At 63.8% G+C, this 95273-nt stretch carries 83 protein-coding genes, 1 tRNA gene and 1 pseudogene (1 of these 85 only partly in view); 50 read left to right on the top strand and 35 right to left on the bottom strand.

Features of this window, described 5'->3' with window-relative positions; genetic code table 11:
- The 9 genes from PQQ52_RS25130 to pilV form a co-directional block, all read left to right on the top strand.
- The coding region (locus PQQ52_RS25130) for a toxin co-regulated pilus biosynthesis Q family protein (protein WP_408217227.1) at positions 1 to 476 on the top strand (476 nt) is incomplete at its 5' end.
- Positions 476 to 2215 carry a PilN family type IVB pilus formation outer membrane protein gene (gene pilN, locus PQQ52_RS25125; RefSeq protein WP_408217225.1) on the top strand — a complete coding sequence of 580 codons (1740 nt, stop codon included), beginning with the start codon at positions 476 to 478 and terminating at the stop codon, positions 2213 to 2215. The genes PQQ52_RS25130 and pilN, both read left to right, overlap by 1 nt.
- Before the next feature lie 25 nt (positions 2216 to 2240).
- Positions 2241 to 3509 (top strand): type 4b pilus protein PilO2, encoded by a 1269-nt coding sequence (gene pilO2 / locus PQQ52_RS25120; protein ID WP_408217223.1) that lies wholly within the window; start codon positions 2241 to 2243, stop codon positions 3507 to 3509.
- A complete protein-coding gene (pilP, locus tag PQQ52_RS25115) occupies positions 3499 to 4164 on the top strand; it encodes a type IV pilus biogenesis protein PilP (protein ID WP_408217221.1) in 666 nt (221 codons plus the stop codon). Before pilO2 ends, pilP begins: the two co-directional genes overlap by 11 nt.
- A gap of 473 nt (positions 4165 to 4637) precedes the next feature.
- Positions 4638 to 6287, top strand: coding sequence for a GspE/PulE family protein (locus tag PQQ52_RS25110; protein ID WP_408217237.1), 1650 nt, complete (start codon positions 4638 to 4640; stop codon positions 6285 to 6287).
- A complete protein-coding gene (locus PQQ52_RS25105) occupies positions 6277 to 7353 on the top strand; it encodes a type II secretion system F family protein (protein ID WP_408217218.1) in 1077 nt (358 codons plus the stop codon). The genes PQQ52_RS25110 and PQQ52_RS25105 overlap by 11 nt, the downstream gene beginning before the upstream one ends.
- Before the next feature lie 93 nt (positions 7354 to 7446).
- The gene (locus PQQ52_RS25100; RefSeq protein ID WP_408217215.1) at positions 7447 to 8019 is read left to right on the top strand and encodes a type 4 pilus major pilin; all 573 of its coding nucleotides are present in this window, start codon (positions 7447 to 7449) and stop codon (positions 8017 to 8019) included.
- 32 nt (positions 8020 to 8051) lie between these two features.
- On the top strand, positions 8052 to 8525 hold the full coding sequence (pilM, locus tag PQQ52_RS25095) for a type IV pilus biogenesis protein PilM (protein WP_408217213.1): 474 nt from the start codon (positions 8052 to 8054) through the stop codon (positions 8523 to 8525).
- Positions 8518 to 10143 carry a shufflon system plasmid conjugative transfer pilus tip adhesin PilV gene (gene pilV, locus PQQ52_RS25090; protein ID WP_408217210.1) on the top strand — a complete coding sequence of 542 codons (1626 nt, stop codon included), beginning with the start codon at positions 8518 to 8520 and terminating at the stop codon, positions 10141 to 10143. Before pilM ends, pilV begins: the two co-directional genes overlap by 8 nt.
- Before the next feature lie 132 nt (positions 10144 to 10275).
- Here pilV and PQQ52_RS25085 read toward each other — a convergent pair whose 3' ends face one another.
- A complete protein-coding gene (locus tag PQQ52_RS25085) occupies positions 10276 to 11376 on the bottom strand; it encodes a type IV pilus twitching motility protein PilT (protein ID WP_408217208.1) in 1101 nt (366 codons plus the stop codon).
- Between the two features lie 110 nt (positions 11377 to 11486).
- Here PQQ52_RS25085 and sctC point away from each other — a divergent pair, with 110 nt between their 5' ends.
- The 4 genes from sctC (at position 11487) to PQQ52_RS25065 (ending at position 16688) form a co-directional block, all read left to right on the top strand.
- Positions 11487 to 13280: a type III secretion system outer membrane ring subunit SctC gene (gene sctC, locus PQQ52_RS25080; RefSeq protein ID WP_408217205.1), complete on the top strand. Its 1794-nt coding sequence runs from the start codon at positions 11487 to 11489 to the stop codon at positions 13278 to 13280.
- Positions 13281 to 13349: 69 nt separating this feature from the next.
- The gene (locus PQQ52_RS25075; RefSeq protein WP_408217202.1) at positions 13350 to 14441 is read left to right on the top strand and encodes a sensor histidine kinase; all 1092 of its coding nucleotides are present in this window, start codon (positions 13350 to 13352) and stop codon (positions 14439 to 14441) included.
- A 21-nt stretch (positions 14442 to 14462) separates the two neighbouring features.
- Positions 14463 to 15260, top strand: coding sequence for a response regulator transcription factor (locus tag PQQ52_RS25070; RefSeq protein ID WP_408217199.1), 798 nt, complete (start codon positions 14463 to 14465; stop codon positions 15258 to 15260).
- A 3-nt stretch (positions 15261 to 15263) separates the two neighbouring features.
- Positions 15264 to 16688, top strand: a complete 1425-nt coding sequence (locus tag PQQ52_RS25065; RefSeq protein WP_408217196.1) for a type II/III secretion system family protein — start codon at positions 15264 to 15266, stop codon at positions 16686 to 16688.
- A 54-nt stretch (positions 16689 to 16742) separates the two neighbouring features.
- Here PQQ52_RS25065 and PQQ52_RS25060 read toward each other — a convergent pair whose 3' ends face one another.
- The 11 genes from PQQ52_RS25060 to PQQ52_RS25010 form a co-directional block, all read right to left on the bottom strand.
- The gene (locus PQQ52_RS25060) at positions 16743 to 17198 is read right to left on the bottom strand and encodes a CesT family type III secretion system chaperone (protein ID WP_408217193.1); all 456 of its coding nucleotides are present in this window, start codon (positions 17196 to 17198) and stop codon (positions 16743 to 16745) included.
- A gap of 112 nt (positions 17199 to 17310) precedes the next feature.
- Positions 17311 to 17520: a hypothetical protein gene (locus tag PQQ52_RS25055; RefSeq protein ID WP_408217191.1), complete on the bottom strand. Its 210-nt coding sequence runs from the start codon at positions 17518 to 17520 to the stop codon at positions 17311 to 17313.
- 141 nt (positions 17521 to 17661) lie between these two features.
- Positions 17662 to 17922, bottom strand: a complete 261-nt coding sequence (locus PQQ52_RS25050; protein WP_408217188.1) for a type III secretion system protein — start codon at positions 17920 to 17922, stop codon at positions 17662 to 17664.
- A gap of 39 nt (positions 17923 to 17961) precedes the next feature.
- Entirely contained in the window at positions 17962 to 19047 is a 1086-nt protein-coding gene (gene hrpD5 / locus PQQ52_RS25045; RefSeq protein WP_408217185.1) for an HrpD5 family protein, read from the bottom strand.
- Positions 19048 to 19091: 44 nt separating this feature from the next.
- Complete coding sequence (locus PQQ52_RS25040; RefSeq protein ID WP_408217183.1) at positions 19092 to 20333, bottom strand: hypothetical protein; 1242 nt, start codon at positions 20331 to 20333, stop codon at positions 19092 to 19094.
- Positions 20330 to 20593: a type III secretion system export apparatus subunit SctS gene (gene sctS / locus PQQ52_RS25035; RefSeq protein WP_408217181.1), complete on the bottom strand. Its 264-nt coding sequence runs from the start codon at positions 20591 to 20593 to the stop codon at positions 20330 to 20332. Before sctS ends, PQQ52_RS25040 begins: the two co-directional genes overlap by 4 nt.
- An 11-nt stretch (positions 20594 to 20604) precedes the next feature.
- Positions 20605 to 21261: a type III secretion system export apparatus subunit SctR gene (gene sctR / locus PQQ52_RS25030; RefSeq protein WP_408217179.1), complete on the bottom strand. Its 657-nt coding sequence runs from the start codon at positions 21259 to 21261 to the stop codon at positions 20605 to 20607.
- Entirely contained in the window at positions 21248 to 22399 is a 1152-nt protein-coding gene (gene sctQ / locus PQQ52_RS25025; protein ID WP_408217176.1) for a type III secretion system cytoplasmic ring protein SctQ, read from the bottom strand. The genes sctR and sctQ overlap by 14 nt, the downstream gene beginning before the upstream one ends.
- A gap of 27 nt (positions 22400 to 22426) precedes the next feature.
- Entirely contained in the window at positions 22427 to 23374 is a 948-nt protein-coding gene (gene sctP / locus PQQ52_RS25020; RefSeq protein WP_408217173.1) for a type III secretion system protein SctP, read from the bottom strand.
- Between the two features lie 16 nt (positions 23375 to 23390).
- Entirely contained in the window at positions 23391 to 25412 is a 2022-nt protein-coding gene (sctV, locus tag PQQ52_RS25015) for a type III secretion system export apparatus subunit SctV (RefSeq protein WP_408217170.1), read from the bottom strand.
- Positions 25413 to 25416: 4 nt separating this feature from the next.
- A complete protein-coding gene (locus tag PQQ52_RS25010; protein WP_408217167.1) occupies positions 25417 to 26478 on the bottom strand; it encodes an EscU/YscU/HrcU family type III secretion system export apparatus switch protein in 1062 nt (353 codons plus the stop codon).
- A gap of 313 nt (positions 26479 to 26791) precedes the next feature.
- Between PQQ52_RS25010 and PQQ52_RS25005 the strand changes: the two genes are divergently transcribed.
- The 8 genes from PQQ52_RS25005 (at position 26792) to sctT (ending at position 33440) form a co-directional block, all read left to right on the top strand.
- Positions 26792 to 27364, top strand: a complete 573-nt coding sequence (locus PQQ52_RS25005) for an HrpB1 family type III secretion system apparatus protein (protein ID WP_408217164.1) — start codon at positions 26792 to 26794, stop codon at positions 27362 to 27364.
- Positions 27365 to 27469: 105 nt separating this feature from the next.
- Positions 27470 to 27862: a serine kinase gene (locus tag PQQ52_RS25000; RefSeq protein ID WP_408217161.1), complete on the top strand. Its 393-nt coding sequence runs from the start codon at positions 27470 to 27472 to the stop codon at positions 27860 to 27862.
- A gap of 1 nt (position 27863) precedes the next feature.
- Entirely contained in the window at positions 27864 to 28664 is an 801-nt protein-coding gene (gene sctJ, locus PQQ52_RS24995; RefSeq protein ID WP_408217159.1) for a type III secretion system inner membrane ring lipoprotein SctJ, read from the top strand.
- Positions 28665 to 28723: 59 nt separating this feature from the next.
- Positions 28724 to 29581, top strand: coding sequence for a type III secretion protein HrpB4 (locus PQQ52_RS24990; protein WP_408217156.1), 858 nt, complete (start codon positions 28724 to 28726; stop codon positions 29579 to 29581).
- Positions 29575 to 30552, top strand: a complete 978-nt coding sequence (gene sctL / locus PQQ52_RS24985) for a type III secretion system stator protein SctL (protein ID WP_408217153.1) — start codon at positions 29575 to 29577, stop codon at positions 30550 to 30552. Before PQQ52_RS24990 ends, sctL begins: the two co-directional genes overlap by 7 nt.
- 167 nt (positions 30553 to 30719) lie before the next feature.
- A complete protein-coding gene (gene sctN / locus PQQ52_RS24980) occupies positions 30720 to 32024 on the top strand; it encodes a type III secretion system ATPase SctN (protein ID WP_408217234.1) in 1305 nt (434 codons plus the stop codon).
- 17 nt (positions 32025 to 32041) lie between these two features.
- On the top strand, positions 32042 to 32527 hold the full coding sequence (locus PQQ52_RS24975; RefSeq protein ID WP_408217150.1) for a type III secretion system protein: 486 nt from the start codon (positions 32042 to 32044) through the stop codon (positions 32525 to 32527).
- A gap of 67 nt (positions 32528 to 32594) precedes the next feature.
- Complete coding sequence (gene sctT, locus PQQ52_RS24970) at positions 32595 to 33440, top strand: type III secretion system export apparatus subunit SctT (RefSeq protein WP_408217148.1); 846 nt, start codon at positions 32595 to 32597, stop codon at positions 33438 to 33440.
- A 179-nt stretch (positions 33441 to 33619) separates the two neighbouring features.
- Here sctT and PQQ52_RS24965 read toward each other — a convergent pair whose 3' ends face one another.
- The 5 genes from PQQ52_RS24965 to PQQ52_RS24945 all read right to left on the bottom strand — a co-directional run bounded on the left by PQQ52_RS24965 (position 33620) and on the right by PQQ52_RS24945 (position 41995).
- Complete coding sequence (locus tag PQQ52_RS24965) at positions 33620 to 37393, bottom strand: hypothetical protein (RefSeq protein ID WP_408217145.1); 3774 nt, start codon at positions 37391 to 37393, stop codon at positions 33620 to 33622.
- Between the two features lie 109 nt (positions 37394 to 37502).
- Positions 37503 to 38951 (bottom strand): helix-turn-helix transcriptional regulator, encoded by a 1449-nt coding sequence (locus PQQ52_RS24960; protein WP_408217143.1) that lies wholly within the window; start codon positions 38949 to 38951, stop codon positions 37503 to 37505.
- A 367-nt stretch (positions 38952 to 39318) separates the two neighbouring features.
- Positions 39319 to 40236: a phage tail tip lysozyme gene (locus PQQ52_RS24955; RefSeq protein ID WP_408217141.1), complete on the bottom strand. Its 918-nt coding sequence runs from the start codon at positions 40234 to 40236 to the stop codon at positions 39319 to 39321.
- Between the two features lie 125 nt (positions 40237 to 40361).
- A complete protein-coding gene (locus PQQ52_RS24950; protein ID WP_408217139.1) occupies positions 40362 to 40973 on the bottom strand; it encodes a hypothetical protein in 612 nt (203 codons plus the stop codon).
- Between the two features lie 167 nt (positions 40974 to 41140).
- On the bottom strand, positions 41141 to 41995 hold the full coding sequence (locus PQQ52_RS24945; protein WP_408217136.1) for a methionyl-tRNA formyltransferase: 855 nt from the start codon (positions 41993 to 41995) through the stop codon (positions 41141 to 41143).
- Between the two features lie 376 nt (positions 41996 to 42371).
- On the opposite strand from PQQ52_RS24945, the gene PQQ52_RS24940 reads away from it, so the two are divergent.
- The 4 genes from PQQ52_RS24940 (at position 42372) to PQQ52_RS24925 (ending at position 48247) form a co-directional block, all read left to right on the top strand.
- Complete coding sequence (locus PQQ52_RS24940) at positions 42372 to 44846, top strand: ribonuclease E domain-containing protein (RefSeq protein WP_408217133.1); 2475 nt, start codon at positions 42372 to 42374, stop codon at positions 44844 to 44846.
- A 234-nt stretch (positions 44847 to 45080) separates the two neighbouring features.
- Positions 45081 to 45716, top strand: coding sequence for a XopG/HopH/AvrPtoH family type III secretion system effector (gene xopG / locus PQQ52_RS24935; RefSeq protein WP_408217130.1), 636 nt, complete (start codon positions 45081 to 45083; stop codon positions 45714 to 45716).
- 429 nt (positions 45717 to 46145) lie between these two features.
- A tRNA-Asp gene (locus tag PQQ52_RS24930) sits at positions 46146 to 46222 on the top strand.
- 87 nt (positions 46223 to 46309) lie between these two features.
- A complete protein-coding gene (locus PQQ52_RS24925) occupies positions 46310 to 48247 on the top strand; it encodes a SurA N-terminal domain-containing protein (RefSeq protein WP_408217127.1) in 1938 nt (645 codons plus the stop codon).
- 135 nt (positions 48248 to 48382) lie between these two features.
- On the opposite strand, the gene PQQ52_RS24920 is transcribed toward PQQ52_RS24925, so the two are convergent.
- Both PQQ52_RS24920 and PQQ52_RS24915 read right to left on the bottom strand, forming a co-directional pair.
- A complete protein-coding gene (locus PQQ52_RS24920; protein WP_408217124.1) occupies positions 48383 to 48724 on the bottom strand; it encodes a hypothetical protein in 342 nt (113 codons plus the stop codon).
- A gap of 118 nt (positions 48725 to 48842) precedes the next feature.
- Positions 48843 to 49547, bottom strand: a complete 705-nt coding sequence (locus PQQ52_RS24915) for an arylesterase (protein WP_408217122.1) — start codon at positions 49545 to 49547, stop codon at positions 48843 to 48845.
- On the opposite strand from PQQ52_RS24915, the gene PQQ52_RS24910 reads away from it, so the two are divergent.
- Positions 49546 to 50232 carry an ABC transporter ATP-binding protein gene (locus PQQ52_RS24910; protein ID WP_408217119.1) on the top strand — a complete coding sequence of 229 codons (687 nt, stop codon included), beginning with the start codon at positions 49546 to 49548 and terminating at the stop codon, positions 50230 to 50232. The genes PQQ52_RS24915 and PQQ52_RS24910 overlap by 2 nt on opposite strands.
- Positions 50233 to 50401: 169 nt before the next feature.
- On the opposite strand, the gene pgi is transcribed toward PQQ52_RS24910, so the two are convergent.
- From pgi to PQQ52_RS24895, 3 genes are all read right to left on the bottom strand, one after another.
- Complete coding sequence (gene pgi, locus PQQ52_RS24905; protein WP_408217116.1) at positions 50402 to 52024, bottom strand: glucose-6-phosphate isomerase; 1623 nt, start codon at positions 52022 to 52024, stop codon at positions 50402 to 50404.
- A gap of 478 nt (positions 52025 to 52502) precedes the next feature.
- Positions 52503 to 54116: an NAD(P)H-hydrate dehydratase gene (locus PQQ52_RS24900; protein ID WP_408217113.1), complete on the bottom strand. Its 1614-nt coding sequence runs from the start codon at positions 54114 to 54116 to the stop codon at positions 52503 to 52505.
- A gap of 243 nt (positions 54117 to 54359) precedes the next feature.
- A complete protein-coding gene (locus PQQ52_RS24895; protein ID WP_408217111.1) occupies positions 54360 to 55658 on the bottom strand; it encodes an FAD-dependent oxidoreductase in 1299 nt (432 codons plus the stop codon).
- A 326-nt stretch (positions 55659 to 55984) separates the two neighbouring features.
- Between PQQ52_RS24895 and purL the strand changes: the two genes are divergently transcribed.
- From purL to PQQ52_RS24880, 3 genes are all read left to right on the top strand, one after another.
- A complete protein-coding gene (gene purL, locus PQQ52_RS24890) occupies positions 55985 to 60070 on the top strand; it encodes a phosphoribosylformylglycinamidine synthase (protein WP_408217109.1) in 4086 nt (1361 codons plus the stop codon).
- A gap of 322 nt (positions 60071 to 60392) precedes the next feature.
- Positions 60393 to 60680: a helix-turn-helix domain-containing protein gene (locus PQQ52_RS24885; RefSeq protein WP_408217107.1), complete on the top strand. Its 288-nt coding sequence runs from the start codon at positions 60393 to 60395 to the stop codon at positions 60678 to 60680.
- Positions 60670 to 61962, top strand: coding sequence for a HipA domain-containing protein (locus tag PQQ52_RS24880; protein WP_408217104.1), 1293 nt, complete (start codon positions 60670 to 60672; stop codon positions 61960 to 61962). The genes PQQ52_RS24885 and PQQ52_RS24880 overlap by 11 nt, the downstream gene beginning before the upstream one ends.
- 102 nt (positions 61963 to 62064) lie before the next feature.
- On the opposite strand, the gene PQQ52_RS24875 is transcribed toward PQQ52_RS24880, so the two are convergent.
- The 5 genes from PQQ52_RS24875 to PQQ52_RS24855 form a co-directional block, all read right to left on the bottom strand.
- On the bottom strand, positions 62065 to 62844 hold the full coding sequence (locus tag PQQ52_RS24875; RefSeq protein WP_408217101.1) for a peptidylprolyl isomerase: 780 nt from the start codon (positions 62842 to 62844) through the stop codon (positions 62065 to 62067).
- An 11-nt stretch (positions 62845 to 62855) separates the two neighbouring features.
- A complete protein-coding gene (locus PQQ52_RS24870) occupies positions 62856 to 63170 on the bottom strand; it encodes a BolA family protein (protein WP_064270191.1) in 315 nt (104 codons plus the stop codon).
- A gap of 1 nt (position 63171) precedes the next feature.
- Positions 63172 to 63702: a septation protein A gene (locus PQQ52_RS24865; RefSeq protein WP_408217098.1), complete on the bottom strand. Its 531-nt coding sequence runs from the start codon at positions 63700 to 63702 to the stop codon at positions 63172 to 63174.
- Between the two features lie 246 nt (positions 63703 to 63948).
- Positions 63949 to 64371: a peptide-methionine (R)-S-oxide reductase MsrB gene (gene msrB / locus PQQ52_RS24860; RefSeq protein WP_097392411.1), complete on the bottom strand. Its 423-nt coding sequence runs from the start codon at positions 64369 to 64371 to the stop codon at positions 63949 to 63951.
- 99 nt (positions 64372 to 64470) lie between these two features.
- Positions 64471 to 66042: a protein adenylyltransferase SelO gene (locus PQQ52_RS24855; RefSeq protein ID WP_408217095.1), complete on the bottom strand. Its 1572-nt coding sequence runs from the start codon at positions 66040 to 66042 to the stop codon at positions 64471 to 64473.
- A 232-nt stretch (positions 66043 to 66274) separates the two neighbouring features.
- On the opposite strand from PQQ52_RS24855, the gene PQQ52_RS24850 reads away from it, so the two are divergent.
- Together PQQ52_RS24850 and PQQ52_RS24845 are read left to right on the top strand one after the other, a co-directional pair.
- Positions 66275 to 67951: a 3-(methylthio)propionyl-CoA ligase gene (locus PQQ52_RS24850; protein ID WP_408217093.1), complete on the top strand. Its 1677-nt coding sequence runs from the start codon at positions 66275 to 66277 to the stop codon at positions 67949 to 67951.
- Positions 67952 to 68105: 154 nt separating this feature from the next.
- The gene (locus PQQ52_RS24845) at positions 68106 to 70205 is read left to right on the top strand and encodes a 3-hydroxyacyl-CoA dehydrogenase NAD-binding domain-containing protein (protein ID WP_408217090.1); all 2100 of its coding nucleotides are present in this window, start codon (positions 68106 to 68108) and stop codon (positions 70203 to 70205) included.
- A gap of 87 nt (positions 70206 to 70292) precedes the next feature.
- Here the strand turns inward: PQQ52_RS24845 and PQQ52_RS24840 are convergent, their stop codons facing one another.
- Complete coding sequence (locus PQQ52_RS24840; RefSeq protein WP_408217087.1) at positions 70293 to 70439, bottom strand: hypothetical protein; 147 nt, start codon at positions 70437 to 70439, stop codon at positions 70293 to 70295.
- Here PQQ52_RS24840 and PQQ52_RS24835 point away from each other — a divergent pair.
- The gene (locus PQQ52_RS24835; protein ID WP_325047321.1) at positions 70438 to 71616 is read left to right on the top strand and encodes an acetyl-CoA C-acyltransferase; all 1179 of its coding nucleotides are present in this window, start codon (positions 70438 to 70440) and stop codon (positions 71614 to 71616) included. The two genes, PQQ52_RS24840 and PQQ52_RS24835, sit on opposite strands and share 2 nt — an antisense overlap.
- Before the next feature lie 122 nt (positions 71617 to 71738).
- Here the strand turns inward: PQQ52_RS24835 and PQQ52_RS24830 are convergent, their stop codons facing one another.
- Complete coding sequence (locus PQQ52_RS24830) at positions 71739 to 72113, bottom strand: hypothetical protein (RefSeq protein ID WP_408217084.1); 375 nt, start codon at positions 72111 to 72113, stop codon at positions 71739 to 71741.
- Between the two features lie 238 nt (positions 72114 to 72351).
- On the opposite strand from PQQ52_RS24830, the gene PQQ52_RS24825 reads away from it, so the two are divergent.
- The 5 genes from PQQ52_RS24825 (at position 72352) to PQQ52_RS24805 (ending at position 77672) form a co-directional block, all read left to right on the top strand.
- Positions 72352 to 73833: an aminotransferase-like domain-containing protein gene (locus PQQ52_RS24825; RefSeq protein WP_408217081.1), complete on the top strand. Its 1482-nt coding sequence runs from the start codon at positions 72352 to 72354 to the stop codon at positions 73831 to 73833.
- A gap of 131 nt (positions 73834 to 73964) precedes the next feature.
- Positions 73965 to 74450: a PaaI family thioesterase gene (locus PQQ52_RS24820; protein ID WP_408217078.1), complete on the top strand. Its 486-nt coding sequence runs from the start codon at positions 73965 to 73967 to the stop codon at positions 74448 to 74450.
- 130 nt (positions 74451 to 74580) lie between these two features.
- Positions 74581 to 75579, top strand: coding sequence for an NADP-dependent oxidoreductase (locus tag PQQ52_RS24815; protein WP_408217075.1), 999 nt, complete (start codon positions 74581 to 74583; stop codon positions 75577 to 75579).
- Between the two features lie 72 nt (positions 75580 to 75651).
- A complete protein-coding gene (locus PQQ52_RS24810) occupies positions 75652 to 76533 on the top strand; it encodes an SDR family oxidoreductase (RefSeq protein ID WP_408217072.1) in 882 nt (293 codons plus the stop codon).
- Positions 76534 to 76712: 179 nt separating this feature from the next.
- Complete coding sequence (locus PQQ52_RS24805; RefSeq protein WP_408217069.1) at positions 76713 to 77672, top strand: alpha/beta hydrolase; 960 nt, start codon at positions 76713 to 76715, stop codon at positions 77670 to 77672.
- Positions 77673 to 77687: 15 nt separating this feature from the next.
- Here PQQ52_RS24805 and PQQ52_RS24800 read toward each other — a convergent pair whose 3' ends face one another.
- Both PQQ52_RS24800 and ygfZ read right to left on the bottom strand, forming a co-directional pair.
- Positions 77688 to 78533, bottom strand: a complete 846-nt coding sequence (locus PQQ52_RS24800) for an NRDE family protein (RefSeq protein ID WP_408217066.1) — start codon at positions 78531 to 78533, stop codon at positions 77688 to 77690.
- An 84-nt stretch (positions 78534 to 78617) separates the two neighbouring features.
- On the bottom strand, positions 78618 to 79715 hold the full coding sequence (gene ygfZ / locus PQQ52_RS24795; protein ID WP_408217064.1) for a CAF17-like 4Fe-4S cluster assembly/insertion protein YgfZ: 1098 nt from the start codon (positions 79713 to 79715) through the stop codon (positions 78618 to 78620).
- A 78-nt stretch (positions 79716 to 79793) separates the two neighbouring features.
- On the opposite strand from ygfZ, the gene mltG reads away from it, so the two are divergent.
- The 10 genes from mltG (at position 79794) to PQQ52_RS24745 (ending at position 89741) form a co-directional block, all read left to right on the top strand.
- Positions 79794 to 80804 (top strand): endolytic transglycosylase MltG, encoded by a 1011-nt coding sequence (mltG, locus tag PQQ52_RS24790; protein WP_408217061.1) that lies wholly within the window; start codon positions 79794 to 79796, stop codon positions 80802 to 80804.
- A complete protein-coding gene (gene tmk / locus PQQ52_RS24785; protein WP_408217232.1) occupies positions 80804 to 81424 on the top strand; it encodes a dTMP kinase in 621 nt (206 codons plus the stop codon). Before mltG ends, tmk begins: the two co-directional genes overlap by 1 nt.
- A gap of 94 nt (positions 81425 to 81518) precedes the next feature.
- The gene (locus PQQ52_RS24780; RefSeq protein ID WP_408217058.1) at positions 81519 to 82553 is read left to right on the top strand and encodes a DNA polymerase III subunit delta'; all 1035 of its coding nucleotides are present in this window, start codon (positions 81519 to 81521) and stop codon (positions 82551 to 82553) included.
- Positions 82554 to 82659: 106 nt separating this feature from the next.
- A complete protein-coding gene (locus tag PQQ52_RS24775; protein WP_408217055.1) occupies positions 82660 to 83178 on the top strand; it encodes a GNAT family N-acetyltransferase in 519 nt (172 codons plus the stop codon).
- 128 nt (positions 83179 to 83306) lie between these two features.
- Positions 83307 to 84098, top strand: a complete 792-nt coding sequence (locus tag PQQ52_RS24770; RefSeq protein WP_408217052.1) for a TatD family hydrolase — start codon at positions 83307 to 83309, stop codon at positions 84096 to 84098.
- A gap of 52 nt (positions 84099 to 84150) precedes the next feature.
- The gene (locus PQQ52_RS24765) at positions 84151 to 84891 is read left to right on the top strand and encodes an ankyrin repeat domain-containing protein (protein ID WP_408217049.1); all 741 of its coding nucleotides are present in this window, start codon (positions 84151 to 84153) and stop codon (positions 84889 to 84891) included.
- Positions 84892 to 85124: 233 nt separating this feature from the next.
- On the top strand, positions 85125 to 85481 hold the full coding sequence (locus tag PQQ52_RS24760) for a Rap1a/Tai family immunity protein (RefSeq protein ID WP_408217047.1): 357 nt from the start codon (positions 85125 to 85127) through the stop codon (positions 85479 to 85481).
- Positions 85482 to 85775: 294 nt separating this feature from the next.
- Positions 85776 to 86999 carry a mechanosensitive ion channel family protein gene (locus PQQ52_RS24755; RefSeq protein ID WP_408217044.1) on the top strand — a complete coding sequence of 408 codons (1224 nt, stop codon included), beginning with the start codon at positions 85776 to 85778 and terminating at the stop codon, positions 86997 to 86999.
- 92 nt (positions 87000 to 87091) lie between these two features.
- Entirely contained in the window at positions 87092 to 88504 is a 1413-nt protein-coding gene (gene otsA, locus PQQ52_RS24750) for an alpha,alpha-trehalose-phosphate synthase (UDP-forming) (protein WP_408217041.1), read from the top strand.
- A gap of 70 nt (positions 88505 to 88574) precedes the next feature.
- Positions 88575 to 89741, top strand: a complete 1167-nt coding sequence (locus tag PQQ52_RS24745) for an AAA family ATPase (RefSeq protein WP_408217038.1) — start codon at positions 88575 to 88577, stop codon at positions 89739 to 89741.
- On the opposite strand, the pseudogene PQQ52_RS24740 reads toward PQQ52_RS24745, so the two are convergent.
- Positions 89658 to 89879, bottom strand: a pseudogene (locus PQQ52_RS24740) (hypothetical protein); the annotation flags it as partial. The gene PQQ52_RS24745 and the pseudogene PQQ52_RS24740 overlap by 84 nt on opposite strands.
- Before the next feature lie 91 nt (positions 89880 to 89970).
- Between PQQ52_RS24740 and PQQ52_RS24735 the strand changes: the two are divergent.
- Positions 89971 to 91038 carry a glycosyltransferase family 4 protein gene (locus PQQ52_RS24735; RefSeq protein WP_408217036.1) on the top strand — a complete coding sequence of 356 codons (1068 nt, stop codon included), beginning with the start codon at positions 89971 to 89973 and terminating at the stop codon, positions 91036 to 91038.
- 120 nt (positions 91039 to 91158) lie between these two features.
- On the opposite strand, the gene PQQ52_RS24730 is transcribed toward PQQ52_RS24735, so the two are convergent.
- The 3 genes from PQQ52_RS24730 to PQQ52_RS24720 form a co-directional block, all read right to left on the bottom strand.
- A complete protein-coding gene (locus tag PQQ52_RS24730) occupies positions 91159 to 91746 on the bottom strand; it encodes a BPSL1445 family SYLF domain-containing lipoprotein (protein ID WP_408217033.1) in 588 nt (195 codons plus the stop codon).
- 359 nt (positions 91747 to 92105) lie between these two features.
- Positions 92106 to 92552, bottom strand: coding sequence for a hypothetical protein (locus tag PQQ52_RS24725; RefSeq protein WP_408217030.1), 447 nt, complete (start codon positions 92550 to 92552; stop codon positions 92106 to 92108).
- Between the two features lie 293 nt (positions 92553 to 92845).
- Entirely contained in the window at positions 92846 to 93142 is a 297-nt protein-coding gene (locus tag PQQ52_RS24720) for a PsiF family protein (RefSeq protein WP_169487044.1), read from the bottom strand.
- A 447-nt stretch (positions 93143 to 93589) separates the two neighbouring features.
- Here PQQ52_RS24720 and PQQ52_RS24715 point away from each other — a divergent pair, with 447 nt between their 5' ends.
- Entirely contained in the window at positions 93590 to 93886 is a 297-nt protein-coding gene (locus PQQ52_RS24715) for a YciI-like protein (RefSeq protein ID WP_408217027.1), read from the top strand.
- A gap of 584 nt (positions 93887 to 94470) precedes the next feature.
- A protein-coding gene (locus PQQ52_RS24710; RefSeq protein ID WP_408217025.1) for a DUF6566 family protein crosses the window boundary here: on the top strand, positions 94471 to 95273 show its 5' portion. The gene runs 352 nt beyond the window's last position; the window shows 803 of its 1155 coding nt (coding positions 1-803); it begins with the start codon at positions 94471 to 94473; the stop codon falls past the right edge of the window.

Here is a 95273-nt window from a genome sequence, read left to right as displayed (position 1 = left end):
AACCGCAACCGCAACCGCAACCGCAACCGCAACCGCAACCGCAACTACAGCTGCCGCCGCAGAATCCGCCGGCTGCATCCGCCGGGGGAAGCGTGCTGCCGACATCGCGCGAGGACAGCCCGTTGCCGCAAGGCACACCGTTGACGCTGTCGGTGTCGACCTCGGCGCAAGACCCCGCGCCGACGCCTGCCGCTGCGGCGCCAGCCGATCCGGCCGCCGCCCGCACCTGGGAGCTCAGGCTCGCCGACGGCTCCGTGCGCACCGCGCTCGCGCGCTGGGCGCAGGACGCGGGCTGGCAGTTCATCTGGGCAGTGCCGACCGACTTCACGATCGACGCGTCCGCCACGATTCACGGTTCATTCGAGGACGCGTTGCATTCGGTCGTCGACGCGCTCAGCCATTCTCAGGTGCCGATTCAGGCAGTCCTATACAAGGGCAATCACGTTTTGCGGGTCACCGCGAAGGGAGCAGGTTGATGCGGTTACTTCGTCACTTCGTCGTCGTCGTCATTTCCATGTGCGTGCTGGCCGGTTGCACCGGTCTGCTCGCTCGTCTCGAGCACGACACACACAGCGACGTCGCGCGCGCCGATCACCTGCTCGATCAGGCGAACCACGGCGACAATCGCGAGCACGATAGTGACGCGGTCGTGGTGAGTGATCAGCTCTGGCTGTCGGGCAACACACTCAGGCTTGCACCGCAAATGCTGATGCCGGGCGTATTCAGGGAGCCGGCCAGCTTCGACGGCACGGTCGATTCGCTGCGCACGTTCGCCGACCGGATCGGGCGCATCACCCACTTGCCCGTGAAGGTCGCGCCGGGCGCCGACGAGGCCGCCACTTATGCCACGCAAGGCGCGGGTGCGAGCCTGTCCAATGGCGGCGCATCGTCGGCGAATCCGCCGCCGCTTCCGACGGGCCTGCTGCAAAGCCCGTCGCCGACGGGCGGGCGTGGCAATCAGGCGACGTCATTCGAGATGCGGCCGGTGCATATCGTGTACGCGCATGGCGATCTGCGCGGCCTGCTCGATGCGGCGAGCGCGCGCTTCGGCGTGTCGTGGAAATATACCGACGGTGCGATCGTGTTCTTCTATACCGACACGCGCGTGTACCAGGTCTCGGCGATCCCCGGCGATTCGAAGCTCGACGCCAATGTGATGAGCGGCGCGAGCAATAGCGGCGGGGTGTCCGGCGGTGGGGGCAGTGCCGGCGTCAGCGGCGGTTCGATCGGTGGCAGTGGCGGTGGCGGGGCGAATGCGTCGCCGTCAGTGTCGTCGGATAACACCTCGAACACCGTGATGAACGCACAGTTGTCGGTGTACGGCGGCTTGCAGTCGGCCATCAAGGCGATGTTGTCGCCGGCCGGGTCGGTCGTGCCGTCGCCCGCCACCGGCTCGATCACGGTGACCGACACGCCGGAAGTGCTCGAGCGCGTCGGCACGTTCATGGAACAGCAGAACCGCGTGCTGTCGCGGCAGATTTTGATCAACGTAACGGTGCTGTCGGTGTCGCTGAACGCCGACGACAGCTACGGCATCAACTGGAATGCGGTGTACCAGGCACTGAGCACGCGCTTCACGTTCGGCGGCAACATTTTCCAGGGGCTGACGGGCACCACGCCGGCCACTTTCTCGGCCACCGTGATCTCGCCGCAAAGCCGGGCTAACGCCACCAGCGCCGTGATCACCGCGCTCTCCGATCAGGGCACCGTGCGGCGCAAGACATCCGCTTCGGTGACCACGCTCAATGACCAGCCCGTGCCGGTGCAGGTCGCGACCCAGACGAGCTACCTCGCGCAGGTGTCGACCACCAATACGGCCAACGTCGGCAGCCAGACCTCGCTGTCTCCTGGCACCGTGACGACCGGCTTCAACCTCACGCTGCTGCCGCACATTCTCGACGACGGCACCGTGATGATGCAGTTCTATACCAACATCTCGTCGCTGACGGCGTTGACGACGTTCCAGAGCGGCAGCGGCAGCAACAGCGAATCGATCCAGTTGCCGACCGTCGACACGCGCAACTTCCTGCAGCGGATTTCGATGAAATCCGGCCAGACACTGCTGATTGGCGGCTACGAAGGCGTGGTCGACAACGGTACCCAGAGCGGCATCGGCTCGCCCGCCAACTATGCATTCGGCGGCGGCTACACCGCGCAGCGTTCGCGCGAGGTGATTGTGATCCTGATCTCGCCCGTCACGATGAACGGCGCCTGAGCCTTTACGGACCGAGCTCCCCATCATGGCAACGCAAATCATCCAGATTGACCGCCATCGGTTCGTGTGCGGCCTGTTCTGGCAATCGTTGTCGCGGCGCCAGGAGTTGCGCGCCGAAGCCGTCGAGCTGGCGACCCGGTTGAACTTCGATGCGATGGTGCTGCGCATCGACCGCAATTTCGCGGGCGCCGGTTTTGCGAGCACCCGCGAAGGCGCGCAGTTCGGTTTGCCGTCGCTCGGCGCACTGGTGTCGAGAACGATCGCGACCGAAGGCGCGTTCTACGACGGCCGCCAGCAACCGGCGCCGAACTGGCTCGGCGCGTTCAGCTTGCCGGACGGACGCTGGGCGTATTTCGCGGTGCGCGACGGCGCGTTCCTGCCGAACGGCGACTGGGTCGGCAGCGCGGAGGAAGTGTTCGAGCATCTGCATAGCGATTACAGCCTCGGCGGCTGGAACGTCGTGATCGGCGACCCGAGCATCGAAGCACAGGGCTTCCACAATTTTTATCCACGCCGCATCGAAGACATGCTCCCGCGGCGGGCCGGCAAGACCCGTTTGCCGAGCTGGCTGAATCTGGTGCCGGTATCGCGTAATCTGCAGTGGCGGCGGCTGGCGATGATCGTCGGCGGGGCGTTGGCGCTGAGCGTGGTGATCTACGGCGGGCTGTTGTATCGCGCTTACCGGCAGAACATTGCACGCGAGAGAGCGTTCGAATATGCGCGGCAGCAATTGCTGCGGCATCCGTCGCAGGCGCTCGCCAAAGCGCCGCCGGTGCATCCGTGGGCGAGCATGGCGCGACCGTCGGTGTTCGTGCGCTATTGCCTCGATCATCTCGACGTGGTCGGTCCCGGTGGCTGGCAGGTCGACAACTATGTTTGCCGTCCGAACAACGTCAGCTTCAACTGGTCGCGCAACGACTCGAATGTCGCCATTCTGCTCGCCGCCGAGCCGCGCGCGGTGGCCGACACGAGCGGCGATCATGCGTCGCTGGTCAAGCCGTTCGCGTTGCCGGCAGGCGGTGACGAATCGATCGACGGTGTGCATGGCGTGCGGATCCGCCTGCTGTCCGTGTTTCAACTGCTCGGCATCGCGCTGCATTTCTCGTTGCAGCGTCCGCCTACTCAGTCGGCCGCCGATGCGCTGCCCTGGCAGGTCTGGCATTTTTCCGCGGAGCTGGGTGAACTGTCTCCGCGCAACGTGATGGATTATCTGGACGAGCCTGGCGTACGGCTGGAAAAACTGGCGTATCAGTCAGGCCAATGGAGCATCGAAGGAGTCGTGTATGAAAAATGACCGATCGTCAGAGCGTGCTTCAGAAACGGGGCGATACCGCTCGCCGGCGGGTCGCGCGCTCGTGTTCGTTTGTGCGCTTGCGGGTTTTGCCGGTGTTGCGGGTGTCACGTTCCCCACGCCGGCTCGTGCGCAAGCCGCGTCCACGCCGCTGACCGTGAAGGCCGCGGCGCCCGCGCCGGGTGCCGCGCTCGCCCGCGCCACGCCACCGCCGGACCCAACGGCGTCGCCGGCCGCGCTTGCCGCCGCCAACCAGTTGATGAGCCTGCAGGAGGACACGGTGATCCTGAAAGCGCAGTTGAAAAAACTCGAAGCGCAAGCCGATGTGGCCGCGCGCCAGGACGCGCTCGGCCGGATGGGCCACGCGGTGAATGCCGATCAGCTCGGCGTCGTCGCCACGCAAAGTCTCGGCAACACGATGATGGCGACCATCGACCTCAACGACGGTAGCGAACTCGACGTGCGCGCCGGCGACCAGTTGCCGAACGGCATCCGCATCGTGTCGATCCGTCCGGGTGTGGTGGTGGTCGACAGTAACGGCCGGCGCAGCACGCTGACAGTGTCCTCGCCGCGTCAGCGCGAACCGCGGATGGTCGCGGTCAACGGCATGTCGTCAGGCGTGCCGCCGATTCCTACTCTTCCCATGCCAGCGAGGTAAGCATCATGGCTTCTCCTCTGCACCCAGCCAATCTGTTCAAGAAAGGCTTCGCGCCATTTTCGACGCCGGCGCTGGCCGCCGCGCGCGTACCCGAGCCGACCTCGACCGGACCCGCGACGCCGCCTGTCGTAGCGCTCAACCTGTCGCCGACGCTCGCGGCCGCGCAGCGCGCGGCACGCGGTGAACCGGCGGTACAAGGATCCGTTCAGCCGCCCGCTGAAGTGGCTGCGCCAACGCCTGATCAGGCGGGCGAGCACGCGGACCTGCAAAGTGCCGGCGAGGTGCCCGTGCCGTTGCCCGATGAACCGGCCGCCGAGCGGGCGAGTTCTTTGACGCATGAGGCCGCCACCGAACTCGCCGCGCAACTGCCGCCGCCGCTGTCGCTCACGCCACCGACCTCGTTCGCGCCGGACGCCGCGCCGCAACTGCTGATCCCGACGCCGACCTCGCCGTTCGGCGCCGCGCGCGCCGCGATGGCCGCCCGCGCCGAGGCGCCGACGCCGCCGGCCGCGCGGCCGCTGTCCGATGCAGGTGAGTACGCGGCCAGCAAGGAGGAGCGCAAGTTCCTTTGCCTGCTCGACGACGGCCGTCTGCTGATCGCCGAAGGGCATGACATGAACCCGTTCGTGCTGTCGTATTGCGCGCGGCTCGAACGGCTCAACTATCGCTACGCCGCCCAGGTCGTCTCGCTCGACACCGTGCGGCGCGCCTATCAGGGCCAGCGCCGCGACGGCACCGGTGAGCGCGTCGATCATACGCAGATGCAGGTGATCGCGAAGAACCTGATCGCGCGTGCCTGCACGGAGCGCGCGTCGGATATTCACATCCGCGTGAACCGCTTCAGCACCGAGATTCTGTTCCGCATTCACAACGAACTCGCGCGTGTCAGCGAGCAGACCCGCGAATACGGCGAACGCCTGCTGGCCACGCTGTATTCGGCGATGGCGAGCGTATCCGACAACACGTACAAGCCGACCGAGCGGCAGGACGCCAGTATCGGCGATCGCGACAAGCTCCCCGAGCGGCTGTTCGGCGTGCGGATCGCCACCGCGCCGACCAGCGTCGGCAGCGTGATGGTGATGCGGCTGCTGTACAACGACGCGGGTGAAGCCGCATCGCTCGAGGAACTCGGCTTCACCGCGCAGCAGGCGGAGGCGATCGAGTCGCTCAAGCACCAGCCGCACGGGATGAACATCATCAGCGGTCCGACCGGGTCGGGTAAATCGACCACCTTGCAGCGCGTGCTCGCTGGCCAGATTCGCGACATGGCCGGCTCGATTCACGTGATCACCGTCGAAGACCCGGTCGAGTACCCGATCACTGGCGCGGTACAGACGCCGGTCGTCAACGCGCTGACCGAAGAGGCGCGCTCGACCGCTTTCGCCGCGGCGATCGCCAACGCGATGCGGCTCGATCCGGACACCATCATGATCGGCGAAATGCGTGACCGCGCGTCGGCGCAAAGCGCGTTGCGCGCGTCGATGACCGGCCACCAGGTGTGGACGACCGTGCACGCCAACAGCGCGCTCGCGATCTCCGACCGCCTGACCGATCTTGGCCTGCCGCTCGCGATGGTGACCGACGAAACGCTGATCACCGGTCTCATCAGCCAACGCCTCGTGAAGCTGCTGTGTCCGCATTGCTCACTGTCGTTCACCGAATCGATCCCGACGCTCGATGCGGCGCTCGTCACGCGGGTGAAGCGCGCGGTGGGCGACCGGTTCGACCAGGTGCGCCTCGCCGGACCGGGTTGCGCGCATTGCAGCAAGGGCACCGTAGGACGCACGGTGGTGGCGGAAGTGATTCGCACCGACACGACCTTCAGCGAATTGCTGCGCGAAGGCCGCAAGGGCGCCGCGCACGATTACTGGATTCACGAACTGGGTGGGCAGACGGTCGCCCAGCATGCGATCGACAAAGTGGCGGCGGGTCTGGTCGATCCGCGCATGGCGGAACGGGTGGTCGGGCCGCTGCCGGCGGCCGGCAGTCACGGCCAGCGTGCACGCCACCGTGACGGCGAGCGCAAGCCGGCCCGCAGGAGCGTGCGTGCCGTGAACGTCAAGGGTAAAGGCAAGGTCAAGGGCGAGGGCAGCGACGGCGCCGAGGACGGTCATGGCGATTGACCTTAATCGCGGCTGGGCGCGTTTGCAATTTACCGCGCATGGGCGGCTGCGCCTCTATCGCAAGATCGCGAAGATGCTCAGCAACGGCCTGCCGCTGCTCAAGGTGCTCGAGGAACTCGAAATGCGCGCGTCGCACGAGGGCCGCAAGCCGAACGAAGCGGAAGCGGTGGTGCTGTCCGACTGGCGCCGCGTGGTGCAGAACGGCGGCATGCTGTCCGAGGCGATGCAGTGGTGGGTGCCGCACACCGAACAGATGATCGTGATGGCGGGCGAGCAGTCGGGTCGCCTCGAACTGGCGTTGAGCACGGTCTCCGCCGTCGTGACGTCGGGACGGCGCATTCGGACCGCGATCGTCGGCGGTCTAACGTATCCGCTGGTGATCTTCGTGATGACGCTCGGCTATCTGTACCTGTTCGGCAAACTGGTGATTCCACGCTTCGAGATGATCGTCAGTCCCGAACGCTGGCACGGCGTCGCGCATTCGCTGTATACGATGTCGCGCTTCGTGCAGGGCTGGATGATCTATTGCGTCATCCTGGCTGTGCTGCTGATGGTCGCGCTGTTCTATTCGATGCCGCGCTGGACCGGCAATGCACGCGTCATTCTGGATCGCTATCCGCCCTTTTCGGTGTACCGACTGATTGTCGGCTGCGGATTTCTGGTGGCGTTTTCGTCGTTGCAGGCCGCGGGCTTCACCGTCGAAAAATCGCTGAACCGGCTCGCCGACAACGCGCAGCCGTGGTTGCGCGAACGCATCGACGACATGCTGTTCGGCGTCAAGTCCGGGCTGAACGTCGGCGAGGCGATGAAGAACACCGGCTACCGCTTTCCGTCAACGGAGATCGTCGACGACCTGTGCGTCTACGCGGAATACAACGGTTTCACCGAGGCGCTGCACGCGCTCGCGGACGAATGGATGCAGGAAGGCGTGACGATCATCGAGGCGCAGATGCGCATCATCAACGGGATTGCGATCATCACGCTGGCGCTGGTTTTGTCGTGGCTGATTACCGGTTTCTTCGGGATTCAGCAGGAAATTGCCGCTATGTCCCGCTCGATGCATTGAGCGCGGCGTTTAATCGTTGAATAGCGTCACTGCGGGGATGCCGCGCGGACAGGACACCGCCGGCAGCAGTCATTGGCCATTAAGGAGAACCACATGCAGCAAGTAGCAAAACGGGTTACATCGGTGCGTGACATTCGTGTTCGCCGCGCGCTTCGTGCTGCGCGTAAGGATCAACGTGGTGCGTCGTTGCTTGAAGCGATTGCGTATCTTGGGATTGCGGCGATTGTGGTGATTGGGGCGGTGGCATTGCTGAATGGCGCGTTCAGTAGCGCGGGGACGAATGAGTTGGCGGAGCAGGTGAATGCGATTCAGAGTGGGGTGAAGAAGCTGTATATGGGGCAGTCGAACGGCTACAACGGCATTACCACGAGCACGCTCGCAGCCGCTGGCGTGTTTCCGAGCACCGTGCCGGTCAACTCGACAACTGGCGATGTGACGAACAACTGGGGCGGTCCGGTACTGATCGGTTCGCCGTCCCAAGGCACCTTCACGATTTCCTATGCAAACGTACCCAAGGCCGTGTGCATCAACGCCGTCTCAGCGGGGGGGAGTTGGACGGGAATCTCGGTGGGCGGAGGCACGGCACTGACCGTGCCGGTTTCGCCTGCGGATGCGCAAACCGCCTGTGCCACCGACTCGAACACGATCGTCTGGACTTCCAACTGATTCACTGCGAGCCCTGCATCTGAAACCCCGCCATGTACATGCTCTGGGCCCTGGCTTTCGTCGGCATGCTGACCGGCGCTTACGCGCTGCTCGGCAGCGAGACCAATCCGTCGATGCCATCCGCGGCGACGGTGAATCTCGCGAGCAGCCTGAGCGCCTACCGGCAGGCGGTGATCACCTACGTGCTCGCCAATCCAGGCTTCGCGGGCAGCGTGCCGGCCGACAGCCTCACGATGCCCGCCGGCACGCAAACCACGTCGTTGCAGAACTACGTGCTGCCGAACAGCGGCATCGCGGGCAGCCTGGTGGTGGTGTACGGCACCTCGGCGCTGTCGGGGTCGGCTGCGTCCGACATCGAACAGATGGCGCAGGGTTCCGCGCTCGCCGGGGTCAAGCAAGGCGGCTTCGTGCAGTCGCCGGGCAATCCGCCAGTGCCGTTGCCGGCTGCGCTCGTGAACAGTGTGCCGAACGGCGCGGCGGTGTGGATGGCGCAGGCCTATGACTAAGCGTTCGGTGCGGCGCCGGCGCGCATCCGCGCGCGGCTTTACGATGATCGAAGTGCTTGTCGCGCTGGCGATTACGGCGCTGATGGTGGGCGGCATGATGAGCATGATGAACTCGACGCTCGAAGACACGCGCGGGCAGCAGGCCGCGTTGTATCAACAGCAGTTGGGCGCGGCGGCGAAGCAGTTGATCCAGCAGAACTACACCGCGCTGTCCGCCGCGGCGACTTCCACGACGCCGGTGGTCGTGCCGCTGGTGGGCTCGCCGTACCAACTGTCGACTTTTCTGTCGGCCAACGTGAGTAACACTAACGCGTACAGGCAAACGCCGTGTCTGCTGGTCTACGGCGGCACGGGCGGCGCATTGCAGGGGCTGCTGGTGACCGAGGGCGGCACCACGATCCCCGACCCGGAACTCGGCTACATCTCGGCCAATTCCGGCCAGGGCGGCGGCTCGATTCCGTCGATCAACAATGCCGGCGGTGCGGCGAAGGGCGCGTTCGGCGCGTGGTCGGTAGCGACGCCGAATCCGGCCGGCGCTTCGTGCACGGGGACGAAAGCAGGCGGCGGCCATCTCGCGAGCGAGGTGTTCTTCAACGGCAGCCAGGCGCAGAACGCGGACTTTCTGTATCGCGTCGCGGTGCCGGGGAATCCGGCTGCCAACACGATGCAGGTGCCGATCGTGCTAGCGAAGCAATACGTCGATTACTCGGGCTGCTCGACGCGCGGCGCGATTGCTGCCGATGCCACCGGCAACGTGGTGAACTGCGACGGCACCAGGTGGGAACCACAGGCGTCATTTCACTGGCGCGCGCCCGTTGCCGACGAATCTTCGCTGAGCGCGGTTCCTTCGGCCATGCAGGGTGACGTCGTCATGACAAACCTGACCAACCGCGCCTACACGTACAACGGCTCGGCATGGCAAGCGTTGGCGGTCAACGAAGCGGGCAATCTCGATCTGGGCAATACACAGGTAGTCGGCAATCCATGCACCACGACTTCGCCGACCACGACCCCCATCACCACCGATGCGCAGGGCCGCGTGCTGTCATGTCAGAGCGGGAAGTGGCAGACCCAGTCGGAGCTGACGCAGAACGGCAGCACGACGGGCTGCGAATTGATCATGGCATCCGCTGGCGCGACGGACTACAGCGGCTGCCTGGGGCCGCCCGGCGCGAATTACAAGGCGTCTCCGTTCGTCTACAACGCGGTGAACGGCACCTATTCGTACGCGGTAACGGTTTCGGTCACGCTGGATAAACCCGGCGGCGTGGTAGCGACCACGTGGGCGCATATGAACGACGGCGTGTGTACCACCGGCACCAAACCTGGCGCGCAGGCGCAAATCTCGCAGAGCGTCGACGTTATCGATGTCGCGACCAACACGTTGGTTAGCCACACCGAAAGCCAGAGTCCGACGCTGACCGACGATTCCGGCGGTATCAACAACAGCGTGACGCAGGCTGTGGTGGCCGGCAAGTACAACGTGGTCGTCACGACCAACTGGGCAACCTACGCCATCATCAATACGCCGTGGACCAGCAGCTTCTGCGGTCAAGCGGGCACCACCATTCCGAACACGCCTGTGGCGGCCGGATGGACGGTCAGCAGCTTCTACTGAACCACGGATACCGACCCGATGAACCGACCGGCTCCATCCTCCCGCTCACACGCACCGCGCCGCATCGCGCCGTGTGCCACGGCGCTGGCATCGCGCCGCGGCCACGACATGCCGCCGTACGCCGCTTCACCGTCACCGCGGCACGATCGCCTGCAACAGATCGTGCAATTCCAGCCGGTTATACGTCGTGCGCATCGCATCGCGTGGCGTGCAGATGTTTTTCGCCACCAGACTCGCCAGATGTTCGTTGAGCAGGCGCGACATGTTGTCGTGCTTGCGCTTCATGAAGTCGCCGATCAGCGGCAGCTTGGCCGGATCGGTCAGCATCGCGCCGATCTGCTGGTTGTTGTTGAACAGCAGTTCGCTCGCCAGCACGAAATTCTCGCCGTCCTCGGTCGGCACGAGGCACTGGCAGACGACGCCGATCAGCGAATTGGCGAGCGACGCCGCATAACGCTCGCGATGGTCGGCCGGGAAGAACGACAACAGCCGCGTGAGTGTGCCGACCGCGCTGCCGGTGTGCATCGTGGCGAGCACGAGGTGACCGGATTCGCCGGCCTGCAACGCGGTTTCGGCGGTCTCCGGATCGCGGATCTCGCCGACCATGATGACGTCCGGCTTCTGCCGCAACGCTTCGCGCAGGCCCGCCGGGAAACTCGGCGTATCGGTCGGCACCTCGCGCTGCGAGATGATCGACGAATGGCTTTCGAGTTCGTATTCGATCGGCTCTTCGATCGTGACGATGTGGCTGTTGCGCGTGCGATTGATGTGATCGAGCATCGACGCGATCGTCGTGGTCTTGCCCGAACCGGTCGGGCCGGTGACCAGCACGAGGCCCTTGGGGCTGTCGATCATGGTGCGCACGTACGCCGGCAGGCCGAGCTTGTCGAACGGAATCGGCTGCAGCGGCAGGCGGCGAATCGAGATCACCAGCTTGCGCCGGCCGTAGGTGCGATAGATGTTGCAACGCAGCCGGCAGCGCGTCAGCACGAAGGGGCGGTCGATCGCGCCGTGCTGCAGAAAGTTTTCCCAGTCCGGTTCGATCGATTCGAGCGTGGGCATCATTTCCTCGAGCAGCACCGGTTCCTCACCGACCGCGAGCCAGCCGCGCGGCGCCTTGATCATGATCGGCCGGTCCTGCTCGATGTGAATGTCGGTAAAAGTTTGCCGCAGATCGATCAGATCGAGGATCTCACGCGTGAGATCGCGCCGTTCGAGGTGGGGGTTATGCATATCGAGGCCTGCCGAAGAAAGACGGATGGGAAATTCTCACACGAAACGGCACGCGGCGTATCGCCGGATGTCACCAGATTCAGTCATCAACCGGGTCAGGGTAAGCACATATGAAGTGGAGTAGACAGCTGAACGCCATCGTATTGGGCGCTGCCATCGCGCTGGCCACGGCCACGGCCGCACCGACGCTCCAGGCGGCGCCGATCCACTGGCGCTCGCCGGTGGTCGACTATGCCGCCGACGGCAAGGATATCAAGGACGTGCTGCGCGATTTCGGCGCGAGCCAGGGGCTGGCGACCAACATCGCACAGGGTGTGACCGGCACCGTCAGCGGCAAGTTTCATCTGGCGCCGCGCCGTTTCCTGGATACGCTTGCCGCCTCGTTCGGTTTTGCGTGGTATTACGACGGTGAAGTGCTGAACGTGGTGCCGTCGTCGGATTTGCAAAGCACGCTGATCAAGCTCGACAGCGCCGGCACCGCGACCTTGCGCGACACGCTCGCGCAGATGCAGATTGCCGACGACCGCTTTCCGATTACGTACGACGCCACCCAGGGCACCGCGATCGTCAGCGGACCGCCGCGCTACGTGCAACTGGTCACGCAGATCGCCGAGCGGATCGACTCGAATGCGGCGCGCCGCAGCGGCACCTCGGTGCGGGTGTTTCCGCTGAGCCATGGCTGGGCGCAGGATCGCACCGTGACGCTCGACGGCGACAAGGTCACGTTGCCAGGCGTGGTGACGGTGCTGAACAATCTCTACCATCCCGAGTCCGCGAAAGCGAAAGACAAGGACAAGGGCGGCGATTCGCGTGGCAACGGCCAGGGTGTGACGCGCAACAAGCCGATGAACGACGTCAACGGACAGGCGAACAACAGTCCGTATTTTGCGCCGCCATTACCGCCGGGTAACGCGAGCAGCAGTAGTGGAGGCGGCATGTTCTCCGGCCTGACCGGCGAGCCGTCGCCGCAATTGCAGTCGGCGGTCGGCGGGTCAGACCAGGCGACCACCATACCGACCACGATGGGGCCGGGCACCGACGGTTCGTTGCCGGTGATCGTCGCCGATCAGCGCACCAACTCGGTGGTGATTCGCGACACGCCGGATCGCATGGGGCAATACGACACGCTGATCGAGCGCCTCGACGTGAAGCCGCAACTGATCGAAATCGAAGCGCACATCATCGAAATCGACGACAACGCGCTGCGCCAGCTCGGCATCGAATGGACCGCGCACAATAGCCACATCGACATCCAGACCGGCACCGGCACCAGTGCGCAGAACAGCTATAACGGCACCGTGTCGCAGAACTTCGGCAATACCACGCTGCCCGGCAACGTGACGGCGGCGGCCACGCCGGTCGGTTTTTCGATGGCGGCGGTGCTCGGCGACGCGGGCCGTTATCTGATGGCGCGCGTGTCGGCGCTGCAACAGAACGACACCGCGAAGATCGACGCGAGTCCGAAAGTCGTGACACTGAACAATGTGGAAGCGATCATGGACAACAAGACCCAGTTCTTCGTGCCGGTGCAGGGCTATACATCGGGCGATCTGTACAGCATTTCGACCGGCATTTCGCTGCGCGTGCTGCCGATGGTGGTCGAGGAAGACGGGCATACGCGCATCAAGCTCGACGTCGCGATCCAGGACGGCCAACTGACGTCGCAGACCGTCGGCACCTTGCCGGTGATCCAGAACAGCAACATCAACACGCAGGCATTCATCAACGAAGGGCAGGCATTGCTGATTGCCGGCTACCGCGCGGATAACGAATCGGGTGGTGTGACCGGCGTGCCCTATCTGTCGAAGATTCCGCTGCTCGGCGCGTTGTTCCGCACCGACAACCGGACCAAGAATCACATGGAGCGGCTGTTTCTGCTGTCGCCGCGCGTCATCACCCCGTAAGCGCACTTCATCGCACGTGAACGCGCAGCCGGCATAGCCGCTGGTGAACTGGTAAAAAGGAGATCGACCGTGGACGAAGCAGCCCGGCAGTCCGCAGAGCAGACCCGGCGCATGCGGGCCATGATGGACAGCATGCCGTGCGGCGTGATCGCGCTCGATCACGCCGGCCAGGTGCTCGACGCGAGCGAACGCGCCACCGGCCTCCTGAACATGGCGCTGCCGGCGGGCACCGATTTCGCCTCCGCGCTCGGCGACCAGTTCTCACTGACCGAGGTGCTGCGCCGCGAGGATATCGAGCGTGGTTTCGATCTGCACATCGACGACACCACGCTGTGGGTGCAGGCTAATTTCTGTGCCGACAGCGCGATCGGCATGGTGGTGACGGTAACCGACGTGTCGCCGTTCAGCCGCTCGGTCGATGAACGTGCGATGTCGTTGCGCTTCCTGCTGCACGATCTGCGCTCGCCGCTCAATTCGATCAGCGCGCTGACCCAGCTCGATTCGAGCGACCCGGAAGCGTTCGAGCGTTGCGGCGGCATGCAGCAGATCACGCAACTGGCGCACTACGTGTTGTCGCTCGGCGAGCAGTTCATTTTCAGTTCCGTCGCCGAGCATCTGAATACGCGCGATTTCAGGCGCTTCGATTTGCGCGCGACGCTGCGGCAGATCGCCTCGCAGCTCGAAGTCACCGCGACCTATTACGGCGTGCCCTTGCGGCTCTGGCTGTCCGACAGCTCGCCGGTGTGGGTCAACGGCATGCGCAACTTCGCGGCGCGCGCGATCCAGAACGTGATCGACAACGCGGTGCGGGCGTCGCCGCGCGGCGACCCGGTGACGGTCTCGCTGCGTCATGTGGACGGTTTCGCCGAAGTGATCGTCAACGATCGCGCAGGTGGTTTGCCGGGTTTGCGCGAAGCGGGCGGCCGCATCAACCGCTTCGATACGCTCGGCAAGAAGAGCGCGACTGGTTTCGGGCTCGGGCTTAAGCTCGCGGTGCAGATCGTCGAGTTGCATGGCGGCACGCTGTACGCGGAATTGAATGAAAACGGCGGCACGACTTTCGTGCTGCGGCTGCCGTGCCTGAATTCGGGTTCGGCGCGCGTGCCGGGCGGTGGTTCGCTGGTGGATGCGGACCGGGCGTTGCATGCGTCGCGCGAGTAATTTTGCAATCAAGGTTCGACAATGAAACTGATGTCAGGCAGACCCGTGCGCATCCTGCTGGTCGAGGATGATCCGGCGCATCACGCTTTACTGCTCTCCTGGTTGAAGACCGAGGGGTATCAGGTCAATTCGTTTCACAATGGCCTCGAGGCCCAGCAGTTTCTGGTCGACAACTGGGCCGATCTCGCGATTCTCGACTGGGACATTCCCGGCGTGTCGGGCGACAAACTGCTGCAGAAAATCCGTGGCCGCTCACAGTCCGCGATGCCGGTGCTGTTCCAGACGGTGCATTCGGCGGAGTCGGATATTGTCAAGATTCTCGACGCCGGCGCGGACGACTATCTGGTCAAGCCGTTCGATCGCCAGGTGGTGCTTGCGCGTTTGCGCGCGTTGCTGCGGCGCTTCGGTTCGTCGAACGTGCAGGGGCGCAAGATGATGGTCGAAGACTGCGTGCTCGATCAGCAGGCGCGTTCGCTGGTGACAGCAGACAGCGAGTCGCATCCGCTCGGCACCAAGGAGTTCGACATTCTGTGGCATCTCGCGTCGCATCTGGGCGCGGTGGTGTTGCGCCAGGATCTGATGAGCGTGGTGTGGGGCTGGGACGCCGCCGTGCAAAGCCGCTCGGTCGACATGTATGTGAGCCGCGTGCGCGGCAACCTGAAAGCGGCGGGCGTCGGCTGGACCGTGCAGTCGGTGTATGCGACCGGCTACCGGCTCACGCTGCGACCGGACGGCGAGGGCCGCGACGGTGAAACGAACGGCGGTAGCGCGACCGGTTCGGGTTCGGATCCGACCGCATCCCCACCGCGGCGGGATTGAGCCATGCGGACACGGGGGCGGGTGCGCGCGTTCATGCGTTATTCGGTGCTGGCCGGCGCGCTGGCCGCTACGGTTGGGGGCGCGGGTGCACTCGGCGCGGTGCGCGCCGGTCGCGATTTCGGTTCCGACTCCGCTGGCGCCGGCTGGCATGGCAGCCGCTTCGTGTATGTGTCCAACGGCAGCAGTCTCGCCGATACGCTGAATCTGTTCGGTGCCGATCAGAACGTGCCCGTCAGCATAAACGGCTCCGTCACGGGTATTGTCCGTGGCCGCTTTGCGATGGCGCCGCAGCAGTTCCTCGACACGCTCTGCGCGTCGTTTGGCCTCGTCTGGTATTACGACGGCGCGGTGATCCAGATATCGCCCGCGAGCGATCAGCAAAGCCTGACGATGCGGCCGAACTATCTGTCGCCGCAAGCACTGGCGGCGGCGCTCGATCACGCTGGCATTTCGGACCGGCATTTTCCGCTTCGGACCGATGCCGGGTACGGCACGCTCAGCGTCACGGGACCGGCGACCTACGTCGAACGGATTCGCGGCGCCGCGCAGCGCTTCGAACTCGGGGCGCAGGCACGCGTGCGCACCGGCGCGAAGATTCTGCGGCTCACAACGGCGAGTGCGGCCGATCAGGTGCGCGTGATCGACGGGCGCCAGCTCGTCGTGCCGGGTGCGGCGAGCCTGCTCGCGCGTCATTTCCAACAGACGCGACACGACCCGGACGGGGTGCACGTCGTCGAGTTTGCGGCGCCGTTGCCGATCATCGAAGCCGATGCCGCGACCAACTCGATCCTGATTCGCGACAAGTCCGAGCGGATCGACGGCGATGCGATGCAGGTCGCCGATTTTGACACCGCATCGCAGGTCGTGACCGTGCAAACCTGGGTGATCGACGTCGATCGGGATGCGCTGGCGGAGTTGGGTGCGGCGGTGCCGGCGAGCGAATCGCTGGTCGTCGCCGATGGCGGCGGCGATCTGTTCGCCCGGCTGCACGCATTGGAACAGGTGCACCGTGCGCACACCGAGGTGTGGCGCACCGCGGTCACGTTCGACCGCGCACCGGCGGTGATCGACCGGCATGAGGCACGGCTCGCGCAAAGCGTGGGACTCGTGCCGGCCAATACGGCGGATCTGTGGCTCGCCATCGAACCGACGCTCGATGCCGATCCGACGGTTCAACGCATCGGCTTGCGTGTCGATCTTGGCCCCGCCGGCACGCCGCCGGCGGATCGGCCGGGGCAGCGGCCGCGCGAGCGGATCGTTGCGGCCACAGTCGCGGCCGGCGATTGCCTCGTGATCGTGGCGCCGTCTTCGGGCACGACGGATCAGATGGGGCCCGTGAATCCCGCGGATGCGGCCGACGCGGCGAATCCTGTGAATACCGTCCGACGACAGCGTCTGGTGCTGTTGATTCCACGCCTCGCGACCTGAGACTGCGGCGCCGGATCCGGCGCCGCGAGCCATGCTCAAGGACGCTCAGGCATGCTAAGCACGCAGCCAGAGATAGTTGCCCGACACGATGCCCTCGAACATCTCGTCGGACGACTCGATGATATTGGTTTGCCAGTAGCGCCCGTGCTCGGCATAGTGCGCGAACAGTTCGGCCAGGTATTCGCCGGTGAGGTCGTCGGTCATCGGCACGTGCACCAGCAGCACGATGCTGCCCGTGTCGGCGTCGAGACACAACTGCGCCTGATCCTGCGCATAGATCAGCAGGTTCGCCTCGAGCATCAGCTTGAAGATGACCAGCGTGCGGCCCGGCGTGACCGCGCCGTAGTGAAAATTGACGTAGAGCGCGCCCGGGTCGTTCTCGTAATTTTCCAGCCGGACGTCGAAGCCTTCAATTTCGAGCGTCCTTGTTTCGAGTACGTAATCGGCGTCGGGCAGGCCGACCACATCGCAGATGTCCCGAACCAGCTCCGCGTATCGTTCCTGGCTCATGATGGCGCTCGCGGTGACCGAAAGTAAAAAAAGAAAAGGCTACGAAACTGGCGCCGCCGAAGGGCCGCCCAATCCCGTAACCCGTACCTGCATCCCACGAGTGCGTGCGGGCCTACTGACCCTTCGCGGCGTCGGAAATATTCTTGGCGCCCGTGTTTTCGAGCGATGCGACTGCGGAGGTTTCCTGCTGTTCCTGATTGATCTGCGCGGCAGCCATCGTGAACTGATTGCTCGCATTCGCCGAAGCCTGCATCTGGGCCAGCATATCGGCTGAGTTCGATGCGGACGATGTTGCGCCAGAGCCGCTGATAGAACCTGACATGATGATTCTCCAAAAAAGTAAAAGAGTGAGTGAAAATCACTGCAAGGCATGAAGCCCGGTGCTGCTACCGCGAAGTCAGTAATGCAAAGCGTGAAAAATACATGAATCAGATCGTGAACCCCCACCACCCGCCGTGTCGACTCACACCGTCACGCCGCGCTCGTTGTGACGCTCATGCAGCGTGAGAACGATACGGCGTGCGGCGATCATCCCGCGATATAGCTTCTGCAACTCGACGCGCTCGTGATCGTTCGCCGCCGACTGCGTGACCGTGCTGATGCGCTGAGCGGTTTCGTCGAAGGCCGCGGCGATCCGCGCGACGCGTTGCTGGCTGTCCGCCGCGTTGAGCGTGGCGTCCAGTGTGTTCAGGTCCTGCGCGATGGGGAGCAAGGCGTCGTACATAACGGTTCCTCGTGAAGTCGTGGGTTGAATTCAATCGAATCAGTCGATGCGTTTGTTGCCGGGATCGGCGCTGTCGCCGCCGGTGTCCAGCAGATGCTTGGTGCCGTCCGGCGTCTCGATGTAGCGCAGGCCGCCTACCGACACGACCTCGGAGTAGCGCGCATCCGGAATCGTGCTACGGGCTTCTTTCACATCGACATCGAGCCGCCTGATGTTGGCGTCCAGATCCGGCTTGACGTTGGCCAGCAGCGCGTGAAACTTCTTCATCGACGGCACCGTGCCGCTGACGAGGAACACGCCTTTACCTTTGTATTCCACGTGCGCGCCGGTGTCGCCCAGCGATTGCTGGATGTTCACTGCGTCCTGCTGCGCCACGTCGTATTCCCTGAGCGCCTTGCCGCGTGCCAGCTGATCCATGAGCCGGCGCGCCGAGTCGCTGTCGTCGGCGGTGCGTACGATGCCGCGCACGATTACCTGGCCGCCTCGCGGCTTCACCGTCAGCTCGTTCAACCCCGCTCGATGCAGCGCTTCGGCAAGCAGTCGCGCTGTCGCGTCCGGATCGAACTTCACGTTCGCCGCCTCGGTGGACTGCGAGCCAGCCATCAACACGCCAGCCGTCGAGAGCGCCACGATCAGCACCGTGCAGGCGAGTGCGAAGCCAGCCGTGCGTAACGCCTTGGCGCGCGGCAGAGGCCGCAGTGGCAGCCGCGCTTCGCGGTCCGTCAGTTCCGGCTTGAGCTGCGGCGCCGCTTCCTGTTCCTGTCTTTGCGCGTGAGCGTGTTCTTCTGTCTGTGTTGCCTGCGCTGCCGGGGCATCCGGTTCCGCCGTCCGCCACAGGGGCGCCAGCAGATCCAGATCGCGCGGCCAGGCCACGTCGTCGGGGCCGACGCAGAACACCACGTCGCCGTACGGCACCGCGACGAAATCCGGGACCAGGACTTCTTCGCCGCCGTCGAGGCAAAGCCGCGCCACGCCGTCTTCGCCCAGCGTCAGCACGAGTTCGCCGACCTGCCAGTCGCTGATGCAGATATCCGCATCCTCTGCGCCGCCAAGACGATAGGACCCTACCGTCAAGCGGATTTGCGCGCCAGCATGGATGCCGGTCAAAACTCGCAGCGCTTTCATGCTCGTGGTCCCATTAGACGTTGCGTGAATCCGATGACTTCAGTTTATGAGCCTGTACCGGGTGCTGCGGGTACAACGCGAACTTCCGACGGCTTATCCGAAGCAGTCGGCACGCCGTTCGAAGCGGCGAGGGCCGGCATCGCCGCCTTCACGTCGATCATCAGCTGGCGCACCGACAGCAGGCTCTGGTCGTCGATCGGATAGCCGACGCTGAAGCGCTTGCGGGCCATCGTCAGATCGAGCGAATGACTGAGAATGCCGACGCCCGCCGACGCCTTGGCGGACACTGTCCCGCCCGCCGGAGCGCGCTGCTGGCTGAACATCGCGCTGGCGATTTGCGACTGCATGCGCGCCGGGCTGCGCCGCATCGCACCGGGCGATGTCGCGTTGAGCACCATCAGCGGCGCGAGCGCGAAGCCGCATTCGAGTTGCGCGGCAAGGCGCAGCACGACCTTGGCGAAGGTCTGCAGCAGCACGCGGGCCGTGTCGATAGAGTTCGCGTTGTCGAGTTTGGCGCCGAGCACCTGGAAATTCTCCGGCACCTTGACAGTCGTGCTGATCTTCCTGCCCGTGACCGCGAACTTCGGCGCGCCGCGTTCGCTGTTCTTGCCTTCGCGTGGCGGGTGTTGCCGTGGCTGTTGTTGGGACTGCTGTTGAGGCGGCTGTTGCGACTGCTGCTGGGATTGTTGTTGCGACGATTGCTGCTGTTGCTGGTGTGGATGGTCGTCGTCGTGATTGCCGCCGCCATTGCCGCCATTGCCGCCGTCACGGCCATGACCGTGGCCGCCGTTGCGCTTCTGCTGCGACTCGCCGTCTTTCTGCCGCTCCTTGTCCGGTTGCCGCTGCTCCTGCTGGCGGTCTTTCTCGCGATCCCGTTCTTTCTGCTTCGGCGTATCCTGGTCGCGCTCGCGCGGCGCCGGCTGCTCGTGCAGTTCCTTGTCGGTGTCCTGGTCGTGCAGCGCTTCCTTGTCGTGGAGTTCTTTGTCTTTTGCGCGCAGTCCCGCGCCCTTGCCGGCGGCGCCTTTGGGCGTTGGCTTCGTGCCGAAGCGCGTGGCGACTTTTTGCGCGAGCGGGCCGCGTGCCCCCGCGCCGTGACTGTGCGCCCAGCGCTTGTTGAGGGCGAACTTCGCCGCCAGCATGCTGTGGCGCACGCGCGCCTGCTGCATCCTGGTGTGCTGCAGTTTCTGCGATCGGGTGGTCTGCTGCGTGTGATGCAGCTGCGTGGTCTGCTCCTGCAGCTGCGTGGCCTCGGGCGTGTGGCCGCCGTGCGTGATGCGATTGTTCATGACGGCACCGCCATGACGACGATTTCATTGGCGAAGCGCAGCAGTGCCGACGCGCCCCAGGTGCCCATGATCAGGATGGTCGCCACCACGGCGACCAGTTTCACTGCGTAGGAGATGCTTTGATCCTGCATCGATGTAATCGCCTGGATGAACGAGATCGCCAGCCCCGACACCGCTGAGACAATCACTACGGGCATCGAGATCGACAGACACAGCAACAGGCCTTCGGTCGTCAGGCGAACCAGCGTATCGGTTTCCATCGCAACTCCCTTCAGCGATAAGTCATCACAAGACCGTGAATCAGCGTCGACCAGCCGTTCATCGCGACAAACAGCAGTAGCTTGAACGGGATCGCGACGTTGGTCGGCTGCACCTGGTTCAGGCCCATGGCCATCAGCACGTTGGCGATCACCACGTCGACCACCACGAACGCGATGTACAGCAGAAAACCGATCTTGAACGCGTCGGTCATTTCGGTCAGCGTGAAGGCGGGCGCGAGCACGATCAGGTCGTCTTCGCGCAGTTTGGCCGCCATGTCCTTCGGCCAGATCGCCGAAGCCGAGTGCACGAAGAAGCGCTTCTCGCGTTCGTGCGCATGGGCCTTGAGGAAGGCGCGGAACGGCTCCTTGCCGGCGTCGAACGCATCGAGCACGATCGCCGACGAGTCGCTGCCGCCGCGGTGCGGCATGCTCTGCATATTCTGCACGGCCTGCATGCCGATCGGCGCCATCACGTACGCGGTGACGAGAATCGCGATGCCGTTGAGCACCATGTTCGGCGGCACCTGCTGTACGCCGAGCGCGTTGCGCAGCAGGCCGAGCACGACCACGATCTTGGCGTACGAGGTCGCCACCATCGCGACGAACGGGATCATGCCGATCGCGACAACCGCGATCAGCAGCCCGGTGAGATCGCTAAACTGAACCATGGCCGGACGCCATCTGCACGAGGCGCACGCCGAGATGGTCGCCGACGGTGACGAGCTCGCCGAAGCCGATCGTCTGGCCATACGTGACGAGACGAATGCGCGCGTCCGGCAGCGCCGTCGGCAGTTCGAGCACGTAACCCGCGCGCAGCGCGGACAACTGTGCGACCGGCAGCGACACCGTGTCGATCTCCAGCTTCAGCGGCAGATCGAGATGTTCGATCTCGACGGGCGTGTTGTGGGAGTCGGCGAGCGGCGTGCTGAAACTCATGTCGTGGCTCATCGTAGGGTTCTCGGTCAAGGTGAGGAGGTGGTCGGCGATGTCGGCCAGCGCATGCAATTGCCGGGTGCCGGGATGACCCCACACCACCGGCAGCCGGACCGACTCGGTTTGTTTCAGGAAAAAGGCCCGCAGCGCGGCCGGCAGGGCCCGCAGGATGATGTCGCCGGGGCGCAGCGAGTCGAGCGTGGTCAGCGTGATCGACTTCTCGCCGAGCAGCAGCCGGCCGGGCACCGTGACTTCGCTGACCCGCGTGGCGAACGGCATGCGGCGTTGCGCGACCAGCTGCTCGAGCGCGTCGAGCCAGCCGTCGTCGATATGGTTGAAGACGGTGTCGTAGCGCGCCTCGCCGAGCTGGAACGACACCGTGCAGCATTCGGCATCCGGCGCGGGTGGGGCGGTGTCGCCGCCGGCTGCCAGATCAAGCCCGCTCACTTCGACGCCTTGCATGCCGAGGTCAGCCAGCGCCTGCCGCAGCGGGCCGAGCAGAAAGCCGCCCACCTTCGCGCGCAGCGAGGCTTCAATCGCCGGATCGACCTCGCCGGTTTGATCGGCGCGCACGACGCTGGCGAGGTCCGTCAGTTGCGACAGGTCGACCAGCAGCGATGCGTTCAGCGCACCCCAGCGCAGACGCAAGATGGCGGCGCGAGCCGGATCGATCGGGTTGCGCATGCCGGCTCGCCAGTTGGCGATGCCGAACTGATGGGCGAGCAGTGCGTCGAGCCGTTCGTCGACCGCGAGCCGCTGCATCCGCGCGACACCGCGCGTGAGCCCTGGCAACCGCGTGAAATCGAGCGCGACGGGCGTCGGTTCGATTTCGGTGGCAGCGGGCTGGACAGGCCGCGTGTCGATAGGATTCATGGCGTTCTTATGTAGTGAAGGCGCTGCTTAGGTGACGACGATTTCAATCGCGCGCGGTGTGTCCTGGTGAAGACTCGGTAACGATTCCAGGTTCCGCCGCAACGCATCTGCATGTTGCGAGATTAAGTCGTGCGAGGCCGGCTCCGTGGTCGTGAAGCGAAGCGTCAGGACGAAATGCGAAAGCATCAGCGTCAATTGGCAGCCTGGCAGCAGCGCGGGATCGAGCGGCACGGTGAGATGCCACGGGCTGCACGAAAACACGGCCGGGTTCGCGCAGAAATCGGCGACGCTAGAGACGATCGATTCGACCAGCGGGTTCGACTGCGGCGCGGTGCTCAACGCGCCGACGGTGAGCGCGGCGGGTGCCGCCTCGACACGGGCGTGACGGGGCTGCGGCGCCTGGGCAGGATGAGCAGGTTGGGGCGCTTGAGGCAAAGTGGGTGCGGCGGCAGAAGCCGGCGTGGGTGTGGGCTTGCCTGGGCAAGCCGGTGTCGTCGTCGCGCTGCGCAACGCGGCGATGAGGTCCGCGTGCGCGGTGCTGGTTGACGGCAAGCCGCTGCGGCGCTCGGATTGAGCGGAAGAGGGGTTCTGGCCGCCGCTGTCGCCGCCGTGCTGACCGCTGTTGTTGTCGGCGCCACCACCGCTGTTTTGATCGGGCTTTTGCCAGGCCGGCGCGTAGGGCAGTCCGGCGAGGGGCGCGTCGCCTTGCGCGGCAGTGTCAGTGGGCGGCATCTCGGCGGCCGCGCGCGCCGGTTCGTGTTCCGGCGCGTCGGTTTGCTTCGTTTCGTTGACTGTGCCGGATGCGCCTTCCTGGTCCGCCTCCTGATCGTCCGCGCGGCACGCCGCATCGCGATGCGCGTTGAACAGCGCCGCGAGCCGCCGCAATTCCGGTGTGTCCGGATGGGCGCGCGCGGGTTCGCGCGCCGGCTCCGGTCCGGCAATCACATGGACGCGATGGGTCGCCGAGCTATGCATGATGAAGACCCCCGGCTTAGATCATCAAACGACCGACCGGCTGCAGGTCGATATGCGCGCCGAGTTCCTGGTACGAATACACCGGCAGCCAGCCAAGGCGCGACTCGATCATCCGCTTCACGTAGCGGCGAATATCCATCGACGCGATCACCGCCAGTTGCCCGCGCGGTACTTCGCCGACCAGTTGCACCAGGTTGTCGACCAGGTGGCCGATCTCGTCGGGCGGCAGCGCGAGGAAGTTGCCGGTCGGCGTCTGCTTGATCGACTGACGGATGTGCTGCTCCACCTGCACGTCGACCAGTACCGCCGGCAGATCACGCGGGCCGCCGGTCGCGCGATACGCGATCATCCGGCCGAGATCGATACGGATGTACTCGGTGAGCATCAGCATGTCTTTTTCCTTTGGCCCCCACGTGATCAGACTCTCCGTGATGCTGCGGATATTGCGGATCGGCACCTGTTCCTCGAGCAGGCGGCGCAGCACGTCGGCCATCTTCTGCAGCGGCAGCGCCTTCTGCACTTCGGCGACGAGACCCGGATAGTCGGTTTCGAGCTGATCGAGCATCCATTGCGTTTCCTGGATGCCGAGAAACAGATGCGCATTGATGCGCAACAGCGCAATGGTGTGCTGGGCGATGATGCTTTCCGGCTTGCGCTGTGCGGGCTTCGATGCCGCTTCGCCCTCAGCCTCGGCGGGTTGCGTGCCGGCCTGCCGCGCGAGCAGCGCGGTCAGCTCGGGCGGTTCGCCCGCGCCGGCGGCGAGACTCGCGCGCGCGTGCGGCACGTCGTAGATCACCACTTCATAGGTGTCGGCGGGCAGCGTCTCGTCGCTCCACATCATGATGCCGGGGAACGGCAGGCCGACTTCGGCCTGCAACGTCGCGCGCTGGGTATCGAAGGCTTTGTCGAGCGCCTCGGCGGCGAGGCGCCCACTCAGGTCCTTCGACATCCGCACGCCGATCGGGCAGGTGAATTGCGGCGGACGCGGCAGGATCGACGGCGCGTCGCCTTTCGCGCCGGCGCGTTGCAGCGCGCCGACCGGCTTGCCGGTGCCGCCAGCCTGTTTGCCCGATTTCCTTTGCAGCCGGTACGCGACGAACGCGAGCAGGCCCGACAGCAGCACGAAGAGCGCCGCCGGAAAACCCGGCACCACGGCGAAACCGAGCAGCAGCACGGCAGCGAAGTAGAGCGCGCGCGAGCTGCCGCCGAACTGGCGGGTGATATCTTCGCCGAGCGAGCGTTCCTCGCCTTCGTGCGCATCGTCGCCGACGCGCGTGATCATCACGCCGGCCGCGACCGAGATCAGCAGCGACGGAATCTGCGACACCATTGCGTCGCCGATCGACAGCACCGAGAAGCGGTTGGCCGCGTCGCCCGCGGTCATGCCGTGGTACGCGACACCCACCGCGATGCCGGCCACGATGTTGATCATCGTGATCATCAGGCCGGCGATCGCATCGCCCTTGACGAACTTCATCGCGCCGTCCATGCCGCCGTGCAGCTGGCTTTCGACCGCGAGCAGCGTGCGCCTTTTGCGCGCTTCTTCGGGCGTGAGGATGTTGGCGCGCAGATCGGCGTCGATACTCATCTGTTTGCCCGGCATCGCGTCGAGCGTAAAGCGCGCACCGACTTCGGCGACCCGTTCCGAGCCTTTCGCGATCACGATGAACTGCACCACCGCGATGATCATGAATACGACGAGGCCGACCACCAGGTTGCCGCCCACCACCAGTTCGCCGAAGCTCTCGATAATGTCGCCGGCGTCCGCGTTCAACAGGATCGACTTGGTCGACGCGATGTTCAGCGAGAGCCGGAACAAGGTGGTGAACAGCAGCATCGACGGAAACGACGACAGCGACGTGATGCTGCCCACATACATTGTCACCATCAGCAGCGTCACGCTGATGGTGATGTTGATGGACAGCAGAATGTCGATCACGAGGGTCGGCAGCGGCAGGATCATCAACGAGATGATCGCCACCAGCAGCACCGCGATGCCGGCCTCGCCGAAGCCGGGAATCTTGAAGGTCTTGAACATGGACTTACTCCGTGATTGACGCTTTCGCGCCGCTGAGGCCGCTCACCCAGCGAAGAATCGCTGCGACGACCTCGAATAACTCTTCAGGAATCGGCTGGTTTTCCGCCACTTTGTAGAGCAGCCGCGCGACCGGCGGATTGGCGACGATCGAAATGCCGAGATCGGCGGCCTGGCGGCGCAGCAGCAGCGCCTGTTCGTCGAGTCCTTTGGCGATCACCACCGGCAGCGGGAATTCGCTCGGGTCGTAGCGCAGCGCGACCGCGTAGTGAACCGGGTTGACTACCACCACATTGGCGCGCTTGAGACCGCCTTTGGGACCTTCGTTCGCCAGCTTGTGCGCGAGCTTCTTGCGCTCGCCCTTGACCTCCTGGTTGCCGTCGCTTTCCTTGTGTTCGCGCTTGACCTCGTCCTTGCTCATCTTGTGTTTTTTCAGGAACATCATGGCCTGCAGCTTGTAGTCCACCGCGGCAATCACGATGAACACGCCGAACGCGGTACCGAGCACCTTCATCACCACCGACCACAACACGTGGATCAGCTGCGCGAGCGGCTGTTCGAGCGCGCTCGCGACCACCGGCATTACTGAAACGATCGCCTCGCGCATCACCGCGACGACCAGCACGCCTTTGACGGTCATCTTCGCCAGATCGAGCAGCGAGTTTGCCGAGAAGATCTTCTGCAACCCGGACGCGGGGTTGACCGCGTCGAATTTCGGATTGACCGCTTCGAAGGAGAACTGCAGGCCGGTTTGCGGCGCGAGCGCGAGGATCGCCGCGAACAGGCCGACGGCCGCGACCCCGCAGACCATGCCGACCGCGTGGCCGGCCATGTCGGCGAGCGTGACGTACAGGTCGTCCATCGAGCGTGGGCCGCTCAGGAAATCGATCGAACTCTTCACGACCCCGCGTAACGAATCGACCAGATAGTGCTGGCCGGCTTGCAGTACGACCAGCATGGCACCGAGGCACGCGACTTCGACTACGTCCGTGCTCTTCGCAACCTCGCCTTTTTCGCGGGCCTTGCGCAGTTTCTGTTCTGAGGGCTCTTCGGTTTTGTCGTCGCTCATGGCGTGCTTCTCGTTGTGCTGGCTTTCTGCTTCGTGACGGGCGTTGGTCACGGCGCTTGCCGGTTACCCCAGACAGACCTTATCCGCCCGCACCTCCGCGCCGGCCGGCCGATGCGAAGCGCGGGCGGCGCGTGCGAAGCAATGCGGGTTCGGCCCGTCGCTTCGCAAATTGGTGTGCGACTTCGTGCGGCACGCTTGCCGCGAAGCTGTGGCGACGTAATGTGTGGATCAAGTTCGGTGTGGATCAAGTTCGGCTGATAGTGCAGGGCGTGGGACAGGCTTCCCACCGCTCTGGAACTCCTGGGGAAAAGAAATGGATCAACAGAAGGCACAAGCGAAATGTCCGCCGGCGGCGCTCGGCTGTCTCGTCGATCTGGTCAGTGCCGCGTTTGCGGCCACGAGCGGGCTCGGGGCCAAGGTCGACGTCGACGACATCGAGCAGATGGTCGATACCTTGCATGTGTTGCGTCCCGCGTTCGCGGACTTCGAGTTCTTCGACGGCTGGCTGCATCTGTTGCGCCGCGACTGGGCCAGTGCGGAGACGGTTTATCGTGGCCTGATCGAGCGTTCGGTGTGCCTGCCGGCCAGCAAAGGCATGCTGCTGCGCTGCCTGAAGTCGAGCAAGACTTTCGGCTGGCAGGACGAAGCCAGAAAGCTCGCGGACGAGTACCGCGACCACGAGGTGGGACGGCTCGCCAGGGTCTATCTGGCGGGCGACGACCTTCAGGAAGCGTATGCGACCGCGCGGCGCACCGGTCATTTCGTGGCGCCGGAATCGGCGCGCGAACTCGACCAGGGCGCAGCGGGAAGTCACACCAAGGCCGACGCACTGGCGGCGCCGACGACCGGCGATATGTTGCTGTCGATGCAGTACATCCGTATTTGAGGACGCTGCACCCGCCGGCGCTCAGGCATCTGAACGCGTAGTCACCGCGGCGAACCGTATCGGCGCGCAGCGGCATTCACGGGAGAAATGCACGTGGACATATCGATGATGATGTCGCAGCTCCACCCGCAGATCGCCCAGACCGGCGCGAGCGCGGGGACCGAGTCCGCGCCCTCGGCCACGCCGGAGCAGGCCGACCGCTTTCAGGCGCTGATATCGCAGGGCGTGCCGACTCCGCCGGTGCAGAGCGTGCCGGAGCATCCGGATCACAACATCGTCGCGCGCGCCGTGTCGGAACAGGCCGATTACTACCGGCAGGTGCCGAACGACATGATGTACCTGATGCATCACATGAGCTCGCTGTCGATGGAACGCATGGCGGCGGCCAACATGACCGTGCAGATGGAAATCTCCAGTCTCAACGCCGACCTTCAGGTGAAGATGGCGGCGGTTCAGTCGTCGAAAGACGCCGTTCAGACCTTGATGAAGAACCAATAACATGTCGATCCTCGAACACACTCCCGCCCGCTGGCGCAAGCTGCTGCCCTGTCTCGCCCTCGTATTCCTGCTGGGCGGCTGCCAGAAGGAGCTGTACGGTCAGCTGACCGAGCGCGACTGTAACGAGATCGTCGCCGCGCTCGTGCCGTACGGTGTCGATGCGCAGAAGAGCACGCCCGATGGTGGCAAGACGTGGTCGGTGAGCGTCGATGAAAAGCAGATCGTGCACGCGATGGAAATTCTGCGCGCGCGCGGCATTCCGTCGAAGAAATTCGACGATCTTGGCACGCTCTTCAAGAAAGATGGCCTCGTCTCCACGCCGACTGAAGAGCGCGTGCGCTTTATCTACGGTCTGTCGCAGGAACTCGACGACACGTTGTCGAAAATCGATGGCGTGGTCGAAGCCCGCGTGCAGATCGTGCTGCCTAACAACGACCCGCTGGCGGAATCGGCCAAGCCTTCGTCGGCGGCGGTGTTCATCAAGTATCGCGCCGATGCGAACGTCGAAACGCTGACACCGGCCATCAAGAACCTCGTTGTCCACAGTATCGAAGGGCTGACCTACGACCAGGTCAGCGTGACCTCGGTGCCGGCGGACCCGCTCAATCTGCCGATGCCGGATAACCAGCGCGGCGGCTGGCTGACGTTCGTCGCCATCGCGCTGGGGATCATGCTGATCGGTCTCGCCGGCGCGCTGGTGGTGTGGCGCGACAAGCTGCCTCGCCTGACGCCGGACAGCCTCGCGCAGTTTCTGCCGAAGCGTGGCGCACGTGCGGGCAAGACGCCGAAGGCCGCGGCGTGAGCGCGCCGCACCGCACGGTTGCGCGTGCCGGATAAGCAGCGGCCGTGACGGAGAGGGACATGGGCGGCGAGATCGCGGGCGACACGAACGGCAACCTCGGCGGCAACCTGGGCGGTAACGTCGGCGAAGACTTCGGCAACAGCGGTGACCGCAATGGTGACCACAACAGCGGCGGCGCGGTCGACGGAATGTTCGACGACGCGTTCGACGCTGTGTTCGACGACGCGGCGCCGGACCCGCAAGCGCCGCAAGCTGCGTCGTCTCAGGACGCCGACCCGCTGGCGCCGCTCGCCACCATGCTGGCAGGCTGTATCGCCGACTATCATCGGCGCCGCCGCACGCTGTTCGAGTGGCTGCACCCGCAGCGTCTTGCGGCGTTTGCGTACGCGTCGTTGCTGCCCGCGCTCGACGAGCGCCGCACGGCGCAACTCGCCGAAACATGGCTTGAACATCTCGGCGTGCGGCCCGCGCCGCTGCTGTCGTTCACCGACCCGAGTTTCCCGCTCACCCAGTTGCCGCTGCCCGACAGCCTGTGCGTGCTGCGCATGCGCGCGCTGCTCGAACACGTCGACGAAGTGCGTTCGTGGATCGACCGGCCGCGCCGCCTGCTGCTCAATCAGTGGCTCGGGCCGCAACTGGCGCGCGCGCTGCTCGCGCAGCGCGGCGGCCTCGCGGGCGGCAATCTGCCGCTGGCCGCCGAACCGACCGCGGATGCGCTCGCATGGCGGGGTTTTCGCCTGTTCGAACGGGACTGCGGCTGGGGCGCCGATCATCCGATGCGGCTCGCGCAGTTCGCGTTATCGAACGATAGTGCGCTCGCCGCGCCGCTCGAGGCCGCCGAGCATGCGAAAGTCAGTTCTGCAAGTGACACGCTTATCTCTCAACTGCCTGAACTATTTGCGGCGCGCTCATGCTGATCTGGTTACGTCATTCGAAGGGCGCAGACGAAGGCGCACAGGCCGGAGTCGGTGTGCGCGACGACGTGCTGCGCGGTGAGGATCTGGCGACGCTGGTCGAGATCGATGCCGCCTATCACGCGCTGAACGAACGTTGTGCGACATTGCTGGACGAAGCGCGTGCGCAGGCCGACGCCGTGCTCGCCGCCGCCCAGGCTGAAGCGAGCGACCTGATCGACCAGGCCCAGATGTTTTACGCCAGCGCGTATCAGACGGGCTATGAAGGCGGCTGGCAAGAAGCGCTGACCGCGTGGCACGAACGCAGTCTGCAGATGCAGACGGGGATGCGCTCGATCGGACAGCGGCAGCGCGAACGGCTCGCGCAACTGGTCGCGCTGGCGGTCGAGCAGATCGTGTTCAGCGCCGATCCGGTGATGCTGTTCAGGCAGGCGGCGACGCACGTCGAGGGCATCATCGCCGACGGCAGTCCGCTGAAAGTGCGGGTGCATCCCGACGACCTCGCGTCGGCCGCCGCCGCGTTCGACGACATCTTGCGCACCTGGCGCGACGCCGGGCGCTCAGTGCGCTTGCAGGTGAGTGGCGACGCGCAGCTGGAGCGCGGCGCGTGCGTGTGCGAAGCCGATCTCGGCGCGATCGACGCCAGCTTGCCGCAGCAACTGGAGGCGATCAATGCGGCGTTGGCGCGTGCCGTCCAGGGTTTGCCTGACGACGAAGACGATACGACCGCGCAGGCGCCGGGCGAGTACGGCGCGCAAGCCGATACTGCCGTTCGGGTCGACGCTGACGTGGACCTCGGCGCGCAAGCGCTGCACCTCGATCCGCCCGATGAGATGGAGCCGGAACCGGATCACGCGCCGACGTTGCCGCCGGACGTGGACGAAGACGATGTCTTCGCCGACGCGGTCGCCGCGATCGACGACTCACACCATGCCGGCGCCGTAACCGAAGCCGGCGAACTGAACACCGCCTGACTGTTTATCCTGGACCACCCGATATCGCCCGGCACTGCATGGCGCGCCAATTCCCTCCCGCCTACGGACTCTTCACGATGATCACGCCCGATACTGTCGCCGATCTGGATCTCGCACCCGCCGGCGCGGCTGCGGACCAACCGGCCGGCGCACGCCGCTTCGATCTGATGGCTGATGCCATCGAGCGCGAGCTGCGCGCGCGTCCGCGGCCTGCCGCCGCCGGCAAGGTGCAGGAAGTGATCGGCACCTTGCTGAAGGTCAGTGGGCTCGACGCGACGCTCGGTGAGCTGTGCGAGCTGCGTTCCCCGCAAGGCGCGTTGCTGCAGAGTGCCGAGGTGGTCGGCTTTTCGCGCGATATCGCGTTGCTGTCGCCGTTCGGACGGCTCGGCAACATCTCACGCGAGACTCGCGTGATCGGCCTGAAACGGCCGCTGGCGATCCGCATCGGCGACGGGCTGCTAGGCCGCGTGATCGACAGCCTCGGTCAACCGATCGACGGCAAGGGCGAACTCGATTGCCACGAATTCCAGCCGGTATTCGCCGATCCGCCCACGCCGATGAGCCGCCCCGTGATCGACAAACCGATGCCGACCGGCGTGCGCGTGGTCGACGGCATGATGACGCTGGCCGAAGGGCAGCGGATGGGCATCTTCGCACCGGCCGGCGCCGGCAAGAGCACCTTGATGGGGATGTTCGCGCGCGGCGCGCAATGCGACATCAACGTGATCGCACTGATCGGCGAACGCGGCCGCGAAGTGCGCGAATTCGTCGAACACATTCTCGGACCGGAAGGGATGGCGCGCTCGGTGGTGGTGTGCGCGACCTCGGACCGATCGTCGATCGAACGTGCGAAGGCGGCGTATGCGGCCACCGCCGTAGCCGAATACTTTCGCGACCGCGGCTTGCGCGTGTTGCTGATGATGGATTCGTTGACGCGCTTCGCCCGCGCGCAACGCGAGATCGGCCTCGCGATGGGCGAGCCGCCGACGCGCCGTGGTTTTCCGCCGTCGATCTTCGCCGAACTGCCGCGCCTGCTCGAACGCGCGGGCCTTGGCGTGCGAGGCTCGATCACCGCGCTTTACACCGTGCTCGCCGAAGACGAATCGGGCGGCGATCCGATCGCCGAGGAAGTCCGCGGGATTCTCGACGGCCACATGATTCTGTCGCGCGAGATCGCCGCGCAGAACCGCTATCCGGCGATCGACGTGCTGGGCAGCCTGTCGCGCGTGATGACCCAGGTGGTGCCGCGCGAGCACGTCGCATCGGCTGGTCATATCCGGCGGCTGATGGCCAAGCACAAGGAAGTCGAACTGCTGCTGCAGGTCGGCGAATATCAGAGCGGCACCGATGCGCTCGCCGACGAAGCGATCCGCAAGATCGACGTGATCCGCCAGTTCCTCGGCCAGGAAACCGATCAGCTGGTCGGCGCCGACGTCACGGTGGATCTGCTGCATCAGATCGCGCACGGCTAGACGCGCGGAGGCTCACGATGAAAGATCGCCGGGTCGTTTCGCTCGAACGGGTGCTATCGCGTCGCAAGACACTCGAGCGCAAGCTCAACGACGCGCTGCTGGTGTTGCGCGGCGAGCAGCAGGCGCTCGAAGGCGCGCTCGCGCAATGCCGCCAGGCGGTCGACCAGCAGCGCCTGGTGCTGCTCGAGCAGAATCGCAAGCTCGACGAGATGATGGACCAGACGTTCCAGCCCGACGCGTATCTGCGGCTGCGCGAACATCAGGTTGCGACGGCCCAGCGGCACTCGCTGCTGGAGAACCAGGCGAACGAGGCGGCGAATCAGGTCGCCGGCAAACAGCAGCAGGTTGCTCAGGGCCGCGCGCAGATCGTGCAGAACCGCGCGCGCATCGATATCTACGCGAAGCGGCGCGACAAGTTGTGCCGCGAGATCGAGACGGCCGTCGAAGATGCCCAGGACGAAGAGGCGTCGGAAAGCCGGCGGCCTGGTCCACGGCCGTTCTGAGAGCGGCCCGTTCGAGTCACCGCTTCACGCCATTGACCACAAAAAACCGGACCCCTGGATCCACGCCATGAGCAGCCTCAGTTATAGCGCGATCGAATCGAGCCACAAGCTGGTCGGCTACCTGATCATGCTCGCGCTGTGCAGCGAGCGCCTGATGGTGCTGATGATGATTTTTCCGCCGACCAGCGACAACGTCGTGCAAGGTCGTTTGCGCACCGCGCTGGCGCTGCTGTGGGGCGGCTTCGCCGCGTACGGCCAGCACGACGCCCTGATGGTGCAAAGTCCGCTGATGCTGATCGGCATCGGCCTGAAGGAAGGGCTGATCGGCGTCGGTCTCGGCTTCGCGGCCTCGAGCGTCTTCTGGGCCGCGGAAAGTGTCGGCACCTATGTCGACGATCTGACTGGCTTCAACAACATCCAGATGACCAACCCCAGCCAGGGGCAGCAAACCTCGCTGACGTCGGCGTTGCTCAGCCAGTTCGCGATTGCGGCGTTCTGGCTGCTGGGCGGCATGATGTCGCTACTCGGCGCGATCTACCAGTCGTATCAATGGTGGCCGCTCGACGATCTGACGCCGGCCGGCGGCGCGATCATCGAGTCTTTCGTGATGCATAAGACCGACTCGCTGATGGAAACCGTCGCGAAGCTGGCGACGCCGATGATGCTGTTGCTGCTGCTGATCGACATCGGCTTTGGCTTTACCGGCAAGGTGTCGTCGAAGCTGAATCTGAGTTCGCTCGCGCAGCCGGTCAAAGGCTTGCTGACGGTATTGATGCTTGCGCTGCTTGCCAGCGTGTTCATCGACCAGGTGCGCGGCCAGCTCGCGCTGACCGGCATCGCGGCCGAAGCGCAAGCGATGGCGCATGGCCAGGTGTCGGGGCAGATGCCGGGTCAGAAAAAAGACGACAACTAGATTGAGCGGGGATTCTGGAAGACAGCTATGCAGATTGCGAAGCGGGACCAGGTGGGAGGAGGAGGGCTCAAGAGAGCGCTCGCGCTGCTGGCCGCGCCGGAGATCGGGCCGGACCCGTTTGTGCCGCGGCATGAAACTTCCCGGCCCGCATGACTTTGTGCCTGCGGGCCGGCGTGTGTCTAGCGATAGTCCGCGGGTACCGGCATCTCCCGGTCGACCCGGTCCATCGTCGCGAATGACACGTTATCCGCGACGAACTCGCGCTGCGCGCTCATTGCCTTGCGCGTGCCGAGATGCAGCAGCACGTTCGGCCCATACGAGCGATCGCTGCCGGTCGTTTCCCGGCCTTTCAGTTCGATCGGCATGTACGACTCGGGATCGTCGAGAATGCGCGCATTGGCGTCGGCCAATGCGATCACTTCAGGGTCGTCCGGATCGCACGGATGTATCTGTTCGTGCAGCGCCTGATTCAGATCAAGCGCCCGCGCCGCGTGCTCGCGCAGCCGGTGGCGCGTGAACAGTGTTTGACTGGGCCGCCAGTTCGCGCGCGCATTCGACAGATGCTCGTCGATCTTGTCATGGGCGGCCCTGATGGCCGCCGCGTTGGGCGCCTGGCCGGCGGGTGTCGTTTCGGCGGCGAACAGGTGGACCCACTGGTCGCGCTCGCTCTCCACCGCTTCAATGTACGCGCTGGCGCTTGCGAATTCGCGATCGAGCGAGCAGGCCCGATGATTCAGCTGCGCGCCGTTGCGCACCAGTTGCAGCCGCGCCGACATTCGCGTGTTGCGGAAAGTGATGTTCCAGGACGGCGTGTCGAGCGATAACACGCCGAGGCCGAGCAGCCGGCCATTGGGCTTGCCGTCCTTGTCGTAGATCTGCTTGCCGACCGGTATGCTCGCCGACAGGCCCAGCCCGAGCCGGCCGATCAGCCGGCTGCCGCCGCCGCGCCGGTGTTGTTCGACCTGGATCGCGCCGTTGCCGCCAGGCGATTCCTGCTTCTGCCCATAGTCGTGAATCGACGCGATGCCGATCGACGGGCCGATCCCGACCGGCAACAGACTCCGTTCGACCTTGCTGCTCACCGAGCCGTCGGCCGGATCTGTCGAGAGGACGTGATGGATGCTTTCGGGAGGCCTGACGGTGAGACTGCCGGTGAGCGATGCGCCGCTGCTGTGATTGCTGCTGGTGGTGTCGGTCCACGCGGCGCTCACGCCGGGGTCGTCGAAATAGCGGGCGAACACATGTTCGGACGCGCTCGCCGGAATTGCTTCGCCGTCGGCCTGAGCGGCTTCGTCGAACAACGAGGCGACGATGTTCGCGGCTTTCTCCAGCATGACCTTATCGTCATAGCCGGAGCCGTCGGCCTTCACCGGGCGTTCAATGCCGATTGTCACGCCCGCCGAATTGCCGCGATCGCCCGAGTGGAACACGACGTTCAGCGCGCCGCCGGCGCGCGCTTCGGCCAGACCCACATCGAACTTGTAGCCGGCGAACACACCGCCTTCGACGTGCGTCGACAGCCGCTCCGCGGTGCCGATGAAAATTTCGATTCCGTGCGTGGAGCGGGCCAGTTCGACCACGGCGTCCTTCGCATGGATCGCGCGCAGGTTGGCCTGCACGGAAAGCGGCACACCGGCCGCGTGAATCAGATTGCTGAGCGTGACCGACACGCCGCGCGTGCTGCCGCCGAAATGATGGCCGTCGCTCAGCCGCAGCCGCGAGCCGCTTTTTAGCGAGCCGGCGACTTCGACCAGCAATTCGCGTGCGGCTTCGACACTGCGTGTTTCAAGTTTTTTTTCCGGCGGACGGCTGGCTTTACGCAGGATCTCGACCTGTTGCGAGAGCGTCGAATCCTTGTCCACCCGAACCGGCGCGACCTTGTCGGCGATTTTGCGCAGCACGCCGATCTGATGCCAGAACGGCGAGTCCTCGCCCTTCGGCAGGCGCGCGACGGTCCCCCACTTTTCGAGCAGTTCGATTGAAAAATGGCGGTGCGCGAGGGACCTGAACGGCTGCGTCGAGCGCAGTTCCGCGTCGGGCATCCCGCTGAAGGCCGTGAGCCGTTCGCGTACATCAGCCGGTGCATCGGCGGATAACTCGACGGCCTTGCGCGCGACCTGTCGCAGTTCGTCAGGCTCAATCCGGCCAGTCGGGAAACCGCCGGCCTGCAGCCACACATGCAGGCCCGCGAGTTCCACCAGCGAGCCGACCGGGTCCGCGTGCGTGAGTGCCGCGGCAGCCGAGAGCGGGGCGGCTGGCGTGGGCGCGGCCGCGGCCGTCAATGGCGTGAGCGCCGCCGGTAGACCACCCGCGGAGCCGATCACCTGTCCTTCAACCTGGGGTTGGGCGACGGGGTTTGCGGGCTGAATGGGCACGGCCGCCGGCACCTCCGTCAATGCCGTAAGCGCCGCCTGCATCGAAGCTTTCAGCGCGTCCTGTTCTTTCTTCAGCGTGTCGCGCGGCACGCCGCCGAACCCCAGCGTGCTCGCCGTCACCGGTGACTTGTTCATGCCGATCATCCGCCTGGGCGCCGTGATTGCGCGCGACAAACGCGAGGCGGCCACGCGCGGGATCGAGGTGCGCGTGAACTTCTGCAGTCGATGATTTTTCTTCGACGCCTCGGTACCGGTCGCTTCGCTGCGATCGCCCTGACGCCAGGCGAACAGCATGTGCTTCTGCCGTTCGGTCATTGCCGCTTCGCCGTGGTCCAGCAGATGGGTTGCCGCATCGAACGCCTCGAGGGCGAACGCGCTGTCGGGGGTACGGTGATGCCGTGCCTGCGCCGCAATCCCGGCGGGCAACGCGTCGGCATCGGCGCCCGGCAGCGATGCCAGGTGATCGGTTGCGCTGAGCAGCGCGTGAACGGCTCGCGCCGCTGTGCCGCTGGCGAACGGTTGGCCGCCCGCCGTGCGCAGTGCGACGAGTGCCTCGAAGCTGTACCGGCCGCCGCGCGACAGGTTACGCATCGCGAGCAACGCGTGACGTGTGGTCGGATCGTTCGCGAGCGCGGCGCCGCCATGCACGATGTCGTTGATCGACAACGTCTGCATCCGCGCGGAAACCCGTTCGGCCATGCGCGGATCGCCAATGCCCACATTGCGCAAGGCCGACACGATCATCGAGCCGTAGCTCGTCGGCCCGGCGCCGGAGGGTGCGCCGAGCGCGGCCAGACGGGCGGTCAACTGGGCTTGCGCGGCAAGACCGTCGAGCCGATGCGCAAGCGCCGATGCTGGGGCGCCGGCCGGCACGGCGGGTGCAGCCCCCACAATGGGTGCCACTGCGGGCTGTGCCACCGTGCCGGCAACGCGCTCGAACGCGGCTGCCATATCGGCGGCGAAGTCCGTGGTGTTATCCACTGGTGCCGCGAGCGGTAGCGCGCCACCGATGTTCGCCGCCGGCGGCAACACGCCGCCGGCCTGTGCTGCCGGGGTATCGTCGCGGGCCGGCATCACGTGCTTGATGAAATCGCGCAGCTGCGGTTCGCCGCGCGCGGCCTGCCGCGACAGCGTCGCGGAAAACGACGGCGGATGCCGGGCCGATGTGCCGGCAACGTGAGCGCCGCCGGCCGCGTGCTTGACCTGCGCGTCGTAACGCTGGATGCGCGTCGGTGCGGCCGGCGCGGTGGCCGGATGAATATCCGCATGGGTGCGCAGCGCATAGCGTGGACGCGCCACGTCGGGTGGTCCGATGGGCGCGCCGGTCTTGCTGTTTTGCACAAAAGGCGCGGCGAAATCACGTCGGCGATGGCGCATTTTTTCCTGCGCGTGCGCAAGCGCCGAACTCATTTTCTCCCTGGGGTTCAGGCCGCTGAGCCTCGCCGGTAGCGACTTGACGGCGTTGATGGCCGCGGCGGTTTTCGACGGTTGCGCGGGCACGGCCGGATCGGCTGGCTCGTCCTGCTCTACGCGTTCGAGGTGGGGTAGCGTGCGAAGGGCAATCGGGCGGGTAACCATAAGTGGCCTACCTGAATCTGCTGGATTGAGCCGCCCGACGTGCCGATGCCCCGTTCACGCACAGCGCGTGAACGGGCCTTGGACAGTCCGGCGGCAGAAAGCGCGCGTTCTAGCGGCCTAACGTTTCAGATGGTGCTTCGTTGAACACACTGCGATAACCGTTGATCAGCGTCGAGCGATGCTGGACACCCCATTTCTTCGCGACGTCGAGAACCCGTGCGACGGGTGCGTCGTCGTCGAGCAGCTCTTCGCGGATGCGTTCCATGCGTTGACGGCGGATCAGTTCGCTCGGCGACAGGCCGAGATGCTTCTTGAACGCGCCTTGCATCGCGCGTTCGGTGACGCCGATCTGCGATGCCACTTCGCGCACCGACAGATCCTTCTGATCGAGGTTGTCCATCAGGTAACGATAGGCGCGGCGATACCTGGCCGGCAGGCGGGCGCTGACGTCGTCGGCGCGCGGAGCATGGCGCGACTGCGCGGCGCGTTCCGAGGCCGGCGTGGAGGCTGACGGCAACGACACGCTGTCGGCGCGAACATGCTGGATCGAGGCGAGAGCGTAGCGGCCGTAGAGCGTCGCGAACTCCTGTGTGCGCATCTGTTGCTGCATGATCTTCGCGCGGCAATACAGGTAATCCAGATACCAGCGCGCGTACTGGCTGCCGTGAATCGCGGCTGCGCCCGATTGTTCGAGCAGGTCTTCCGCGGCACTGGTCGCACCGGCAGCGATCGCGGCGAGCGTCATTTCGAGGCACAGGCTGCGGTGGTATTCGTTCAGGCCCATCCTGCGGCTCCACGCTGCATGGTCCTTCAGCGATTCCCGTGCATCCGCGCGGCCGGCAGCGAACGCCTGCAGATGCGTGAGGTAGTCGAGCCGTTGCGCGAGCAGCGGCATCGCGAGGCCGGCCACCGATGCAGCCGGCGTGTCCAGCGCCTGCAGACTCGTCACGACCGCGCGCCAGTAGATATGATCGGCGAGCGGCTCGGCGTCGTGCAACTGGTGCTGGGCGCGCAGATCCTTGCGCAGCATCTCGACCAGATAGGCCCAGCGGCGGTCGGCATGCGCGGCCGCGCGCACGGCGAGTTCGTTGAGACGGTCGCACGCGGCTTGTACACAGCCGAGCTGGAACAGCACGAGCGTTGCGCCGATCATGCCGTCGAGCTGCTGGGCCGGCGTCGCGGCCTTGTCCTCCACCACGCGCTTGAAGCAGGTCAGCGCGACGTGGAACTGGCTGCGAAAGCACGCTTGCCAGCCGGTGTTGCGCACCGACACGATACGCATCGCGTCGCGTGAATGGCGGATCGCCTTCTGCGTTTTGCGGTAGGTTTCCTCGGCTTCTTCGTCACGGCCGAGCACCAGTTCGATGTCGCCGTAGATTTGCAGCGCGGCATACGCCGACGCGGAAGTCTGCGAGGCGATGGCGTCGCTGTCGGCGAAATTGGCGGCGAGCCGGGCGGCGTCGTGAAGCTGGCCGTCGAGTACTTTGGCTGCGAGTGCGGCAGGGATGCCGTCGCAGGAGAGGACCGAGGAAGCTGCGAAGTAGACCGTCGAGAACATGATGTCGCCCCTGACTGAAAGATGCTGTGGATGGCGGGTATCGAGCTGATGTGCTGAACCTGTGAAGCCATCTTTTCATTCGGGCGCGACGCTGACTCGCATTTGTGATGGTCTGTTACGATCGGCGCGAAGTCTTTCAATTGCCTTTCTTCGAGGCGGCGATGGGGGAAAACGTGCTGTCGTGAAGGTCGATGGGAGTGAGCGCGCCGGACGACGCAACGCTCGCAATCCTGGTAACGTGAATGGAAACGCGCCATGCCGCCTGCACCCGGGGCGTACCCCAGGCGCGGCGAAAAAAACCTCACGGCGCGGTGAGTAATGCGACGAGCTATGCCGCAAGCTGCATCATCGGCGGCGCAGCGATGTTTCAGGCGTTCTGGACCAGCGCGAGATCGGCCAGACGCGAACTCATTTCCGGATCGGACGGCTTTTCGAAGCTGTTGCAGAATGCCTGGGTCGCGTCTTGTGCGGTGCTGGTGTTCTTGACCGCGCTGATCGCGCCCGACTGCGTCGTTTCCAGTTCCTGTTTCAGGTAACCGTAGTTCGCGGCCTGGCTCGACGGATCCAGTCCATTCTGTTTCGCGTAATTGATCAGGCCTTCCTTGCGCGAGCCGCCCCATTGCGCGATGCCGTAGCCGTTGGCGTTGTCGTCCGCCATGTTGCCGCTCGGCTGGCCGATCGCGCCGCCCTGGTTGATGCCCGAATTCATGCCGCCACTTTCGTGCCACAGATTCGCGACGATGCCTTCCGCTTGCGGCTTCGTGAGGTTGAAGTCTTGCATCAGGTTGTTCACATACTGGCCCGCAACCTGCTGACTCTGCTCCGGCGTGTTGGCGGTGGTCTGCGGCGTGGCGCTCAGTCCGCTCGACGAGGGGCTCGAACCGACCGTGCCGCCGCCATTGGTGGCTGCCGGCCCGCCTGTCGACGCGGGTGTCGCCGAAGCCGTTGCGGGCGGGGCTGACGGCGGCGCCGTGCCGGCTGAAGGCGTGGTGTCGAGCGAAGGCATTGAAGGCATTCCGCCACCACCGCCGCCGCTTGCTCCGCTTGATCCGCCCACACCGCCGTCGTCGGAATCGTCGCTGTTCGCGCCTTGCAGCGCCTGCTGGAGCATCGCGAGCAGCTCTTCGACGATCTGCAGAATCTGTTGCTGGCTCATGCCGCCGAGCCCGCTGCTGCTGTTGCTGTCACTCCCACCCTGCACGCCATTCAGGGAGCCGTTTTCGAAGCTGTTCAGGTAATCCATCGGACTGCTTGAGTAGCCGCCTTGCATGACTAAGCCCGTCATGGCTTTCTCCGTGCTTGAACCATCATTCACGTGCGATGGATCGCGGCGAGGCGCCGCCGTATCCGTCAGTGCGAGCCGCAGCGTATGCGCCGCCGCAGCCGGCGGCGACGCATTACGTGCCATGCCTAGACCGGTGCGGGCAGATTCCCTGCGGTCAGTGTCGAGGCGCCTGCCGCGAGCGTCGCGGTGCCGTCGCTGTTGTGCTTCAGCTTGCCGCCCAGGGCGTTGAGAAACGTGCCGCTCTTGCCGAGCACCGCTTTGGCGTCGTCGGCGTTATCGAACTGGATCGAACCGTCGGGCATCTCCTTGCCGACGTGTTTTTCCGATCCGTCCTTTTGCGGCAGATACAGATCGGACGAACCGTCGGTGTTCTTCGGCCCTTGTGCGAGGGTCGTGCCGCCGCCGCTCGTGCCGACCTGCAGCTGGACGTTCGACAGATTGGTGTTGGACGAGCCGGTCGCGGGCAGCGTGCCGCTACCTGGAAAGCCGCCCGTACCCGGCAAACCGCCCGTGCTCGGCAGTGTCGAGCCGCCGGCCGGCGAGGGCGTAGCGGACGGCGTGCTGCTGCCGCCGCCGGCCTGCTGGATCATTTGCTGGAATTCCTGCAGCAGCTGGGACAGGATTTGTGCGGGCGAGGATTGAGTGGATGACGTGGTCGAAGCGCCGGTCAGTGGCAGACTGCCGACGTAGCCGCTGCCACCAGGTTGGTTCGACGTAATAGTCGTGGTAAGAGCCATGAATGACCTCTATCAAATGAAGTGAGTGGATCGGAGCTGTGCTGCCAGTTATGTGGGAACCGCACTTCCACTTATTCAGAATACCGAATCGATGTGCGCGCCAGCCTTGCGATGCGAAGCGCTGCACCGTATCGCGAACGTCGCGACAGCGGGCTTCATGGCCGCCCTCACGGTCCCATCTGCCTGCGCAGCGTCAGTGGCAGCGGACTCCATTCGATCAGCGCGACAAAGCCATCCCGCACGGCGATCACCACCCAGCGCCGGTACTCGTGAACGATTTCGCCTGGCGTGTAATCGTGTGCTTCGCGCCATCCGTGCGCACGTTTCACCGAGACCTTCGCGTTGCGCAGCGGCGCGAAGCATTCGAACAGTCCGCACGCGCGCACGACGCGCATCACGTCGGCCACCGGCTGGTTGAAGTCGAGCGTGCGGCGCGCGTCGTCGATGCGCGGCCAGTAGCTGCCCTGCGTCTGCGGCCGGCTTTCTTCCCAGAGACGATGAAAACTGCTGGCGACGCGCGCGGCGAGCGTGCGCGTCGCCATCTGCAATTTCAACTGCAGCGTTTCGTGGCATTCGTCGTCGGTCATCGCAAAATGCTCGGCGGCCAGCACGTGACCGGTATCGAATTCGGCCGCCAGACGATGACAGCTCACGCCCCATTCGGAGCGGTCTTCGAGCAGCGCCTGAATCGGCGGATAGGGGCCGCGTCCGTCAGGCAGCGGCGACGGATGAAAGTTGACGGCGTGCGGCAGATACGCGCTCCAGTCGGGAATCTTCCAGCTATAACCGGCGACTACCAGCACGTCGCATTGCAGTTCGCGCAGGGCGCGCAGATCGTCTTCACGCAGTGGCGACATCTTGAGCGGCAGTCGATGCAGCTCGGCGCGCGCGACGATCTCGTCGTTGAAGTCGATGACGTTGTCGACCGGGATCGTGAACATCGCGACCGGCTCCCAGCCGGCCTTGACGAACGCGTCGAAGACACCGCGCCAGCGGTCGAAGCCTGCGAATGCGAAGCGCATGGTTGCTCCAGGTTGTGGGTTGACCGCGGGTTTCATTAAAGCGTGATCTGGGGTTTGCGTCGTCTCACGCAGACCCGTCGGGTTCAAGTCCATCAATAGAACAGATGCACGGGCCGCGGTGCGGGGCGCACCGGAAGTTGGACACAGTCAGGCGAAGTGCCGGTGATGACCGGTCGTGTGACGCGGCATGGTCTGGTGCGTGCCGGCACCTGATGCGGCGAGCATAGCCGGGGCATTTTGAGGGCCGCACGCTTCGCGTTTTGTTCGCGTGCTTCGTATGGCAAGTCATCCGCGGACCCGAAAATTTCATAATTGTCGTGTGAATCGGGAACAGGTCTGTCGACTAACCGAGGGTCATCTTTTCATAAGGACAATCATGTCAGGCATCTCGCCGCCGCGGTCCACATCACCCGTGCATTCAACGTCGCCGACCCAAATCACGCTGCCTACGCCCACTGTGCAGGCCGCGCAGACCCAGCCGGCGCAACCGCATTCGGAACAGTTCGCCGCCTTGAGGCGCTCGCGTTCGACAGAGCTGCGCAGCGGCCCGGCACAGTCGGGGCAGGGGCGACGCCGGACGGCATCGGTGGGCGGGGGCGCGCCATCGACGACGGCGGCACCGTTGTCGTTACCCGAAACAGCGGTGACGGACCACGACGATCACGATCATGAGTCGCCGCCGGAGTCGCCGGTGTTGCAACAGACGCCTCTCGCGGTGCCGACCGAAGCGTCCGTGCAGCTTGCGCACCAGTCGGAACCGCCTGTCACGTTGCGCCAAGGGGCTTCGGAGTCGAATCTGGTTGCAGCGAACGCGTCGCTCGAGCCGTCTGCACCGCAAGTATCCGAAACGGTGTCCAAAGGGAAGAGCACGATGCCGGTGACGGAGGATGAAGTGTCTTCGTCTGAAGCAGCGGTCAAAGAGACGGTCAAGCCGCTGGTGAAGGAAAGTGAGGTGTCGTCGTCCAAAGCGGCGACTAAAGAGGAGAGCGCGCCGACGGTGAACACGGACGAAGCGTCTTCGTCTGAAGCAGCGGTCAAAGAGACGGACAAGCCGCTGGTGAAGGAAAGTGAGGTGTCGTCGTCCAAGGCGGCGACTAATGAGGAGAGCACGCGGACGGTGAAGAAGGACGAGGCGTCTTCGTCTGAAGCAGCGCTCAAAGAGACGGACTCACCGCTGGTGAAGAAGGGCGAATCGTCGTCGTCCAAAGCCGTACCTGAAGAGACGAGCACGCCGACGACGTCCTCAAACGCCGCGTTGACGACTACCACCCAGACGCATCTCACAACGCCGCCGCCGGTTCATTTGACACCGTCGCCAACGCATCTCGCGCCGCCGCCAATCCGGATGAACACAACGACGCCGAGCGTACCCGCACAGCCGCAGCAGTCCCCGCTGTCGGACCCTAGGGTGCAGAACTTCATCCGCCATACCAGAGCGATCACGTCAACGCAGACGCCGGCGTCGACCATGCAGTTCGGCACCGTCGGCGGCCGCCACGCCGCCGGTAACACCGACATCGAGAGTGGCGTGCCGGACACACGCACCCGGTTAGACCAGACGCGCTCCCGGATGGCGGCGTTCACTACACCGGCACGCGACGCAATAGCCGCCACGCCCGGCGCGCTCAAGGCCGCGCTGAGCGAGATCATGAAAGCAATCTCGGTCATGGCGAAAAATGAATTCGGACCCGACGACCCGTGGAAGGCCTGGAGCGCAACCTGGGCGAACACGATGACCCATGAACTGTTCGCCACCGGCGGCACCACGATAGCGCGCGAACTGCTCAGTATGCTGACAGAGTGGGCCATCAAGGCTACCGCACTGTCGCCCGAGCGCCAGGCGTTCGCTGTCGGCACGATATTCGTCGGCGCAGCCGGGGCCAACGTGATCGCGATGATGCACAAGAAAAACAAAGGCACGGCCATTTCGACGACCCACCGTGGTCACATGTTGCAGATTACGGCGCTGCTCGGCTCGATGGCCGTAGCCGGGGCGGTCGGCCAAGGCGGTGAAAACGGACAGTTCGGCGTGCTGTCGACGCTGCTGCCGGCGGCCATCAAATCGATCGCCTACCTTTCGCGCGACCTGATCAATCTGGGCGTGCCGCTCGAGGGCAATCACGATGCTCAGTACATCAAACCCGTGCAGGGCCAGGCGACGGACGGCTCGTATTTCCTGACCGAGGAAGCGGTGAACGCCGGGCAGGACGCCGCCGGCTTGTCGGGCGTCGGCGTGCTGGACGCGATTGCGAGCCATGCCTCGGGGGTGGGCAATGCGGTCGGAAAGCTGTTCAGCTATGCGACGCTCAATGCCGCTGGCGAAGGCATCGCGAACGTGAGCTTGCGGGTGGCGAACGAGATCTCGATTCATGGCTTCGGCAGCCCGCAGGCGCTGCAAGGCATCAAGGATCTGCGTCTGCATTACGGCAAGTACAACTCCGCCAAGGGTTCCTTCAAGGCGCAGGTTGCCGACAAGATGGCCGGCGCCGGGATTGCCCGTCTGAGCCTTTTCCTGTCGCTCTACGCGGTGACCGGAGTGATCGCCTATGCGTTCGGAAATACCAGCCTCGGCACGAAGGTACAGACTCATCTCGAGGAGGCGATCGGCGCCGCGCTGATTATCGCGGGTTGCATACCGTTTGCAATGAGCACAAGCAGCAATCTTGCGGAACAGGAGCAGACCAGCGCGACCATCACCGAAGTTCCTGAGGACGACACGACGCCGACGGTGGTGGCTGACGCGTCCGGCAATCTCCCGCCTGACGCCACGCCGCCGCAGGGTGGATTGCGTCCGGCGAGCGCCGCGGGTTCAGTGTCGAGCACGAGCCGCCGAAGCTTCGAAGTGGTTTAAGCCCCGCGGCATCACGATCATCCGATGCGTGAATCGCGCAACGCGGTGCGCGCGATCGCCACGTGCCCGCGCAACAGGTAGTCTTAGGTGGTTTGGACGAGACGTTGGCCGCCAACATCCTCAAGCGGGTGACGCGCGAATGAATTCAAAGCGGCCGCGCGCGCAGGGACTTGGCGTCGGCGGGGCAGTCGCGCCGTATTTCTCAATGCTCACAAACAGTTGCAGGGCCTTACGATGACAAAAATCAACTCAAGTGTCGCTCCTCACATCGACATGGAATACGAAAGCCGTTTGTATCCCGACTATCCGGACAAGGTCAATCAGGCGCTTGATCGGCTAAAAGCGGGCAGGACCGGCGGTGAGTTGCTTGCCAACCTTGCAAGCCTCTCTCGCGATGGCAAGAAAGTTACGATCAGACCCACAACGGGCAGTGCCACAACCAGAGCGGCACTGACAGCAGCACAGCAAGCGTCCCGGCCGCGCATTGCAGGAGACGATCAGGACCCGTTGCACAACAAGGCGGCCGTGGCGCTTGCCCAACCCCGTTTGTTCGGCAAGCTCAAAGGCGCAGGGGCCCGAGCAATTGTCCACTGGAATCCAGATCAGTCTCTTGCCGTTGACGAACGGGGACGGGTGTCCAGCAGCAATGATGAAAGCCGTTCGTATCTGGTACTGGGACACGAACTTGTGCATGCGAACAGAATCTTGAAAGGAACCTACACCGGGGGTTCAGGCGACCGATACGACCCGACGACGCCTGCAGCCAGGGAAGAGCGGCGAGCAATCGGTATCGGGGAATTTGATGGAAAAACGCCGTCCGAAAACTCCATCCGGCAAGAACATGAGGAACCACTCCGGAAGGAGTATTAATCAACAGAATTGTCCCGCGCGTGCTCAGGCGCTTAGTCTGCCAGTCGTTGGTGAGTCGTTGGTGAGTCGTTGGTGAGTCGTTGGTGAGTCGTTGGTGAGTCGTGGTGAGTCGTTTGCCAGGCGCATCGGACACCGGCGACAAGATTTGTGCTGTCCGCCTGACCTGGGCTGGGTGACAGCCAATCGGTCCCATTTCCTGATCGACGGTCTGACGGTCGATAATTTGCGCCGCGAGCGCCGGGTCGCACATCGACATTGCTTTTTTGTCGCGGCTTCGGCTAGAATTACGGATTGTTGTATTTTCGTCGTACCTGCTTGATCGAATTGGATGGGCGCCTTACCCCATAAGGCTTGGCGGGGCGCTTTCGAGCCTCTCGGCACCCACCAGTTTCAGATTTGGTTAAGTGTTTCAGCGCAGTTGAAGTATAAGGAGTGGTAGTTCAGTCGGTTAGAATACCGGCCTGTCACGCCGGGGGTCGCGGGTTCGAGTCCCGTCCACTCCGCCAGCATTCTCGAAAGGCGAACTCCGGTTCGCCTTTTTTATTGCCCGCTGTTGTAAGATCGGGCGTTCTGTTTTTGGCACTCGTTCACGCATGCTCGATTTTTTCCGCAATCACAAACGCCTGATGATGTTCATGCTCATCCTCGTCATTGTGCCGGGGTTGGGTTTTGTGGGTATTCAAGGCTTCCGCGGCTTCTTTGACGAAAGTGCAAACGTCGCCAGCGTCAACGGTCACAAGATTACTCGCGCAGAGTATGACGACGCGATGCGTCAGCAGCTCGACCGCGCCCGTCAGATGCTCGGCGCGCAGTTCGACATGAAGTCGTTCGATACGCCGGAGCGCCGTAGCGAAATGCTCGACGGTCTGATCGAGCAGCGCGTGCTGGCCGACGAAACACAGCGTCTGCATCTGACCGCATCTGACGACGCCGTACGCCGTGTGCTGCTGAACGATCCGGTGATTTCATCGCTGAAGAATCCCGACGGCTCGATCGACGTGGACCGTTACAAGCAGTTGCTCGCGATGCAGGGCATGACGCCCGATCAATACGACGAACGTGTGCGTTACAGCCTGGCCACGCAACAGTTGCCTGCCAGCATTCAAGGCAGCGCCTTCACGTCGAAGACCCTCGCACAGCATCTCACCGAGCTCGCCCAACAGCAGCGCGAAGTGCAGGGTATGGCGTTCCATCCGCGTGACTATGCCGCGAAGGTGCAGCCGACGGATGCGCAACTGCAGGCTTACTACGACGCGCATCGCAACGACTTCGCCACGCCGGCCACGGCAACGATCCAGTACCTTGTGATGTCGCCGGCAACGCTGTCGGCTGGTGCGCAGCCGAGCGACGCCGACCTGAAGAAGTACTACGACGACAACATCGCGCATTACCGCACGGATGGCGAGGTACGCGCGAGCCATATCCTGATCGCCGCGCCGAAAGATGCCAGCGCGGCTGACAAGGCCAAGGCAAAGCAGAAGGCCGACGAGGTGCTCGCGCAGGTCAAGGCGCATCCGGATCAGTTCGCGCAGATTGCACAGCAGAACTCGCAGGATCCGGGTTCGGCGTCGAAAGGTGGCGACCTGGGTTACTTTGGTCGCGGCATGATCGCAGGCGGCCAGGCGTTTGACGACGCTGTGTTCGCGCTCAAGAAAGACGAAGTCAGCGGCATCGTACAGACCGACTTCGGCTATCACATCGTCAAGGTCACGGACGTGAAGCCGGCCGTCACAAAGCCGTTCGACGAAGTGAAAGATCAGATCGCAAAAGACCTGAAGACTCAGTTGGCGAGCAAGGCATTCAGCGACGACTCGGAAGGCTTCACGTCGATCGTCTATGAGAAGGCGAAGAGCCTGCAGCCCGCAGCCGACAAGTACAAGCTGCAACTGCAAACGGCCACGGTAACGCCGCAGCCGGATCCGAAGCTGCCGCCTGACAGCCCGCTGAACAACGCGAAGTTACTGGCTGCCGTGTTCGCAAACGATGCGGTCACCGCGCGCAACAACACGCAAGCGATCGACGTCGGCAGCAACACGCTGATTGCAGCGCGCGTGACCGATTACAAGGCCGCGGCCGTGCCGGCGCTCGACGCCGTCAAGGACGCCGTGCGTCAGAAAGTGATTGCGGTTCAGTCGAACGAGGCCGCTCACAAGGACGGTATCGCGAAACTGGCTGAGTTCGACAAGTCGAAGACCACTGCAGGCTTCTCGTCACCGCTGAAGGTTTCTCGCAATGACGCGCAAGGCATGCCGCCGGCTGCATTGAGTGCAATCTACAAAGCGGACGCGCAAAAATTACCTGCCTACGTCGGTGTGGATCTCGGCGCCGATGGCTATGCGATCTATCGCGTGAACTCGGTCGTTGTGGGCGCCCCGATAGATCCGCAGCGTTTGGCTGCTGCGCAGCAGCAGATTGCCCAAGTCGATGCCCAGTCGGAAGCCGAGGCTTACGTCGAAGCGCTGCGCGCCCGCTCGAAGGTGAAGTTCTACGGCTCGCTCGACAGCAGCAATGCGCAGGGAAGCGGCGAATAAGCTCTGGCTGGAGGGCGCAAGCAGGTAAAGCGCGCCGGCACAAAAAAGCCCCGCAATATGCGGGGCTTTTTCATTTGACGAGTGCAAGCTCGTCAAACGGTTTGCCTGGGAGCGCGGCTTGTTATGCCGCCAGCCTTAGAGGCAAGCGCTGATCGAACTGGTGGCATCGCTGCCTGCAGCGCCATTGGCGCGGAAGCCCACCCACGAACCCGGGCCGCTGTAGGACGGCCGTACAACGGCGGCTGCGCCGTTAGGCGGCTGCTGACCCGGCACATAGACATCCACTGCCTGGTCGTTGGCCAGGGTGTCCTGCGACACGACTTGCTGTTGCGAGCTATCGGCCCACTTTTGTGCGATGCACGTAGCGACGGCCTTCGGCGGCTGCTGGCTTTGGCCCACCGATTGGACGCCAGCAGGCGGTTGAGCGGCGCATGCAGAAATTGCCACGGTCAAAGCAATTAACGGTAAATATTTCACGTTATCTCCTCAGAAGTCGCTCAGAATCGAGCCGGGTTGTGCGGGATTACGAAAGTGTCAGATAGACCTTACCGATCCGCGTTCCCCAATTACCGGAAACAAGTTGTTAGCGAGCTTTTCAGTGCGGCGAACTTGTGCGAAGGAGTGGCTTGACAGCCGGCCACACGTTGTTGAGTAGCACTGGTTGTGCCTGCTGGGTGGGATGGATCTGATCCGCCTGAAACATATCCGGTTTGTCGGCGATACCGGCCAGCAGAAAAGGCACCAGCGGTACACGGAGTTGTTTCGAGAGTTCACCGTAGAGGCCGTGGAACTTTTGCGTGTAGTCGGGGCCGTAATTGGGCGGCACATACATGCCAATCAGCACGACCTTCGCGTGGCTTTGTTGAGCCTGCTCAATGATCGTGCGGAGATTGTCTTCTGTGGTGGAGAGCGGCACGCCACGCAACGCGTCGTTGGCGCCAAGCTCGACGATCACGATACTTGGCTTGAGCCGCTGCAGGAGCGCCGGCAGGCGAGCCCGGCCACCACTCGTGGTGTCGCCGCTGATACTTGCATTGGCGACGCTATAATCGATTCGCTCGTCGGTGAGGCGCTGGCGCATCAAGGCAACCCAGCCGGTGTCACGGGGCAAGCCGTACTCGGCCGAGATGCTGTCCCCGAGCACGACGATCACCGGCTTGGCCTGTTCGGGCGTGTTGGCCGCATGGGCCGCGAAGGGCAGCGAAAACAGGGTGGCGGCCAGCACGGCCGAGCCGAATGCCGTAGTCAGCGCCGGCGCGCGAGACGCTACGGCGCGCACTTTCAACCTACGCTTCACCATGCTAAACAAAACTGATCCAGTCATTGAAGTGCGGGGTTTGTGCAAGAAGGTTAAGGATGCAACGGGCGAACTGACGATTCTCGAGGACATCGATCTTGCTATCGATGCCGGCAGCAGTGTAGCGATCGTCGGTGCATCCGGGTCGGGCAAGTCTACGCTGCTCGGCTTGCTCGCAGGATTGGACAGCGCGAGCTCGGGGTCGGTTCGGCTGCTCGGCCGCGAACTCACCGAACTGAACGAAGACGAGCGCGCCGCGCTGCGCAGCGGCTCGGTCGGTTTCGTGTTCCAGTCGTTTCAGCTCATGCCGCATTTGACCGCGCTCGAAAACGTTACCTTGCCGCTCGAATTGCAAGGCGGCATTGGTACGCGTGACGCTGCGGCGCGCGCGCGGGGATTACTGGAGCAGGTAGGACTCGGTCAGCGCATGAGGCACTATCCGAAGCTGTTGTCGGGCGGCGAACAGCAGCGGGTGGCGCTCGCGCGCGCGTTCGTCACGCATCCGGCGATCCTGTTCGCCGACGAGCCGACCGGCAGTCTCGATGCGGCAACCGGTCACGCAGTGATCGATTTGATGTTCGAGATGAATCGGGCGAACGGCGCCACGTTGATCCTCGTTACGCACGACGTCGAGCTGGCGCGCCGCTGCGATACAACGGTGACGATCGAAGCGGGGCGGTTGGCGTAGGCGAGCCGCCCGCATGCAATCATGCGCACAAGGGACAAAAGCAAAGCGGGCCGCAAGGGCCCGCTTTTCATTTCAGCTAACGCGACTCAACGCAGCTAACCCGGCACGGCCAGGCGCGTGATTGAACGATGAGCATATGCGGCGCGACGAGCAAGCGCGCCACTCATGCTTATCGCTTCAACGCAGCCCGGGCTCGCGCGATCAACGCCGACGTCGACGAGTCATGCTTCTTCTCATCGACGCTTGCCGACGTCAGATCCGCCTCGACCACCTTGCCGAGGGCTTTGCCCAGCTCGACGCCCCATTGATCGAACGGGTTGATGTTCCATACCGATGCCTGCACCAGCACCTTATGCTCGTACAGCGCGATCAATGCGCCGAGCGAACGTGCGGTGAGCGCTTCCACGAGTAGCGTACTGGTGGGACGGTTGCCCGGAAACACCAGATGCGGCGCCAGCTCCGGCTTGTCCGCACCCGCGACTTTCTTCGCTTCTTCGAGCGTGCGGCCCAGCATCAGCGCTTCGCTTTGCGCGAAGCAGTTCGCCAGCAGCTTCGGATGATGACTGACGAGCGGATGCTCCGGCGTCAACACGGCGATGAAATCGATCGGCACGATGGTTGGACCCTGATGCAGCATCTGGAAGAATGCATGCTGACCATTTGTGCCCGGTTCACCCCACGTCACGGCGGCGGTCGGATAGTCGACCATCACGCCATCCAGGCGCGCCGACTTGCCGTTGCTCTCCATCTCGAGTTGTTGCAGATACGACGGCAGGAAATGCAGCGCTTCCGAATACGGCGCGACCAGATAGCTTTGCGAGCCAAAGAAGTTGCGATACCAGATGCCGATCATGCCGAGCAGCACGGGCAGATTTTTTTCGAGCGGTGCGTCGCGGAAATGCTGGTCCATTTCGTTCGCGCCGGCCAGCAGTTCGTTGAACTGCTTCGGCCCGATCGAAATCATGATCGATAGACCCACGGCCGACCACAGCGAATAACGGCCGCCGACCCAGTCCCACATCTCGAACACATTTTCTTTCGCGATGCCGAACCTGAGCACCTCGGCCGGGTTCGCCGACACGCCGACGAAGTGCTTCGCCAGTGCGCTTTCCGGGCAGCCTTTCTCGACGAACCAGTCGCGCAGCGAGCGCGCGTTGGTCATCGTTTCGAGCGTGGTGAAGGTCTTGGAGACGATGATCGCGAGCGTCTCTTCGGGATCGATCATCTGCATCACGTTGTACAGATCCGCGCCGTCCACGTTCGACACGAAGTGTGTCGTGATCTCGGGCGTGGCCAGGTGATGCAGCGCGTGCACGACCATCTTGGGCCCGAGGTCCGAGCCGCCGATGCCGATGTTCACGACATAGCGGATCCGCTTGCCGGTGTAGCCGGTCCATTCACCGCTGCGCACCTTGTCGGCAAACGCGGCCATCTTCGCGCGTTCGGCCTGGATTTCGGCATGGAACGGCGCTTTCGGATCGGTGGCGCGCAGTGCGGTGTGCAATGCGGCGCGGCCTTCGGTCGGGTTGACGACTTCGCCCGCGAACATCGCGTCGCGGCGTTTCTCGACGCCGGCTTCGCGCGCGAGTTGCACCAGCAGTTTCAGGGTTTCGTCAGTGATGCGGTTCTTCGAAAAATCGGCCGCGAGACCGCCGCCCGCGAACGCAAAGCGCTCAGCACGGTTAGGGGCGGGATCGTTCTCGGGGGCGAACCAGTCGCGCATGTGCGCATCGCGAATCTTCTCGTAATGCGTTTGCAGCGAGGACCAGGAGGGGAGAGAGTTCTGCGTCATAGCGTCCGTCTAGCGAAGGGGCACGAAGAAAGGCGTGCGCGTGAAGCGCTGCCGAGGATGATGCGACGATGCTGTTAGAGCGATGCCGCGCGACCGGGTTCGCGGTGAATTGCCGTGAATCTTCGCGAGCCTGGCTGGGGATCGAACCGGCTCGCTGAAGTTTCGCTGCAACCCGCGATGATCTGACGTGCGGCGCAGTCAGTCAGTATAACGGCGTTGTGTGACGGGTGGCAGCGGTTTGGGCGTCGTAGGCAAATTGTGGGAACGGTTGGCCCACTTTGGTTGGCCCATTGGGACTGGCTGAATTGGGTTGGCCCATTGGGGCTGGCTCCTTGGGTGCGGGATCGGCCGGCCCATTTTGGGCTGGCCCATTTGGGCTGGCCCATTTGGGCTGGCCAGTTCGAGCGGGCCCATTGCGACTGCTCCATTTGGGTTGATCGATTTGGGGCGCTCGATTCAGGAGATCCCATGGCCCGCTTCACTCAGCCGCTGCCGGATAGAACATGCGGTTGAGCAAAGTCCGCACCATTGGCGCGAGTTCGCCCGCCGTCAGACCAGCCGGACCGTGACCCTGCGCGCTCAACCTGTCGGCGGCGAGGCCGTGCAGGTAGACGCCCGCCAACGCCGCTTCGTAGCGCGGCAGGTGCTGGGCAAGCAACGCACCGATGATGCCGCCGAGCACGTCGCCGGTGCCGCCTGTCGCGAGTGCGGCATTACCGGTCGGATTGATCGCGACGCGGCCGTCCGGCGCCGCGATGACGGTGCCTGTGCCTTTTAGCACAACCACGCTGGCAAAGCGCGCAGCCAGGGCCCGCGCGGCGGCGAGGCGGTCGCGTTGCACGCCCGCCGCGTCGGTGCCGAGCAGACGCGCTGCCTCCAGCGGATGCGGCGTCAGTACGCACGGATCGCCTTGCACGCCGCGCGCGGTGACCTCGGCCGCGAGCGACGGGTCTTTCGAAATCAGATTGAGCGCATCGGCGTCGAACAGTTTGGGCACGTCGAGCGGCAGCACGTCGTGCATGACGCGTGTCGCGCGGTCGCGATGACCCATGCCGCAGCCGACAGCGAGCGCGTCCATCTGGTCGAGTGGCAGATCGTCGATCGCGTGCAGCATCAGTTCGGGATGCGGCGGATCGTAGGATGGGGCGCCGTCGCCGAGCAGGGCGACGTGCACCTTGCCCGCGCCGGTGTAGAGCGCCGCGCGCGAGGCGAGGATCGCTGCGCCGCACATCCCGGTGTCGCCGCCGACTACCGCGAGGCTGCCGAAGGTGCCCTTGTTGGTGGCGAAGTCGCGCGGCGGCAGGAAGGCGGCGAAAAGCTCGGGCGCGTTGAGTTGTACGGCCGGGCGGGTGCTGCTGTCGATTCCGATTGGCGCCACGATCACCGTACCGGCGAGATCGCGGCCCTGCGCCGTGAAGAGGCCCGGTTTCGCGCCGATGAAGGTGATCGTATGGGTGGCATGGACCACGGCGCCATCGCTCTGGTTTTCGGCTGGGCCCCGCCTCTCGCTGACTACCGTACCGGTGTCGCTGTCGAGCCCGCTTGGCGTGTCGAGCGCCAGAACACCGCCTCTTCGGGACTTTGCTTTCGTGCGTTGCGAGAGTTGACGGGCGATGGTGGCAAAGATGCCTTCCAGAGGTCGCGTCAGACCGATGCCGAACATACCGTCCACCAGCCATGTGTAGCTTTCCAGCGAGGCTGGCGGTGTCGTGGTGATGGCTACGCCTGCCGCGCGAGCTGTGTCGAGCGCCCAGCGGGCATCGTTCGGCTTGACTTCAAGCGGCATGCAAAGGTCGATAGCGATACCTGCCCGGTGCAGCTCCGCGGCCATGATCAATGCGTCGCCGCCATTGTTGCCCGGGCCTGCTGCGACCCATACCTTGTGTTTCGATTTTTCAATCGATGTATCGCGCGTGATCCGTTCTTGCAGATAGCTTGCGGCTGCTTTGCCGGCGCGGGACATCAGGGTGTGCTCCGGCAGTGTCGCCGCGGCCTGGGCTTCAAGGATCCGCAGGTCGGTTAGCGTGAGCAGCGGCAACGCCCGGTTGTGCGGGCTGATTAAGGTCGGGAGCGTGGATTCGGGCACTGTCATGGCGAGGCTTGGCGTTCACCGTTGGCAAGGTGAGGAAGCGTTGGGAGCCACTATGGTAGTGCTGATAGGAGCTGAGTGCGCGCCGTATTGGCTTGGGCCGGCCTTATTGCCTGATCAGGCCAGTCTGGGGCGGCTTGTGTCCGTCTGGACCCGACCCGACCAGACCTGGCCTGATCGACGCGAAGCGGCATCTGCTTTTTTCCGTTCGCGCCGCTTTCGGCCCGCTCCAGCGCGGCCTGTCATTTACTGGAACCGGTCCGCGCGCAGTGCAGCCAGAGTCTCCGCGGGGACGTCAGGGGTCTTGTCCGAGATCAGATCGGCGATCAGTTTGCCCGCCCCGCAGGCCAGGCCCCAACCGGCGGGCCCATGGCCGGCGTTCACGAACAGACGCGGATGAAGCGCATTGCCGATCACCGGCAAACCGTCCGGCGACAGCAGTTTTACGCCTTCCCACGGCAACGCCGCGGAGATCCGGGCCGCACCCGGAATCCAGTCGTGAGTCGCCTGGCCCAGTAGCGCCAGTGCTTCTTTGGTCAACGCCTCGCCCAGCGGCTTGTCGATCTGCCCGGCGCTTTGCAGGACCGCACCGCCCGCAACCCGCAGGCGATGATTCATGCGGCTGATCGTAATCCGCTTGACCGCGTCCACGATCGCGACGTGCGGCGCGCATTCCTCATGCGCAATCGGCGCGACCAGGTTATGCAGACGCAACGGATGCAAGGGCAGCGGCAGTCCCAGGCGTTCGAGCAGCGGCAAGCTGCCGTAACCCGCGGCGACGACGATCGCGTCGGCGTTAATCACGTCGACTTCGCGTGAACGCGATGCCGCGCCCGGCCGTGGCGCCAGTTCCACCGCGGCGCGCTGACCTTCGAGGCGGATCGCCGCGACTTCGCAGCCGAGCATGAATTGCACGCCGCCCTGCGTATCGAGGGTCTGCTTGATCAGTTTCGCGAAAAGCGGGCAGTTGGCCGTGCGCTCGTGGTCGAACAGCACGCCACCGGCGAATTCCGGCTCGGTCCGCACGGAATGCTCGTACGCGGCGCATTCGGCCGGCGTCAGCACGTGGTGCGGGACTTCGTATTGGCGCAGCAGATCGAGCGCGGTCTGTGTCTGCTGCCATTCCTGCTCGGAACGCACCAGATAGAGCAGGCCGCTTGCCTGCTCGAATTCCAGCCCGAAGCGCGCTTCGAGATCGGCCATCGCGTCACGCGATGCTTCGATCAGCGGACGCAGCCGCGCGTACTGGCGGCTGAACGCCTCAGGCTCCTGCAAGGCAGCCAGCTGCTTTGCGAACTGGCGCGCCGGCCCGTTAAAGCCGGCTTTGCTGATCACGCCGTTTTTGGCGCCCTGGCGGCTTGCCATGAAGGTTGGGCCGAACCAGACGTCGAGCGGCGTTGGCAGCACGGTGCCGCCGTGCCCATAGGTCGCGCCTTGCGCGACCGTTGCGTGGCGCTCGACGACGCATACCCGGTGGCCGGCCGCGCGCAGTTGGTAAGCGGTGGCGACGCCCGCAATCCCGCCGCCAATGACGATGACATCCATGATCTGATTCGATTTGCCGGCGGGCCGCCGAAATGCCGCGTTCCCGTTAAGCGTGGCATGCGGCGCGCTGCCCGGCATTGCTCAGGCCGCTCGCGCCGATCTGATGAAAGGGCGAATGATAGCAGCCAAACGGATGGCTCCGCCACGCGAGCACGAGGCCGGAACGCCGCGACGGCGCGCCTGAGCCGGCATGCGGCCCCCACCAAAACCCTGGTGCGAAGCCCGTTGGAAGCCCGTTCCCGGGGTATAATCCCGGACTTCCTTTCCGCCTCACGTCGCCTTCACGCGCGACTCATCGGCATCATTAGCGACGCAACGTCAAGTCCATGGCCCACTTCTCGTGTTTCCCCGGCGCTTCGGCCCTTTCCGATTTCCGTCAAACCCGCCTGCTCGAAACGCTGACGCGCATCGACGCTAACATCACCGGCGTGCGCGGACAGTATCTGCACTTCGTCAACGCGCAGACCCCGCTTTCCGCGGAAGACAACGCGAAGATCGAAGCGCTGATGCACTACGGCGATCCGCTCGAAGAAACCAGGGAGCGCGGCGCGGTCGAAACCTTCCTCGTGGTGCCGCGCTTCGGCACCGTATCGCCATGGGCCAGCAAGGCAACCGATATCGCTCACCTCTGCGGCCTGACGCAGGTGCGCCGCATCGAGCGCGGTGTCGAATACACGGTCACGCTGAAAAGCGGCCTGCTGGGCGGCAGGAAAGCACTGTCCGACGAAGCTCGCGCGGCCGTCGCCACGGCGCTGCACGATCGCATGACCGAGAGCGTATCGCCCTCGCGCGACCACGCGCTGCATCTGTTCGACGAACTGCCGGCCAAGCCGCTGCAAACCGTCGACGTATTGAGCAATGGCCGTGGCGCGCTGGAAGCGGCAAACACGGAACTGGGCCTCGCGCTCGCCGACGACGAAATCGATTACCTCGTCGACGCCTTCACGAAACTCGGCCGCAATCCGACCGACGTCGAACTGATGATGTTCGCGCAGGCCAACAGCGAACACTGCCGTCACAAGATCTTCAACGCGGATTGGACGATCGACGGTGAGAAGCAGGACATCTCGCTGTTCAACATGATCCGCAACACGGAGAAGCTGAACCCGCAAGGCACCATCGTCGCGTATTCGGATAACTCGGCGATCATGGCGGGCGGCGTCGCCGAGCGCTGGTTCCCGCGCACGCCGGCTGAACTTGGCGCGAACGAGTTGCCTGAGCACTACCGCCGCAATGTCGAACTGACGCACACCCTGATGAAGGTGGAGACGCACAACCACCCAACCGCGATCTCGCCGTTCCCGGGCGCCTCGACCGGCTCGGGCGGTGAAATCCGCGACGAAGGCGCGACCGGCCGCGGCGCGCGTCCGAAGGCGGGTCTGGCGGGCTTCACGGTGTCGAACCTGGAATTGCCGGACGGCGTCGAAGCCTGGGAAAACGCGCGCGACGCCGCGCAGCCGCTGGCGCATCGCAATCCGGACGACAAGCACGAAGCATACGGTCGTCCTGACCGCATCGCGTCGCCGCTGCAAATCATGATCGACGGCCCGCTCGGTGGCGCCGCATTCAACAACGAATTCGGCCGGCCGAATCTGGGTGGCTATTTCCGCGCTTACGAGCAGAACGTTGCGGGTCTGGTGCGCGGGTATCACAAGCCGATCATGATCGCCGGCGGCATCGGCAATATCTCCGATCAGCACACGCACAAGCACGATCTGCCGGAAGGGTCGCTGCTGATCCAGATCGGCGGTCCGGGTATGCGCATCGGCATGGGCGGCGGCGCCGCCAGCTCGATGGCGACCGGCACGAACACCGCTGAACTCGACTTCGACTCGGTTCAGCGCGGCAATCCGGAAATCGAGCGCCGGGCGCAGGAAGTGATCAATGCGTGCTGGCAACTCGGCGAGAAGAATCCGATTCTGAGCATTCACGACGTGGGTGCGGGTGGGCTCTCGAACGCGTTCCCGGAAGTAGTGGACGGCGCCAGCAAGGGCGCGATTTTCGATCTGCGCAAGATCCAGCTGGAAGAGAGCGGTTTGTCGCCGCGCGAAATCTGGTCGAACGAAGCGCAGGAGCGTTACGTGCTGGCAATTGCGCCGGCCGATCTGCCGGCGTTCGAAGCGATGTGCAAGCGCGAGCGCTGCCCGTTCGCGGTGGTCGGCACGGCCACGGCGGAACGACAGTTGAAAGTGATCGACTCCGAAGCAAACGGTGACGCCGCACACGAGCCGGTCGACATGCCGATGGAAGTGCTGCTCGGCAAGGCGCCGCGCATGCATCGCGATGTCAAACGCGTCGAAACGAAACTCGAGCCGGTGGATGTCACCGGCATCGCGTTGTCGGACGTCGCGGTCAGCGTGCTGCGCCATCCTACTGTGGCCAGCAAGTCGTTTCTGATCACGATCGGCGACCGCTCGGTCGGCGGCACAACCGCGCGCGACCAGATGGTCGGCCCGTGGCAAGTGCCGGTGGCCGACGTCGCCATCACGACGATGGACTACGCGGGCTTCCGCGGCGAAGCGATGACCATGGCCGAGCGTACGCCGCTCGCCGTGATCAACGCGCCGGCGTCGGGCCGCATGGCCGTCGGCGAGGCGGTCACCAACATCGCGGCGGCGCCGATCGCGTCGCTCGATAAGCTCAAGCTGTCGGCAAACTGGATGGCCGCGTGCGGCGCAGCGGGCGAAGACGCCGCGCTGTACGACACGGTCAAGGCTATCGGCATGGAGTTGTGCCCGGCGCTTGGCATCAGCATTCCGGTCGGCAAGGATTCGCTGTCCATGCGTACCAAGTGGGAAGACCGCGGCGTTGCGAAGGAAGTGGTCGCACCGGTCTCGCTGATCATCTCGGCATTCGCGCCGGTCGAAGACGTGCGTAAGCACCTCACGCCGCAACTGCGCCGCGCGAGCGAGGTGGGCGATTCCGTGCTGATCGCGATCGACCTCGGCCGCGCCAGGCATCGTCTGGGCGGCAGTATCCTTGCGCAAGTTACGCAGCAGGTCGGCGACACGGTGCCGGACGTCGACGATCCGGAAGATCTGAAGCGTTTCTTCACGGCGATCCAGTCGCTCAATAGCGACGGCAAGCTTCTCGCGTACCACGACCGCTCGGACGGCGGCTTGTGGGCAACGGTTTGCGAAATGGCGTTTGCCGGTCACGTCGGCGTGTCGCTGAACGTCGATATGCTGGTGCTCGATCCGAACCACGAATCCGATTTCGGCGACGCGAAAGACTGGGCGAAGCAGACCAGCGGCCGTCGTGAAGACCGTACGATCCGCGCGCTCTTCACCGAAGAACTCGGCGCCGTCATTCAGGTGCGCGCGGCGGACCGCGATGCGGTGCTGGGCGCTTTGCGTGAACACGGTCTGTCGGCATGCTCGCACGTGATCGGCAAGACCAACGAGCGGGACACGATCGAAATCTATCGCGACGCGAAGAAGATCTACGACGCACCGCGTACCGAATTGCATCGCGCGTGGAGCGAAGTGAGCTGGCGTATTTCGCGTCTGCGCGACAACCCGGCTTGTGCCGATGCCGAATACGACGCGCTCTCCGACGCCGCCGATCCGGGCATCTCGCCGATCCTTACGTTCGATCCTTCTGAAGACGTCGCCGCGCCGTTCATCGGCAAGGCTGCGCGTCCGCGCGTTGCGATCCTGCGTGAGCAGGGCGTGAACTCGCACCTCGAAACCGCCTATGCATTCGACCGCGCCGGCTTCGACGCGCACGACGTGCACATGAGCGACCTGCTGGCCGGCCGTGCCAACCTGGCCGATTTTGCCGGCGCGGTGGCGTGCGGTGGCTTCTCGTACGGCGATACGCTGGGTGCAGGCGAAGGCTGGGCCAAAGCGATCCGCTTCAACTCACAACTGGCCGATATGTTCGCTGCGTTCTTCGGACGCGAAGACACGTTTGCTCTCGGTATCTGCAACGGTTGCCAGATGATGAGCAGCCTCGCCTCGATGATCCCGGGCGCGGAAGCCTGGCCGAAGTTCACGCGCAACAAGTCGGAGAAATTCGAAGCGCGCTTCTCGCTGGTCGAAGTGCAGGCGTCGCCGTCGATCTTCTTTGCCGGGATGGAAGGCTCACGCATTCCGGTCGCGATCGCGCACGGCGAAGGTTACGCGGACTTCTCGCAGCAGGGCGATGCGTCGAAGGTGGCCGTAGCGATGCGTTACGTTGATCACCGTGGTCAGGCAACGGAGCAGTATCCGTTCAATCCGAACGGTTCGCCGGAGGGCATCACGTCGGTCACCACGCCGGACGGCCGCTTCAGCGTGCTGATGCCGCACACCGAGCGCGTGCATCGTGCGGTGCAGATGAGCTGGCATCCGGAAGGCTGGGGTGAGGGCAGCACGGACGCAAGCCCGTGGCTGCGCGTGTTCCAGAACGCCCGCCGCTGGCTGGGTTGATGGTGTTGTCATGCGCAGACCGCCGCGTTATCCGTGCGTGGCGGTCTGCCGGTGCTACGGCAGTCGCAAACCGAAGCGGGTAGCTATGTGCAGCTCCGCCTCGTTGCTGCCATGAGATTGGTGACATTCAATTCGTATCCGCTCAGGTACGAAAAACGGTGATGCTCACATGGTTGGCGTCATTCGTATCCGCTTGGGTACGAAATGGCTATACAGCCTTTCAATTCAAGAATTCGTACCTGATCGGGTACGAATCAGGATCCCGGTCTTTATCTCATGGCATAATGTTCCCGAGCGGGTACGAACGGGCCGGAGGTAGAGAATGCATCAGTCTGAGGTCTACATCAGCGGCATGACGGAGTTGGGCGATCTTGTGCGGGCATCAAGGCTCGCGCAAGGGTTGACGCGAGACGACGTCGCTATCGCCACTGGCCTGTCCCCAAAATTCATTACACACGTTGAGGCGGGTAAGCCGACCGCCCAGATCGGCAAGGTGCTCCATCTTCTTGGTGAACTGGGTATAACGCTGCGCGCACAGGTTTCCGTGGACATTCCTCCGGCCTTGGCCACCAAGGCCCTCCAGCGCCGACGGGCCGCTCATGGCAGCTAGAACACTCGTTGCCTACGCGAATGGCCAGCGCGTTGGCGTTGTGAGCGATGAAAACGGCATCTGGTCATTGACCTATGACGGGAACTGGCTGGGCCGCGAAGACGCATTCGCGCTTTCACCCGCTTTTCCTCTACATGCCGGACCTTTCGTCGACGGGTCGAGCCAGCGGCCCGTGCAATGGTTCTTCGACAATCTTTTGCCTGAAGAAGAAATGCGCACGGCGCTCGCTCGTGAAGCCAAAGTCAATGCGAGCGATGCGTGGGGTCTGCTTGCATACTACGGCCGGGAGTCGGCAGGCGCGCTGACGCTGCTCGCCGAGGGCGAGCGCGAGGCATCCGCCGGTTTGCAACCGCTGTCGTACGCGGAACTGGAGGCTCGCATTCAGGCTATGCCGCAGCGCGCGCTCAGTACCACCGCACCCAAACGTATGTCCGCGGCGGGTGCTCAACAAAAACTGCTGCTGTCCTTGCGAGGTCACGCGCCGGATTACGAGCTTGTTGAACCCGTGGGTAATGAGCCGTCGATGCATCTGCTTAAGCCGGACATGCGAAGCACCGGCTATCCGCATTCAGCGATAAACGAATTTTTCTGCATGCGCCTCGCGCAAGCGATGGGCGTGCGCGTGCCGCCTACGCATTTCCTGCGCGTGCCCTCGGCCTGCTATGTTATCGATCGCTTCGATCGCGATATGGCCGCAGAGCCGGTTCGGCGCCTGCATACGGTCGATGCAATGCAACTGTTGAACTACGACCGGAATTTCAAATATCAGAACGCGACAGCGCAGATACTCAGGGATGCTATCGAAACAACCGGCACGCGGGCAAAGGCACGTCTTGATGTGTTCCGATGGGCGGTCTTCAACGTGTTAATCGGCAACGCGGATTCCCACCTCAAAAATCTCTCGTTCTTCGTCAGTGCCCGGGGCTACATGCTGGCGCCGTTTTACGATCTGGTCAGTACAGTCGTCTACCACACGCCGACCTATCAACCGAATCAGCAGGACCGTTGGCCCCACTGCGACCTGACAATGCCCGTTGGAGAGGCCACTCAGTTTGCGGACATTTCCAGAAAGAACATGCTGGCATTCGGCGAAGCCCTTGGCCTCCAGCCCAAAGGTTCAGAAAAATTGCTCGATGAGATGCTCGCCATTGTCGACGCCAGGGTAGCGGAGACCCGCCGCGCCGTCGACGAAATCGCGCAGCCGAATGCCGGCGAAGTCCGGCTGCTCGACTCGATCGTTGCGATGCCGCTCGCGGAGATGAGCAGGGCGCTGCGCCAGTAATATCGGTGCCTTCGCCGGGCAGGCAATTCCACAGGAAATCCGCAGAAACAAAAAACCGCCACAAGGGCGGTTTTTTTGTTCTGAAGCGGCAGGCAAAAACGCTTACTGAATCTTCGCGTTCTTACGCAGACCTTCTTCGAACGCCTGCAGTTTTTCCTGCTGGATCTGCTGCACGATCTGCGGACGCACTTGTTCCAATGGCGGCGGCGTGATGTTGCGCACGTCGTCGACACGGATGATGTGCCAGCCGAATTGCGTGTGCACCGGCGTGTCGGTCATCTGGCCTTTCTGCAGATGCGTGGCCGCCTGCGCGAATTCAGGCACATAGGCCTTCGGGTCCGACCAGTCCAGGTCGCCGCCGTTCTTGCCCGATCCCGGGTCCTTTGAGTATTGCTTGGCGAGGTCTTCGAAGCTCGCGCCGGCCTTGATCCTGGCGATCAGATCCCTCGCTTGTTGTTCGTTGTCCACCAGGATGTGGTGCAGGTGATATTCCTTGCCGCCTGCGTCCTTGACCAGCGAGTTGTAGCGCGCGGTAACTTCGGCGTCGGTCGGCGTGTTGTTCTTCACGAAATCTTCGATCAGCGCGCGCAGTACGACGGTTTGCTGTGCAACGGCGATTTGTGCCTTGATGTCCGGCCGATTCGGCAGGCCGCGGCGCAGCGCTTCCTGCATCAGGATTTCGCGGTTCACCAGTTCTTCGCGCACAGCCATTTGCAGTTGCGGCGTGTTTTGCTGGCCTTGATGAACCAGTTGATCGATCAGCGCATCAGCGCGTGCTTTCGGAATCGGCGTGCCGTTCACGACAGCGATGTTCTGTGCAAATGCAGGTGCGGCCGCAAATGCAGCCAGCAATACCCAAAGGTGGGTTTTCTTCAAGGTCATCAGAAATTTTCCTAGCGGGGCAACAAAGCGAATTCTTCGGGCGTATACGCCGTGATTGCAAGGGCGTGAATGCCGCGCTGCATGGCATCGGCCAGCGCATCATACACCATGCGATGCCGCGCCACGCGGGCCTTGCCGGCGAATGCGGCCGCCACGATCGTGACACTGAAATGACCGCCGGCGGAGGCGCCGGCGTGGCCTGCGTGCTGCGCGCTGTCGTCCGTGATCTGGATCGAGGCGACCGGCGCGAGCGCCGCGGTGAGACGCGCTTCGATCAGCGCGGCGCGCTCGGCGGTGGTGGCGTGCATGAAAGCATCGCTCGTCATGTCATTCTTCCTTCATATACTTCGACAGCCACAAACTCTGTCCGACGATGAATACCACGAGGCACCCGGTCGCACCGAACAGCTTGAAATTGACCCACTGGTCGGTCGTGTAGTGATACGCGACGAACAGGTTAACCAGTCCGAGCAGCACGAAGAAAATTGCCCAGACGATGTTCAGCTTGCCCCAGATCGCGTGTGGCAGCGTGATCTGTTTGCCCATCATCGCTTCGATCAGGTTCTTGTTGAAGGCCAGTTGCGAGACGATCAGCGCGACCGAAAACGCCCAGTACAACACGGTCGGCTTCCATTTGATAAAGGTGTCGTTGTGCAGCACGAGCGTTGCGCCGCCGAATACGGTGACGACGCCGAGGCTCACCCACAGCATCGGATCGACCTTGCGGTGGCGGAATGCCACCCACGCGATCTGCACCAGCGTGGCAACGATCGCTACTGCCGTCGCCGTGAAAATGCCCCATATCTTGAAGGCGACGAAGAACAGGATGATCGGGAACAGATCGAACAGGAATTTCATTATCTGGTCGGGATTTCGGAGAGTGGGTCGGAGAAAGAGGGACGCGGCACGGGGCGCCCGATGGCAGGGGTGCTGCAGAAACCCGCCGCGGCCGCCACCCGGAGCGGCGCATTGCGCCGTTCGTAGCATGACTGCCGTGCCGGGTTGACCGGTTCGCAAGCCGGATGAAGGGTGTCGCGGCCGGCGGGCACCTTGTGACAGACGCCGGCCGCGCATCATTCAACGGGCGCCGGACTCCGCGCTGCGTTACTTGGGCTCGAATTGTAACGCAGCCGAATTGATGCAGTAACGCAGACCGGTCGGCGCCGGTCCGTCTTCAAACACGTGACCCAGATGCGCGCCGCAGTTCTTGCACTGCACCTCGATGCGCAGCATGCCATGCGCGCGGTCGGTTTTCTCGGCAATCACTTCACCGTTGATCGGCTTGAAATAGCTCGGCCAGCCGCAACCTGCGTCGAATTTGGTGTCCGATTCGAACAGCGGCGTGCCGCAGCAGACGCAGTCATAGATGCCGCGGTCCCAGTGGTCGTGATAGCGGCCGGTGAAGGGGCGCTCGGTCGCCGCGTGACGCGTCACCTGGTATTCGATGTCGGAGAGCTGGTTGCGCCACTCGGCGTCGTCTTTCTGCACGGCGGGGGCGCCGGTGTTGAGGTCGTCGGGCTTGTTCATGATCGGTTCCTGTCTCGGGCTTGTTTTTGGGAGCGGCTAAAAGTGCCAGCGATGCCAGCGGTTCAAGCGGATTTCAGCAGAATCAAAGGCTTCGGCTCGTCACGAAGAGCAACTCACTTCCAGCGAGCTGGCCCAATCCGGTGGCAATCCTGCATACGCTTCGTTTTCCGGCTGTTCGTCGAACGGATGGCGCAGAACGGCGGCCAAACGTTCGACTTCGGAGAAATCTTTCTCTTTCGCCCGGCGGATCGCCGTTTCCGCCAGGTGATTGCGAAGTACGAATTTGGGGTTCACACGGTTCATTGCAATGGCGCGGGCCGCGTCGTCGCGTGTTTCTTCGGACAGGCGCGCACGGTAGTCGTTCACCCACGCGTCGAATGCGGCGCGGTCGAGGAACAGGTCGCGCACCGGCGCGTCGCCGTTCGCGTCGTGCTTCGAAATGCGCGCCAGATTGCGGAAGGTCAGCGTGAAATCCGCACGGTTGGCGTGCATCACTTCGAACAGGCGATTGACCAACGAAGCGTCGCCCGATGTGTCATCGCCGTCGCGCCCGGTTTCGAGGCCGAGCTTGGCGCGCATGCGTTTCTCAAGCGCCGGCGCGAAACGCTCCTTGAAGCCGCCGAGCACCCGCTGCGCGTCTTCGATCGCCTTGTCGCCGCGCACGCTTTCCTCATGCTGAACGCCTAGCAGCGGCAGCAGGCCTTGCGCGAGGCAAAAGAGGTTCCAGTACGCGATCTGCGGCTGCATCTTGTACGCGTAGCGGCCTTGCGAGTCAGAGTGATTGCAGACGTAGCCGGCGTCGAAACCGTCCATGAAACCGAACGGGCCGTAGTCGATCGTGAGGCCGAGGATCGACATGTTGTCGGTATTCATCACGCCGTGGCAGAAGCCGACGGCTTGCCATTCGACCATCAGATCGGCCGTCGACATCACCGCTTCGTTCAGCAGCGCGAGATACGGATCGTCGGCTTCGCGGCAATGCGGATAGAAGCGATCGATCACGTGATCCGCGAGCGCGCGCAGTGCGTCGACGCGATCGTTCGAATAGAAATGCTCGAAGTGCCCGAAGCGCACGAAGCTCGGCGCCACGCGCGTGACGACCGCGGCGGTTTCGACTTCCTCGCGGCGCACCGGCTGGTCGGAGCCGATCACGCACAGCGCGCGCGTGGTCGGAATGCCGAGGTGATGCATCGCTTCCGAACACAGATATTCGCGAATCGACGAGCGCAGCACGGCGCGGCCGTCGCCCATGCGCGAATAGGGCGTGCGGCCCGCGCCTTTGAGCTGCAGCTCGAAGCGTTGTCCGTCGTGTTCGACTTCGCCGAGACCGAGCGCGCGGCCGTCGCCAAGCTGGCCGGCCCACACGCCGAACTGATGCCCTGAATACACTGACGCGTACGGCAGTGCTTCGGAAGGCCATTCGCGCGTGGCATTGCCAGAGAACAGTTCGGCAAAGCCTGGATCATTCTGGAGCGTCGGCTCTAAACCGAGCAACGCGGCGGTTTCTTCGGAGAACCCGACCACGTACGGCGCACTCAGCGGCGCCGCGGGCAGGCGGGTCAGAAACGCGCTGCCGAGCCGCGCGAAGGCGCTTTCGGGCGAGGTGGTAAGTGCGTCGGAAAGAGCCGATAACGGCCCGGATAACCCTGCAATGCTTGGGGAAAACGACATATTGAGCGCCTCTGGATTAACCGATATTGTAAGTCCGCGCCCGCGGCGCTGCTGGTCGGCCGTTTAGCCCGGCGCCGCCTATGTGCTGGGCGTATCCTGCCGAAGCGATCCCGCGCCGCTTCAGGGCGCGCCACGCGATCCATCGGAGCGTCCCGCGCCACTCGGCGGAGTGCGCCGCGCAGCCCCGAGCTGTAACCCCAATGACACAAACAAGGCGAGGAGATCTCTCTTTATGACGACGCCGCTGCTTGGCCAGATGATGGACGTGCCGCTCACTGTGTCCTCGTTGCTCGCGCATGCCGCGCGGCATTTCGGCGACACCGAGATCGTGTCGCGGCGCATCGAAGGCGACGTGCATCGCTACACCTACCGTGACTGCGAAAAGCGCGCGAAGCAACTGGCGCAGGCGCTGATCGCGCTTGGCGTCGAACCCGGCGAGCGGGTCGGCACGCTGGCCTGGAACGGCTACCGGCATCTGGAAGCGTATTACGGCACAGTGGGCTTCGGCGCTGTGTGTCACACGATCAATCCGCGCCTCTTTCCCGATCAGATCGCCTACATCGTCAACCACGCTGACGACGCCTACGTGCTGTTCGACACCACCTTCGCACCGCTCGTCGACGTGCTCGCGCCGCAGTGCCCCAAGGTGCGCGGCTGGATCGCACTGGCCGACGAAGCGCATCTGCCGAAGATGCAAACGCCGGTGCTCAGCTACGAAACGCTGGTCGACGCGCAGGACGGCAACTACGAATGGCCGCAACTCGACGAACGTCAGGCGTCTTATCTTTGCTATACGTCGGGCACCACCGGCAACCCGAAAGGTGCGTTGTATTCGCATCGTTCGACGGTGCTGCATGCGTTCGGCGCGTCCTTGCCCGACGCGATGAGCCTGTCCGCGCGCGATTCCGTGCTGCCGGTCGTGCCGATGTTCCATGTGAATGCATGGGGCATTCCGCATGCCGCGCCGCTGACCGGCGCGAAACTTGTCTTTCCCGGCAAGGATCTCGACGGCAAATCGCTCTATGAATTGATGGAAAGCGAACGCGTCACGTATTCGGCCGGCGTGCCGACCGTGTGGCTCGGCCTGCTCAACTACCTGCGCGAGGCCGGCGTGCGCTTTTCGTCACTGAATCGCACGGTGATCGGTGGCTCAGCGTGCCCGCCGGCCATGCTGCGCACGTTCGAGGACGAGTACGGCGTGCAGGTGATCCATGCATGGGGCATGACCGAAATGTCGCCGCTCGGTACCTTGTCGAAACTGACGTGGGAACAGAGTCAGCGTCCGCTGGCAGAGCAGCGCAAACTGCTCGAAAAGCAGGGCCATGTGCTGTACGGCGTCGATATGAAGATCGTTGGCGAAGACGGGCGCGACCTGCCATGGGATGGGGTGGCGTTCGGTGATCTGCACGTACGCGGGCCCTGGGTGATCGACCGGTATTTCCGCAAGGACGATTCGCCGCTGGTGGACGGCTGGTTCCCGACCGGCGATGTCGCCACCATTGACCGCGACAGCTTCCTGCACATCACGGATCGCTCGAAAGACGTCATCAAATCCGGCGGCGAGTGGATCAGTTCGATCGACATCGAGAATGTCGCGATCGCACATCCTGCGGTGGCCGAAGCCGCGTGCATTGCCTGCGCGCATCCGAAATGGACCGAGCGGCCTCTGCTGGTGATCGTCAAGCGGGCGGGTTTCGACGTGACGCGTGACGAACTGCTTGCGTTCTACGACGGCAAGGTCGCCAAATGGTGGATTCCCGACGACGTCGCTTTCGTCGACGAACTCCCGCACACGGCCACTGGCAAGCTACAGAAACTCAAACTGCGCGACACGTTCCGCGACCATATCCTGCCGTCCGCACTCGAAGACGAAAAGGATTGTCCGCTTGCCAGGGGAAACCCCGCCTAACGATAAATTGAACGAGCGTGCTTTTTTGTGTATTCTGCCTGCTGACCCCGGGAAAGTCGGACACTAAGTCAGACAATGCGTCGGACAATGAGCCGACTCGATAAACCGGACGGGCGGCGCGTCATGCGCCGCCTTATCGCATGGAGGCAGGCAGATGGCAGTGGACTACACAACTCATGACGGCGTGGCCGTCATTACGCTGAACAATCCCCCCGTAAACGGCCTCGGCCTCTCGACGCGAGCGGGTATCGTCGAAGGGATCGAGCGCGCCCAGAACGATCCGGCCATCAAGGCGATCGTGCTGACGGGCGCCGGCAAAGCCTTCTCGGGCGGCGCCGACATTACCGAATTCAATACGCCCAAGGCGACTCAGGAGCCGACGCTCGCCACGGTCATCAGGACCGTCGAGGGCAGCGCCAAGCCGGTGATAGCCGCGATTCATAGCGTCGCCATGGGCGGCGGCCTCGAACTGGCGCTCGGTGCGCATTATCGGATCGCCGCACCCGGTGCGCAGATCGCGCTGCCGGAAGTGAAACTCGGCATTTTGCCGGGCGCGGGCGGCACGCAGCGTTTGCCGCGCGCCATCGGCCTTGAAGCCTCGCTCAACATGATTGTCTCCGGCGCACCGGTGATGTCGGAGAAGCTGGCCCATCCCGGGCCGGCCGACTCGGGCCTGTTCGACGAAATCGTGGAAGGCGATCTGGCCGAAGCAGCGCTCGCGTTTGCCCGCAAGGTCGGCGCGAAAACGGGCCCGCATCCGAAGGTGCGCGACCGCAAGATCGAGCATCCGAATGCCGCCGGTTTCATCCAGTTCACGCGCAATACCGTCGCGGCGATGGCGAAGAATTTCCCGGCGCCGCTGAAGTGCATCGACGCGGTGGAAGCGGGCGTGCAGAACGGTTTCGACAAGGGCCTCGCGTTCGAACGCGAATGCTTCATTGCGCTCGTGCAGACACCGGAAAGCCACGCGCTGCGTCATGCGTTCTTCGGCGAACGTGCGGCGAGCAAGATTCCCGATGTGCCTGCCGATACGCCGGTGCGGGATATCAAGCAGGTGGCCGTGATCGGCGCCGGCACAATGGGCGGCGGCATCGCGATGAACTTCATCAACGCGGGCATTCCGGTCACGCTGCTGGAAACCAAACAGGAAGCGCTCGACCGCGGCATCGCCACGATCCGCAAGAACTACGAAGCCACCGTCAAGAAAGGCAAGCTCAAGCCCGAAGCGCTCGAACAGCGCATGGCGTTGATCACGCCGACGCTCTCCTATGACGACCTGAAAAACGCCGACCTGATCGTCGAAGCGGTGTTCGAAGAACTCGGCGTCAAGGAGCAGGTATTCAAGCGTCTCGACGAAGTGGCGAAGCCCGGCGCGATCCTCGCGTCGAACACGTCCACGCTGGATGTCGACAAGATCGCCGCTTTCACGAAACGTCCGCAAGACGTGGTCGGCATGCACTTCTTCAGCCCGGCCAACGTGATGAAACTGCTCGAAGTCGTGCGCGGCAAGGAGACGGCGAAAGACGTGCTTGCCACGGTCATGAAGCTCGCCAAGAAGATCAGGAAGACCGCAGTGGTCTCGGGTGTCTGCGACGGCTTCATCGGTAACCGGATGATCGAGCAGTACATCCGGCAGGCGCTCTTCATGCTCGAAGAAGGTGCATTGCCCGCTCAAGTGGATAAGGCCATCGAGAAGTTCGGCTTCGCGATGGGCCCGTTCCGCATGAGCGATCTGGCGGGTAACGACATCGGCTGGGCGATCCGCAAGCGCCGCTATCAGGAACATCCTGACATGCACTACTCGAAGATCGCCGACCGTCTCTGCGAGACGGGGCGCTTCGGCCAGAAGACCGGCGGCGGCTGGTACGACTACAAGGCGGGCGACCGCACCGCGTATCCGTCGAAAGTGGTCGACGAGATGATCACAACGTTCTCGAAGGAAGCCAACGCAGAGCGCCGCAAGATCAGCGACGAGGAAATCGTCGAGCGTCTCGTGTTCGCGCTCGTCAACGAAGGCGCGAAAATTCTCGAGGAAGGCATCGCGTCGAAGGCGTCGGACATCGACATGGTTTATCTGACCGGCTACGGCTTCCCGCTCTATCGCGGCGGCCCGATGCTGTACGCGGATACGGTCGGCCTCTATAACGTCGAGCGTGCGATTCGCCGCTATGCATCGCGCCCGAATGGCGACGCCTGGCAATTGGCGCCGAGCATCGCGGAGCTCGCGGCGAAGGGCCGTGGGTTCAACGGTTGAAGGCTTGCCCGATCACCGTGTGAATGAAATGAGCGGCGTGGTGAAGACTGGAATGCGGGGCATGTCAGCGCCGACGCTTCGACTCCATCACGCCGATGGGCCTTGCGAATGCAGCAGCGTGCAGCGGAGTGCAGCACGACGCGCCACCGGCGCCGCACCGAGTGCGGGCCGCTGCGGTGCATGAAGCGATCCGCAGGTGCCCACCATCAACATCTGGAAGTTGGAGACTTGCATGACTGACGCCGTAATCGTATCGACCGCTCGTACGGGTCTCGCCAAATCATGGCGCGGCGGTTTCAACATGACGCACGGCGCGACGCTGGGCGGCCATGCGACGCAGGCCGCTGTCGAGCGCGCGAAGCTGGACCCGGCGCGCATCGAAGACGTGATCATGGGCTGCGCGAATCCGGAAGGCGCAACGGGTATGAACATCGCTCGCCAGATCGCGCTGCGAGCCGGTTTGCCGGTCAGCGTGCCGGGCATGACCGTGAACCGTTTCTGCTCGTCGGGTTTGCAAACGATCGCGCTGGCTGCACAACGCGTGATCGCCGGTGAGGGCGATGTGTTCGTCGCGGGTGGCGTGGAATCGATTTCGTGTGTGCAGAACGAGATGAACCGCCACATGGTGACCGAAGGCTGGCTGAGCAAGAACAAGCCGGAAATCTACTGGTCGATGCTGCAAACCGCCGAGAACGTGGCGAAGCGCTACGCGATCTCGAAGGAACGCCAGGACGAATACGGCGTGCGCTCGCAACAGCGTGCCGCAGCCGCGCTCGAAGCCGGCAAGTTCAAGGACGAGATCGTGCCGTTGACGGTGCTCGCCGGCGTCGCCGACAAAGCGACCGGCCGTCTCTACACGAAGGAAGTCACGGTCAGCGCCGACGAAGGCATTCGCGCCGACACGACGCTCGAAGGCGTGTCGAAGATTCGTACCGCGATGCCGGGCGGCGTGATCACCGCGGGCAACGCGAGCCAGTTCTCGGACGGCGCGTCGGCCTGTGTCGTGATGAACGCGAAAGTCGCGGAGCGCGAAGGTCTGCAACCGCTCGGTATTTTCCGCGGCTTCGCAGTGGCTGGTTGCGAGCCGGACGAGATGGGCATCGGCCCGGTGTTCGCGGTGCCCAAGCTGCTCAAGCAGGCTGGCCTGAAGGTCGAGGACATCGATCTGTGGGAGCTGAATGAAGCGTTCGCGGTGCAGGTCCTGTATTGCGCCGACAAGCTCGGCATTCCGCACGATCGCCTGAACGTGAACGGCGGCGCGATTGCAGTGGGCCATCCGTATGGCGTGTCGGGCGCGCGGTTGACCGGGCATGCGCTGATCGAAGGCAAGCGGCGCGGCGCGAAGCTGGTCGTTGTGACGATGTGCATCGGCGGTGGTCAGGGTGCAGCGGGCCTGTTCGAAGTGGTTTGATGCATGGGTTGGCTTGGCTTGGCGTGGTTGGGCGGTTCAATGCCAACCACGTTCACGCACCGGCTCGTTGCCGAACAGCCTCGCGCAACCGTTGAGCTTGAGTTTGCAGTGGTAGCGACGTTTCAGGCGGCGCGCCGCAGGCGTGTTTTGACGAGATCGGCCAAGTGCTGAACGGCCTGACGAATGAAGCTGTGGCGCTCGTTTTCAGCGCGCCATGGCTGTATGACGAATACTGCGGAATTCGCATGCGCAGCGCGAATCCAGATGATGCCGCGCTGCGGCGTCACATAGCGCTCGCCTTCATGCAGCGTGATCGACGTGACCGGAACGGCATCTCCGAGCCACGCCAGAGAGTGATCGCGGAAGTCGAGTTGCAGATGGCCTTCGACGGCCACGATGGAGGTTCGTGCGCGTAGGTCCTGTATGGCCACCTGACCGGCGGCAAGGTGCGCGGCGGCATCGCGAGGTTGGCAGCGATGTTGACCGATAGCGGGCATGTCCGATTCCTTTAGACCGTTTCCATGCCACACAGCTTATTGAGTTCGTCCACGCGAAAACAGGCTCAGCAATGGACAATGTGAACCGATACAAAGTGGTGTTTCGGCATGCTGTATCGGTTGGAATCAGGCCGATGTGTATCTGTTGCAGCGCGCAAACTGTCCGCACCATCGGCTCATGAACTCTTCTACTGTTACGCCAGCTGTACCAGCCGTGGTTTGTGCGGAAGCACCGCCCATGGTCCCACCCGCGGATGGCCGCCCCCCGGACAGCCGGCCTCTCTATCGGCAACTGGCCGACGAATACCGCCGCGCGATCGGCAACGGTGTGCTGCGTCCCGGCGACCGCATGCCGTCGATGCGCGCATTCATGCAGCGGCACGGCGTAAGTCTCGCGACGGCGACCGAGAGCTATCGCACACTGGAACGCGACGCGCTTATCGACGCCCGGCCACGCGCCGGTTATTTCGTGCGCGCCCGGCAGACTGTCAGCTTGCCGGCCGCAACCGAGCCCGACCTTGCGGCCGCGCCCGGCGCCGCGCAGTTCGTTGGTATCCATTCGGTGATTTCGGCGATCGTGTCGAAATTCCAGCGCTATCCCGAGGCGCTGAATCTCGGCGGCGCGACCGCATCGCCCGATCTTTATCCTACCGACGCCTTGCAAAAGGCAGCACTGCGCGCATTGCGCCGGCGGCCGACCTTGCTGACCGCGGCCGGACACGATCAGGGCGATCCCGCGCTGCGCGCGGTCATTGCGCGCCGTGCATTCGACGTCGGCATCCGGATCGGCGCGGACGATGTGATCATGACTCACGGCGGCATCGAAGCCGTGAACCTGGCCTTGCGCGCGGTCACGCAGCCGGGCGACACGGTCGCGGTGGAATCGCCATGCTTCTTCGGCTTGCTGCAGGCGCTCGAAAGCCTTGGCCTGCGCGCGCTCGAAATTCCGGCCAGTCCGAGCACCGGACTCGCCATCGAGGCGCTGGCGTTCGCGCTGCAAACACACCCCGACATCAAAGCGGTGGTGGTCGTGCCGAATCTGCAGAACCCGCTCGGCAGCGTGATGCCCGACGCGCACAAGGCGCGGCTTGTCGAACTGTGCGCGCGAAAGGGCATTCCGCTGATCGAAGACGATCCGTACCGCGAGCTCGCCGATACAACGCAGCCACCCAAATCGTTGAAGGCCTGGGACACCGACGGCACGGTGATTCACTGCACGTCGTTCAACAAGACGCTGGCGCCCGGCATGCGGGTCGGCTGGATCAATGGCGGACGCTGGCATCCGCGCATCGGCATGCTGAAGTTTGCGCAGTCGCGGCATAACGAGCAGTTGTCGCAAGTCGTGCTCGCCGAATTTCTGGAAACGAATGCGTATGAGCGGCATCTGCGGCGTTTGCGCGACCGTCTGCGGATTCAGCGCGAACGGATGGCCGCATCGATCGCTGCATCGTTTCCCGACGGCACGCGCTTCACGCCACCGGGCGGGGGCATGTTTGTCTGGATCGAGCTGCCGCGCGACGTGTCGTCGTCTGCTTTTTTTGACGCTGCTCTGGACGAAGGCATCCGCGTCATGCCGGGCACGGTGTTTTCGAATGCGGGGCGCTTCGATCATTTCATTCGTCTGAGTTGTCCGAGTACCGATCTCGATCAAACCGACGAAGCAGTGCGCAGGTTAGGGCGCCTGGCGGCACGGATGGCGACGCATGCACGAACGCCATAGCGGTTATCATTTCCTGCTGCGCGCGTGCGCCTTTGAGCGCACGTCCGGGCAGACCGATGCCTGGGGCCTTTCGCGCCAGGCGTGGCGCGCGAATTGCGTGAATGTGTCGACTACGAAATCTGAAACCAGCAATGACCGATTCATCCTCATCTAAAACGGGCAGCGCGTCATTGCCCGAAAGCCCCTTCGTCGACCGGCTCGGGGCGCAACTCGTGTCGGCGGCAGACGGCGTCAGCGAAGTCATGCTGCCGCTGCAGCACGATCACATGAACACGTGGAATGTCGTGCATGGCGGCGTGACCATGACGCTCGCCGATGTCGCGCTCGCCATGGCCGCACGCAGTCTGGCCGGCGACGGCATCGGCGTGGTGACCGTCGAGATGAAAGTCAACTTCATGCAACCGGGCCGCGGCGAATTGCGCGCGACCGGCCGCGTGCTGCACCGCTCGACCACCATGGCCTATTGCGAAGGCGAGATCCGCGACAGCGAAGGTCACTTCGTCGCCAAAGCGCTTGGCACCTTCAAATATATGCGGCGTCTCGCCGTGGGCCGCGACGTGACGCAACAGCGTTTGCGCAGCGACCCTACGGCGAAACCCGGCCCAAGCGACGGCTGATCGCGGCATGGGCAGCGCGCGTGTCAAGAGCCGTGCGCGCGGGGGCGCCTGTTTTTGCGGACGCCGTTCGTTCGCGGCTTTCGTTCGAATTATTCGCCGATCACATCGGTAACCCATGGAGACGACCGTCATGCCCCAGATCAACCGTCAACTCGTGCTGGCTTCGCGTCCGCAAGGCGCCGTTACGCCCGATAACTTCAAGCTCGTCGAAACCCCGCTGGCGCTGCTCGCCGACAGCGAATTCCGCGTGCGCAATCACTTCCTGTCGCTCGATCCGTACATGCGCGGCCGCATGAACGACAGCAAGTCGTACGCAGCGCCGCAACCGTTGAACGAAGTGATGATCGGCGGCACGGTGGGTGAAGTGGTGGAATCGAAGAATTCGAAGTTCGCGCCCGGCGACAAGGTCGTCGCGATGTTCGGCTGGCAGGAGTACGGCACCTCGAACGGTGCGGGCGTGCAGAAAGTCGACGATACGCACGTGCCGCTGTCGGCCTATCTTGGCCCGGTCGGTATGCCGGGCGTGACGGCCTGGTATGGCCTGAACAGGATCATCGTGCCGAAAGCGGGCGAGACGGTGGTGGTCAGCGCGGCAAGCGGCGCGGTGGGCAGCGTGGTCGGGCAACTGGCGAAACTGGCCGGTGCGCGCGCGGTCGGTATCGCCGGCGGCGCGGAAAAGTGCCGCTATGTGGTCGAGACGCTCGGCTTCGATGCCTGCGTCGACTATAAGGCCGGCAATCTGTATCAGGAACTCAAAGCTGTGACACCGAACGGTGTCGATGGCTACTTCGAGAACGTCGGCGGCGAAGTGCTCGACGTGACGCTGGCGCGCATGAACGCGTTCGGCCGGATCGCGCTATGCGGGTTTATCGCCGGCTACGACGGCCAGCCGCTGCCGCTCAAGCACCCGTCGCTGATGCTCACGCAGCGGCTGCTGGTGCAGGGCTTCATCGTCAGCGAGCATATGGACGTGTGGCCCGAAGCGCTCAAGCAACTCGGCACGCTGGTCGCGCAGAAGAAGCTGCAATATCGCGAGACCATCGCGCAAGGACTCGATGCGGCGCCTGAGGCGTTCATCGGTCTCCTGAAGGGGAAGAACTTCGGCAAGCAGCTCGTCAAGCTGATTTGATGACGGTGGCTGTTGAACGGCCCACGCCATCAATGTCGATAAGCCCCAGCCGCTCAACCCAGGAGAGAAGAGATGTTTGAATTCGAAGGCAAGGTGGCGGTGATCACCGGTGCGGCAAGCGGCTTCGGCCGGGCATTCGCGGAGAAGGGCGCGTCGCTCGGCATGAAGCTCGTGCTCGCCGATGTGAATCCCGAGGCGCTTGCGCAAACCGTCGACGCATTGCGCGCCGGCGGCGCTGAGGCTATCGGCGTGCCGACCGACGTGTCCGATGCCGCTCAGGTCGAAGCGCTCGCGCAAGCGGCGCTCGACGCCTTCGGCAAGGTGCATCTTCTGTTCAACAACGCGGGGGTGGGCTCGGGCGGCTTCCTCTGGGAAAGCTCGGCGAATGACTGGGCATGGGTGTTCAACGTCAACGTGATGGGCGTCGCGCACGGCGTGCGTGCCTTTACGCCGATCATGCTGCGGCAGAATGAACCCGCGCATATCGTCAACACGGCGTCAGTCGCGGGCTTGCTGTCGCCACCCGCGATGGGTATCTACAACGCCTCGAAGCACGCCGTCGTATCGCTCACGGAGACGCTCTATCACGACCTGCAACTCGCCCAGGCGCCAGGTAGCGGGGCGGTCGGTTGTTCACTGTTGTGCCCGGCCTTCGTGCCGACCGGCATTGCCGATGCAGAACGCGCGCGGCCCGCGGAGTTGCGCAACGAGAGCGGACCGACCCGCTCGCAGATCGCCGCCGGCAAGCAACTGCATCGCGCGGTGCAATCGGGCAAGCTGACCGCGGCCGACGTCGCCGACATCACGTTCGAAGCGATCGCCGCGCGGCGTTTTTACATCGTCACGCATCCGGGCATCATGGCGACGGTGAAACTGCGTCACGAGGATGTCGAGCACTTGCGCAACCCGACTGATCCGATGTCGCTGAAGCCGGAAGTGAAGAGCGCGAGCTAGGTGCGCGTGGCCACCATACGGTGGGTTTTCTACGGGTCTTCCGCAGGGTTCACGATAGTTACATTAGGCATTTGGAACAAGCCGCCGGTTGTGCCGGGTTTTTACCGCTGCTGCCTGTCCCGCTGCTTACCCATTTTTTACCCACTAACGCTCGGCGCCTTCGCGCCACCAGACGCCCAATGCCGCTGAATCCGAAGATCGAGCAGGTACTCGACATGATCGCGCGCGCGAAACGCCCGCAGCTTCACGAGTTGACGCCACAACAGGCGCGCGCATCCTACGAGAAAAGCGCGCCGATTCTGGAGATCGCGAGCGCGCCCATGTTCGCGGTCGAAGACCTGCATGTGCCGACACGCGACGGCGCGACGATTCGCGCGCGTCTTTATCAGCCTGTCGAGCCGAGTTGGGCCGAGCCTGCGCCGGCGCTGGTGTATTACCACGGTGGCGGCTTCACGGTCGGCAGCGTCGATACGCACGATGCGTTGTGCCGGATGTTCGCGCGCGATGGCAAGTGCACAGTGCTGTCGGTCGATTACCGGCTCGCGCCCGAGCACAAATTTCCCACCGCCGTTGAAGACGCGTTCGATGCGTTGGTCTGGCTGCAAGCACACGCCGCGGAATACGGTATCGATGCAGCGCGGCTGGCCGTGGGCGGCGATAGCGCGGGCGGCACGCTGGCAACGGTATGCGCGGTGCTGGCACGCGACGCGGGCATCCAGCTCGTCCTGCAATTGCTGATCTATCCGGGCGCCACGGGCTATCAGCAAACCGATTCGCACTCGCGCCTCGCGTCCGGCTTCCTGCTGTCGGGCGACACGATTCAATGGTTCTTCGATCAATACGTGCGCGACAAGCGTGATCGCGACGACTGGCGTTTCGCGCCGCTCGACGGCACGCGCGGCGCACCCGATTTCAGCGGCCTCGCGCCGGCATGGATCGCGACCGCCGAATACGATCCCTTAAGCGATGAAGGCAATGCATATGCCGAGAAACTGCGCGCGGCGGGCAATCAGGTCGCGCTGCAACGCTACCCGGGCATGATTCACGAGTTCTTCAAGATGGGCGGCTTCGTGGCCGACGTCGCGCAGGCCCACGCGGATGCCGCTGCGGCGTTGCGGGCGGCGTTCGGCTCTGAGTAAGCTGTCAAACGCTTCTCAGGCGATCTCGCGTTCAACGTTAAACGCGAAACTTCGCTCGAAGTCGCCGGGCCGCACGATCCGATGCGAACCGTTGTCGTCGCTGCGTTCGGCAGCCGCTACGCTGATCACCTCGCCATGCGCGACCACGCGCACCGCGGTCGTGCCCCGTGTGCCGTATTCCGGCGTTTCGATAAATGCAGCCGACAACGCACGCTCACGTTCGAGCGGAATGCCGGTGGACGGCAATTCGTCGTCACGGGCAAGGCTCGGATCGCGCATCAGATCGATCAGCCGTTCGAGCGGTGGCATCGCATCACGCGTGAGCATGGCGCCCAGTTCCGCGCGCTTCATGACCAGTTTCGGCCAGGCGGTATCGAGCACCGCGTTCGAGATGCCGTGCGTGCCGGGCGCGAGCAGCGTGGGCGCAGTGTTCGACCGGTTGCAGTACCAGCCGAGCTCGCGGCGCGTCCAATCGCCGACGAGCAGGTTGAAGCCGTTGTAGATGTCGCCGGTTTGCGCGACGTGTTGCAGATAGTCGAGTGGTGTTTCGTGCTGGCCATTGCCCGAGCCGTTACCCGAACCGCTGAGCCAGTCGCTGACAAGCGTGCCGCGGGTCGGCGCATCGGCGCGCATTTCATGCGGCGCGCGGTAATTGGTCAGCGCGGCGAATCTGCCATCGCGCGACATGCCGAGCCACGTGCCGCCGCCCGCCAGATCGCGGCCGGCCAGCACGGTCGGCGCGTCATGCCACCAGCTGATCGGCTCGGCAGTACGGCGAAAAAATTCGTCGCGATTCGCGGCGAGCGTGAAGAGCGGCTCATCGACCGCGTCGGGTCGCCAGTCGAAAACGATCAGACACATCCGGTGGAGTCTCCCGGTGGAAGCGGTGAAGTAACAGATGCCAGGAACAGGCGGCGCTGGATTGCGCCGCCCGGGTTCGGGAGCTTAAACCTCAGTCGGCAACCCATACGGCAACGGCAGGAACGTCAGCGTCTGACCGTCCGCCGCGCCCAGATGCACCGAACCGCCTTCGAGCGCCGCCAGCTTGATCTCCACCAGCACGTCGACGCCACCGTCCGGCGCCGACGCCGCATTCACCACCATCCCGCACGGCTGGCCCGGATCGTCAGAGTGAAACAGTTCGGCACCGGCCTTGACCGTTTCCAGTTCACCCGCCACGTTCGCGAGCGAGGTGCGCCGCTTGATCGTGCCGCGATACTGGCTGCGGGCCACCACTTCCTGACCCGGATAGCAGCCCTTGCGGAAATTGACCGCGCCGAGCACGTCGAAATTAACCATTTGCGGCACGAATTGCTCGACCACCGGCTGCGTGATGCGCGGTTCGCCGGCGCGAATGTCGAGCCAGTCCCATATCGCGGGCGATACACGCTTGAGCTTTTCGTCGAGTAAAGGCAGGTGCGCCTCGATCGCGGCCTTGGGGCCGACCCACAGATAACGCAGCCGTCCTAACGCGTCTGGAACACGAATCAAGGAACCCGCCGTGCCGTCCACCTGCACATGCACGCCGTCGGGCAGCGCGTCGAACACGCCGGACAGCGCTGTACGCACGTCGCCCGCGAGGCCCACCACCGCCAGTTCGCCGCTCGCATCCACAAGCCTGGCCTTGGCGCGCAGAACGAACATGGACAGCCGCTTCTGCACGGCGGCCTGCACGTCCTTCGACACCAGCAGGCGAATCGTCTCGCCCGTGCGCCACGTCAGGAACGACGCCAGCAGGCGGCCCTTGGCCGAGCAGTAGCCGGCGAGGCGCGCACTGGCGGCATCCAGGTGCTGGGTGTCATTGGTCAACTGGCCATGCAGGAAGCTCGCCGCCTCGTCGCCGGTCGCGTCGATCACGCCGAACTGCGTCAGCGGCATGTAGGCGCCTTGATGGATGACAGCGTCGAATTCGTCAGCGGCGGGGCGCGGCAAAGCAGGAAGTCCGACGGGCGCGGACGCCTGTGCCGCGGCAGCGGCGCCTGTATGAGCACCTGCGGAAGCAACTGAAGGTGTGCCTGAAGCGGTAGCGAGCGGTGTGTTCATGGATTCCGAGAACAGTCAATTCTGACTTTAGCTAAGGCAAACAAGTATTATATGAGGTCCAACCCAGCCACGTTTCGCATGTCCCTTCTGAAGAAATGTTTCGTCGCCGGCGCAATTGTCGTTGTGCTGGCCGCAGCCGCAATCGCAGGCGGATATCACTGGGCCCACAGCCCACTCGATTTGACCCCCGCGCAACTCGATGTCACCGTCAAGCCGCACAGCAGCCTGCGCAGTGTTACGCTGCAGCTCAACCGCGGCGGTGTGCCGGTCGAGCCTGAGCTGTTCGTCATCATGACGCGGCTGCTTGGGCTGCAAAGCGATCTGAAATCCGGCAACTACGAGTTCAAGACGGGCATCACGCCGTACGAAGTGCTGCAAAAAATCGCCCGCGGCGACGTCAACGAATACGTGGCGACCATCATCGAAGGGTGGACCTTCAAGCGCATGCGCGCCGAGCTGGACGCCAATCCGGCGCTCAAGCACGACACGGCGGGCATGAGTGACGCTGATCTGATGAATGCGATCAACGCGCCGGAAGCGTCGATCGGCAATGGCGAGGGGCTGTTTTTCCCGGACACCTATCTGTTCGACAAGAACACCAGTGACCTGGACGTTTACCGCCGCGCGTACCGGCTGATGCGGCTGCGTCTGGACGAAGCCTGGACCGCGCGTGCGCCGAACCTGCCGTACAAGACGCCGTACGACGCGTTGACGATGGCGTCGATCATCGAAAAGGAAACCGGCAAGAAATCGGACCGGCCGATGGTGGCGGCCGTGTTCGCGAACCGTCTGCGCGTGGGCATGCCGCTGCAAACCGACCCGACCGTGATCTACGGCATGGGTGAGAGCTACACCGGCCGCATCAGGAAGAAAGACCTGCAGACCGACACTCCCTACAATACCTATACCCGGATGGGGCTTCCGCCAACACCCATCGCGCTGCCCGGTGTCGCATCGCTGCAGGCGGCGATGAACCCGGCGCAATCCACCGCGCTGTACTTCGTTTCGCGCGGCGACGGCAGCAGTATCTTTTCTGACACCCTCGGCGATCACAACAAGGCCGTGGACAAATACATTCGAGGGCAATGATGGCGCGGGGCAAATTCATAACGTTTGAGGGCATCGACGGTGCCGGCAAAACCACCCACCTGGGTTGGTTTCGCGAACGCCTCGAAGAGAAAGTCGCGAGCACCGGCCGTTCGGTCGTGATGACGCGCGAGCCGGGCGGCACACCGCTCGGCGAGCAGATCCGCGAAATCGTGCTGCATCAGAAGATGGACCTCGAAACCGAGGCCTTGCTGATGTTCGCGCTGCGCCGCCAGCATCTGGCCGAAGTGATCGAACCGGCGCTGGCGCGCGGCGACTGGGTGCTGTCCGACCGTTTCTCCGACGCGACCTTCGCCTACCAGGGCGGTGGCCGCGGGCTGCCGCGCGACAAGCTGGAAACGCTGGAGCGCTGGGTGCAGGGCGGTTTTCAGCCGGACCTGACGGTGCTGTTCGATCTGGCGCCGGAAATCGCCAACGAGCGGCGCCGCGCCGCGCGCGATCCGGACCGTTTCGAAAGCGAGTCGGAGGCATTTTTCAACCGCACCCGTACCGAATATCTGCGCCGCGCGGAAGAAGCGCCGTACCGGTTCGCTATCATCGACTCTTCGGACAGCATCGCGCGAATTCAGAAAAAACTTGAGGAATTGATCGCAGTTCTTTGATTTTAAAAGAATATAATTCTAAATTATAATGGTAGGCGAAGCTCGCTTGATGTCTCATAAAGTGTCGTCAACCGGTTGATTTAAAAGAGAAACGATGATTTATCCGTGGCAAGCCGATGACTGGAATCGCCTGCAGCAGTTACGCGGGCATTGGCCTCACGCCTTACTGCTGCACGGGCAGGCGGGAATCGGCAAGCTGCGCTTCGCGCAGCACCTGGCGCAGGGGTTCCTGTGTGAGGCCCAGCAGGCTAACGGCGAGCCCTGCGGCGCGTGTGTGGCGTGCAACTGGTTCACGCAGGGCAATCATCCGGACTATCGGATCATCGTGCCTGAGGCGCTGGCTGCCGAAGCCGGCCTTGGTAATGCCGCAGACGAAAAAGCTGAGAAGGCTGACGGCGACGAAGGCAAGAAGACGCGCGCACCCAGCAAGGAGATCAAGATCGAGCAGATTCGCGGCTTGCTCGATTTCGTCGGCGTCGGTTCGCACCGCGGCGGCGCGCGCGTCGTCGTGCTGTATCCCGCCGAAGGGCTGAACATCGCGGCGGCCAACGCGCTTCTGAAAACGCTAGAAGAACCGCCGGCGGGCGTGATGTTTTTGATGGTGTCGGCGCGCATCGACCGCCTGCTGCCCACCATCATCAGCCGCTGCCGCCAGTGGCCGATGATGATGCCCGCGCCGGACGTCGCCACGAAGTGGCTCGCCGCGCAAGGCATCGCCGAAGCGCCCGCGCTGCTCGCCGAGGCCGGCGGCGCGCCGCTTACGGCCCTCGCGCTGGCGAGCGACGAGAACCGCACGCTGCGTGACTGGACCTTGAAGCAGCTAGCCGCCGGTGCCGATTGCGATGCCTTTGCCTGCGGCGAGGCGCTGCAAAAGCTACCGGTGCCGCTCGTACTCGGCTGGCTGCAGCGCTGGATGTACGATTTGCTGGCGCAGCGCACAGCCGGCGTGCCGCGTTATTTTCCGCAGGCGTCGACAGCATTGACGCGCTGTGCATCGCAAGCCGATGCCAGCGCGTTCGCGCGCTTTATGCGCACCGTGACGCGCCAGCGCGCCGTCGAGAACCATCCGCTGAACGCGCGGCTGGTCTTTGAAGAACTGTTTATCGGCTATCGCGAGCTGTTCGCATAAATATTTTGATGCCGGACGGTTTGTCCAAAGCTGGCGCGCTTTACTGTGCCGCGCCCGCCCGCGCATCCGTCCGCTGATTCGTCCTCCCTCTCACGTTCACAGCACCATGAATCTTCCTTACCGCGATGCCACGCTCGACGATTTGCCCGCGATCGTCGCCATCTACAACTCGACCGTGCCGTCGCGGCAAGTCACCGCCGATCTCGAGCCGGTGAGTGTCGAAAGCCGTCAGGCGTGGTTTCACGCGCATGGTCCGCAAAAGCGCCCCCTGTGGGTGGTGGAAGACCCGCAGCGGTCCGGCCGCGTGATCGCATGGCTCAGCTTCTCTGACTTCTACGGCCGCCCGGCCTATCAGCGTACCGCCGAAGTCAGCATCTATCTGGACGAGAGCGCGCGTGGCAAGGGTCTCGGCAAGCAACTGCTGGCGGCCTCGCTCGCGGCGGCGCCGGCGCTTGGCATCGACACAGTGCTGGGTTTCATCTTCGGCCACAATGACGCGAGCTTGCGCCTGTTCCGTGGCTTCGGTTTCGACACGTGGGGCTCGCTCCCGCACGTCGCGGTGCTCGACGGCGTGGAGCGCGATCTGGTGATTCTCGGCAAGCGGCTCGATCCGGCTGCCGCCTGATTGACGGCCGGGGTCATAGCCGGATTTACAGCCGGCATCACAGCCGGTTTTACAGCGGGATTCACACCGGGCTCGAGCTGAAGCTGGGTTAAAGCCGAGTCAACGCTATCTATCAGCAGGACCACACCATGTTTGTCGATTCGCACTGCCATATCAACTTCGAAGGACTCGCCGACCGCCTGCCGCAGGTGCTCGAGAACATGCGCAGCCATTCGGTCACGCATGCGCTGTGCGTCTCGGTCGACCTTGAAACGCTGCCCTCCGTGCTGGAGATCGCTAGCCGGCATGACAACGTCTACGCGTCGGTCGGCGTGCATCCGGATCACGAGGACATGCGCGAGCCGAGTCTTGCCGAACTCGTCGAGCTGGCCGAGCATCCCAAAGTTGTCGCGATCGGCGAAACTGGCCTCGACTACTACCGCCTGGAAGGCCGCACGATCGCCGATATGGAATGGCAGCGCGAGCGCTTTCGCACCCACATCCGCGCGGCGCACGCTACGAAGAAGCCGCTGATCATTCATACGCGTTCGTCCGCGGAAGACACGCTGCGGATCATGGCCGAAGAGCGCGCGAGCGAGCCGGGCGGCGTGATGCATTGCTTTACCGAACCGTGGGCGATCGCTGAACAGGCGCTGGCGCAGAATTTTTACATTTCGCTGTCGGGCATCGTCACCTTCAAGAGCGCGACCGATGTGCAAGACGTCGCGCGCCGCGTGCCGCTCGAGCGCCTGCTGATCGAAACCGACTCGCCATACCTCGCGCCCGTGCCGTATCGCGGCAAGCCTAATGAACCTGCGTACGTAAGTTATGTCGGACGCTTCATCGCCCAACAACGCGAGATGCCGGATACGGCGCTTGCCGCCGCGACGACACAAAACTTCTTCCGGCTCTTCAAGATTCCCGTGCCGGCTGGCGCGTAATCAGTAAAGCCGATAAATATCAAAAGGATAGGGAAGTTTCCTAAAGCAAAACATGACAAATTACTCGACTTCGACCGCTGTATTTCAAGAGGCGTCAACCGTGCAAGCCGGCCTGGGTTCGGCACGCCGTGGCGCGTCGCGCCTCGCGCTGGCCGCCATGCTCGCCTGCGCCGCGCTGAGTTCACTGGTCGCTTCGCCGGTTCAGGCCGCACCGATCGACTCGCTCATCAAGTCGGTGAAATTCGACGACATTGACGGCGTCAACAAGCTGCTCGCCAAGGGTATGGACCCGAACAGCGTCGACAGCCAGGGCTTCCCGTTGCTGGTGATCGCCGCGCGCGAGAAGTCGGACAAGGTGGGCGCCGCGCTGGTCGCCAATCCGAAAACCAACATCGAAATCCAGGACAAGGCCGGCGAGAACGCGATGATGATGGCCGCGTTGAACGGCGACCTCGATTTCGTCAACCTGCTGATCGCGAAGGACGCCGAAGTCAACAAGAAGGGCTGGGCACCGTTGCATTACGCCGCTGCGAACGGCCACGACGACATCGTCAAAGTACTGCTCGACCATTCAGCTTACGTCGACGCCGGCTCGCCGAACGGCACCACGCCGCTGATGATGGCCGCGCGTGGTGGCCATGTGTCGACGGTGAAGCTCCTGCTCGACAACGGCGCGGACCTCACGGTGAAGAACCAGATCGGCCTGACAGCGCTCGATTTCGCGAAGACCTACAAGGAGCCGGACGTGGTTGAAGGACTCACCGCGCGCCTGCAGCAGATGCAACAGAAGTGATCTGCTTGAAAAACCGAAGCGCCGGCGGCAGGGATGCCAGCCACCGGAGCAACGGACCGCCGGACCGCCGGACCGCCGGACCGCCGGGCCGCCAAATTTGCCTGAAGATAGCGGCAGTTGGCATGCCTGCCACTCCGCAAAACAGTGCAGAATGACGACTTGGCGCGCTCTCGTGGCGCGCCGGTTCGATGCGGCGCAAGACCGCCTGATAAACGACCCAGGAAAGGAACACCATGCTGCGGGCTTTGATTTTCGCCAGCGCGTTTGCCGTACCGCTATCGGCAGCTGCGTTTACGGGAGGCGACCTCAACAAGCTGTGCACGAAGACCGATGTGGCATCGCGTAGTGCGTGTGCCGCGTACATTGAAGGCGCCGCCGACGGCATCTTCAACACGATCGACGCGATCGGCGGCACCACCGGGCCACGCGTTGGCCAGTACTTCTGCCTGCCGCCGGACGCGCGCTCAGCGCAACTCACCGACGCGGTACGCAAATACATTGCGGAAAATCCGATCGTCGCGGGCTATAACGCCAGCACGGCGATCTCACTGGGGCTCGGCAAGGCATTTCCTTGCAAGAGCGGCAGTTGATCTCGTCGTTGAATTTGATGTAAATCGCGGCTGACCTGACGCCTGCGCCGCGCGCCCGAATCTGGCGCGTCAGGCGTTTCAATCCGCTTCCATGGCGGCTCAAATCCGACCGCGCGCTTTCAGGAGCCGCCGCCTCGGACACTTCTCCCAGTCCGGGCGGACGAACGCCTAAGATATCTACAGGCGTCCGGCCGCCCCGGTGACCCAGCCCGCATGGCGCCCGCCCCACGCAACGCCGCCGCGCCTCGGCCTTGCGATCCCGTTTACATCCGAACCAAGAGGAACCCGCCCTTCATGCCAACTCTCGACGACCTCAGCCGAATCGCCGAAGCCCCGCTGCATACGTGGCTTGGCGCGTTGATCGTCTCGGTCATTGCGGCGCTGCTGGCCGTGGGCATCCATCGGGTCGGCGCACGCATCGTCACGCGAATCGCGCGGCCGTATCCGCTCACCAGCGTCGTGCTGCGCTATATCGACAAGCCGTCGCTGTTCGTCCTCGTGATTCTGGCGTTGGAGGCGGTATGGTGGGAAGCGCCCGATGCGCTCACCTTCATCACGCCGCTGCGCGATGCCGCCGCGATCGCGCTGATCGCGGCGATCACCTGGCTGTCGGTACGCTCGGCAGCGGCGATCGGCGAGGCGATCATTCGGGCTCATCCGCTCGATACCGCCGACAACCTGCAGGCGCGCCGCATCCATACGCAGGCACGCGTGCTGGCGCGTTCGGTGATGCTGGTGATCGTGATCGTCGGCGTGGGTGGCGCGCTGATGACGTTCCCGAACGTACGGCAGATCGGCGCGAGCTTGCTGGCGTCGGCGGGCGTGGCCGGTCTGGTCGCCGGTATTGCCGCCCGGCCGGTGCTCGGCAATCTGATCGCCGGTTTGCAGATCGCGCTTTCGCAGCCCATCCGGCTCGACGATGTCGTCGTGATTCAGGGCGAGTGGGGGCGTATCGAGGAAATCACCGGCACCTATGTCTCGGTGCGCTTGTGGGACCAGCGGCGGCTGATCGTGCCGCTGCAATGGTTCATCGAAAACCCGTTCTCCAACTGGACGCGCAGCAGTTCACAGATCATCGGCACGGTATTTCTGTACGTCGATTACCGGATGCCGCTCGCGCCGTTACGCGAAGAGCTCGCGCGTATCGTCGAGGGCGCGCCCGAATGGGATCGCCGCGTGCAGGTGCTGCAGGTCACCGACGGCACCGAGCGTTCGATGCAGTTGCGCGCGCTCGTCAGCTCGCCCGATTCCGGTCTGAACTGGGACTTGCGCTGCCGGGTCCGCGAGGGGCTGCTCGACTTCATCCAGAAACACTATCCGCAGTATTTGCCGCGGGCGCGCGCCGAAGTGACGGCGGAGCTCGAAAACGGCAAGGGCGAACCGCTCGATTGGGTGCCGCGCAGCACGCAGACGCCTGCCGGCAGTACCGCCGCGCACACCGAGGCCGATCCGGTGGCAAGCCGCGCCGGTCGTCCGCAGGCGGGCGATCCGGCGCAGAAGGTCAAGGAAAAAGCCTAGCTGGGGAAGACGGCATCCTGGCCGAAGATGAGTGCAACTGATCGTGCACCAAAGTGGTCGAACCGTCCATCTGACCAAGGAGGACTACCAATATGGGCCGACTGATCGTCGTGTCGAATCGTGTCGCAACGCCAACGGAAACCAAGGGATCGGCGGGCGGCCTCGCGGTCGGCGTATTCGGCGCACTGAAGGATGCAGGGGGCGTGTGGTTCGGCTGGAGCGGCGACGTGGTGAGCGAAACCGTCGCCAACGCGGGTCCGACGCTTGAGCAGGACGGCGCGGTGACCTTCGCGACCGTCGGTCTCACGCGCAAGGATTACGACCAGTACTACCGCGGCTTTTCGAACGCCACATTGTGGCCGGTGTTCCACTACCGCAACGACCTGGCGCGCTACGAGCGCGAAGAGTATGCGGGCTACCGGCGCGTCAACGCATGGCTTGCGCACAAGCTGATCAAGCTGCTCGAACCCGACGACGTGATCTGGATTCACGACTACCATCTGATCCCGTTCGCCGAAGCGCTGCGCTCCGAAGGCATCACGAACCGTATCGGTTTCTTCCTGCACATTCCGTTTCCGGCGCCGCAGATTCTGCTCAACATTCCACCGCACGAAGAGTTGGTGAAATCGCTGTCGTGCTATGACCTGCTGGGCTTTCAGACCGCAACTGACGAACTCGCTTTCCACGACTACGTGACGCGCCACGCGCGCGGCACCGTCAGCGGGGGCAATCACGTCGAAGCCTTCGGCCGCAAGTTGCGCACGGGTGTCTACCGGATCGGCGTGTTCCCCGACGAAATCGCCGAACAGGCCAAGCGCTACGAAAGCCGCCAGCACGTTCTCGACCTGAAGCAGAGCCTGGAAGGCCGCAAGCTGATCATGAGCGTCGACCGGCTCGATTATTCGAAAGGGCTCGTCGAGCGTTTTCGCGCTTTCGAGCAGTTGCTGGAACGCTCGCCCGAATGGCGCGGCAACGTCACGCTGGTGCAGATCGCACCGCCAACCCGCTCGGACGTCGTCACTTATCAGAAGATCCGCCAGGATCTCGAATACGAAGCAGGGCGCATCAACGGCCGATACTCGGGCCTCGATTACACGCCGATCCGCTATCTGAATCAGCAGTACGACCGCTGGAAGCTGATGTCGCTGTTTCGCGAGTCGCAGATCGGCTTTGTCACGCCCTTGCATGACGGTATGAACCTCGTCGCGAAGGAGTATGTCGCCGCGCAAAATCCCGACGATCCAGGCGTGCTGGTGTTGTCGATTTTCGCCGGCGCGGCGGCGGAGTTGAGCGGCGCGCTGCTGGTCAATCCGCACGATGCAATTGGCATGTGCGAAGCCTTGCAGCGCGCGCTGCAAATGCCGCTCGACGCGCGCCAGCGGCGTCACGAGATCAATATGGCGGCGCTGCGTAAGAACGATCTCGGCGTGTGGCGCGATACCTTTCTCGATGACTTGCGCAGCGTGCCGGTACAGAAGCCGGGCAAGGGCGGCGGGCATAAGTGATGATGCGTTTGAACAACGGCGTTGTTTTACCGGGCGCCCGGCAGCGCGCGTTTGATCGGCGGCCGGCTGCATGCTGAGGACTTTGGCTATCGCAGGATATCGGTCGCTGCGCGAGTTGATCGTGCCGCTCGGGCAATTGAATGTCATCACGGGTGCGAACGGCAGCGGCAAGTCGAGCGTGTACCGCTCGCTGCGCCTGCTGGCGGAGACCGCGCGCGGCGGTGTGATCACGTCGCTCGCGCGCGAAGGTGGTTTGCAATCCACGCTGTGGGCTGGACCTGAACGCTTTTCGCGCGCGGTGCTGGCAGGCGAGTTGCCGGTCGAGGGCACGCGCCGAAAAGAGCCAGTGAGTCTGCGGCTTGGATTTTCCGACGATGAATTCGGCTATGCGATCGATCTCGGATTGCCGCCGCTCGACAGGGCCACCCGCTTTCCGCTCGACCCCACGATCAAACGCGAGTGCATCTGGAGCGGTCCGGTGTTGCGGCCGTCGGCCCTGCTGGTCGACCGGCATGGCGCTGCGCTGCGTACGCGTGACGAGCAGGGCGAGTGGCAAACCATCCCTCAACCGGTCGCGAGCTTCGACAGCATGATGACGGAGTTCTCTGACCCACGGACCGCTCCCGAGATGATCACCGTGCGCGAGCAGATTCGTTCGTGGCGCTTTTACGACCACTTCCGCACCGATGCAGAAGCGGCCGCGCGTCTGCCGCAGATCGGCACGCACACCCCGGTGCTCTCAAACGACGGTGCGGACCTCGCGGCGGCCTTGCAAACCATCCGCGAGATCGGCGACCCCGTTGCGCTCGATGCCGCTATCGACGACGCTTTTCCCGGCTCGCACCTCGACATCGCCACACAGGACGGCCGCTTCGAAGTGTCGATGCAGCAACACGGCCTGCTGCGGCCGTTGAAGGGCGCGGAACTGTCGGATGGCACCTTGCGCTATCTGCTGCTGGTAGCCGCGCTGCTGACGCCGCGACCGCCCGCGCTGCTGGTGCTGAACGAACCGGAGACGAGCTTGCATCCGGACCTGCTGCCGGCGCTGGCGCGCCTCATCGCGCGGGCTTCAGCGCATTCCCAGGTGCTGGTGGTCTCGCACGCGGCGCGGCTGATCGCGGCGCTCGAACGCGAGGACAAAAGCCAGTCGATCGTGCTCGAGAAGCACTTCGGCGCGACGCGCATCGCCGATGCGGATGATCACGACCTGCCGCCCTGGAAACGGCCGGCGCGATAACGGCGGGCGGATAATGAGCGCCGCCGGATGTAAGCTGATTGTAACAACGCGTAGGATTTGCAAACCGAAGGGCTTTTTGTTGCAACCTGATGAATAATGCTTTGATGCGGATGGTGCAGGCGAACGCCCGGCGTTCACTGCATGGATAGAGAAGGCCCGGCGCTGTCATGCTCAGCGCCCCTGACGTGCACCGCCATTGGCGCAAGCCGTCAGCTCACGGAGACAAAATATGAAGATTGCCCAGATCGCCCCTTTGACCGAATCAGTGCCGCCAAAGCTTTACGGCGGTACCGAGCGCGTCGTGTCTTACATTACCGAGGCGCTGGTCGATCTCGGCCATGACGTGACGCTGTTCGCGAGCGGTGACTCCGTCACGAGCGCCAAGCTCGAAGCGGTATGGCCGCGCGCACTGCGTCTGGACCCGGGCATTCGCGATCGCATCGCGCCTCATATGCTGCTGATGGAACTGGTGCGCCGTCAGGCCGAAAACTTCGACGTGCTGCATTTCCACCTCGACTATTACTCGTTTTCGGTCTTCAAGCGCCAGGAGACACCCTTCGTCACGACGATGCATGGTCGCCTCGACTTGCCCGAGCAACAACCGGTGTTCGACACGTTCAACACCGCGCCGGTGATCTCGATTTCGAACGCGCAACGTCATCCATTGCCGCAGGCCAAATGGCTTGCCACCGTCTATCACGGTCTGCCGGAGCAGCTCTACACGCCGCAGCCGGTTGAGCAGAAGTACCTCGCGTTTCTCGGCCGGATCTCGCCGGAAAAGCGTGTCGATACGGCGATCCGCATTGCCGGGCGCTGCGGGATGCAGATTCGCATCGCCGCGAAAGTGGATGCCGCCGACCGCGAATACTTCGAACGTGATATCCGGCCGTTGCTGGACTTGCCGCATGTCGAGTTCATTGGCGAGATCGCGGACAACCAGAAGGCCGAGTTTCTATCGGGCGCGCACGCGCTGCTCTTCCCGATCGACTGGCCGGAGCCGTTCGGCCTCGTAATGATCGAGGCGATGGCGTGCGGCACGCCGGTGATTGCGTTCAATCGCGGCTCGGTGCCGGAAGTGCTGGAAGACGGTGTGACGGGCTACATCGTCGAGGATGAGATCGGGGCGGTGGCGGCGGTCAATCGCCTGCACAAGATGCCGCGGGCGGGCGTGCGGCAACGCTTCGAGGAGCGCTTCACGTCGCACCGGATGGCGCAGCAGTATGTGGATGCGTATCAGTCGGTGATTCGCGCGCAGAAGCGTTCACGCTTCAAGGTGATCGATACGTCAGGAAGCTGAGCGGAGGAGAAGCTGCACGTAGCATTCACGCAGCAGCCTGAAAAAAGAACGGCGATGCGCACCGCGCATCGCCGTTCTTTTATTGCCGTTGTGCTCGGGACCGGCAACTGGATCGCGCGCCTAGATCTTCAGGCGCGAGACCTTGGTGCCCTGCAACGAGATATCGGCCATCAGGCCGGCATTGGTCAAAATGATTACTTCGACCGGGGCCGTTGCCGTGGTCGTGTCGATCGCACCGTTGGCGCCCATCTTCACCAGCGCGACGGAGGCGTCGCCGCCCGCGGACCAGCCGTCGGCGTTGCGGAATGTGTCGAGCGAGTCCTGCGTCATGAACAGGAAGATGATGGCCTTTGACTGCGCGCCTGCCTGCAGACCGAACGAGCCGGAAATCGTGCTGTAGTAACCCACCGTGCCGCCGCCTACGCGCAGCGAACCCTCGCCATACTGTCCGCCGACAATGAAGCCCGCTTGCAATACCGACGGGAACACCAGTACGCCGCGTGCCTTGGAGACGAGTTCGCGCGAACCCTTCACGGTGGTGAACAGTCGCGACATGGTGCCGTCGACGCTGGCGTCGATTGACTGGCGTTTGGATGAATCAGTGGAGGGCGTGTCGTGGCTGCTGCCATTGGTCGTGCAGCCAGCGAGCGTAAGGCCTCCGAAAGCGAGCGCGGCGGTAGTCTTCAACATGAAGTTTCGTCTTTGCATCGTTTTTCTCCATCATGGTTCCTGGGCACAACCTCATATGGTATTGCCGGGTTGCCATTGAGTTATATCACACGTAAGCGTAAAAGGCGTACTTCGTCGCAGGGTGAAAAGCCTTGTGTGGCGGGGCTTTGCGAGCGATCGCAAGGGGCGGCCATGTAAATTTGACCGGCCGCGGAGCGCGCTAAAAGACCTACGGACAGCGCGTTCGAATGGACTTTGGATGAGCCATGTCTGGCGTGGGCCCGCCCGGCGGTAGCGGCGCGGAAACCGTATCAAGTGTCTGTTTTTACCGATTTTTCGTGTTCACGATCCGCCTTGAAATCGGACTGAAAGTGTTGTCCCGACGCCGCAGCGCATTCTCAACCATGGTTCGCCGGACTTTTGACGGGCGGGCGCCGCAGCGCGCGGCGAATCATGCCTATCAACACACCGATCAGGAACAGCGTGACAGCCGGCACGATCCAGTAGCCGACGAACGCATGCCAGAGGTAAGCCATGAGCGTGGAGCGGCGCACGCTGTATTCATTGCGGGCGTCCTGCTGGCGCGGCAGATTGGCGGCCAGCACATCGGCCGGGCAGCCGGCGGCTTGCGCTTCGTCGGGCTTGCCATGGCAGCGCGCGGGCGCACCGGCGGCGCGTTGTGCGTCGGTGAAATTCCAGGTGGTCAGCGCACGGTCGAGGTCGACGGCGTTATACGCCATTTCCTCCCGGATCTCGCTGACTGCAACGATCGCCACGGGCACCGCCCAGAATACGATGACGACCAGCCACCGCCTTAACCAGCGGTTTTTATGCTTCGAAACCATCCTTGCCTCCGATCGATGCTCTGCAGCACCAACGACAAGATGGCGGCCCGTCTAATGTTGTGTATGGGGGTGGGCCGTCTCCGCAGCCATCATAGAAGAAAATCGGCGCGTTCGGGCGGATGGACTGCGAAGGGATGGTTGGCGCGAGGGCGGCGCCGACGCGGTGAAATGCTGAGGAGAATGACAGGGAAGAGCAGAAGAAAGACAGCAGCCGCGCCGGACAATGGCGCGGCCCTGTTCGAGCAATACGCGGTTAAACGCGCGGCGTGCGGGCCGCGCCGATTGCCTCGCGTTTAGTTAGCCGGCGCGGACGACAGGCAGGTTTTCATGAAGGCCTTGCGGTCGTCGCCTTTCTTGCCGGTGGCTTGCGTGTTACACGCTTTCATCTTGTCCTGCTGGCTCATCGGTGCAGCGGCGGCCGGCTTGGCGGACAGACAGGTCTTCATGAAGGCCTTGCGGTCATCGCCTTTCTTGTCGGCGGCCTGCTTGTTACAGTCGGCCATTTTCGTTTGCTGGCTGTTCTGCGCGAACACCGGCGAAACGAGGACAGCACCCAGCACCAGCGTAGCGATAGCGGATTGGATTTTCATGTGACACTCCATCGGTGGTGAAAACGTTTTTGTTCGTTCATGCACGTGGGCGTCAATGGCGTCCAGGAGCCCTCGGCATGTCCATTATGGCAAATGCTATCTGCCAGAACGGATAAAAGCGCGTTCCGGTTGACAGGCGCTCACGCTGGTTTTCCCCTACACACCGGGGATAGCGGGTGCGCCGGCGAATGAAACGGCTGAATCGTAGCAGCGCCAAAATATGTTATGCAATCCGGATTAATTGGCAAGGCGCATGCAAATGAATGGGTTCTCTGTCATTCGAGAGGGATGGTCAAACATTAAACATCCGATCCGCATTGCTGCAGATGCAAATGAATAGGAAATCGGCAGAAATCCCGTTAATGATCATATGGGTAATCTTGACTCGATTGCCTGTGCCGATGTGCCGTTCGTCGTCTCAACCATGCAAGCCAAAGGAGGCTCGCCATGCACTACCTGCTGATGTATGACCTCGTGCCGGACTATCTCGAACGGCGTGGCGTGTATCGCGAAGACCATCTGAAACTCGCCTGGGCCGCGGCGGAACGGGGTGAACTGCAACTAGCCGGCGCGCTGACGGAGCCCGTGGATACCGCCGTGCTGCTCTTCGAAGGCGACTCTCCTGCAGCCGGCGAAGCCTTTGCCAGAGCCGATCCGTACGTGCTCGCGGGGCTCGTGGCGCACTGGCGCGTGCGCCAGTGGATGACCGTGGTGGGTGAGGGTGCGGCGAACCCTGTGCGCTAGAAGCAGGCTGGTCGGTCGCGCTCGCGCGGCGTCGGGAGGAATGCGAACAGCATGCCCAGGCGCTGCGTTCGCCTCCCCGGCAATTGCGCCTCGATGCGCCTCGGGCGTTGCCCATCCGCTGCGCCCGGGCACGCTGTGGTCGCGCGAAAAATACGTTCGCAATGAATCGAAATGCATTGCGAATCAAACGTCGATTTCATAAAGGCCATTCGCCGACGGTGCCGCGCCATTGTGCTGTGCAATAGCAGCCTTCGCCGCAAGAACCGCCTATAGTTCTGTTACGGCAATGTGCGAAACGACGCAGCAAAAAGGACAAGTTTGTTTCCATCCGTAACACTTGTCTCAACAATATTCACGCAAACCCTGGTGGTGGTATGCTTCGTGCACAAATTCTCCCATGCACGAGTGAGACCACGTTTTGTGCTTCGCAATAGGGACAAACCGCACTAACCCAGTGCGATATTGGCCCACCAACAGAACGTACAAAACATATTTGTGCAACCGCGGGCTGCACACGGATCGTGAAAGTTGAATCCGTGGCTGTCCAAAGCCGCGGCCCGGCCAGGCTGCGTGGAGAAAACCCAATGTTTTTCGATGAGCTAAGCAATGACGAATGGGCGCTGCTGGCAGCGCTTGTCTCTGATGAGCCGGCCGTCCGTCTGAACCGACGCGGACGGCCCCGCGCCGAACCGCGTATCGTGGCGAATGCCGTCCTGTGGATTCTGACAACTGGCGAACCCTGGTCGAAGCTGCCAGGCCGCTATCCGTCCGGTCCCACATGCCGGCGCCGTTTTGAAGAATGGCAATTAAACGGCACCCTCCTCGAGATGGTTCGGCTGTTGTCGCAAACCGGGCGCACCTTCGCGTACGTCCCGCAACCGGCGCCGCCCGTCGCGGCCAAACCGGCAGCACCGGTGGCAGAAACCCCCAGCGTACGCGACGAAAGTCTGCGTGGCGTGTCATGGAGGAGCCCCGAGTCGTGGCAGGCGCCCGGTATTTCGAGCAGCGTGAGCAGCTGGCGTTCGGCCGATCCGATCGCCGATATCACGCGCCAGTTGTCCGGGCTGGCGAATGTGCCACCGGTGTCGCGCTCGCCGTCGGCATCGTCGGCTTCGTCGTCACTTGCATCACGTCCCGCTACGCGCGCCGGTATGCAAAGCATGGACGAAGCGCGGGCGGTGGGCGCGGCAATGCACGGCCTGGATTCCGCCATTACGTCGGCACGCCGGGCGCAACAGCTTGACGATCAGCGCAGCCCGCTGTCCATGAGCCTCGCGCCACGCGGCACGGAGGTCGCCGACCAGCGCGGCTATGTGATCTACGTTGCGGCGGAGCAGGTGCCCAACGCCATGTATCGCGCATGGGCGGAAATCATGAAGGACGGCAA

Source organism: Paraburkholderia sediminicola (assembly GCF_046030555.1).
Taxonomy (GTDB): Bacteria; Pseudomonadota; Gammaproteobacteria; order Burkholderiales; family Burkholderiaceae; genus Paraburkholderia; species Paraburkholderia sediminicola_E.
Note: the sequence above shows the minus strand (reverse complement) of the source record. Positions and strands in the feature narration are given on the sequence as shown.

Excerpts from the sequence above, each read along its gene's own strand:
- pilN (WP_408217225.1), top strand. The coding sequence starts at position 476 with ATGCGGTTACTTCGTCACTTCGTCGTCGTCGTCATTTCCATGTGCGTG.
- pilO2 (WP_408217223.1), top strand. The coding sequence starts at position 2,241 with ATGGCAACGCAAATCATCCAGATTGACCGCCATCGGTTCGTGTGCGGC.
- pilP (WP_408217221.1), top strand. The coding sequence starts at position 3,499 with ATGAAAAATGACCGATCGTCAGAGCGTGCTTCAGAAACGGGGCGATAC.
- PQQ52_RS25110 (WP_408217237.1), top strand. The coding sequence starts at position 4,638 with ATGGCCGCCCGCGCCGAGGCGCCGACGCCGCCGGCCGCGCGGCCGCTG.
- PQQ52_RS25105 (WP_408217218.1), top strand. The coding sequence starts at position 6,277 with ATGGCGATTGACCTTAATCGCGGCTGGGCGCGTTTGCAATTTACCGCG.
- PQQ52_RS25100 (WP_408217215.1), top strand. The coding sequence starts at position 7,447 with ATGCAGCAAGTAGCAAAACGGGTTACATCGGTGCGTGACATTCGTGTT.
- pilM (WP_408217213.1), top strand. The coding sequence starts at position 8,052 with ATGTACATGCTCTGGGCCCTGGCTTTCGTCGGCATGCTGACCGGCGCT.
- pilV (WP_408217210.1), top strand. The coding sequence starts at position 8,518 with ATGACTAAGCGTTCGGTGCGGCGCCGGCGCGCATCCGCGCGCGGCTTT.
- PQQ52_RS25085 (WP_408217208.1), bottom strand. The coding sequence starts at position 11,376 with ATGCATAACCCCCACCTCGAACGGCGCGATCTCACGCGTGAGATCCTC.
- sctC (WP_408217205.1), top strand. The coding sequence starts at position 11,487 with ATGAAGTGGAGTAGACAGCTGAACGCCATCGTATTGGGCGCTGCCATC.
- PQQ52_RS25070 (WP_408217199.1), top strand. The coding sequence starts at position 14,463 with ATGAAACTGATGTCAGGCAGACCCGTGCGCATCCTGCTGGTCGAGGAT.
- PQQ52_RS25065 (WP_408217196.1), top strand. The coding sequence starts at position 15,264 with ATGCGGACACGGGGGCGGGTGCGCGCGTTCATGCGTTATTCGGTGCTG.
- PQQ52_RS25060 (WP_408217193.1), bottom strand. The coding sequence starts at position 17,198 with ATGAGCCAGGAACGATACGCGGAGCTGGTTCGGGACATCTGCGATGTG.
- PQQ52_RS25055 (WP_408217191.1), bottom strand. The coding sequence starts at position 17,520 with ATGTCAGGTTCTATCAGCGGCTCTGGCGCAACATCGTCCGCATCGAAC.
- PQQ52_RS25050 (WP_408217188.1), bottom strand. The coding sequence starts at position 17,922 with ATGTACGACGCCTTGCTCCCCATCGCGCAGGACCTGAACACACTGGAC.
- hrpD5 (WP_408217185.1), bottom strand. The coding sequence starts at position 19,047 with ATGAAAGCGCTGCGAGTTTTGACCGGCATCCATGCTGGCGCGCAAATC.
- PQQ52_RS25040 (WP_408217183.1), bottom strand. The coding sequence starts at position 20,333 with ATGAACAATCGCATCACGCACGGCGGCCACACGCCCGAGGCCACGCAG.
- sctS (WP_408217181.1), bottom strand. The coding sequence starts at position 20,593 with ATGGAAACCGATACGCTGGTTCGCCTGACGACCGAAGGCCTGTTGCTG.
- sctR (WP_408217179.1), bottom strand. The coding sequence starts at position 21,261 with ATGGTTCAGTTTAGCGATCTCACCGGGCTGCTGATCGCGGTTGTCGCG.
- sctQ (WP_408217176.1), bottom strand. The coding sequence starts at position 22,399 with ATGAATCCTATCGACACGCGGCCTGTCCAGCCCGCTGCCACCGAAATC.
- sctP (WP_408217173.1), bottom strand. The coding sequence starts at position 23,374 with ATGCATAGCTCGGCGACCCATCGCGTCCATGTGATTGCCGGACCGGAG.
- sctV (WP_408217170.1), bottom strand. The coding sequence starts at position 25,412 with ATGTTCAAGACCTTCAAGATTCCCGGCTTCGGCGAGGCCGGCATCGCG.
- PQQ52_RS25010 (WP_408217167.1), bottom strand. The coding sequence starts at position 26,478 with ATGAGCGACGACAAAACCGAAGAGCCCTCAGAACAGAAACTGCGCAAG.
- PQQ52_RS25005 (WP_408217164.1), top strand. The coding sequence starts at position 26,792 with ATGGATCAACAGAAGGCACAAGCGAAATGTCCGCCGGCGGCGCTCGGC.
- PQQ52_RS25000 (WP_408217161.1), top strand. The coding sequence starts at position 27,470 with ATGATGATGTCGCAGCTCCACCCGCAGATCGCCCAGACCGGCGCGAGC.
- sctJ (WP_408217159.1), top strand. The coding sequence starts at position 27,864 with ATGTCGATCCTCGAACACACTCCCGCCCGCTGGCGCAAGCTGCTGCCC.
- PQQ52_RS24990 (WP_408217156.1), top strand. The coding sequence starts at position 28,724 with ATGGGCGGCGAGATCGCGGGCGACACGAACGGCAACCTCGGCGGCAAC.
- sctL (WP_408217153.1), top strand. The coding sequence starts at position 29,575 with ATGCTGATCTGGTTACGTCATTCGAAGGGCGCAGACGAAGGCGCACAG.
- sctN (WP_408217234.1), top strand. The coding sequence starts at position 30,720 with ATGGCTGATGCCATCGAGCGCGAGCTGCGCGCGCGTCCGCGGCCTGCC.
- PQQ52_RS24975 (WP_408217150.1), top strand. The coding sequence starts at position 32,042 with ATGAAAGATCGCCGGGTCGTTTCGCTCGAACGGGTGCTATCGCGTCGC.
- sctT (WP_408217148.1), top strand. The coding sequence starts at position 32,595 with ATGAGCAGCCTCAGTTATAGCGCGATCGAATCGAGCCACAAGCTGGTC.
- PQQ52_RS24965 (WP_408217145.1), bottom strand. The coding sequence starts at position 37,393 with ATGGTTACCCGCCCGATTGCCCTTCGCACGCTACCCCACCTCGAACGC.
- PQQ52_RS24960 (WP_408217143.1), bottom strand. The coding sequence starts at position 38,951 with ATGTTCTCGACGGTCTACTTCGCAGCTTCCTCGGTCCTCTCCTGCGAC.
- PQQ52_RS24955 (WP_408217141.1), bottom strand. The coding sequence starts at position 40,236 with ATGACGGGCTTAGTCATGCAAGGCGGCTACTCAAGCAGTCCGATGGAT.
- PQQ52_RS24950 (WP_408217139.1), bottom strand. The coding sequence starts at position 40,973 with ATGGCTCTTACCACGACTATTACGTCGAACCAACCTGGTGGCAGCGGC.
- PQQ52_RS24945 (WP_408217136.1), bottom strand. The coding sequence starts at position 41,995 with ATGCGCTTCGCATTCGCAGGCTTCGACCGCTGGCGCGGTGTCTTCGAC.
- PQQ52_RS24940 (WP_408217133.1), top strand. The coding sequence starts at position 42,372 with ATGTCAGGCATCTCGCCGCCGCGGTCCACATCACCCGTGCATTCAACG.
- xopG (WP_408217130.1), top strand. The coding sequence starts at position 45,081 with ATGACAAAAATCAACTCAAGTGTCGCTCCTCACATCGACATGGAATAC.
- PQQ52_RS24925 (WP_408217127.1), top strand. The coding sequence starts at position 46,310 with ATGCTCGATTTTTTCCGCAATCACAAACGCCTGATGATGTTCATGCTC.
- PQQ52_RS24910 (WP_408217119.1), top strand. The coding sequence starts at position 49,546 with ATGCTAAACAAAACTGATCCAGTCATTGAAGTGCGGGGTTTGTGCAAG.
- PQQ52_RS24915 (WP_408217122.1), bottom strand. The coding sequence starts at position 49,547 with ATGGTGAAGCGTAGGTTGAAAGTGCGCGCCGTAGCGTCTCGCGCGCCG.
- pgi (WP_408217116.1), bottom strand. The coding sequence starts at position 52,024 with ATGACGCAGAACTCTCTCCCCTCCTGGTCCTCGCTGCAAACGCATTAC.
- PQQ52_RS24900 (WP_408217113.1), bottom strand. The coding sequence starts at position 54,116 with ATGACAGTGCCCGAATCCACGCTCCCGACCTTAATCAGCCCGCACAAC.
- PQQ52_RS24895 (WP_408217111.1), bottom strand. The coding sequence starts at position 55,658 with ATGGATGTCATCGTCATTGGCGGCGGGATTGCGGGCGTCGCCACCGCT.
- purL (WP_408217109.1), top strand. The coding sequence starts at position 55,985 with ATGGCCCACTTCTCGTGTTTCCCCGGCGCTTCGGCCCTTTCCGATTTC.
- PQQ52_RS24885 (WP_408217107.1), top strand. The coding sequence starts at position 60,393 with ATGCATCAGTCTGAGGTCTACATCAGCGGCATGACGGAGTTGGGCGAT.
- PQQ52_RS24880 (WP_408217104.1), top strand. The coding sequence starts at position 60,670 with ATGGCAGCTAGAACACTCGTTGCCTACGCGAATGGCCAGCGCGTTGGC.
- PQQ52_RS24875 (WP_408217101.1), bottom strand. The coding sequence starts at position 62,844 with ATGACCTTGAAGAAAACCCACCTTTGGGTATTGCTGGCTGCATTTGCG.
- PQQ52_RS24870 (WP_064270191.1), bottom strand. The coding sequence starts at position 63,170 with ATGACGAGCGATGCTTTCATGCACGCCACCACCGCCGAGCGCGCCGCG.
- PQQ52_RS24865 (WP_408217098.1), bottom strand. The coding sequence starts at position 63,702 with ATGAAATTCCTGTTCGATCTGTTCCCGATCATCCTGTTCTTCGTCGCC.
- msrB (WP_097392411.1), bottom strand. The coding sequence starts at position 64,371 with ATGAACAAGCCCGACGACCTCAACACCGGCGCCCCCGCCGTGCAGAAA.
- PQQ52_RS24855 (WP_408217095.1), bottom strand. The coding sequence starts at position 66,042 with ATGTCGTTTTCCCCAAGCATTGCAGGGTTATCCGGGCCGTTATCGGCT.
- PQQ52_RS24850 (WP_408217093.1), top strand. The coding sequence starts at position 66,275 with ATGACGACGCCGCTGCTTGGCCAGATGATGGACGTGCCGCTCACTGTG.
- PQQ52_RS24845 (WP_408217090.1), top strand. The coding sequence starts at position 68,106 with ATGGCAGTGGACTACACAACTCATGACGGCGTGGCCGTCATTACGCTG.
- PQQ52_RS24835 (WP_325047321.1), top strand. The coding sequence starts at position 70,438 with ATGACTGACGCCGTAATCGTATCGACCGCTCGTACGGGTCTCGCCAAA.
- PQQ52_RS24840 (WP_408217087.1), bottom strand. The coding sequence starts at position 70,439 with ATGCAAGTCTCCAACTTCCAGATGTTGATGGTGGGCACCTGCGGATCG.
- PQQ52_RS24830 (WP_408217084.1), bottom strand. The coding sequence starts at position 72,113 with ATGCCCGCTATCGGTCAACATCGCTGCCAACCTCGCGATGCCGCCGCG.
- PQQ52_RS24825 (WP_408217081.1), top strand. The coding sequence starts at position 72,352 with ATGGTCCCACCCGCGGATGGCCGCCCCCCGGACAGCCGGCCTCTCTAT.
- PQQ52_RS24820 (WP_408217078.1), top strand. The coding sequence starts at position 73,965 with ATGACCGATTCATCCTCATCTAAAACGGGCAGCGCGTCATTGCCCGAA.
- PQQ52_RS24815 (WP_408217075.1), top strand. The coding sequence starts at position 74,581 with ATGCCCCAGATCAACCGTCAACTCGTGCTGGCTTCGCGTCCGCAAGGC.
- PQQ52_RS24810 (WP_408217072.1), top strand. The coding sequence starts at position 75,652 with ATGTTTGAATTCGAAGGCAAGGTGGCGGTGATCACCGGTGCGGCAAGC.
- PQQ52_RS24805 (WP_408217069.1), top strand. The coding sequence starts at position 76,713 with ATGCCGCTGAATCCGAAGATCGAGCAGGTACTCGACATGATCGCGCGC.
- PQQ52_RS24800 (WP_408217066.1), bottom strand. The coding sequence starts at position 78,533 with ATGTGTCTGATCGTTTTCGACTGGCGACCCGACGCGGTCGATGAGCCG.
- ygfZ (WP_408217064.1), bottom strand. The coding sequence starts at position 79,715 with ATGAACACACCGCTCGCTACCGCTTCAGGCACACCTTCAGTTGCTTCC.
- mltG (WP_408217061.1), top strand. The coding sequence starts at position 79,794 with ATGTCCCTTCTGAAGAAATGTTTCGTCGCCGGCGCAATTGTCGTTGTG.
- tmk (WP_408217232.1), top strand. The coding sequence starts at position 80,804 with ATGGCGCGGGGCAAATTCATAACGTTTGAGGGCATCGACGGTGCCGGC.
- PQQ52_RS24780 (WP_408217058.1), top strand. The coding sequence starts at position 81,519 with ATGATTTATCCGTGGCAAGCCGATGACTGGAATCGCCTGCAGCAGTTA.
- PQQ52_RS24775 (WP_408217055.1), top strand. The coding sequence starts at position 82,660 with ATGAATCTTCCTTACCGCGATGCCACGCTCGACGATTTGCCCGCGATC.
- PQQ52_RS24770 (WP_408217052.1), top strand. The coding sequence starts at position 83,307 with ATGTTTGTCGATTCGCACTGCCATATCAACTTCGAAGGACTCGCCGAC.
- PQQ52_RS24765 (WP_408217049.1), top strand. The coding sequence starts at position 84,151 with ATGACAAATTACTCGACTTCGACCGCTGTATTTCAAGAGGCGTCAACC.
- PQQ52_RS24760 (WP_408217047.1), top strand. The coding sequence starts at position 85,125 with ATGCTGCGGGCTTTGATTTTCGCCAGCGCGTTTGCCGTACCGCTATCG.
- PQQ52_RS24755 (WP_408217044.1), top strand. The coding sequence starts at position 85,776 with ATGCCAACTCTCGACGACCTCAGCCGAATCGCCGAAGCCCCGCTGCAT.
- otsA (WP_408217041.1), top strand. The coding sequence starts at position 87,092 with ATGGGCCGACTGATCGTCGTGTCGAATCGTGTCGCAACGCCAACGGAA.
- PQQ52_RS24745 (WP_408217038.1), top strand. The coding sequence starts at position 88,575 with ATGCTGAGGACTTTGGCTATCGCAGGATATCGGTCGCTGCGCGAGTTG.
- PQQ52_RS24735 (WP_408217036.1), top strand. The coding sequence starts at position 89,971 with ATGAAGATTGCCCAGATCGCCCCTTTGACCGAATCAGTGCCGCCAAAG.
- PQQ52_RS24730 (WP_408217033.1), bottom strand. The coding sequence starts at position 91,746 with ATGCAAAGACGAAACTTCATGTTGAAGACTACCGCCGCGCTCGCTTTC.
- PQQ52_RS24725 (WP_408217030.1), bottom strand. The coding sequence starts at position 92,552 with ATGGTTTCGAAGCATAAAAACCGCTGGTTAAGGCGGTGGCTGGTCGTC.
- PQQ52_RS24720 (WP_169487044.1), bottom strand. The coding sequence starts at position 93,142 with ATGAAAATCCAATCCGCTATCGCTACGCTGGTGCTGGGTGCTGTCCTC.
- PQQ52_RS24715 (WP_408217027.1), top strand. The coding sequence starts at position 93,590 with ATGCACTACCTGCTGATGTATGACCTCGTGCCGGACTATCTCGAACGG.